Origin of the sequence: Sulfurospirillum halorespirans DSM 13726 (genome assembly GCF_001723605.1) — a bacterium.
Classification (GTDB): domain Bacteria; phylum Campylobacterota; class Campylobacteria; order Campylobacterales; family Sulfurospirillaceae; genus Sulfurospirillum; species Sulfurospirillum halorespirans.
Window position 1 is genome coordinate 344,585 of record NZ_CP017111.1, and the last position, 115,343, is coordinate 459,927.

The 115,343-nt window shown below is 38.8% G+C and carries 109 protein-coding genes, 1 tRNA gene and 1 pseudogene (1 of these 111 cut by a window edge); 69 read left to right on the forward strand and 42 right to left on the reverse strand.

The genetic code is table 11. The features are described from left to right. From SHALO_RS01735 to SHALO_RS01815, 17 genes are all read right to left on the reverse strand, one after another. A protein-coding gene (locus tag SHALO_RS01735) for a nitrous oxide reductase accessory protein NosL (protein ID WP_069477103.1) crosses the window boundary here: on the reverse strand, positions 1 to 96 show its 5' end (the start). Its footprint begins 375 nt before the window's first position; only the first 96 of its 471 coding nucleotides appear in the window; the start codon lies at positions 94 to 96; its stop codon lies beyond the left edge, outside the window. Positions 97 to 105: 9 nt separating this feature from the next. After that, positions 106 to 933 (reverse strand): ABC transporter permease, encoded by an 828-nt coding sequence (locus SHALO_RS01740; RefSeq protein ID WP_069477104.1) that lies wholly within the window; start codon positions 931 to 933, stop codon positions 106 to 108. Position 934: 1 nt separating this feature from the next. Next, positions 935 to 1,441: a hypothetical protein gene (locus SHALO_RS01745; RefSeq protein ID WP_069477105.1), complete on the reverse strand. Its 507-nt coding sequence runs from the start codon at positions 1,439 to 1,441 to the stop codon at positions 935 to 937. Then, positions 1,438 to 2,400, reverse strand: a complete 963-nt coding sequence (locus SHALO_RS01750; protein WP_069477106.1) for a hypothetical protein — start codon at positions 2,398 to 2,400, stop codon at positions 1,438 to 1,440. Before SHALO_RS01750 ends, SHALO_RS01745 begins: the two co-directional genes overlap by 4 nt. Further along, complete coding sequence (locus SHALO_RS01755; protein WP_069477107.1) at positions 2,397 to 3,062, reverse strand: ABC transporter ATP-binding protein; 666 nt, start codon at positions 3,060 to 3,062, stop codon at positions 2,397 to 2,399. The genes SHALO_RS01750 and SHALO_RS01755 overlap by 4 nt, the downstream gene beginning before the upstream one ends. Next, on the reverse strand, positions 3,059 to 4,246 hold the full coding sequence (locus SHALO_RS01760; RefSeq protein ID WP_069477108.1) for an ABC transporter permease: 1,188 nt from the start codon (positions 4,244 to 4,246) through the stop codon (positions 3,059 to 3,061). The genes SHALO_RS01755 and SHALO_RS01760 overlap by 4 nt, the downstream gene beginning before the upstream one ends. Then, positions 4,236 to 4,559, reverse strand: a complete 324-nt coding sequence (locus SHALO_RS01765) for a hypothetical protein (RefSeq protein WP_238585272.1) — start codon at positions 4,557 to 4,559, stop codon at positions 4,236 to 4,238. Before SHALO_RS01765 ends, SHALO_RS01760 begins: the two co-directional genes overlap by 11 nt. Next, a complete protein-coding gene (locus tag SHALO_RS01770; protein WP_069477110.1) occupies positions 4,556 to 4,999 on the reverse strand; it encodes a nitrous oxide reductase accessory protein NosL in 444 nt (147 codons plus the stop codon). Before SHALO_RS01770 ends, SHALO_RS01765 begins: the two co-directional genes overlap by 4 nt. Further along, a complete protein-coding gene (locus tag SHALO_RS01775; RefSeq protein WP_069477111.1) occupies positions 4,986 to 5,624 on the reverse strand; it encodes an ABC transporter ATP-binding protein in 639 nt (212 codons plus the stop codon). The genes SHALO_RS01770 and SHALO_RS01775 overlap by 14 nt, the downstream gene beginning before the upstream one ends. Beyond that, positions 5,621 to 6,529, reverse strand: a complete 909-nt coding sequence (locus tag SHALO_RS01780; RefSeq protein WP_069477112.1) for a NapH/MauN family ferredoxin-type protein — start codon at positions 6,527 to 6,529, stop codon at positions 5,621 to 5,623. The genes SHALO_RS01775 and SHALO_RS01780 overlap by 4 nt, the downstream gene beginning before the upstream one ends. 14 nt (positions 6,530 to 6,543) lie before the next feature. After that, positions 6,544 to 7,029, reverse strand: coding sequence for a c-type cytochrome (locus SHALO_RS01785; RefSeq protein WP_069477113.1), 486 nt, complete (start codon positions 7,027 to 7,029; stop codon positions 6,544 to 6,546). Further along, positions 7,026 to 7,613, reverse strand: coding sequence for a c-type cytochrome (locus tag SHALO_RS01790; RefSeq protein WP_069477114.1), 588 nt, complete (start codon positions 7,611 to 7,613; stop codon positions 7,026 to 7,028). The genes SHALO_RS01785 and SHALO_RS01790 overlap by 4 nt, the downstream gene beginning before the upstream one ends. After that, entirely contained in the window at positions 7,610 to 8,344 is a 735-nt protein-coding gene (locus SHALO_RS01795) for a 4Fe-4S dicluster domain-containing protein (protein ID WP_069477115.1), read from the reverse strand. The genes SHALO_RS01790 and SHALO_RS01795 overlap by 4 nt, the downstream gene beginning before the upstream one ends. A gap of 11 nt (positions 8,345 to 8,355) precedes the next feature. Further along, a complete protein-coding gene (locus tag SHALO_RS01800; protein WP_084010652.1) occupies positions 8,356 to 9,654 on the reverse strand; it encodes a nitrous oxide reductase family maturation protein NosD in 1,299 nt (432 codons plus the stop codon). 5 nt (positions 9,655 to 9,659) lie between these two features. Continuing rightward, the gene (locus tag SHALO_RS01805; protein ID WP_069477116.1) at positions 9,660 to 10,445 is read right to left on the reverse strand and encodes a cytochrome C; all 786 of its coding nucleotides are present in this window, start codon (positions 10,443 to 10,445) and stop codon (positions 9,660 to 9,662) included. A 131-nt stretch (positions 10,446 to 10,576) separates the two neighbouring features. Beyond that, entirely contained in the window at positions 10,577 to 13,180 is a 2,604-nt protein-coding gene (nosZ, locus tag SHALO_RS01810) for a Sec-dependent nitrous-oxide reductase (protein WP_069477117.1), read from the reverse strand. 197 nt (positions 13,181 to 13,377) lie between these two features. Continuing rightward, positions 13,378 to 15,024 carry a PAS domain S-box protein gene (locus SHALO_RS01815; protein WP_069477118.1) on the reverse strand — a complete coding sequence of 549 codons (1,647 nt, stop codon included), beginning with the start codon at positions 15,022 to 15,024 and terminating at the stop codon, positions 13,378 to 13,380. 112 nt (positions 15,025 to 15,136) lie between these two features. Here SHALO_RS01815 and SHALO_RS01820 point away from each other — a divergent pair, with 112 nt between their 5' ends. The 6 genes and pseudogenes from SHALO_RS01820 to SHALO_RS01845 all read left to right on the forward strand — a co-directional run bounded on the left by SHALO_RS01820 (position 15,137) and on the right by SHALO_RS01845 (position 19,374). Then, entirely contained in the window at positions 15,137 to 15,826 is a 690-nt protein-coding gene (locus SHALO_RS01820; protein ID WP_069477119.1) for a response regulator transcription factor, read from the forward strand. Positions 15,827 to 15,931: 105 nt separating this feature from the next. After that, positions 15,932 to 16,228: a c-type cytochrome gene (locus SHALO_RS01825; RefSeq protein ID WP_069477120.1), complete on the forward strand. Its 297-nt coding sequence runs from the start codon at positions 15,932 to 15,934 to the stop codon at positions 16,226 to 16,228. 92 nt (positions 16,229 to 16,320) lie between these two features. Then, a pseudogene (gene petA / locus SHALO_RS01830) lies at positions 16,321 to 16,753 on the forward strand (ubiquinol-cytochrome c reductase iron-sulfur subunit). Positions 16,754 to 16,764: 11 nt separating this feature from the next. Next, positions 16,765 to 18,030 carry a cytochrome b gene (locus SHALO_RS01835; RefSeq protein ID WP_025345608.1) on the forward strand — a complete coding sequence of 422 codons (1,266 nt, stop codon included), beginning with the start codon at positions 16,765 to 16,767 and terminating at the stop codon, positions 18,028 to 18,030. Beyond that, complete coding sequence (locus SHALO_RS01840; RefSeq protein WP_069477121.1) at positions 18,027 to 18,896, forward strand: c-type cytochrome; 870 nt, start codon at positions 18,027 to 18,029, stop codon at positions 18,894 to 18,896. Before SHALO_RS01835 ends, SHALO_RS01840 begins: the two co-directional genes overlap by 4 nt. A gap of 49 nt (positions 18,897 to 18,945) precedes the next feature. Next, on the forward strand, positions 18,946 to 19,374 hold the full coding sequence (locus tag SHALO_RS01845; RefSeq protein ID WP_069477122.1) for a cyclic nucleotide-binding domain-containing protein: 429 nt from the start codon (positions 18,946 to 18,948) through the stop codon (positions 19,372 to 19,374). Positions 19,375 to 19,983: 609 nt separating this feature from the next. Here SHALO_RS01845 and SHALO_RS01850 read toward each other — a convergent pair. From SHALO_RS01850 to SHALO_RS01870, 5 genes are read right to left on the reverse strand one after another with little or no spacing between them, the layout of a single operon-like run. Further along, positions 19,984 to 21,360, reverse strand: a complete 1,377-nt coding sequence (locus tag SHALO_RS01850) for a site-specific integrase (protein WP_069477123.1) — start codon at positions 21,358 to 21,360, stop codon at positions 19,984 to 19,986. Further along, on the reverse strand, positions 21,357 to 21,812 hold the full coding sequence (locus SHALO_RS01855) for a hypothetical protein (RefSeq protein ID WP_069477124.1): 456 nt from the start codon (positions 21,810 to 21,812) through the stop codon (positions 21,357 to 21,359). The genes SHALO_RS01850 and SHALO_RS01855 overlap by 4 nt, the downstream gene beginning before the upstream one ends. Then, positions 21,805 to 23,706 (reverse strand): site-specific integrase, encoded by a 1,902-nt coding sequence (locus SHALO_RS01860; RefSeq protein ID WP_069477125.1) that lies wholly within the window; start codon positions 23,704 to 23,706, stop codon positions 21,805 to 21,807. Before SHALO_RS01860 ends, SHALO_RS01855 begins: the two co-directional genes overlap by 8 nt. Then, positions 23,687 to 25,861, reverse strand: coding sequence for a hypothetical protein (locus SHALO_RS01865; protein WP_069477126.1), 2,175 nt, complete (start codon positions 25,859 to 25,861; stop codon positions 23,687 to 23,689). The genes SHALO_RS01860 and SHALO_RS01865 overlap by 20 nt, the downstream gene beginning before the upstream one ends. A gap of 59 nt (positions 25,862 to 25,920) precedes the next feature. After that, entirely contained in the window at positions 25,921 to 26,130 is a 210-nt protein-coding gene (locus SHALO_RS01870) for a thioredoxin domain-containing protein (protein ID WP_084010660.1), read from the reverse strand. 110 nt (positions 26,131 to 26,240) lie between these two features. Here SHALO_RS01870 and SHALO_RS01875 point away from each other — a divergent pair, with 110 nt between their 5' ends. From SHALO_RS01875 to SHALO_RS01885, 3 genes are read left to right on the forward strand one after another with little or no spacing between them, the layout of a single operon-like run. After that, the gene (locus SHALO_RS01875) at positions 26,241 to 26,471 is read left to right on the forward strand and encodes a ribbon-helix-helix protein, CopG family (RefSeq protein ID WP_025343565.1); all 231 of its coding nucleotides are present in this window, start codon (positions 26,241 to 26,243) and stop codon (positions 26,469 to 26,471) included. Beyond that, positions 26,464 to 26,715, forward strand: a complete 252-nt coding sequence (locus SHALO_RS01880) for a type II toxin-antitoxin system RelE family toxin (protein ID WP_069477127.1) — start codon at positions 26,464 to 26,466, stop codon at positions 26,713 to 26,715. Before SHALO_RS01875 ends, SHALO_RS01880 begins: the two co-directional genes overlap by 8 nt. 32 nt (positions 26,716 to 26,747) lie before the next feature. Continuing rightward, positions 26,748 to 27,617, forward strand: a complete 870-nt coding sequence (locus SHALO_RS01885; protein WP_069477128.1) for a hypothetical protein — start codon at positions 26,748 to 26,750, stop codon at positions 27,615 to 27,617. Between the two features lie 69 nt (positions 27,618 to 27,686). Here the strand turns inward: SHALO_RS01885 and SHALO_RS01890 are convergent, their stop codons facing one another. From SHALO_RS01890 to mqnF, 3 genes are read right to left on the reverse strand one after another with little or no spacing between them, the layout of a single operon-like run. After that, positions 27,687 to 28,538, reverse strand: coding sequence for a YitT family protein (locus SHALO_RS01890; protein WP_069477129.1), 852 nt, complete (start codon positions 28,536 to 28,538; stop codon positions 27,687 to 27,689). Then, positions 28,538 to 29,398, reverse strand: coding sequence for a signal peptide peptidase SppA (gene sppA, locus SHALO_RS01895; RefSeq protein ID WP_069477130.1), 861 nt, complete (start codon positions 29,396 to 29,398; stop codon positions 28,538 to 28,540). Before sppA ends, SHALO_RS01890 begins: the two co-directional genes overlap by 1 nt. After that, positions 29,392 to 30,618 (reverse strand): aminofutalosine deaminase family hydrolase, encoded by a 1,227-nt coding sequence (gene mqnF / locus SHALO_RS01900; protein ID WP_069477131.1) that lies wholly within the window; start codon positions 30,616 to 30,618, stop codon positions 29,392 to 29,394. Before mqnF ends, sppA begins: the two co-directional genes overlap by 7 nt. 115 nt (positions 30,619 to 30,733) lie before the next feature. Here mqnF and aroQ point away from each other — a divergent pair, with 115 nt between their 5' ends. The 13 genes from aroQ (at position 30,734) to SHALO_RS01965 (ending at position 41,920) form a co-directional block, all read left to right on the forward strand. Continuing rightward, positions 30,734 to 31,219 carry a type II 3-dehydroquinate dehydratase gene (gene aroQ / locus SHALO_RS01905; RefSeq protein ID WP_069477132.1) on the forward strand — a complete coding sequence of 162 codons (486 nt, stop codon included), beginning with the start codon at positions 30,734 to 30,736 and terminating at the stop codon, positions 31,217 to 31,219. Position 31,220: 1 nt separating this feature from the next. Continuing rightward, the gene (locus SHALO_RS01910; RefSeq protein WP_069477133.1) at positions 31,221 to 32,249 is read left to right on the forward strand and encodes a M24 family metallopeptidase; all 1,029 of its coding nucleotides are present in this window, start codon (positions 31,221 to 31,223) and stop codon (positions 32,247 to 32,249) included. After that, positions 32,246 to 32,713, forward strand: a complete 468-nt coding sequence (folK, locus tag SHALO_RS01915) for a 2-amino-4-hydroxy-6-hydroxymethyldihydropteridine diphosphokinase (RefSeq protein WP_069477134.1) — start codon at positions 32,246 to 32,248, stop codon at positions 32,711 to 32,713. The genes SHALO_RS01910 and folK overlap by 4 nt, the downstream gene beginning before the upstream one ends. Further along, entirely contained in the window at positions 32,710 to 33,996 is a 1,287-nt protein-coding gene (gene flhF / locus SHALO_RS01920; RefSeq protein ID WP_145923211.1) for a flagellar biosynthesis GTPase FlhF, read from the forward strand. Before folK ends, flhF begins: the two co-directional genes overlap by 4 nt. Next, the gene (locus SHALO_RS01925; protein WP_069477136.1) at positions 33,977 to 34,849 is read left to right on the forward strand and encodes a MinD/ParA family protein; all 873 of its coding nucleotides are present in this window, start codon (positions 33,977 to 33,979) and stop codon (positions 34,847 to 34,849) included. Before flhF ends, SHALO_RS01925 begins: the two co-directional genes overlap by 20 nt. A gap of 23 nt (positions 34,850 to 34,872) precedes the next feature. Continuing rightward, positions 34,873 to 35,247 (forward strand): hypothetical protein, encoded by a 375-nt coding sequence (locus tag SHALO_RS01930; RefSeq protein ID WP_069477137.1) that lies wholly within the window; start codon positions 34,873 to 34,875, stop codon positions 35,245 to 35,247. Next, positions 35,213 to 35,932: an RNA polymerase sigma factor FliA gene (locus tag SHALO_RS01935; RefSeq protein ID WP_069477138.1), complete on the forward strand. Its 720-nt coding sequence runs from the start codon at positions 35,213 to 35,215 to the stop codon at positions 35,930 to 35,932. The genes SHALO_RS01930 and SHALO_RS01935 overlap by 35 nt, the downstream gene beginning before the upstream one ends. Next, complete coding sequence (gene fliM / locus SHALO_RS01940) at positions 35,925 to 36,983, forward strand: flagellar motor switch protein FliM (RefSeq protein WP_069477139.1); 1,059 nt, start codon at positions 35,925 to 35,927, stop codon at positions 36,981 to 36,983. The genes SHALO_RS01935 and fliM overlap by 8 nt, the downstream gene beginning before the upstream one ends. A gap of 3 nt (positions 36,984 to 36,986) precedes the next feature. Continuing rightward, positions 36,987 to 37,850: a flagellar motor switch protein FliY gene (gene fliY, locus SHALO_RS01945; protein ID WP_069477140.1), complete on the forward strand. Its 864-nt coding sequence runs from the start codon at positions 36,987 to 36,989 to the stop codon at positions 37,848 to 37,850. Between the two features lie 8 nt (positions 37,851 to 37,858). After that, positions 37,859 to 38,593, forward strand: coding sequence for an LOG family protein (locus tag SHALO_RS01950; protein ID WP_069477141.1), 735 nt, complete (start codon positions 37,859 to 37,861; stop codon positions 38,591 to 38,593). A 65-nt stretch (positions 38,594 to 38,658) separates the two neighbouring features. Further along, the gene (locus SHALO_RS01955) at positions 38,659 to 40,284 is read left to right on the forward strand and encodes a hypothetical protein (protein WP_238585273.1); all 1,626 of its coding nucleotides are present in this window, start codon (positions 38,659 to 38,661) and stop codon (positions 40,282 to 40,284) included. A 20-nt stretch (positions 40,285 to 40,304) separates the two neighbouring features. Then, positions 40,305 to 41,234: a glycosyltransferase family 2 protein gene (locus SHALO_RS01960; RefSeq protein WP_069477143.1), complete on the forward strand. Its 930-nt coding sequence runs from the start codon at positions 40,305 to 40,307 to the stop codon at positions 41,232 to 41,234. Beyond that, positions 41,231 to 41,920, forward strand: a complete 690-nt coding sequence (locus tag SHALO_RS01965) for a WbqC family protein (protein WP_069477144.1) — start codon at positions 41,231 to 41,233, stop codon at positions 41,918 to 41,920. The genes SHALO_RS01960 and SHALO_RS01965 overlap by 4 nt, the downstream gene beginning before the upstream one ends. On the opposite strand, the gene SHALO_RS15325 is transcribed toward SHALO_RS01965, so the two are convergent. Further along, entirely contained in the window at positions 41,904 to 42,053 is a 150-nt protein-coding gene (locus SHALO_RS15325) for a hypothetical protein (RefSeq protein ID WP_158513701.1), read from the reverse strand. The two genes, SHALO_RS01965 and SHALO_RS15325, sit on opposite strands and share 17 nt — an antisense overlap. Between SHALO_RS15325 and rffA the strand changes: the two genes are divergently transcribed. Both rffA and SHALO_RS01975 read left to right on the forward strand, forming a co-directional pair. Further along, positions 42,045 to 43,178 (forward strand): dTDP-4-amino-4,6-dideoxygalactose transaminase, encoded by a 1,134-nt coding sequence (gene rffA / locus SHALO_RS01970; protein ID WP_069477145.1) that lies wholly within the window; start codon positions 42,045 to 42,047, stop codon positions 43,176 to 43,178. The two genes, SHALO_RS15325 and rffA, sit on opposite strands and share 9 nt — an antisense overlap. Then, positions 43,178 to 43,540, forward strand: a complete 363-nt coding sequence (locus SHALO_RS01975; RefSeq protein WP_069477146.1) for an EamA family transporter — start codon at positions 43,178 to 43,180, stop codon at positions 43,538 to 43,540. The genes rffA and SHALO_RS01975 overlap by 1 nt, the downstream gene beginning before the upstream one ends. A 39-nt stretch (positions 43,541 to 43,579) precedes the next feature. On the opposite strand, the gene SHALO_RS01980 is transcribed toward SHALO_RS01975, so the two are convergent. Then, the gene (locus SHALO_RS01980) at positions 43,580 to 43,903 is read right to left on the reverse strand and encodes an EF-hand domain-containing protein (RefSeq protein WP_069477147.1); all 324 of its coding nucleotides are present in this window, start codon (positions 43,901 to 43,903) and stop codon (positions 43,580 to 43,582) included. Further along, complete coding sequence (locus tag SHALO_RS01985; protein ID WP_069477148.1) at positions 43,900 to 44,724, reverse strand: DUF4405 domain-containing protein; 825 nt, start codon at positions 44,722 to 44,724, stop codon at positions 43,900 to 43,902. Before SHALO_RS01985 ends, SHALO_RS01980 begins: the two co-directional genes overlap by 4 nt. Positions 44,725 to 44,860: 136 nt before the next feature. On the opposite strand from SHALO_RS01985, the gene SHALO_RS01990 reads away from it, so the two are divergent. From SHALO_RS01990 to SHALO_RS02000, 3 genes are read left to right on the forward strand one after another with little or no spacing between them, the layout of a single operon-like run. Then, a complete protein-coding gene (locus tag SHALO_RS01990) occupies positions 44,861 to 45,790 on the forward strand; it encodes a ribose-phosphate pyrophosphokinase (protein ID WP_025343588.1) in 930 nt (309 codons plus the stop codon). Further along, positions 45,790 to 47,583: a translation elongation factor 4 gene (gene lepA, locus SHALO_RS01995; RefSeq protein ID WP_069477149.1), complete on the forward strand. Its 1,794-nt coding sequence runs from the start codon at positions 45,790 to 45,792 to the stop codon at positions 47,581 to 47,583. The genes SHALO_RS01990 and lepA overlap by 1 nt, the downstream gene beginning before the upstream one ends. Before the next feature lie 2 nt (positions 47,584 to 47,585). Continuing rightward, positions 47,586 to 48,158, forward strand: a complete 573-nt coding sequence (locus SHALO_RS02000) for a ComF family protein (protein ID WP_069477150.1) — start codon at positions 47,586 to 47,588, stop codon at positions 48,156 to 48,158. A 38-nt stretch (positions 48,159 to 48,196) separates the two neighbouring features. On the opposite strand, the gene SHALO_RS02005 is transcribed toward SHALO_RS02000, so the two are convergent. Continuing rightward, positions 48,197 to 48,703: a hypothetical protein gene (locus tag SHALO_RS02005; RefSeq protein WP_069477151.1), complete on the reverse strand. Its 507-nt coding sequence runs from the start codon at positions 48,701 to 48,703 to the stop codon at positions 48,197 to 48,199. Positions 48,704 to 48,789: 86 nt separating this feature from the next. On the opposite strand from SHALO_RS02005, the gene SHALO_RS02010 reads away from it, so the two are divergent. From SHALO_RS02010 to SHALO_RS02050, 9 genes are all read left to right on the forward strand, one after another. After that, positions 48,790 to 49,548 carry a transposase gene (locus SHALO_RS02010; protein WP_069477152.1) on the forward strand — a complete coding sequence of 253 codons (759 nt, stop codon included), beginning with the start codon at positions 48,790 to 48,792 and terminating at the stop codon, positions 49,546 to 49,548. A gap of 77 nt (positions 49,549 to 49,625) precedes the next feature. After that, positions 49,626 to 52,163 carry a DNA gyrase subunit A gene (gene gyrA, locus SHALO_RS02015; RefSeq protein WP_069477153.1) on the forward strand — a complete coding sequence of 846 codons (2,538 nt, stop codon included), beginning with the start codon at positions 49,626 to 49,628 and terminating at the stop codon, positions 52,161 to 52,163. Positions 52,164 to 52,211: 48 nt separating this feature from the next. After that, entirely contained in the window at positions 52,212 to 52,649 is a 438-nt protein-coding gene (locus SHALO_RS02020; RefSeq protein ID WP_069477154.1) for an LPP20 family lipoprotein, read from the forward strand. After that, the gene (locus tag SHALO_RS02025) at positions 52,625 to 53,017 is read left to right on the forward strand and encodes a hypothetical protein (protein WP_069477155.1); all 393 of its coding nucleotides are present in this window, start codon (positions 52,625 to 52,627) and stop codon (positions 53,015 to 53,017) included. Before SHALO_RS02020 ends, SHALO_RS02025 begins: the two co-directional genes overlap by 25 nt. 27 nt (positions 53,018 to 53,044) lie before the next feature. After that, positions 53,045 to 54,208, forward strand: coding sequence for a sigma-54-dependent transcriptional regulator (locus SHALO_RS02030; RefSeq protein WP_069477156.1), 1,164 nt, complete (start codon positions 53,045 to 53,047; stop codon positions 54,206 to 54,208). An 89-nt stretch (positions 54,209 to 54,297) separates the two neighbouring features. Beyond that, a complete protein-coding gene (locus tag SHALO_RS02035; RefSeq protein ID WP_069477157.1) occupies positions 54,298 to 55,326 on the forward strand; it encodes an aspartate-semialdehyde dehydrogenase in 1,029 nt (342 codons plus the stop codon). Continuing rightward, complete coding sequence (locus tag SHALO_RS02040) at positions 55,326 to 55,835, forward strand: YqhA family protein (protein WP_069477158.1); 510 nt, start codon at positions 55,326 to 55,328, stop codon at positions 55,833 to 55,835. The genes SHALO_RS02035 and SHALO_RS02040 overlap by 1 nt, the downstream gene beginning before the upstream one ends. Continuing rightward, positions 55,835 to 56,857, forward strand: a complete 1,023-nt coding sequence (gene hemE, locus SHALO_RS02045; RefSeq protein ID WP_069477159.1) for a uroporphyrinogen decarboxylase — start codon at positions 55,835 to 55,837, stop codon at positions 56,855 to 56,857. Before SHALO_RS02040 ends, hemE begins: the two co-directional genes overlap by 1 nt. A gap of 53 nt (positions 56,858 to 56,910) precedes the next feature. Next, positions 56,911 to 57,822 carry a radical SAM protein gene (locus SHALO_RS02050; RefSeq protein WP_069477160.1) on the forward strand — a complete coding sequence of 304 codons (912 nt, stop codon included), beginning with the start codon at positions 56,911 to 56,913 and terminating at the stop codon, positions 57,820 to 57,822. Positions 57,823 to 57,845: 23 nt separating this feature from the next. On the opposite strand, the gene SHALO_RS02055 is transcribed toward SHALO_RS02050, so the two are convergent. Beyond that, positions 57,846 to 59,921 carry a TRAP transporter permease gene (locus tag SHALO_RS02055; protein WP_069477161.1) on the reverse strand — a complete coding sequence of 692 codons (2,076 nt, stop codon included), beginning with the start codon at positions 59,919 to 59,921 and terminating at the stop codon, positions 57,846 to 57,848. A 72-nt stretch (positions 59,922 to 59,993) separates the two neighbouring features. Next, complete coding sequence (locus SHALO_RS02060) at positions 59,994 to 60,947, reverse strand: TAXI family TRAP transporter solute-binding subunit (RefSeq protein WP_069477162.1); 954 nt, start codon at positions 60,945 to 60,947, stop codon at positions 59,994 to 59,996. Between the two features lie 195 nt (positions 60,948 to 61,142). Between SHALO_RS02060 and SHALO_RS02065 the strand changes: the two genes are divergently transcribed. The 6 genes from SHALO_RS02065 to SHALO_RS02090 all read left to right on the forward strand — a co-directional run bounded on the left by SHALO_RS02065 (position 61,143) and on the right by SHALO_RS02090 (position 68,812). Then, positions 61,143 to 61,217 (forward strand) — tRNA-Asn (locus tag SHALO_RS02065). Positions 61,218 to 61,390: 173 nt separating this feature from the next. Then, a complete protein-coding gene (locus SHALO_RS02070) occupies positions 61,391 to 62,596 on the forward strand; it encodes a tyrosine-type recombinase/integrase (protein ID WP_069477163.1) in 1,206 nt (401 codons plus the stop codon). 158 nt (positions 62,597 to 62,754) lie between these two features. Beyond that, positions 62,755 to 65,028 (forward strand): sensor histidine kinase, encoded by a 2,274-nt coding sequence (locus SHALO_RS02075; RefSeq protein WP_084010662.1) that lies wholly within the window; start codon positions 62,755 to 62,757, stop codon positions 65,026 to 65,028. Continuing rightward, complete coding sequence (locus tag SHALO_RS02080) at positions 65,018 to 66,172, forward strand: hypothetical protein (RefSeq protein ID WP_069477164.1); 1,155 nt, start codon at positions 65,018 to 65,020, stop codon at positions 66,170 to 66,172. Before SHALO_RS02075 ends, SHALO_RS02080 begins: the two co-directional genes overlap by 11 nt. Next, positions 66,159 to 66,929: a hypothetical protein gene (locus SHALO_RS02085; protein WP_069477165.1), complete on the forward strand. Its 771-nt coding sequence runs from the start codon at positions 66,159 to 66,161 to the stop codon at positions 66,927 to 66,929. Before SHALO_RS02080 ends, SHALO_RS02085 begins: the two co-directional genes overlap by 14 nt. 17 nt (positions 66,930 to 66,946) lie before the next feature. Further along, on the forward strand, positions 66,947 to 68,812 hold the full coding sequence (locus SHALO_RS02090) for an HsdM family class I SAM-dependent methyltransferase (protein ID WP_069477166.1): 1,866 nt from the start codon (positions 66,947 to 66,949) through the stop codon (positions 68,810 to 68,812). A 244-nt stretch (positions 68,813 to 69,056) separates the two neighbouring features. On the opposite strand, the gene SHALO_RS02095 is transcribed toward SHALO_RS02090, so the two are convergent. Beyond that, positions 69,057 to 69,293 (reverse strand): helix-turn-helix domain-containing protein, encoded by a 237-nt coding sequence (locus tag SHALO_RS02095; RefSeq protein ID WP_069479285.1) that lies wholly within the window; start codon positions 69,291 to 69,293, stop codon positions 69,057 to 69,059. A 144-nt stretch (positions 69,294 to 69,437) separates the two neighbouring features. Here SHALO_RS02095 and SHALO_RS02100 point away from each other — a divergent pair, with 144 nt between their 5' ends. From SHALO_RS02100 to SHALO_RS02150, 12 genes are all read left to right on the forward strand, one after another. After that, a complete protein-coding gene (locus SHALO_RS02100; RefSeq protein ID WP_069477167.1) occupies positions 69,438 to 69,692 on the forward strand; it encodes a hypothetical protein in 255 nt (84 codons plus the stop codon). Between the two features lie 11 nt (positions 69,693 to 69,703). Next, positions 69,704 to 70,015 carry a hypothetical protein gene (locus SHALO_RS02105; protein WP_069477168.1) on the forward strand — a complete coding sequence of 104 codons (312 nt, stop codon included), beginning with the start codon at positions 69,704 to 69,706 and terminating at the stop codon, positions 70,013 to 70,015. After that, complete coding sequence (locus SHALO_RS02110; protein WP_069477169.1) at positions 70,015 to 70,950, forward strand: hypothetical protein; 936 nt, start codon at positions 70,015 to 70,017, stop codon at positions 70,948 to 70,950. The genes SHALO_RS02105 and SHALO_RS02110 overlap by 1 nt, the downstream gene beginning before the upstream one ends. A gap of 76 nt (positions 70,951 to 71,026) precedes the next feature. Further along, complete coding sequence (locus SHALO_RS15590; protein ID WP_274532262.1) at positions 71,027 to 71,149, forward strand: hypothetical protein; 123 nt, start codon at positions 71,027 to 71,029, stop codon at positions 71,147 to 71,149. 1,178 nt (positions 71,150 to 72,327) lie between these two features. Then, complete coding sequence (locus SHALO_RS02115) at positions 72,328 to 72,759, forward strand: hypothetical protein (protein ID WP_145923212.1); 432 nt, start codon at positions 72,328 to 72,330, stop codon at positions 72,757 to 72,759. A 17-nt stretch (positions 72,760 to 72,776) separates the two neighbouring features. Beyond that, a complete protein-coding gene (locus SHALO_RS02120; RefSeq protein ID WP_069477171.1) occupies positions 72,777 to 80,663 on the forward strand; it encodes a calcium-binding protein in 7,887 nt (2,628 codons plus the stop codon). Beyond that, positions 80,660 to 84,250, forward strand: a complete 3,591-nt coding sequence (locus SHALO_RS02125; RefSeq protein ID WP_069477172.1) for an Ig-like domain-containing protein — start codon at positions 80,660 to 80,662, stop codon at positions 84,248 to 84,250. The genes SHALO_RS02120 and SHALO_RS02125 overlap by 4 nt, the downstream gene beginning before the upstream one ends. Continuing rightward, positions 84,247 to 85,554, forward strand: coding sequence for a TolC family protein (locus SHALO_RS02130; protein WP_069477173.1), 1,308 nt, complete (start codon positions 84,247 to 84,249; stop codon positions 85,552 to 85,554). The genes SHALO_RS02125 and SHALO_RS02130 overlap by 4 nt, the downstream gene beginning before the upstream one ends. After that, complete coding sequence (locus SHALO_RS02135) at positions 85,539 to 87,641, forward strand: peptidase domain-containing ABC transporter (protein ID WP_069477174.1); 2,103 nt, start codon at positions 85,539 to 85,541, stop codon at positions 87,639 to 87,641. The genes SHALO_RS02130 and SHALO_RS02135 overlap by 16 nt, the downstream gene beginning before the upstream one ends. Next, positions 87,638 to 88,963: an HlyD family type I secretion periplasmic adaptor subunit gene (locus SHALO_RS02140; RefSeq protein ID WP_069477175.1), complete on the forward strand. Its 1,326-nt coding sequence runs from the start codon at positions 87,638 to 87,640 to the stop codon at positions 88,961 to 88,963. Before SHALO_RS02135 ends, SHALO_RS02140 begins: the two co-directional genes overlap by 4 nt. 268 nt (positions 88,964 to 89,231) lie before the next feature. Continuing rightward, positions 89,232 to 89,864, forward strand: a complete 633-nt coding sequence (locus SHALO_RS02145) for a recombinase family protein (RefSeq protein ID WP_069477176.1) — start codon at positions 89,232 to 89,234, stop codon at positions 89,862 to 89,864. Next, positions 89,857 to 90,087 (forward strand): hypothetical protein, encoded by a 231-nt coding sequence (locus SHALO_RS02150; RefSeq protein ID WP_069477177.1) that lies wholly within the window; start codon positions 89,857 to 89,859, stop codon positions 90,085 to 90,087. Before SHALO_RS02145 ends, SHALO_RS02150 begins: the two co-directional genes overlap by 8 nt. Before the next feature lie 43 nt (positions 90,088 to 90,130). Here SHALO_RS02150 and SHALO_RS02155 read toward each other — a convergent pair whose 3' ends face one another. After that, positions 90,131 to 90,835, reverse strand: coding sequence for a helix-turn-helix domain-containing protein (locus SHALO_RS02155; protein WP_069477178.1), 705 nt, complete (start codon positions 90,833 to 90,835; stop codon positions 90,131 to 90,133). A gap of 147 nt (positions 90,836 to 90,982) precedes the next feature. Here SHALO_RS02155 and SHALO_RS02160 point away from each other — a divergent pair, with 147 nt between their 5' ends. The 10 genes from SHALO_RS02160 (at position 90,983) to SHALO_RS02205 (ending at position 101,458) form a co-directional block, all read left to right on the forward strand. After that, complete coding sequence (locus SHALO_RS02160; RefSeq protein ID WP_069477179.1) at positions 90,983 to 91,723, forward strand: phage replisome organizer N-terminal domain-containing protein; 741 nt, start codon at positions 90,983 to 90,985, stop codon at positions 91,721 to 91,723. After that, positions 91,716 to 91,907, forward strand: a complete 192-nt coding sequence (locus SHALO_RS02165) for a hypothetical protein (protein WP_069477180.1) — start codon at positions 91,716 to 91,718, stop codon at positions 91,905 to 91,907. The genes SHALO_RS02160 and SHALO_RS02165 overlap by 8 nt, the downstream gene beginning before the upstream one ends. Positions 91,908 to 92,581: 674 nt before the next feature. Continuing rightward, positions 92,582 to 93,067 carry a hypothetical protein gene (locus tag SHALO_RS02170; protein WP_069477181.1) on the forward strand — a complete coding sequence of 162 codons (486 nt, stop codon included), beginning with the start codon at positions 92,582 to 92,584 and terminating at the stop codon, positions 93,065 to 93,067. Continuing rightward, a complete protein-coding gene (locus SHALO_RS02175; protein WP_069477182.1) occupies positions 93,067 to 93,633 on the forward strand; it encodes a DUF6036 family nucleotidyltransferase in 567 nt (188 codons plus the stop codon). The genes SHALO_RS02170 and SHALO_RS02175 overlap by 1 nt, the downstream gene beginning before the upstream one ends. A 145-nt stretch (positions 93,634 to 93,778) precedes the next feature. After that, positions 93,779 to 94,897 (forward strand): metallophosphoesterase family protein, encoded by a 1,119-nt coding sequence (locus SHALO_RS02180; RefSeq protein WP_069477183.1) that lies wholly within the window; start codon positions 93,779 to 93,781, stop codon positions 94,895 to 94,897. Then, on the forward strand, positions 94,884 to 97,253 hold the full coding sequence (locus tag SHALO_RS02185) for an AAA family ATPase (protein ID WP_069477184.1): 2,370 nt from the start codon (positions 94,884 to 94,886) through the stop codon (positions 97,251 to 97,253). The genes SHALO_RS02180 and SHALO_RS02185 overlap by 14 nt, the downstream gene beginning before the upstream one ends. Before the next feature lie 128 nt (positions 97,254 to 97,381). Then, positions 97,382 to 98,521 (forward strand): HNH endonuclease signature motif containing protein, encoded by a 1,140-nt coding sequence (locus tag SHALO_RS02190; RefSeq protein WP_084010664.1) that lies wholly within the window; start codon positions 97,382 to 97,384, stop codon positions 98,519 to 98,521. A 1-nt stretch (position 98,522) separates the two neighbouring features. Next, positions 98,523 to 98,813, forward strand: a complete 291-nt coding sequence (locus SHALO_RS02195) for a nucleotidyltransferase domain-containing protein (protein WP_158513702.1) — start codon at positions 98,523 to 98,525, stop codon at positions 98,811 to 98,813. Between the two features lie 47 nt (positions 98,814 to 98,860). Next, positions 98,861 to 100,348, forward strand: coding sequence for a DUF2779 domain-containing protein (locus SHALO_RS02200; RefSeq protein ID WP_174543296.1), 1,488 nt, complete (start codon positions 98,861 to 98,863; stop codon positions 100,346 to 100,348). 147 nt (positions 100,349 to 100,495) lie between these two features. Beyond that, the gene (locus SHALO_RS02205) at positions 100,496 to 101,458 is read left to right on the forward strand and encodes a lactate/malate family dehydrogenase (RefSeq protein WP_069477186.1); all 963 of its coding nucleotides are present in this window, start codon (positions 100,496 to 100,498) and stop codon (positions 101,456 to 101,458) included. Here SHALO_RS02205 and SHALO_RS02210 read toward each other — a convergent pair. Then, a complete protein-coding gene (locus SHALO_RS02210) occupies positions 101,421 to 101,984 on the reverse strand; it encodes a toxin-antitoxin system YwqK family antitoxin (protein ID WP_069477187.1) in 564 nt (187 codons plus the stop codon). The genes SHALO_RS02205 and SHALO_RS02210 overlap by 38 nt on opposite strands. Before the next feature lie 45 nt (positions 101,985 to 102,029). After that, positions 102,030 to 104,390: a phosphoketolase family protein gene (locus SHALO_RS02215; protein ID WP_069477188.1), complete on the reverse strand. Its 2,361-nt coding sequence runs from the start codon at positions 104,388 to 104,390 to the stop codon at positions 102,030 to 102,032. Positions 104,391 to 104,599: 209 nt separating this feature from the next. Here SHALO_RS02215 and SHALO_RS02220 point away from each other — a divergent pair, with 209 nt between their 5' ends. Both SHALO_RS02220 and SHALO_RS02225 read left to right on the forward strand, forming a co-directional pair. Next, the gene (locus tag SHALO_RS02220; protein WP_069477189.1) at positions 104,600 to 105,514 is read left to right on the forward strand and encodes a hypothetical protein; all 915 of its coding nucleotides are present in this window, start codon (positions 104,600 to 104,602) and stop codon (positions 105,512 to 105,514) included. Between the two features lie 80 nt (positions 105,515 to 105,594). Next, positions 105,595 to 106,365, forward strand: coding sequence for a dimethylarginine dimethylaminohydrolase family protein (locus SHALO_RS02225; protein ID WP_069477190.1), 771 nt, complete (start codon positions 105,595 to 105,597; stop codon positions 106,363 to 106,365). Here the strand turns inward: SHALO_RS02225 and SHALO_RS02230 are convergent. Genes SHALO_RS02230 through SHALO_RS02245 form a run of 4 tightly spaced genes read right to left on the reverse strand, consistent with a single transcriptional unit; the run spans position 106,362 to position 111,156 of the window. Next, a complete protein-coding gene (locus tag SHALO_RS02230; RefSeq protein WP_025343636.1) occupies positions 106,362 to 106,751 on the reverse strand; it encodes a VOC family protein in 390 nt (129 codons plus the stop codon). The two genes, SHALO_RS02225 and SHALO_RS02230, sit on opposite strands and share 4 nt — an antisense overlap. Before the next feature lie 53 nt (positions 106,752 to 106,804). Further along, the gene (locus SHALO_RS02235; protein WP_069477191.1) at positions 106,805 to 107,386 is read right to left on the reverse strand and encodes a DJ-1/PfpI family protein; all 582 of its coding nucleotides are present in this window, start codon (positions 107,384 to 107,386) and stop codon (positions 106,805 to 106,807) included. A gap of 58 nt (positions 107,387 to 107,444) precedes the next feature. Next, entirely contained in the window at positions 107,445 to 109,334 is a 1,890-nt protein-coding gene (locus SHALO_RS02240; RefSeq protein WP_069477192.1) for a hypothetical protein, read from the reverse strand. Then, on the reverse strand, positions 109,315 to 111,156 hold the full coding sequence (locus SHALO_RS02245) for a PhoX family protein (protein ID WP_069477193.1): 1,842 nt from the start codon (positions 111,154 to 111,156) through the stop codon (positions 109,315 to 109,317). The genes SHALO_RS02240 and SHALO_RS02245 overlap by 20 nt, the downstream gene beginning before the upstream one ends. Before the next feature lie 154 nt (positions 111,157 to 111,310). Between SHALO_RS02245 and SHALO_RS02250 the strand changes: the two genes are divergently transcribed. Then, entirely contained in the window at positions 111,311 to 112,051 is a 741-nt protein-coding gene (locus SHALO_RS02250; RefSeq protein ID WP_069477194.1) for a dienelactone hydrolase family protein, read from the forward strand. A 44-nt stretch (positions 112,052 to 112,095) separates the two neighbouring features. Then, entirely contained in the window at positions 112,096 to 112,458 is a 363-nt protein-coding gene (locus SHALO_RS02255) for a hypothetical protein (protein ID WP_069477195.1), read from the forward strand. Here the strand turns inward: SHALO_RS02255 and SHALO_RS02260 are convergent. Beyond that, entirely contained in the window at positions 112,455 to 112,808 is a 354-nt protein-coding gene (locus tag SHALO_RS02260) for a hypothetical protein (protein ID WP_069477196.1), read from the reverse strand. The two genes, SHALO_RS02255 and SHALO_RS02260, sit on opposite strands and share 4 nt — an antisense overlap. A gap of 306 nt (positions 112,809 to 113,114) precedes the next feature. Between SHALO_RS02260 and SHALO_RS02265 the strand changes: the two genes are divergently transcribed. Continuing rightward, entirely contained in the window at positions 113,115 to 114,419 is a 1,305-nt protein-coding gene (locus SHALO_RS02265; protein ID WP_069477197.1) for an EAL domain-containing protein, read from the forward strand. A gap of 18 nt (positions 114,420 to 114,437) precedes the next feature. Here the strand turns inward: SHALO_RS02265 and SHALO_RS02270 are convergent, their stop codons facing one another. Beyond that, positions 114,438 to 114,788 carry a hypothetical protein gene (locus SHALO_RS02270; protein ID WP_069477198.1) on the reverse strand — a complete coding sequence of 117 codons (351 nt, stop codon included), beginning with the start codon at positions 114,786 to 114,788 and terminating at the stop codon, positions 114,438 to 114,440. 108 nt (positions 114,789 to 114,896) lie between these two features. Further along, positions 114,897 to 115,301 (reverse strand): gamma-glutamylcyclotransferase family protein, encoded by a 405-nt coding sequence (locus tag SHALO_RS02275; protein ID WP_069477199.1) that lies wholly within the window; start codon positions 115,299 to 115,301, stop codon positions 114,897 to 114,899. Between the last annotated feature and the right edge of the window lie 42 nt (positions 115,302 to 115,343).

The following is a 115,343-nucleotide window of genomic DNA, read 5'->3' on the forward strand; positions in this document are numbered from 1 at the left end:
ATGTCGAATAAGACACGTTGCATCTTTAGAGATTTCCATTTTAGCTCCAAATAGGGCACCAATTGTTAAAACAATAATGAGTAGTTTTTTAACCATTTTTTTCTCCTAGACTAAATCGGTTTTTTTAAATATAGTGAATCCAAAGAATGCAAATCCAAGCCCTAAAAGAATAGGGTATGCAATAGAAAATACAATGAATAGTGAAAGCCGAATATTATCTAAAATGTAAAAAGCAACCGGACCCATTACCGTTAATTCTGGATCAAAGAGGCTAATAGCGGCTACCCTAAAAATTTCCATTGGATTGATAAGTGAGATAGCAATGATAATTTCTTCACTCAAGCGTTGCTGCATCATAAGGCTAATTAAAGCAATATCGATAAAAGCGAGTAAAACAATCCAAACAAAAAATGAAAGACCTAATGCAACTTCTGAAGATTTGACAATAGATGATATTAAAAAAGAGATACCTAAGAAAGCGGCACTAAGAGCAAAGAGTAATCCTGAATAAAGTAAAAAAATATTCCAAGGGATATTGGCACCTTTGATAGTTCCAATCATTAATGCAAGAATCATCGCAAAGAAAACAGGTAAAAAGACCGTTGTAAATCTTCCAATAATTTTCCCCCAGTAATATTGTGGTAAAGAAATAGGAAATGAAAGCATATACTCCAATATATGATTGTCTCTATCTCCTGAAATGGAGCGAACGGTGGTAATAAGAATAAAAATAGGAAGAATAACAATCGTAACTTGTATATACATCAGTAGCAATCGACTAAGCCCACTGAATCCCATCACTTGTGATTCTGTAACACCCGCTATGAAAAAGAGAGCAATTAGACCTCCAAAAACTAACGTATAGACAATAAACCAACGTGCTCTTACTGATTCTTTAATATCGAGAAAAGCAATTAATAATAAATTTTCCATCTTAACTTCCTAGTAGTTTTTTTCGTATTTTTGGATCGCTCATGTTTTCGCCTCTGAGCATGCGAAGACGCATCTCCGTAAAGTCTATCATACCCTCTTTTGGATTTTCGTAGGCGGCAAAACCATAGAGCATCGGTGTCTCTTCGGTGAACGTGTACGACGCTTTGAGCGCATCGATGTAGCGATTGATCTCAGTACTAAAGACCCACAGCGTAATGGTTTCGGGGTCAATCTTCTGCTCTTTGAGCCACAAAATAGCACACCCAATGTCATCAAAAAAGTGCGTTTTAAGATCGTTCGTGATGATCTGCGCTGTGTGTTTTTTACCCACAAGGTACATATTGCAAAGCGCGCAGGTAACGGTATTGTCCTTAAATTCGAGAGGCATTTTCTCTTTATTGACGATTTGCGTGGGCAGTTGATGCTTTACATGTAAAAACCAAAAGAGACCACCCAGCGCAAGAAGTGGGAAAAGTACGAGAATAAAAACTCCTATTTTTTTCTTCATAACCAGACTCCATTGCGTAGAAAATAGACGAGCGGATAGGCGGAAATGCTAAGCAGATAGAGCGTATTAAATGCCAAAGAAGAACGCATAAATCGAGGCTGAGTTCTTCGTGAAAGAAGCGCTAGGACACCTCCTCCCATTCCCAAAAACGTACCTGCAAACACGAAAGCATACAGCGCGTACCCGACGTAATAATAATCTTTTTGCAAGAGACAAAACGGACAACGGTGTGTCGGAAGCTCGTACACATAGGTGCTAAAAAAGATGATCAACGAGATGATCGCAAAAATGAGGAAAAGTGCATTAGAGACAATCAAAAGTAGGCGGTTTTTAAGTCCATACGCCAAGAGTGTGATGCCAAAAGAGCCGTAAAAGAGCCCAACCCAAACACGCTCATCGACCACAAAAAGCAGTGACATGTACGAATCACTTGCCGCAGAGAAGAGCGTTCCGCAACAGCTGACGATTTTGCTGATGTTAAGGCTGGAAAAAAACGAGACTTCAAGCGCAATTTCGGCAAAAAGAGGCAGTGCAAACAGTAAAAACAGCACAAATTTGAGTCGTGTAAAGGGGAGTTTTTCATCAGTAACATCGGCATAATGCAGGAGCAACCAAAAGCCAAAAAGGTAGAGATTGAGCAGTTTAAACAGCGTCAAATAAAGCCCAAAATCAACCGAATTAACCACCCCTGCGGCACACATCGCTCCTGCGATGATGGAAGAGAGTTTGTCGCACGTGTAGATAAAAAAGGCAAACAGCGGCAGTTTGAGCATAAAAATGTACTTGATGATGATGGCACCCAAATAGCTCTGTTTGGAAAGGGTGTATTGAAAGGGTGTCGTTGCTTTGGCGTTCCAGTGAAATGCGATGCGAAACGCCACAACCCACGCGATGAGCCCAAAAAAGCAAAAGATGGCATCCAGCGTTAAAAGCGCGATAATTTCAGGTGTCAAACTCATACCAGTTCACCGTTTTTGATCTCGATGATACGATCGACAAACCCAAGCTCAAAAAAGAGCGGATCGTGCGTTGCGATGAGTTGCGTAATGCCTTGGCGTTTAAGTCTTTCAAACTGCGCTATCAGCTCACGCGAGAGATTTTCATCGAGATTGGCGGTCGGCTCATCGGCTAAAATAAGCAGAGGGTTATTAACCAAAGCACGCGCAATGGCGACGCGTTGCTGCTCGCCTCCTGAGAGGCGGTTTACGCGCATCTGCGCTTTATGCGCTATGCCACACTGTTCCATCGATGTTTTGGCTTTTTCATCCAAAAGAGAGAGCGCAAGGTTTTCAGGAATCAGGGGCGTTATCACATTTTCCAAAGCAGTCAGATGGGGAATCAAATGAAATTTCTGAAAGATAAACCCGATCTTTTGGCGACGCAGTTTGGCGCTAAACTGTTCAGGCAATTTTGAAATTTCCCTGCCATCCACGCTCACTTCGCCACTGTTGGGTTGCGCAAGTCCTGCGATTAAAGAAAGCAGCGTACTCTTTCCACTGCCGCTATTTCCTTTGAGCACCACACACTCGCCACGCTTTACATGTAAAGAGATTTGAGTGAGGGCAAATACGCTCTCATCGCCTTGCATAAAGCTTTTACACACATCATGGAGCTGTATCATCGCATCACCTCGTCCGCATCTAAACTTGAAGCGCGCCATGAGGGAATCAAGGTTGCGGCGATGTAAATGGGCACACTGAGTAAAAAAAGCAGTACCACCATGGAAAGATTGAAACTAAAGGGAAGCAAAAAGGTGGGTTTGAGCTCCGAATAGCCCATGAAAAGGTTTCGCAAGAGCGGTGCTTGCAGTGCATACACGTAAAAAAGAGCGCACGAGATACTCAGTAAAAAAGCGCCCAACGAGAGGATAAAACTCTCATAAAACTTCTCTTTCACAATGTCATCACTGCTCCAACCAATCGCCTTTAAAATGCCGATTTCCCGCTTCTCTTCGGAGCTTAGCCCGCTGGTTTTATCGTAAATGATGATGAAAAAGGCAAACGCACAGACGCTAAAAAGGGAGAGAAAAAAGCCACTTTTATAATCAAAAATATTTTGGTAACTCACCCTGATGTCATCTTGCGTGATGGCGCGCATATCAGGATAGCGCGCGGTGATTTTCTGCACAATGGTCGCAATCTCTTTGACATTTGCCACTTTGACCACAATGTCAGTCGCTTTGCTCTCCTCCATACCAAAAATGGCGTAGGCAAGTTTTTTAGGAAGGATGATCAGATCGTTTGACTCCAAAGCAAGATCGGAATGAAAAACCCCAGCAATCGGCACTCTTTTCCACTGACCATCGGGCGTAATAAAGTTAAAAAAGTCGGTGTAGTAGTTCTCTGCTAAGATTTTTTTCACCCCTTCGCCTACGATCATGCTCTCTTTATTGGCGAGCAGTTTCATATCGAAATGTTGGGTCAAAAGCGTAAGCGTTGACGAGTACTGCTCCTCATACGCATCGATGCCCACGACCGAAAAGTTCACACCTGCGGGTTTAAAATAGTAGTAACCCCACACACGTGGTGTCACTGCACTGATGCCTTCAATGTCTAAAAGTGCCTCGGCGCGCGCAATCGGAACATCACTCTGTTTGCCAGCGATAAAACGCTGCAAGGTGATCTGCGGCAAGGTTTTCAGCGTCGAATTTAGCTCCAACTTGATCGCATCGGCGATCATCAAAACCGAAGCGAGCAGAAAAATCAGCAGGCTTAAAATCAAAAAGATAAAAAAATTCTTGCTAAAACGTCGCATCAAAGAGCGAATCGCGTAATCCAGCAGTAAAAAATTCATATTAAAAATCACGTTCGATCCTTGAAGGCTGAGAATTGGGCGCATACTGATAGACAAAAGTGGAGGGAAAATACTCTAAAAGCTCGGGCGATTCATTAAAATAGGAGAACACATCACTGAGACTGCGGTGGCGAACATAGTGTGCTTCACCCACAAGCGCAAGATCGGGAAGCCCCACAAATGCGCTCAATGCTTCTTTACATGTAAGCTTTTCTTGAGTCAGTGCACGCGTGGATGAGAAGTAAAAGAGTTGTGCCATTATCGTGACACAAAGCGTCATAAAGAGTGCAAAAAACGTGATTCGTGTCTTTAGCTTTATCATCATTTCCCTATTTTAATAACGCGTCTTGTGACTTCTTCAAAATTAACCACTTCTTGATCGGTTGCAATATCCTCTTTTTTTACATGTGCGCCAAAACCATATGCCATAGGAGTAATATTGTCGACATCATAAAATGCTTTTCGTGCATCTATCCATTCTCCAGTTTTAGCATCATTCACCCATATAACCGCTTTTTCTTTCCATCCAATACTGTTTTCTTTAAACCATAAAATAACACAACCAATATCATCAAAAAAATACTTTTTCCCATTATCAGGATTAATAACTTGTGCTGAAAATTTGCGATCACTGAGAACCATTTTGCATCGTTCGCACATATCACGATCCCAGTGAACTTTTTTTGGACCCAAATCAACCTTATTGTCACATCCACAAACAAAAAATGTCATTAAAAGAAGAAAAAATGTTTTAAAGGGGTTCATCGGTTAGTACCTTTCCTAAATCCATATAGATTTGTCGATTGACGAGTTCTTTCATCTCATCAAGTCGGTGCGTGACAAACAGTGCAATTTTAGAACGTGTTTCATTTTTTAAGAGGCGATGAAAGTTGTCTCGCGCTTTTGGATCAAGATTGGCGGTTGGTTCATCATAAATAATAATATCGCTTTGACGTGCCAAACTGATTGCTATCAGCATTTTTTGCTTCATCCCACCACTGAGTTTAAAAAATGATTTATTTAAATTTGGCTCTAGATCAAACTCCATCTCTTTCGCAAAATGCAGGATGGCATTTTTTTCTATTTTTGTGCTTTTGCAGGCATAACTTATCAACTCGTCCAAATTTAATTTAATGGGTGGAGGAAGTTGAGGAACAAAACTAATGTTTTGTAAAACACGTATTCTCTCCTGAATCGGATTAAGCCCATTGACAAGTACCGTGCCACTATTAGGATGATAATAACCTAATATAAGCCTGATTAAAGTGGTTTTCCCCGCACCATTGGGCCCCATAAGAGCAATACAATCATCCTTTTTGAATGTCAATGATAAATTATCTAACGAAAGAGCATTCCCGAATTTTTTGCTCACATTGTGAATTTCTATCATAGGAGATTCTTTAATCTAAAGGTATAATGTAATGCATCGGTGTGGCAAACATCAATACAACGTCCGCACAGTGTACAATCGCCACTGGCAACAATCTCTTTTGTTATGCCAAGCTCTTTATGTTGCTTATCATACTTTGGTTTTGTTATTTCCAAAACGTGATTTTCAAAGCACACGTCATGACAAACCATACAATGATCGCAGTTATCGTTCCATTCTATCCTTGAAGCACTCACAACCCCAACAAAACCGTATGTCGTTCCAATAGGACAGATATATTTACACCATGCGCGTCTTGCGAAAAAAACTTCAATTAAAAAGACAGTAATAACCCACGCTAAAGCAGCACTCCAGCCATAGGCTATAAAGCGACTTAAAATACCAACGACATTAAAGAGCTCAAAGACTAAGTAGCCGCTGGTAAAAGCAAGAATTAAAAAGATTCCCCAGAAAATATACTTTATACGATGATCAAAGCTTCTTTCTTTAATGATATTTTTTTGCACCAAGATACTATGTAATTTTTCACCTATTTCGCTAAGAAGACCATAGGGGCATACCCAAGAACAATAAGTCCTCCCTCCAATAAGCAAATAAACAATTAAAATACTCACGGTTCCAATAATCATATTGATTGGCATATGATACGTTGCTGCAAAAACTTCTAATGTCGTGAACACATCAATAAGATGAAACCCTAAAAAACGTGATCCATTGAGCGTTCCTTCCAATATTTGTATATCAATTTTAAACGATAAAAAAAATAAAAGATGAAGACTAATAATAACCAGCCATCTGATAGCTCGGATACTTAATCTCTTCTTTCCCTCTTTTGTTTCATCAAAAAATGTAGAAAAAAATGATGTTTTGGCAATCGTTTTTCGTTCTTCGTATTTACTACTCACAGGATATCCTTTGGTTATTTTGCTGCTTCAGCTCTTGCTTTAAATTCACCAATTTCAGTAGAAAGTTCTTTAAAGTCATTGTCATTAAGATTTAAAATAGCACTTTTCATAATAGGGTTGTCTCTTTTCCCACTTTTAAATTCAAGTAACTTGGTATAAATTTGTTCAGCACTTTGTCCAAACAGAGGAAGTCCAACAGCACCTTCACCTGTAACACCATGGCACGATGCACATTTGCGTTTGTAGTTATCACTTACTTTGAACGTTGAAACATTACCCGCTTTGTCTTTCATAGCTTTAATTTTCTCCGCTTCAATATCTCTATCGCTTTTTTCCATAGGGGCTTGTATTTTTGGTTGAGATCCAGTATTTTGAGTTTTTGACACATTCTCAATAATTTTAGCCGCATTTCCACCTTGAAATGCAGTACCTTGGCTGATTGTATAAACCATAGCTCCGAAAATCACAAATGTGATGATTCCTACGATAATATTTTTCATTTTTGTCTCTCTTTTAATTTTTTAACTTCTTGATTAAAGGTATAGATTTCATTGGATAAAGCTTTGATCTCTTTATCATCCATCTGGGTAACAAGCTCTTTCATTAAAACATTTTTCTTTTCTCCCGTTTTGTATTGGGAAATCGTTTTAAAAATGTATTCGCTATCTTTACTTAAAAGCGATGGACCTATAATTCCATTTGCATAGTCATCATGACAAGCAGAGCATTTAACTATAAAATTTTTACTTAATTTACTGACTAAGATGCTTACTTCAACATGTTCATAAGGACTTCTCACTTTGATGGCAGCGCCAAGAGGTGTATAGTTTTTTTCTTCATCTAGTTGTGCGTTTGCTTTTGTCTCTTGATGATAGTCATAATAAAAGACTTTACTCTCATTACTATCATCTTTTTTAACTTGGACTTTCTGTTCTTTGAAATTGTCATTCTCGACAACTTCAATTTTTCCAGCCTGTTGCGAGATATTTTTTTCAACAGATTGAATGCTCTTCTCTTCTTTTTTATCAGAGCATGCATTGAAAGTAAGTAAAATCAATAAACAAAGAAAAAAATTCTTTTTCATTTTTGATCCTTGACATAGTATGTTTCATACGTCTCTCTGGGCTTAATAACAATAGAAGGAGACGATGCCGGGCAAAGTTCCTCACATACTCCACATCCAACACACCCTTTGTTAATTTGTGGTTTTTTAATTCCATCTTCTGTTACGATCATCTCAATAGCATTTAAAGGATTTGGAAGAGGGCACATATCAGCACAGATCGTACAGTTTTTTCCTTCATACGTGGAAAGTTTTTTTAGGACATCTTCTTCGAGGCTTCTAGTATGAGGATGAGCATAAATTCGTTCTATTTGATTTTTAGGTACGATTGTTCTTGTTATGGCTAAACATGTCTCTGGAAATGCAAAAACGGCTATTCCCATCTTCACATCTTCAGGTTTTTCGGCATGGTGATCCAGTGCTCCTGTGGGACAGGCTAGAACACATGGGAGCGCACCACAGAGGTAACACCCTCGCTCTCTTGCTTCAATATAAGGAGTTCCCATACCATAGCCTTTTGCAAAATCTGCTAGCTTGATAGAGTGGTATGGACACACTTGTAAACATTGTCCACATTTAATACAAAGTGAGAGAAATCTATCTTCATCAACTGCTCCAGGAGGGCGTAATCGTGTCTCTTTTGCTTTAAGATAAGGAGCACCAACAACACCAGCTCCGAGTGCTAAACCTAAAATGCCAAGCGTAGAATAGTGGATAAATTCTCTTCTTTCTTGTTTTACATGTAATGCCATCTTCTCTCCAATTAATTTGTAAACTTAGGGGTTTTGTCTTCAAGTAAGAAAATTGGTTCTGAGAATGGAGCCAACTTCGACAAGAAATTTAATAACGTCATGACCGGCGAACCGTAAAAGAATTTTACAGAGGGGTTGTACATCCATAATTTATCAGCATACTGATAAACACGATAAGGGTTATCCCCAACCCCATCCATATTCGTATCAAAACCTTCATAATTGTCCCAATAGTTTTGTGTAAATTCATTTTTGAAATTATCGCTACTGCGTGAGTCATTGACAACATCTTCAATATTGCCTTTGACGACATTGTTCTCAAAGATGCCATTTTCACACAAAGAATGAAAATGCAGCGCTTCTGAATTGAAGAGGAATTTATTATTCCGAATCCAAAGATGTGCATCTGGCTCAAAAGGAGAACGATCAATGTACATTCCTTGGGCACTATAAACAACTGTATTATTCTCAATGGTAAAATTTGAAGCATCTTTAAGACCAATACCGATACCTGTGGCTCCTTGAGAATTTTTTATAACATTCCCCGTTGCAATCGTGTCATTTGAGTACATAAAGAAGATACCAACCGAATTGTATTGATAGATATTATTATGGACAAAATTTTTACCTGCATACATGAAATGGAGGGAATACCTTCCATATTCAGCTAAATTTTCTTCAATGGTATTACCATGTGAATACCAAACAACCATATCACGTGAGCGATAGAGATGGTTTTTTTGAATCATATTGTCATTGCTGTACCACAATCTAATCCCATCACCTCGAAGTCCAAGTTCATAATTTTTTGAGGTGATATAATTGTTCTTGATAAGCGAATGGTTGACAATTTCCATATTAATGCCTAAAAGGGAATCTAAGATTCTGCATTGACTCACTTCATTTTGAACAAGTGCTCCTGTTGATGTGTCTCCACTCATATTAATAGCAGCATCAAGTATGTCTGATCTTTCTCCACTATTTTGAATGGTTAAGTTTTTAAGCGTAACGTAAGAGCTTTTAACAGTTATGACACTTCCAACACCTAGTCCATCTAAGATAACACCTTCTTCCACACCGATAATGCTAATAGGCTTTGTAATGACAACATTACCTTCATAAATGCCCGCTTTAAGCTTGATAATTGAGCCTTCTTTCGCATTATCGATGGTATCTTGAATGGAACTTCTGCGTGTTTCTTTAATAGGGCCTGTATAAACTGCGGCTTCTTCCCTAGTTTCATATATAAAGTCGCTCTTCGCATAGAGTAAGGACAATGCTAAAAGACTAAGACAAAGAAGTTGTTTCATAATAATTATCTTACGTCACTCTCTTTAGTTGCTTTAACTCTTGATAAAAGAGCAAGCAAAGAAAAGATCCCAATAAAAACTAAACAATAAAATCCAATAGATGGATAAGAATGCGTTGTAAATTGCGCTACTTTCCCATCACCAAAAACAGTAGGCATAAAAGGCTTTATTTTAAAAGCACCCCAATCATGAAGGTTGTGTCCAAACCAATAGAGCCAATAAGAATAATCCGCTATAAATAGCAATGGTAAAGACGTTGGAATGAGCATAAGGTAATTTAAGACTTTGTGGTTATAAGCAATAAAATAAACCATGATTAAACTCAAAAACAATAAGGCATAAATGCCAATTTCACGCTCTAAAATACCGCCTCTCCACATTGGATCCATTCCAATATAGTGGTTAATAGTATTCATCTCATGCACTTCACCACTAAATCCATCAAAGTGAAAAAAGACAGGGATACCTTCTGGGAATGCTTCTTTTGGATAATTTGGAGCTTCAAGTGAACACGACCAAATGGGTAATGAAGCTACACCAATTTCAGAAGAGCTAGTAATCATTTTGTCTAAATTATTATGCGCGTCTTTAGGTGTCGTTGTACTTTTATAACGACCTTGATTGTATATTCCCCAAACCATCTTTTGGAAAGATGAAATCTCCTCTTGTTGACCAGCGTCAATTTTATTCAATACTCCATGAAAACTTATCATTGGGAAGGTAAATGACAGTGTCATGATTAAAAATGCAATACCTGCAAATATTTTTGATTTTATTAAACTTTGATTCATCTTTTCTCCTTAATATCCTTAGCTAAAAACTAAAGTTAAATTTTTAGATAAAAATAGTGTATCTCGAATTCTTGTTTTTAACATTGACACATGTCAACCCACAAAGACTAAATCTTTGTGGGTTGATGTTCTTAAAATAAATTGGCGTTGCTGTCAACCCATTTAAGATATTCGATGATATTTTTCACCTCTTCATCTTTCATGTTTTGATCAGGCATTCTTAAGTTAAAGTAATCAATCATCGCTTTAACATAAGGGTCTTCAAACTTCTCTTTTGGGTTTTTGATAAAATCAGCTACCCATTTTGCACCATTTTCATGACGTCCCAATACACCTGTAAGATCAGGACCTGAACTTACTTTTCCAATAACATGACAACCAGAACATCCACCTTCATTAAAGGCGACTTCTCCTCTTGCTGCTTCTGGAGACTGCTTGGTTGCAACAAATTTAACAAGTAAGTCTTTAGCACGAATTCCAACATCTGCTGTTTTAACCATGTATTGCCAGATCATATTTTCAAATAAGACAGCTTTTTCAAAATCACCTTCTTTGATAGCGGCATCTGAGAGTTTTTTCTGCTCAGGAATTTTGCCGTATTGATCAAGTGCGTCGGTTACAAGATTTTTAACAACCTCGTGTTTCTCGAAATGATTTTCTTTGAGGAATTTCACAACACTTTGAATAACATCATCTGTTGCTTTATTGACCGCAACAGTTTTGTCGTATTCCGCGTTAAGTTGCTCTTTGCTCATTGTTGCCATTTTGAGTTTTTGTGCGCTTTCATATTTTTTATTAGGGTCTTTAACCATTAAATAACCCATCATTTCAAGGTGAAGCGCTGAACAGAATTCTGTACAGTAATAAGGGAATACACCTTCTAAATCAGCTTTGAACTTCACAGTGGCTACTTTACCAGGCTCTACTGATGCATGGACATTATAATTATCCACAGTAAAACCATGTGTTTCATCTTCTGCTCGTTCAAGGTTTGTCATATAGATAGTAACATTGTCACCTTTGTTAACCGTAATGCGCTCTGGATTGATATGTGAACGTACTAGTGTTGCATATACTTTGACATCATTGCCTTTACGTTCTATTCTCTCTTGTCCTGCAAGTGTTTTACCCTCACTGATTTGCTCTGTTCTAGAATTGGTGCCCATCTCATAGCGTACTTTTGGATGAAGCTTACTAGCACGGATGGTAACAACATCATGTGGCTCACCTAGAGGAATAGGCATATCAACAAGAAGATCCATTTTATTACCACTAATATCAATCAATTGATGATTCTGTGGATGTAGAGGTCCTACATTATTAAATCTATCAATGGATAATTTATTGAGTGCAATAATATACTCACCTTGAGGATCAGCAGTATTACTCTCCATTCCAGCCAAGTGACCAATGTTATAGTGAACATTGACACGATCTAACACTTTCAATGTTTTGAAATTCCACTTAACAACTTGACTATCAACATATAATGAAGTGTAGATTTCTCCATCAATTGGCGAATACTGATTATGCAATGGTCCAAGTCCTAATTCAAGCTGGCCATGTAATGCTTTTTTCATATCAAGAATAGGAATCCCGTAAGGATCTGTACCAGCATAATCTTTATTTTTGATCAATGTTTGAATTTTTGAAAAACTATAAACTGAAGCATGTGTATCTAATTTTCCACATACAACGATGTATTCACCTGTTGGGTCAACATCCACACCGTGTGGAGATTTAGGTTCAGGAATTAAAAACAATGCATCATTTTTAACAGCAATATCCATAGGAACGACTCTATGCCCATTGATCACTTTAACATTTTTTGGATCTTTTGCAAGTTCTGCAAGCTTTTTCCAATTGTACACATGAAGGTAGTCAGTGTCGTTTCTACTCATACCCGCTTCGTTAGGTGGCATGCCTACTTCAATTCCACCTGTGTACATTTCTGAGTTAAATGAGTTTGTAAATCCCCATCCATGACTTACTTTTTTACCAGCATCACTTAAGTCTTGCATGTAGGGAGGAAGTTCTATAGTATAAGAGTCTTTTTCTTGGATTCTACCATGCTTAGGATCAAACTTCCACATAGTTACACCACCACGATAACTCTCTTTATAGTCTTCAATTGGGTGATAATTATTGTCAAATGGAGCAGCATATTGTGCGGCTTCAATAATCCATTCAGAATCTTGTGTAAAAAAAGATCCACCATGTTCAGATTTAAAAACTGGATTGACAACAATTTGTTTTGTCTCAAAGTCACTTAAATCAATAACTGCAATTCTTGGATTAGCTTTGTCATTGATAATCAACCATTTACCATCGGCCTTAGCATCTGTTTCGGAAAGGGCTGGGTGGTGCGTATCACCCCAAGTAATATCTTTACCTCGAATTTTGCCTTGATCAAGAACTTTTTTGCTCTCTTCATCAAAACCATATCCTTGCCATGGTTCAGGTGTAAATACAGCAATGTATTTTAGTAACCTCATAGAAGGAACACCATATACTAATACCTGCCCAGACTGCCCACCTGAACTAAATGCAAGGTATTTATCATGTACACCCGTTGGATTATAAGTCTTTGCAGCACGAACAACATCCGCCTCGCTAAGACCTCTTGCTTTCATCACTTTATCTAAAGCACCATCTCCACCAGCAGCAATAGATGCTGTGGTGAGTAAAGTACTAGAGAGCACCAGCGATGAAAGAAGTTTGAAACCTCTTTCCATAATTTCCTCCTTTAAAAACATAAGATTTATGCTAAATGAACTGTACTAAAATTGATATGGCCAGTATCCTCTTTATTCTTTCTATTTAACATTAATTTAACACTTTAAGTTGACTATGGAATTCTATAATAGAGTCAGTTTCTTTTGAGTCGCTGAAATTTTACATATTAAAAACTTGCGGTAAAAGAGAGGCTTTTTTACATATTATCGCAGCAAGAAGGCAGTAATATACTGAATTGTGCACCATTATTAATGTTTTTAGCAGTTATTATTCCATGAAATTGATTTTCTATAATTAATTTTGACATATAAAGCCCAATACCTGTTGATAGTTTATTCTTATTACTATGAAAAGGCTTGAATATATCATTAATCAAAGGTGTTTGAATGCCTCCAGCGTTATCTGCTATTTTTAAAACAACAAATTTATCTGAGTCTTCAAGTGTTATATGAATAAAGGGATCTTCTATCTCAGAAATTTTAATAATATCAATCGTGTTTTGTAGAATTGATAAAATAACTTGTGATAAGCTGTTGGAATTACCAAAAATCTTCATTTTTGAGTCAAATTTTTGAATAAGCTTGATTTGATAGAGCTTTAGCGAAGATTCAAGGAGCAGAAGTGTTTGATTGATTGATATGGTAGGATTAAAAATAGTGTTATCAACATGTTTATAAAAATTTTCAAAATTTGTGATAGTTTCTGACATAAATTGAATAATTTCTTCATTTTTTGCAGTCTCCTCCATAAGTTCTGGATCTGTGAGTTTTTTCTTAATATACATACAATTAAAACTAAGTTGCGCAAGTGGTTGTCTCCATTGATGTGCAATAATGGCAATCATCTCTCCCAGAGCTGCAAATTTAGCTTGTTGGATCATAATTTTATCTTTAAGAATTTCTTTGGAAATATCCTGCATACTGATGATGAGCATATTCTTTTCTTCTCCACTAATACCAAACGAAATTCGAATAGGAAATGTGTGCCCTTTTTTATTGATAGCTTTAATCTCTCGCACTTCTTCTTTATTTTCAATCTCTAAAATTTTTTTAAAATTTAAAATACCTTCTTGTTCTACGGGAAGCGACTCTTTCAAAATTATTTTTTGGAAGAAAGGTTCTCCGATAATTTCTTCTTTTGTATAGCCAAATATCTTTTCTGCCATATGGTTGTATGTTTGGATCTTAAGTGTTGCATCAAGCGTTACAATAGCATTGGTATTAGACTCAATAATTGTGTTGGCATAATCATGTTGTTTAATAAGTTCTTTTGTCACTTCTGTAATTCTTTTTGTAGCAGGTTTAAAAATAAATATCGCTTCAAAAAAAAGTGTTACAAGGGTGAAAATGAAAATAAAAAATTCAACATTTTTTAGTTTTATAGTATTGGATTCAGTTGTTGCAACATAGATTGAAGTGGCAAGATCCAAATTGTCTAAAAGTTTTTGAGAGTTTTGCAATATATACGTTAGACTTCTTCCATCTCTATTTTCTTCAAAGCGTTTTGCATGGTATAAATATGTTCTAACATTTTTATCTAAGAAAAAAGGTTCCTCAAAATAAATTTTTTTCAATTCTTTTGACATAGGAAAAGAAATAAGTAAATTATGAGATTCTTCCATGAGGATAATATTGGTTCGTAAATTTTCTGTTTTATAATAGATGGCATACAGAGCAATTTGTTGAGAAAGCATTCCTTGTTTACTACTGATATTAATTATTTTTCCATCATTAGATTGGCTACTAATAAGGTGATTTAGATTGTAATACGCTAAAATAGAAAGCAGTGCTATGATAGAAAGTGCAGTAATATATCGTTTCGTGAAGCTGATAGTTTCAATCATTTAAAATTCCTTTATGTGACCAATATTACAGTACACTATGCAAATTATAGCTTTCTTTTAGAAAAAAAAGTGTTACAATTTCTTGAAGCAAGGTTCAAAATGGAGGGTGCTTTTGTTAGACAAATATGAATTTATTTTAAAAAATAGTTCGTTATTACTTGCTGAGGATGAAAAAAATCTTAGAGATAGTTTTGCAAAAGTTCTATTGTTGTATGTAGACAAAGTTTATACAGCTTCTGATGGAGAAGAAGCCTTAATGCTTTATAATGAGCATCATCCAGATATCGTTATTACCGATGTAAAAATGCCGAAATTAAATGGGCTTGAACTCATTAAATGTATTCGAAAAGACAATCCCCATATTCCAATTATTGTTACAAGTGCGTATACTGATAAAGATTTTCTATTAGAATCCATCAAACTTTCATTAGTGGATTACATTGTAAAGCCGATTAAAGAAGGGGATCTGACAAGACTCTTAGAAAGCAGTGCAAGTATTTTACTTGAAAAATCAAAAACTATTGTCAAAATTAATACTACTAGCTTTTATGACTATACCAACAAAACTTTTTTACAAGATAATATTGCTATTACATTAACACAAAAAGAAATTGAATTTATTGAAATACTATTGGCGCATAAAGGCAATTTAGTCACAAGGCAAATCCTCGAAGACAAGCTTTATATTTATGAAGAAGCTCCTCCCTCAGCTCTTAAAAATCTCGTTTTTAAATTACGCAAAAAAATAGCAAATGATGTTATTAAAACTATTGGCAACCTAGGGTATGCTATTAAAGATTAAAGCATTTATTTTCATCAAGCGACTAAAAAGAAACTCGCTCTATTATAAAATGTCACTCTATTATTATAAATATATTAAAATATTAATGAATGGAGGGACTTAAGAATGAAAAAAGTAGTTTGTCTGCTTATATCGGTGGCTGCTGTATCTCTTATGGCAGCTGATGGAGAAGCAATATACAAAAGTAAATGTTTTTCCTGCCATGGAGAGAAGGCTTCAAAACCTGCATTAAACAAATCTCAAATCATTGCTGGTTGGGATGCATCTAAAACCATAGCTTCTATTAATGGATATAAAAATGGTGAAGGTGGTGCTATGAAAGGCATTATGAAACCCATTGCAGCAGCATTAAGCGAAGATGATTTAAAAGCAGTGGCAACTGTAATTGCTTCTTATAAATAAAGATTGTGGTGATAATTCACCACAATCTTTCCGCATTTTTAATTACTGATATTCATGACTCTTACTATTTAAACAACACGAAAGGAAAAAGAATGGCTGTTGAAACAAGCAGAAGAGACTTTATCGGCATGGCATTCGGCGGTTTTGCAGCGGCGGGTGGCGTAATAGCCCTTGGTGCTATGAAAAAAACTTGGGACCCACTTCCAAGCGTACAATCTGCTGGATTCATCACCGTTGATCTCTCTTCTATGAAAGAGGGAGAAGTTCAAACGATCCAATGGAGGGGCAAGCCGATTTTCATTTTGAAGAAAAGTGCGGATATGCCAAAGAATGAGAAACGGGACATCGTTGCAGGCGGTAGTAGCTATGCAGTGATGATAGGACTTTGTACCCATCTTGGGTGTATTCCAACATGGACACCCTCAACGAAACAATTTAAGTGTGCCTGTCATGGTGGCGAGTTTGATACTTGTTCTTGGTGAAGAGGGACCAGAGTATAAAAAACTTGTTCCTAAGAAAGCGTAAAGGAGACAAACGTGGCAGAAATTAGAAAAGCGACAGGCTTCATCGATTGGCTCGATCAACGATTAGCCGTCAACAAGTTCATCAAAGTGATGATGACTGAGTATTGGATTCCTAAAAACATCAACTTCCTTTGGGCAATGGGTGTTGTTTTAATGGTTTTATTTATGATTCTTATTGTTTCGGGAATCTTCCTTTTAATGTACTACAAACCAGACATTAATCTAGCATTTGACAGTGTCAACTACACAATTATGCAAGAGGTGGAGTACGGCTGGTTGTGGCGTCATATCCACGGTGTTTCAGCTTCCGTCATTTTCCTTGTCATTTACATTCACATGTTCACAGGCATCTATTACGGTTCATACAAAAAAGGGCGTGAAATTATCTGGTTAACCGGTATGGCACTTTTTGGTATGTTCTCAGCAGAAGCCTTTAGTGGGTATATGCTTCCATGGGGACAGATGAGTTACTGGGCAGCACAAGTTATTACCAACCTTTTTGGTGGTATTCCTTTCATTGGTGAAGCTTTAGTGGTTTGGATCAGAGGTGACTTCTTAGTTGCCGATGCAACCTTAACACGTTTTTTCATGTTACATGTACTCTTATTGCCATTGGTTATTCTTTTACTCATTGCCGTTCACTTCTACTCTTTACGAGTTCCGCATGTGAATAACCAAGAATCAGAAGAATTTGATTTTGAAGATGAAGCGAAAAAATACCTTGAGGGTAAAAAAGTAGAATCTAAAGTCGTACCTTTCTGGCCCGTATTCCTCTCCAAAGATTTCTTTGTTGTAGGTGTTGCTCTTACCATTTTCTTCTATTTGGTCTGTTTCCACTATGACTTTGCAATGGATCCAATTAACTTTGAACCTGCAAACAATATGAAAACACCTGCACACATCTACCCTGAGTGGTATTTCTTGTGGAGTTATGAAGTGCTTCGTGGTTTCTTCTTTGACATTGCTGGCGTTGCTGCTATGGATATTGGTTTGGCTGCGTTTGGTTTTGCAAACGTGATCTTTATGCTTTTACCGTTCCTTGATAGAAATACCGATCATGTAGCTCCAGCGCATAAACGACCTCTCTTTTTTGTTTGGTTCTGGTTACTGTTAATTGACATGATCGTTTTAACCGTTTATGGCAAACTTCCTCCAACAGGCAACAACGCATGGGTTGGCTTTGGTGCGACCATTACGTTTCTTGTCTTATTTATTCTTCTTCCAATCATTACGAAAATGGAAGCGAACTGTAAATGTAATACTGGAGGTTGCAAATGAGAGAGTTAAAGATATTAGCCATTGTAATCTTCTTTACCGCGGTTGTCTATTGGGGTGTTGAACCCTTTGCGCATTCTCAAATGCACCCTCATGTTGCACCTGCTGATTTTGCCTTTAAAGACTTAGGGGTTAATGCTAAAAAAGGCGATGCCGCAAAAGGGGCTGAAACCTTCTTAAATGCGGGCTGCATTGGCTGTCATGGTGTGAGTTCACAAGGTATGGCAGCACCCATGGATAATGCCAGTGCATCGGCTTCATTTGGTGTTGTACCACCTGATCTTAGCACGGCAGGTGCGATCTATGATAAAAACTTCCTAGCCGCTTTGATTAAAGATCCAACCAAAGCGCTTAAAGTCGAGCATAAGTTTAATGAATCTCGTCCTCACCCGATGATCGCATTCTTTGGTCTGGGTGGCGATTTGGATCAAGAGGTTGCTGACATTGTGGCGTACCTTCAAAGTATAGCGCCTGTGACACCACTTGATGACAAACAAGTCTATGCTGATGCGTGCCAACGATGTCATGATATTAAATACGACAAAGTGATGAGTACAACCGATAAAACAGCATTGATGGCGTATATGGGCACACTTCCACCGGATCTTTCAATGATGATTCGTTCCAAAGGGGCTGAATACCTCACAACGTTCATCAACAATCCACAAAAACAGCTTGCAGGCACTTCAATGCCACGCGTTGGTTTGAATGAAAAAGCTCAAAACCAAGTGGTTGCTTATATGGAAAAAGTGGGTGATCGCAAAAAAGCTGAACGAGAAGATCTTGGGTATAAACTCATTGGTTATATGGTTCTCTTTACACTCCTAGCGTATGCTTGGAAAGTGAAAATCTGGAGAGAAGTTCACTAAATAAATAAGACTACCAAAAAGGTAGTCTTATTTATTATGGAGGGTATATTTGTCAAAACATAATGATTTTAACCCGTATTTATTAAATCTAAACAATGTTTTTTGTGACAATGTTTATCAATATGCATATATAAAACGTTATAATTGCAACGAGACACTATATCAACAAGGGGAAGAACCTTTAAATCTTTATATTTTTCTTTCTGGACAATTAAAAAAATTTGGTAAAACAAATAAAATAATGGATTACACAGTTGGTGAATGTATTGGAGCACACGCAAACTTTGCGAATATTTGTTATTTTGAAACTGTTAAAATATTTTCTCCTAGTGAAATTTTTGTCATTCAATTTAATTATCTGCAGGAAAGGTTAGAACAACATCCAAATATTTTAGAAGAAGTCGTTGAGGCTTTAGTAAAAAAGCGAAGTATCATAACAAATATTATAGACATTGACAACAGCATAAACACATTATAATTATTTATAATGTGTTTTTCGCTTGATCCACATCACCCACAAATATTACCATGATATGATAATATCCACTTTAAAAAGTATCTTTTTCTGGATAGAGTTTTCTTATGAAAAAAGCATTATTTTTGACTTCTTTATTTTTCGTGCTCTATGCCGCACTAACCGCTTGTTCTCATAAGCAGCAGTATGCTTCACCAGCAATGAACCAGGAAAAGCTTATCACGTTATCTCAGTTAAAGAGTTAAAAACCTTTAGTGGTATTAACTTGTTTTCAAAGATAAGTGAAGAGAAAAAGACACAGCTACTAAGCTTGCCAGCACCCAAAGAGATAAAGCACTAAAAGACACCCTATGATCAAAAACACTACTTTGTATTAATCCCTTTGCTAATGAAGAAGATGTGATGAATTAGATATCGAGAATAGATTTGATAGAATCTCCATACATGGTTCTACGGACATTACAAAAAATCAACAAGACTTAGAGTATACCTTTGCCCTTAAGCGTCGAATAGACACTATTATGGAATTCTTAAAACGGCAAGATTTACTTGAAAAGATTAGTGTTGAGACTGTGGCTAAAGTTGTGGAGAATCCATTTCAAAAATTTGTATTTAGAAATCATAAACAACTATTTTCCGTGCGAGTGCATATTTTAATGCATCAAAACGCTTTTCATCAAAATTGTCTCCAAATTCCATTTTTGCTTCTTCTCGTACGAGTTCTTGGGCTTTTTTATCATGTGTAAAAGTTTGAAATGACATAATAGGTCCTAACCCACTAGTGACTTCCATAAGAGCCAGTGCAGAGACAATATACTTCATAGTTGTTGATTCATCTACATGCCCTAATTTTTCAGCTAAGAGTTGTATAAATAAAGGGTGGGGTTTTACTCCTGTATGCTGCAGCGGAATATTTTGACTTCTTGCAAAGTCAATTAATGCCCATGTGGCACATGTATGACGCATCCAATGAGGTGTTATGCGATCAACGTTTCTTCCTAAAGCAATAGATGCTATACAAAAAGCTTTATATATGTCTGAATAATTAACTTCTCTTCCATTTTCAAGTAACCACATCGCATTTGGAGTATATTTAAATTTCCCTTTTTTACTTTGATTGCTGTGTTTCTTTAGTCGTTTAATATACAATCTTGAGAGATAATCTTTTTGTATCGTTGCAATAGTTCTTATTGGTAAGTCACATTGCAATTTTTTATCCCCTTTTGCAATATAACTCATCTTAATACAACTATCCATGCTAAGTCCTGTATTAAGATATTGAAAATATTTTTTAAAGCTTTCGTGAGTAACAGATAATGCAGCACTAACACGTAAGCCAGTTTCAACCATTAAATAAGCAATCATCTCAAAAACAATATCTTGTTTACGTAATTCTCGACGAAGATGTTCGAATACAGTTCTGCTTACAGCATGATATAATCGTTTTTCTGGAGAGCTTTTGACATATAAATCCCAGACTTCAATTTTTTGATCATCGAAATTTTTTCTTTTTTGTAAATGAGATAATAAGGTATCTTTTCTATAGAAGTGAACCATTTTTGTAGTCAGAACTAAATCGAATGATTCCCCAATAGATGCCATATGCTTATAAAATTTAAACCACACATTCAATTTAAGATTCATTGAATTATTTGATACTTGTTTTTCACGATTGTTGCTATTTGAATTATCTTTATTACCATTTGAATCAAGATGCAGCATCTTATTCCGTATTGCTTTGATATCAGATTCTGTTGCAGTTTTCCATGTCAATCCCATTTGATGTAAATGCTTGAAAAGTTCTCTTAATTTTATTGCCCGTTCGCGATGCGTCGATATTCCTGAGATAGATGAAAACCTTCCACCATATCTTGATTCATATGTAAGAAAACGTGTTGATGGCAGGTCAATATCGTTATCAATCAGAATATGCGTAACATTACGGTTTCTAATTGATGGATGGGGTATTGTTATCAAATCAAATGTCATATAATCTTAGCCATTGGTTTGAGTGTCTGAAGCTCTTCTTTGAGCCTTTTTATAGTTAAATCTTTGTTAGCAATGGTTTCTTTTAAAAGTATTTCATTATCGAGCAGTTCAGTAATACGTATAAGAAGATTATCTATTGTATTTTGGAGTTTTCTAGTATCTTCTTTAATTTTAGAGCTGATAGTATTTCTAATTTTACTGTGTTCATTTTTATATTCACAGATAGCTTGATTTAATTCAATAAAAGGTTGAGTTGTTGGTTGTTTGAGCGAAGCTAAACTTATTTTTGTATGAAAATTAAGAGAATGCGTGGAAGAGTTAGCCAAATTACATATATTCTCAAATGTTATTTTATTAGCATTGGTGACAATAGAATTCTTTTTAAGATCTTCAAATGCTTCCCAGAGGGCTTTTAGCTTGAGATCTGTTTGTTCTTTGGATTGTCTAGCCATTAGAAACTCTTCCTTGATCTTCATCATACTTTTTAATTATTTTAGTATATGGATTTGTCATTTCTTCTAAATTTTCATCTGTAAAATAAGTGTTTTGCATAAGGCGTTCACGTAATTCTTTTGGGTATTGATCTTGTAAAAGCTGAGTTTGTTTTTTCAACTCTTTAATATGTTGTTCTGTAAAAATAGAACTACAACAGATATTTCCTTCGCATCTTGCGGGTTGAGGCGATTCTCCTATAAAACTATCCAAGTTAAATCCTCTTTGACATGCCATTTCATTTGGATTGCTTCTATCATGAATGCATAAGCAGATTGGAGTTTGCAAAATGGCAAGTTCTCCTTCTTGTACAAGTTGAAGTAAGTCTTGATGTAAAAGATCAGCAAAATCTTCAACATAAGAGCCTAGGAAGGAAGTGTTATTCATGATATGTTCTCCCTTATAATTGTAAAGCTTATGTCCTTCTTTAATTTCTTTTGAGATTACAAGCAATAAACGTTTAGCTTCTTGTTCTTCTAAGTCTTTAATTACTTTTTGATAATAAAGATTATAGTGTCCAACATATCGTAAAGTCATCTTAATGGACGTATGCCCAAGAAATATTCTAGCAAGTTCAAGGCCATCTTTATCATTCAAATATACGATGATAAAGGCCATTACATGTCGAAGTTGATGAGGCGTAGGTGGGTTTTTTTCATTAATAAGATTATAGTATGTTTTGAGTATACCTCTTATATAAGATGCATGTGATAGTTCTTTGACTCCCGTATACATGATGGTCGTATTAATCAAAGGCCCAGTTTCTTGTGAATCCTTGATTTGTGCAATCTTAGATAGGATAAGTAAGGCTTCCTTCGCAATTAACGGTATAGGCATTTCAACTTCTTCGCCACCCTCATCAGCTGCAGTTTTTCGTACAATACGTGTAAGATGGGCATGGTCATCATGTCTAAATACAGGAAATCGTTCTAATATCATCAGCTCGCTAGCCCGCATACCAGTCATCAGAGTAACAATTAATATACAAGCGCCTTCTAATTTTTTCATAGCATTCATAGGAGGTAGATGTGTTGTAGTGATTTTTTTACGATTGATTTTAGATTGACATAATTTTTGAAATTTTAATAAATCAGGTTCGCTATATTGATGGGTAGTGTTAGCAAAATGGTATCGTAGTTGTGTTTTTTGTTTTGCTTGCGTGAGAGTTTTTATATATTTATATTGTTCTACAACTAAAAATACATCCTCTGAATAATTTTTTATATATGTCATTGCTTTTTCTAAAACGGGTTTGAGTTGATCTAAAGGATATGGAGTTCTTTTACTCCCAAGAACTTGACGGTGCCTTTCTTCTTCTTGTGCACCAGCGTTAATTTTGTAGCAAACTGATGCATTAGATAATAGGCTCTCATCTAATCTTAAAAAATAAGGTAGCTGCGAATTTGCATCCGTTATCCATTCTTTAATTTTGAAGAGTTTCATAGATAAGTGAGAAAAAGAGAGCCCTTTTTCTATTTTATTGTAAAAATACTTTTCTATATTGGTAGTTGGAATTTCATCAAGCCTTTGTATAGAGGAACCTAAATCATTTTGTATATTTTTAAGTATATGGTGTAGATCGTAACAATAGGCTTTTTTCCCACTGTTTAGAGGGATGTCACCAACATGGCCATGAAATTTAAGCAAAGTAATAACTCGAAATGCTAACTCAAAAATGCCTTCTAGCTTTATAGGCATTTTTGATGGCTTTAAAATACTAGTCGGAAGCATAAGTGGATTATTTGCAAAATAAGTATTAAATGTTCCTGGGAACATTAAATGATTTAGCAGATGATAAACTTCATTTACCGTATGACATTGCTTGAGTTGTAATCTAATATGTTGTGGTATCATGTTCAACCTCATTGAGATTAAGTTTGCGAATACGTTGAAATTTTTTGCTTACAAATGTACTATAATGCCTCATCTCTTGCAGTGCATATTCTTTTTCAAAAGTTGTAAAATTTTCTATAGTATTTAGCGCTGCTTGATAGTCTATTAAATATTCTTTTTCCCAATCTGCTTCACTTAGGAAAATTTCTTTTTCTTCTTCCATGTACTTGATCCATGCAAAAATAACAGGGCCATGAATTTTTGGAATGACACAACTTTGACTGCATTGAGTTAAACATTTTAACCAATCTGAACATATCTCATCACTTTGTAGGGATGGTGCATTGGGAAAAGTTGGATTTTTAGGATTTTGACAATTTGCTAATGGTCCTTGAAATATAAACATTTTTGGGTCATCATCTATTATTATTTTACCACTAAAAATGCCAACAAGCTTGTCTTGAGTTTTTGCGATTTTGTAAAGCTTTCCTTCTTTAAACTCTGCACAGTTTTCATAATGTATTTGAGTATTGATATGCTTATGCCCTTTTTTCAGTTGTCGTTCATATTCAGTTAGCCCATGTAGGTAGTTGGTATAATTCTTATTGACTCTAAGTCTCATATGATCTATTGAATCAAGCTTTTCCCCCATAGAATCTGTAATTAAATATTTTTTGTATAAAGATTGGTTGGATCGTTTGATACTGTCAAAAAATCTTCTTCTCGTCCAAATACTAACACAATTATTTTTAGGTTCCAGAAAATTCAAATATAGAAAAAAATTATTTTGATTAGATCTTTCCCATAAAGGGGTTAACCATTTTAGGTAAAAACTTAAATATTCAAATGTTAATGAGTTATGTTGTATAACTGTTCTGTATCGCGTATTATTACGACTTTTAATGCCATGTATATCAATTGTAAGTCCTGTGTTATCACCTAGTTGATATTCTCCGTTATTATCACTATGTACTTTCCAACTTCGAAGTACCTCAGGATTCACTCCTTTGCGAATGAGCAAATAGAGTATCAAAGGATAAATCTCATGCATAGACGGTAATATCCTAGATGTATAATCAGCTATCTTAAGCCCCAATTTGTAGAAATTACTTGCAATAAAAGAAGCTTCATCAACAAATAGAGTTTTATAACACTCTTTGATGGATCTATCAAATGGCCAATCTGTGATTAATTCTTTATGCCAAAAAGCAAATATTTTTTCACTATTAATCGTAATATTCATTCCATCTTGAGCTATCATCAGAAGTTTTTTATGTTGTTCTTCTTGTTGTCCGTCTTTATATCGAAAAACACTAGGAGATACGCAACGAACCCAACATCGTAAATCGATGTTGTATAGCAACATGGCTATTTTTTTAATGATTAAATTTAATGAGGTCCCTTTATTACCGAGATCTACATTATCAAAATAGGTTTTTGCAAGATTTTCTAAACTAAAAAGATTGATTTTTTGGAATTCTTCCATCCATTGTTGATATTCTTTGGCTCTATTTATAATGTAGTTAAGTTCTTTTCTGGCGCATATATCTAATTGATACAGCGTTGTTGTAGGTAACGCTTTCGTAGGCTTTTTTATACGACGTCCAGCTTTTCGTCTGCTCGTAAAGTGAGGTACCAATTCAGAAACACGATTGAAAAAAGCAGTTAAGTGTGTCTTATTCGCTCGATTAATCTTTAGATCAAGAATAGTATCCCAAACTATTTCTTGATGTTCATTCGTCATATCTTGTAACTTCTCAAGAGAGATACTGTTTTTTTGCATTGCTTTTAAGAAAATACCACAAGCGTATAAACACTCTCGAATTGTCGAAACATTTGAATTTTCTGGAACTATCTGTAATAAGGAATCTATAATAAAATTAGAATATTGCGGAAATAAGTCTAGTACGTTCTGTTTATTAATTTTACTACTAGGTTTTATTGTGCTAGAACCTTTTTTTTGTAGAGCCTTAATAAAATCCACATGATTAGCTAAAGATAGATAGACACGTGCATGCAAATTTGTTGAATCTCCAGTGTGTCTATATATTAAATATGTACCATAGTGTTCTATAGCAAATGAAGAATCTACTGTATCAAAATGTTTTTTATAATTTTGTTCTTTTAACGAAGTGATTGAAGTTTTTGAAATAGAGAGCTTTTTTGCTTTTGGCATTTTGTACTCTTAATTATACTTTTTTGAAGTATATCAGAAATACAGAAAATTGTTATTAATTATACTTTTTTTAAAATTTTAGAAAAGAAGCCCAAGATAACCAGCCCTTGGTCTTTGTACTTTTCATACAAACGCTCAAGCCCTTCGTACTGGCTCGTAAAGCCACATTTACTCGCCACATTCACGATGAGTAAAACCTTGTTTTTAAAGCTACTCATTGAGATGATTTCACCGCTAATCGTTTTCACTTCAAAGTCATAAATACTCATAAAAGCTCCTTGTTTGACACAAACATGAAAAACAGAAAATTATAGCAAAGTTATTGACAAGTAACGCTATATGCACTACAATTGTATCTACAAAATAAAAGGTGCTACGTATGAAACAGGCTATTAATATACGTCTCGAAAAAGAGATGATTGACACATTGGATGAATATGCAGGTGAGCTGGATAAGAGTCGAACCAGTTTGATCGAAAAAGCAATTGAGCTTTACTTTGATACGCTCGATGAGATGGTGGCGGACAAACGCATCGACAATCTCAAAAGTGGCAAGTCAACCGTAATCTCTTTGGGAGAGGTCTTTAAACAAGCAGGAATCAATGTATAAAGTTGCCTTTGAGCAAGATGCTCAAAAAGAGTTTTTGAAGCTTCAACAAAGCATTCAAGCGTTTGTCGCCACAAAGATTTTAGAGCTCCAAGCAGGTAATTTTTTAGGTGATAAGGCTCTAAAGGGAAAACACAAAGGCAAGTTTAGAAAACGAGCTGGAGATTACCGTATTGTTTACCTCAAAGAGGGAGAGTTGCTTGTTATTACGATCATTCGTGTGGCACATCGGAAAGAGGTGTACTAAAATGTTATTATTAATTCTCAATAAAAAAATATTTGATTAAATCCATAGTATTATCTTTAATTTTTGTTTCATTTAACTACATCATAAAAGAAATTTATGAAAATGCAAAAATCATAGCCCAAGAAACACAATTAAGTTTTTCATTGAAAGATGGAAAAACAGGAGAAGTTTTTATTGAAAACACAGGAAAATTTAATTTTGAAATAACCAAGATAACTATAGGTAATTATAAGTCAGAATGCATTTATTTTACAAAACGTAATATAGAAGATGTTAATAATTATTTAAATAAAGAAACAAAAGAAGCAATAAATGTGGACGCTTTTAAAAAAGTCTTGGAGCTTGAAAGCTTAGTTATTTCAAAAGGAGAAAAAATAGTTAGGCAGTTATTCTCAAAACCAACTATAAATGGTTCATTTTGTAGTTATGATATACCAATAACAATAGAATTTAAATCAACTTCATTTTGGGCAAATTTATATTTGAATTTTTTAAAGTTATTAGATTTAATTAATCCCAAACAAGAGATATATATTCGCTTTGATGGATGTGAATTTAATCAAATTGGTAAAAAAATTTATGAAAATAGAAGTGAAAATATAAAGCAAATACAGAACAAATTAATGCAATGTTTTGAGAAATATTCAAATTTTAATGCCAAAAAGATAGCAATTGAAGATCAGTCTGAAAAGTATAAAGAAATACAAAAAAATAGATTAGAGTTAATTTCTAACGATGAATTAATGAAATTATCTGAAAAGCTACTAAAAATGTCGAAAGAAGAGCTGGGTAGTCGAAAGATGAGTTATTGCTATGAATATATGATTGTGTTCCAAGAGATGAAAAATAGAGTGTTGACTCATAAAAATGCTGATGTAGCTTTAAATTTTTGTATGAATTGAAATAATGAAAAAGTTCCTTGTGATATTTTTACAATTTTAAAAATATTCGTTTACTAACTCACAGTTTCTTTAGTCTCTTCCCAAAAACTCAGAAGCCTCAGAAATGATCAAAAATGCTTCAGGGTCGTACTCACGGATGATGTCTTTAAGCAGTTGAATTTTTGAGATCTCAACCGAGAGCAAAATCATCGTCTTTGTCTGCTTTTGATGGTGCAATCCTACACCTGTAAAAATCGTGCCGTGCTCTTCGATGCGCTCTCTGATCTGTTCGGTTAAGGCTTCCACATTATTGGAGACGATTTTCACGACTTTTTTAGAGGGACGACCGGTGAGGATGACATCGATGATCTTAGCCGTGACATACACCCCAATCATGCTGTAAAGCGCTTTTTTAAGGTCTCCATAGACAAAAATATAGGCAAACATGATGGTCACATCGATGCTTAAGAGCACCTCTGAAGCTTTAAATTTACTCTTCATTGCGACGATTTCACCCACCACCGATGTGCTGCCTGTAGAGGAGCGTCCTTTGATGACCAAACCAACCCCCAGCCCGATAAAAATACCCCCAAAAACAGCGGCTAACAAAACGTCATCGGTGAGTGGTTTTAGGTGTAGAAATTCTCGAAAAAGATCGGTAAAAAATGAGGTGGAAAGCATGGCGAGGAGGGTTTTAAAGGTGTACTGCTTTCCAAAATAGATAAAGCCTAAAAGGATGAAGGGAACACTCACTAACATAATGAGCGTTCCAAGCGTGAGTGAGGTCACGATGTAGTGAAGAATCAGCGCGATACCAATGCCACCACCCGTGACCATATTGTTAGGCGATAAAAAGCAGACGACGGCAAACGCCATCGACATCGTGCCTAAAAGTACATAGACGTACTGGAGGAGGGCAAGGGAGCGTGAAGGCTGTTTCATTATTTAAGATACCCCATCAAATTAAAAATAGGCAATTTAGAGCTACTTTCTAATTTTTTCATCCATTTATCCATCGCATCTGGTTTTTCCCAAACGGCTGATTTGACTTGGGCGAGCTCTTCGACCTTGTTTTTAGCATCTTGAATGGAACCCACTTCGTCGATGAGGTGTAGCCCCAGTGCTTTTCGGGCGATAAAAACTTGTGCGTTCGCAAATTCGTTTGGTTTTGCAAGATTAAGCCCACGTGCGGTTGCCACATCGGTGATAAAAAGCGTGTACGCATCATCGATCAGCTCTTTAAGCGCACCTCGCTCTTTGGGTGTCCATTCACGTGTAAACGTTCCCATCTGTTTGTACTCACCCGCGGTAATGATCTGCTCTGAGATACCCAGTTTTTTAGCCAACTCTGCCACGTTAGGCGCTTGGAAAAGCACACCGATGGAGCCTACAAACGCCCCTGGATTGGCAATGATGTGGTTTGCCCAGATGGAAGCGTAGTAACTTCCACTGGTCATACTTCCTGCGGCATACGCCACGACAGGTTTGTGTACGCTCAAACGTTTCACTGCCATAGAAAGCTCGATGGAAGGCGCTAAAGCACCACCAGGAGAGTCTACATGTAAAAGCACTCCTTTGATGTGTTCGTCTTTGTCCGCTTTATCGATGTTCTCTAAAATCTCTTCAATGTTTAAAATCTCACCCTCAATTTTGACAACTGCAAGATTGGGATTGTTCAGCTCTTCTTGGGAACCAAAAATGAGCACCAAAAGCAGTATAAAAAGCATCGCTTTGAAGTGGTTTTGGATGTAGCCCAAAACGGCGCCTATCCAGATAAAAGGTTTTTTAATCAGGTCTAGCATGGTTGTTCTCCGTCAATAAAAGTTAAATGGGTTTGGTGCGTGTGCAAGATGAGCTGTAAAGCCACGTCTTCTTTTTCGCACGCTTGGGGCAAGGTTGCCACGATAAGATCAGCATAACGCTCTTTCTCAAGTACGCCACACGGCAGTTGCAACGCTTTGGCAGCGTTACATGTAACACTTTGTAGAAGCATTTTAGCTAAGCTTGAAAGCTCACATTCAGCATGCATCATTAAGGCAGAGCGCATCTCATCCCAAAGGCTGAGTGAAATATTGGAGCTTAGTCCATCGGTTCCTAACGTGAGATTGATGTTCTGGTGTTGCACCGCTTCAAGATCGAGTTTGCCTACACCTAAAAGTCGGTTGGAAACGGGGCAATGCGTCAAGGTCGCTTTTTGCTCAGCAATAATTTCTAACTCGTTTTGTGTTGCTTGTACCGCGTGGGTGAAAAGTGTCGGATTTTGCGAAAAGAGTTCAAGAAATTCAACGCTAGAACACATCGGTTTGGCGTGAGGGTTAAACGCACTAAAAAACGTTTCAAAATCGCCCTTTCCTTCATCGATCCACGCACGCTCCGCAGCACTTTCCATAAAATGAGTGGAGACCACACACTGCTCTTCACGAGCAATTTGAAGCGCTTTTTTTGCCAAAATCGGGTGCGTTGAGTAAGGCGAATGCACCGAAACCGCAGGGATAAAACGTTTACATGTAAACGCTTTGGAGGCTTCAAGGCGTCCTCTAAAATCCCCATACATCGCGTCTACGGCACTGGGAACGGAGCCCAAGACTTCATTGAAATAAACCACACGTTGGGGTGTTGCAGCGCACGCTTCCAAATCAGCGCCAAAACTACTGATCGCACCCAAGGTGGTGGTTCCGCGTTTAAGCATTTCTTGGAGTTTACATGTAATGAGTTCCGTTGTTGCAAGCGCACTCAGTTCTTCTCTGTGCTTAATGACAGAGCGAAGCCACGGGATAAAATCGCCATAGCGAAGCATGCTTTGATTGGCACTAAATTCGAGGTGAACATGGCTATTGATGAGACCCGGCAAAATAACACTGTTTTTAGGGGTTTCGATTACGGTAACATTGGGGTGTTTGGCTTTAAGCTCCGCACTTTTTCCCACTTCGAGAATCGTTGCATCAAACACGACAGCGCCCTCTTCAATGATCTCAAAATCTTCGTTACATGTAAGTACAAAATCGGCAGTTATTAACGTCACTTTTTTCCTTTGGCTAAACGTTTGAAAGAGTGATTTTCAAACGAAAAATTCGTGTAATTGTATCCTAAACTAACCACTGATATAATAAGAGTAAATTTTAAACAAAAGGTAACTCATGAAAATTGTCGTGATTCAAGGTCCAAATCTTAATATGCTCAGTCACAGAGAGCAAACCATCTACGGTGGCATGAAACTTGAAGAGATTCACTCTCAAATGGAGACGGTCGCCAAACAAAATGGTTTTGAAATCGAATTTTTTCAATCCAATTTAGAGGGCGAAATCGTTGATCGTATCCAAGAGTGTTTAGGCGATGCCGATGGTATCATCATCAACCCAGCAGCGTACACACACAGTTCTATCGCGATTCGTGACGCGATTAGCGCGGTTGCTTTGCCTGCGATTGAAGTGCATATTAGCAACATCTACCGACGTGAAGAGTTTCGTCAAAAAAGTATGACCGCTGCGGTTTGTACCGGTCAAATCAGTGGTTTTGGACCGTTTGGTTACCACCTTGCGATGATTTCGATGATGCAAATGCTAGGCGAGCTTGACGCACTTCGCAAAGCACAAGCCGCACAACAACAAGTCACAAAAGCGTAAGATGAACTACATTCTCCAAGATGAAAATGCGCTTTATTACGAATGCGGGTTTTCATGCGATCATGCGGTTTTTTTAAAACTAGGCAGTGAAGCTTTTTTTATCACCGATGCCCGTTATACAACAGAAGCCTCAGAGATCATCCAAAATGCAACTGTTTTAGAAGGCGATAGACGCGATTTGCTCAAAACAGCGCGTCTGTTGATTCGAAAAAGTGGCATCACAACGCTTGCGTATAACCCCGCCGAATGGAATGTGGAAGCGTACGCAAGACTGAGTGAAAAGCTGAGCATCAACCTTCAAAAAAAACCTAATTTTTCGCAACAAAAACGCATCATCAAAAGTGACGCTGAGCTTGAAATACTCAAAAAGGCGGCACTGTTTGGACGCGATGCGTTTACCCATTTTGGAGAATTTTTAAAACAACATGGTGAAGGGATGGATGAAAAACGTGCCTTCTTTGAAGCCGAAGCGATTTTAAAACGCCATGGCGAATTGGGGCTTAGTTTTGAGCCGATTATCGCCCTTGGAGCGAACGCTGCGAAACCACATGCACTGCCTACATGTAAAACGCTTCAAAAGGGTGAACTCGTGCTTTTAGATGCAGGCGTGAAGTATCAGCGTTACTGTTCTGATCGTACACGAACGAGCTTTTTTGATGAAGGGTTCAACTTTGAAAAAGAGCAGCGCTTCAATGAGGCTTTGAAACAGAAAGTTTATGATACAGTGCTGTGTGCTCAAGAAGCGGCGCTGAAAACGGTCAAAATCGGTGTTAAAGCCAAAGAGATCGACAAAGCAGCGCGCGATGTGATCGACAAAGCAGGATTTGGACAGTATTTTATTCACTCCACGGGGCATGGTGTCGGCCTTGATATTCATGAACTTCCTGTCATTAGTGCGCGTTCAGAAACCATCATCGAAGAGAATATGGTCTTTACCATAGAGCCTGGGATTTATTTGCCAGAGCAATTTGGCGTTAGAATCGAAGATACGATTATTGTGAGAAATAGCGGCGCTGAGGTTATGGGGTGAAGTTAGAACGCATTCGATTTTTTCCTACATGTAAACGAGCCAAACCTCATTTTTCGCACCGAGCCGTCATTGGACTTGGCGGCAATCAAGGCGATGTTAAAAAGCGTTTTGTCAAACTCTACCGTATATTTTTAAACGATTCACGTTTTTATATACAGAAAAGCTCCATGGTGTTTCAAAATCCACCGTTTGGCTATCTCGATCAGCCCGATTTTTACAATGCTATCATCGTATTGCAAACATCTCTACGTGCAAAAGCATTGCTCAAAGTGCTTTTACATGTAGAGCATATTTTTGGGCGTGTCAGACTCTTTAAAAATGGACCAAGAACGCTGGATTTAGATATAATATTTTTCGATAATCAAAAGATCCATCAGCCTAACTTAATCGTCCCCCACCCTAAATGGTCGGAGCGTGCATCGGTTATCGTTCCACTCTTTACGCTAAAAAGTTTTAAAGGATAGAGGTGAAATTTCATACGTTTAGTGGTGAAACACCAGCAGAAGCGCTCAAACAAGCTCAACAAGACTGCGGTGAAAATGCACTTGTGATAAGTACCAAACAGATTCGCAAAAAGACGATTAGCACTTCCGCACTCTATGAAGTGGTCGTTGCCGTCGAAGAAGATCAACCCACTCCAATTCCTAAAAAACCAGAACCACGAGCTGAGAATAAATACAAAAGTGGCGAAGATGTGCTTTTTAGCCTCTCTGAAGCGGCCAAACAGATCTCACAAATTGCGCAAGCCACAGGTGACATGGGTGGCTCAAACGCTTCAAAGCAAGCAGAGAGAACTCAAAACAGCGAAGGTATTGGTGAGATCAAATGCGAAATCAATAAACTGGCCGATAAAATCAAACTCATCCAAGAGATGTTCTGGGAAGAGCGAGCACCGCATCGCAATAATTTAGCGATTCCCTCTGAATTTTCAGAGATTTATAAACTCGCTAAAACCAGCGGCATGGGCGAAGATCATTTAGAAAATATCATGAATCTCACCTTAGAGCATATGCCCGTACGTATGAAAAATAGCTCAGAGACGATCAAACGCTATTTTCAAGTGTTACTTCGCAAACTCATTCCCGTACGCATGGAAGCGGAACTGCCTAAAGGCAATAAGCGTGTGATGATGTTTGTGGGACCTACGGGTGTGGGAAAAACAACCACGATTGCCAAGCTTGCAGCTCGTTACTCGTATATTCAAGAAAAGCGTGCGAAAGTAGGCATTATTACGCTTGATACGTATAGAATTGGCGCAGTTGAACAACTTTTTCAGTATGCGAAGATGATGCGCTTACCCATCGAAGATGTGGTTGATCCGAGTGACTTTAACAATGCGCTTTCTTCTTTAAGTCATTGTGACGTGATTTTGATTGATACGGTAGGAAGTTCACAGTACGATAAAGATAAACTGATTAAGCTCAATAAGTTTCTGCAAAGCTCGCAATTACAAATCGATGTTAATTTAGTACTCTCTGCAGGAAGTAAGCTGGAAGACCTCAAAGAGATCTACAAAAATTTCTCTTTTTTAGACATTGATACGCTTATTTTTACAAAATTTGATGAAACGAAGGTTTTTGGAACGATATTTTCTTTGATTTACGATATTGACAAACCCGTAAGTTATTTTTCCATTGGTCAAGAGGTTCCCGATGATATTGTCCCCGCATCGAGCGACTTTTTGGTTGAATGTATTTTAGATGGCTTTGAGAAAAAAAGAGGTGAACATGGAAACGCAGGCAAATAAGCTCCAAGAACTGGTCGGCGCAGCTTCTGCCAAAGAGCATAGCCATACGAAATATATCGCCATTACCAGTGGTAAAGGCGGTGTGGGTAAAAGTACGGTCAGTGCCAATATGGCAAATATTCTCGCGAATAATGGCTACAAAGTAGGGCTCTTTGATGCTGATATTGGACTCGCAAACCTTGATGTCATTCTTAATGTTCGGATTGATAAAAATATTTTACATGTACTTAAAGGCGAGTGTACCCTTGCAGATGTGATTGTCCCTATTAAAAAGAATTTGTTGCTCATTCCAGGTGAAAGCGGTGATGAGATCTTAAAATACTCTGAGCAGTTTTTGTTTGAACGCTTTTTAGAAGAGACCAAAGTGCTCAACGATCTTGATTTTATGATCATCGATACAGGAGCGGGAATTGGCGGACATATTCAGCTCTTTTTAGAAGCCGCCGATGAGGTCATCGTAGTTACTGTGCCTGATCCTGCAGCGATTACCGATGCGTACGCAACGATTAAGATCACCAGTAAAACGCAATCTAGCATTCATGTTATTTTAAATATGACCAAAAGTGAGAAAGAGGCGCAACTGATTTTTGATAAGATCAATAAAGTCGCTATGGCCAATATTGGCAATGGTTTGAAGCTCAATTTAATTGGCAAATTGCCTGAGGATAAACTCATCTCAAAAAGCATCAAACAGCGCACACTCTTTACCAATGATGCGCCTAATTCTTTAGCATCTTTGGATATGAAACGCATCGTCAACAATTTAGTCTACAAATTGGAACGAAAAGTGCTTAAAAGTGATACGAATAAGAGCTTCGGAAGCTTCTTTAAGCGTATTATTGAGCAATTTTAGATACATTTTGTAAAGGCGTTTATATGGTCAAATCAGAAAATTTCATCTATTTTTTCACCATCTGTGGTTTTTTTATAGGGTTGATGTTTTCGATACTGAATTTTTCAGAGCCAGAAGAGATACTCTTTTACACGTTAGAGATAACGCTGTTTTTCTATCTCATTATCCATGTGGCTGTGATGAATTTCTTTGATTTTGATCGTATGGCGACGTTTATTTTCGATAAAAAAGATCACGAAAATATTGGCGATTATTTTATTCAAGAGCTTGAAAACAGAGAAAAAGTGATGGATAGTCTCTTAGCAAGCATTGATAATATGAACCAGCACTATGATAAGATCATGAAAGGCTCAACGGAGAGTAATGAATCCTACACTACTAAAAAAGCAGCAGCCTAATCCTTACAGTCAAAATATTAAAAAAGAGCAAGATGAACTTGTCTTGCAATACCTTCCTGCCGTGCGTGCTATGGCATATCGCCTTCGCGAAAGACTTCCCGCATCCGTTGATGTCAATGATCTGATTTCCATTGGAACCGAGGAGATGATCAAACTTTCCCGCCGTTACGATAAAGATCAAAATGACTCTTTTTGGGGTTATGGTAAAAAACGAGTCTACGGTTCAATGCTCGATTTTTTACGCTCTTTAGATACGATGAGCCGAGCCAATAGACGCCTCATCAAAATGGTCGATCATGAAATCACCGCCTATTTGGGCGAGCATGGAAATGAGCCAGATGATGCTTACTTAGCGCAACTTTTAAATGAAGATATTGAAAAAATAGCAGAAGCAAGAAATAGTGCTATGATAGTCTCTATCATGTCACTTAATGAGCAGATCACCATCCTCTCAGGTGAAGATACGGCACAAAGAGTGGAAAAAGATGAGCTGATGGAGATGGTGCAAAGCATCCTTACAACCTTTAATGAGAGAGAACAGATGATCATTCAACTCTACTATTTTGAAGAGCTCAACCTTAAAGAGATCAGTGAAATTTTGGATATTAGTGAATCACGGATTTCTCAAATTCATAAAAAACTTTTGGTAAAGATCAAAGAACAGTTGGGAATCAATCATGGCTGATATATTAAGTCAAGAAGAGATCGATGCGCTCTTAGAAGTTGTCGAAGAAGAGGGCGATACACTCTCCTCAGAAGTGGAAGCCTCCGATACCAGACAAGTTATTCTTTACGACTTTAAACGACCCAATCGTGTCTCCAAAGAGCAGTTGCGTGCGGTTAAAGGTATTCACGACAAGATGGCGAGAAACCTCGCTTCGCAGATCTCTTCCATTATGCGAAGTATCGTTGAGATTCAGCTACATTCTGTCGATCAGATGACCTATGGTGAGTTCTTGATGTCACTTCCAAGCCCAACGAGCTTTAACGTCTTTTCGATTAAGCCACTGGATGGTAACTGCATTATTGAGATCAACCCTTCCATCGCTTTTCCAATGATCGACAGACTCTTAGGTGGACTGGGAGAGTCGTATGAATCAACGCGTGAGTTAACCGACATTGAGCTCAATCTCCTGGACGCCATTTTGCGTATTATCATGCAACGTCTTAAAGAGGGTTGGGCGCCGATTACGGACATGTACCCAACGGTTGAGACCAAAGAGTCTAGCCCGAATGTTGTTCAAATCGTTTCACAAAATGAGATTGTGATTATGGTGGTGATGGAGATTATCATTGGAAATTCAAGTGGTATGATTAATCTTTGTTATCCTGTTATCTACTTAGAACCCATTCTTTCACGCCTTGCAAACCGCGATATTATGCTCGGTGAAACGAGTGCAAAAAAGAGTCGTAACAAAGAGCTCAACACACTCATTTCGCGTGCGGAAGTGTTTATTGAATCCATCATTGGGCAATCTGAACTCAGTGTAGGAGAGCTTTTGGAGCTTAAAAAAGGGGACATCATCAGGCTGGATCGTGCGGCAGATGATAAAGCCATTGTGATGATTGATAAAAAAGAGCTCTTTTTAGCGGAGATTGGCTTGCATCGTTTCCGTAAATCGATTAAAATAGAGAGTTTGGTTCGAACCGATAAAGATGAAGTAAAAAGCGCGCTCGAAGAGCTAGAACATATTCGTAAATCAAAAATTTCATCATTTGATACATTGCAGGGGTAAGGTGTGAACAATACATTTGTACAATTATTACAACAAGAGGTTATCTCTACCATTGAGGGGTTAACAGGTATCGCACCTACGGTTGAACTGAACTCTGAAGAGAGTGGTGAGAGTAAACTCAAACTCAGTCCTCCCCTTGCAAAGCTTGATGTCACAGTTGGTGGAGAACTTCGCGGTCGAATGTGTGTTACGATTGCAACGTCGATTGCAACAGCCATTGGCGATATGATGCTGGGTGGCGAAGGTGATGAAAAAGAGGAGATGGACGCCGAAGATCTTGATGCGACCAAAGAGATTATCTCCAATATTTTAAGCTCTTTTTCGCGCTCCCTTGGCAGTCAGAAAAATATGCCTAAATTGGACTTTGATATTGATAGCATTGAGTACATTGATGCTAACAGTCAGATCGATTTTAAAGGGTACGAGAAGCTTTTTATTTACAATTTAGCCGTTCATAATTCTCACGATACGATTGCTTTTGCCATTACGCATGAGCTTATACCGCTTATCGGTGAGGAGATCGCACCCTCTTTTGCAAGTGATGAAAGAGAAGAATATACCTATGAAGAGCCTAAAAAAGTTATTATGGGGATTAGTCCTGAAGAGCTTAGTAATATCGAACTGATTAAAGATGTCAGACTGCCTATTCGTGTGCGTATAGGATCAAAAAAGATGCTTTTAAAAGATGTTTTGAGTATGGATATAGGCTCTGTCATCGAGCTGGATCAGTTGGCGAATGATCCTTTGGAAATTTTAGTAGGCGATAAAGTGATTGCAATGGGTGAAGTGGTCATCGTCGATGGTAACTTTGGTGTTCAAATAGGCGAGATTGGAACGAAACGCGAACGCTTAGAGAAGTTACGATAGAAAAGACCATGGAAGAACAACAGCACATTAAAGATACCGAACACTCGAATGAATGGAGTGTTCTTCGCATTATGTCCGATTTTGTTAAAGGGTTTGATGAACTTCAAGACCTAGGCCCATCCGTAACATTTTTCGGTAGTGCGCGTTTTCATGCCAATCACCGCTATTACCAAGATGCCCATGATCTAGCCTATACACTGGGAAAAAAAGGGTATTCTATCATTACGGGTGGTTCCAAAGGCATTATGGAAGCGGCGAATAAAGGGGGCTTTGACGCCAAAAGTTGCCAATCCATTGGTCTGAATATCAACCTTCCCCATGAACAAGCGGGCAATCAATACACAACCAAGCACCTCACCTTTGACTACTTTTTTGTCCGCAAAGTGATGCTGATTAAATACTCGCTTGCCTATGTCATCTTCCCTGGAGGATTTGGCACGCTTGATGAACTTTTTGAAGCACTCACCCTCACCCAAACGGGTAAAATCACTAAAATTAGCATCTTTTTGTATGGGAAAAGTTATTGGGCAAAGCTCTATGATTTTATTGCAACTACGCTTGTGGAACATCATACGATTCGCCCTGAAGATGTTGAACTGATTACATTAACCGATGATATGGATGAGATCGTTGCAAAGATCGATGAACGCTTGGTGATTTACACCAACGAGCTTAAAAACGAGGGCTTAGATCAAAGCCGTCATTACCAAAAAAATGTAGAATTTCTATCCAATCAAGAGTAAAAATGCGCTCACGAATCTCCTTACACACTCACATTAAAAAGCACTTACCCTTTTTAGGTGCGGTGATGCTATTAGGCTTTGTGCTTTATGAAATCAGCTTTTATATTTTTAAAACCTATCGGGCTTTTTTTAATTCAGATGCGGCGATTGCCAATATTTTAGCGGAAGAGATGGTTGTTGCAGGAAGTTTTTTCCCAAGCCATTGGTGGTATGTCAATAACGATTTGTGGATTTTTTACAAACAGATTTTAGTGATTCCTTGGGTATTAGCAGGTAAAAATGGCTATTTTGCCCATGCCTTTACGGTGTTTGAAGTCAGTATTTTTATGATCGTCTTCATCTACCTCTTTTTACGCTCCCTTATGCTCTCACGCACCTCTTCGATTATGGGAAGTGTGGTTGTCTGTATTGGGTATTCGCCAATGTATCTGCGAGAGCTTTACGGGGAAGCGGCGTACACGTGGTATTTTCTTTTTATGATTGCGTTTATGTTTATCTTTCGAAAACTCAGTCCTCATGTGATTAGTAAAAGTACGCAAATTAAAGCGTTTATTGTCTTTATGATTTTGCTGTACCTGCTTGTTCTTGCCAATCCTGTACGCTTTTTTGTCTACTATGTTGCACCTTTTTTTGGAGCATTGGCTCTGAGTATTTACTTTGCACGCGATAGTCTCAAAACATTTGAACATGCGATGTATCGCCTTTTATCCATTAAACGAATCATTATTTTTGCGTTCGCCTGTATTGTGATGGTGCTTGCCGCCATGGCACATTTTAATCTTTTAGAGAGTTTGCATCTAGCAGGAGGTGCGAACAATGCAGGCCTGGTTTCGCTTGAAATCTTACCCGTACACGCAGCACACGCTCTTTTAGGACTGCTTAATTTTATTGGTGCTGAGTGGACAGAGGGTGTGCGAGCCTCGTCGCTAGAAGGGGTAATATCGCTTTTAAAATTTGCACTTTATCCGTTTGTTTTGATCATTCCAGCCTTACATGTAAAGCGATCTTTTTATCAAATGAGTGCAACGGAGCGCTTTTTTGTGCTCTTCTCGTATGTGGGATTTGCGATTATTTATATCTTATATTCGACAACGGCACTTCATGAACATGCGTGGGCAGCACGCAATAACATTCGCTACATTTCGCCATTCTTGATGATGATCTTAGTCTGTAATGTCATCATGTGGCGCTTTTTTTCACTCTTTATCAAATTGATCTTATCGCTTAGTTTGACGATCGCATTAGGACTTTCGTGGAATTATGTCTCCCCCAAAGAGTGGAGAGGCATTCTCGATGAGCGCATCGCTTTGGTGGAAGAGCTTAAGACGCGCAACCTTCACTTTGGCTATGCCGAGTATTGGGATTCACATATTTACACGGTTTTTAGCGATGGAGAGGTCGATATTCGCCCGATTGAATTTAGCGAAACCGAGGGCATGAAACTGGTCAAATGGCTCTCGAGTGACCGCTGGTACCAAAGAGATTCAACTGATGGGAAAGTCTTTTTTATGGTGGTTCCTGAAGATATTGATGATATGTATCGCGCGATGAAAGATTTCAATATGCCCGATCCCATTGATCAGTTTAATTATGATAAATATACGTTTTTTGTTTTTGAAAAGAATCCGCTGTACGTGAAGAGAGCTAAAGCAGAAGCTAGGAAGAAAAAGCGTATAATGACGGCTCCCTAATTTACATGTAAAGGTGTCGCGTGGAGTCTGTCAAGATTAGTGTTATCTCTCCTATTTATGGCTGTAAAGAGTGTCTGTTTGAACTTTATGATCGTTTAGTAAAGACACTGAGCCAAATTACTGAAAACTTCGAGATCATTTTGGTCAATGACGCCTGTCCGCAAGCTTCGTGGGAGCGCATTGCGATGTTATGCGCTAAAGATCCTCGTGTCAAAGGCATTAATCTCTCCCGAAATTTTGGGCAACATTACGCCATTACGGCGGGGCTTGATCATGCAAAAGGTGAGTGGGTTGTGGTGATGGATTGCGATTTGCAAGACAGACCTGAAGAGATCATTAAGCTGTACAACAAAGCACTGGATGGTTACGATATTGTTTTTGGAAGACGCGCACAAAGGCAAGATAGTTTTATCAAACGTTTTGGCTCGATGGCATTTAACCGCGTTTTAGAGTATTTTACCGAAACGAAGCACGATAACAGCATCGCCAATTTTGGCATTTATGCCCACAAAGTGGTTGAAACGATTAACCGTTACCGTGAACACAGCCGCGATTTTTTACTTTTTGCTCAAATGGTCGGATTTAAAAAAGTTGAAATTGACATCGAACATGCTCCAAGGGCGCATGGCGAGTCCTCCTATAATTTCTCAAAACTGTTTCGTTTAGCGATTGATTCGATTATTTCCCACTCCAATAAGCCGCTCAGGCTTTCGATTCAACTGGGTTTTTTTATCGCCTTAGCGAGCCTTGTGTATGCGAGCTGGCTGGTCATTCGCTACTTCTTCTACCACACACCCGCTGAGGGTTGGACGAGTTTGATGGTGTCGATGTTTTTTATGTTTGGACTTTTGTTTGCCATCATTGGCATTACAGGGTTGTACATCGGCAAGATTTTTGATGAGGTCAAACGACGACCGCTTTATCTGATTCAAGAGACACTTAATTTATGAAAAAAATAGCAATTCTACAATCCAATTATATCCCGTGGAAGGGATATTTTGACATTATTGGCAGCGTGGACGAGTTTGTTTTGTACGATGATATGCAGTACACCAAAAATGACTGGCGCAATCGCAACAAGATTAAGACGCAAAATGGACTTCAATGGCTTAGTATTCCTGTGCGTCAAGAGAGTTTGCACCAAAAGATCAATGAGACAAAGATCACCGATCCCAAATGGAACGTGAACCATTGGCGAAGCATCGCGCAAAGTTATGCCAAGGCGCCTCATTTCAAGGCGTATAAAGAGCAGTTTGAAGCGCTGTACATGAGTGCAACGATGGAGAGCATTAGCGAGATTAATCGCCATTTTATTGATGCGATCTGTGCGATGCTAGAGATTAAAACGATCATTCGTGATTCCAGAGAATTTGTGTTAGCTGATGGTAAAAGTGAGCGACTTTTAGCGCTCAATCAAGATTTGGATGCCACGACGTATCTCAGTGGGCCTGCGGCGAAAGATTATTTGGATGAATCCATTTTTACAGCAGCTGGCATTAACGTTGAGTGGATGGATTACAGTGGGTATGCTGAATACCATCAACTGTTTCCACCGTTTGAGCATGGTGTGAGTGTGATTGATCTCATCTTCAACGAAGGCGAAAACGCCAAAAATTTTCTTAAAAGTAGTCAATAAAAGCACCAAAGGTGCGCGGGCTTTCCGCCGAGGAAAACTCAGCGTTAGCGTAGTTTTTAGAGCTTGGCTCTAAAAGCGTTTCAAGAGTTGCAACAACTCTATAAAACTTATTTAAGAGTAAACAATGATTCATTTTAATAAACCTCCTCGAACAGGAAACGAAGATAAGTATGTGTTAGAGGCGATGAATAGCCTTAAAATTTCGGGCGATGGTGCCTTTGGTAAACGCTCCCAAGAGTGGTTTGAAAAACGCTATGGTTGTCCTAAAACCTTGCTCACACCTTCGTGCACGCACGCACTTGAAATGGCAGCACTTCTGTTGGACATCAAAGAGGGCGATGAAGTCATCATGCCTAGTTACACGTTTGTGAGTACTGCCGATGCTTTTGCACTGCGTGGGGCAAAAATCGTCTTTGTTGATGTGCGAGCTGAGACCATGAATATGGATGAACGTTTGATTGAAGCGGCAATTACGCCTAAAACGAGAGCCATTGTGCCTGTGCATTACGCAGGTGTGGGATGCGATATGGATGTGATTATGGACATCGCGAACCGCCATAATCTTTTTGTCGTCGAAGATGCGGCGCAAGGTTTCGAAGCAACCTACAAAGGTAAACCGCTGGGAACCATAGGACATTTGGGTGCGTTTAGTTTTCATGAAACCAAAAATGTGACCAGTGGCGGAGAGGGTGGACTGTTACTCATTAACGATGAGCGATTTACGCAAAGAGCGGAAATTATCCGCGAAAAAGGAACGAACCGTAGCCAGTTTTTTAGAGGCATGGTCGATAAATACGGTTGGATGGACATCGGAAGCAGTTACCTGCCAAGTGAGCTTCAAGCCGCGTACCTTTGGGGCAATTTGGAAGAGGTGGATGCGATTCAAAATCACCGTTTGAATGCGTGGAAAATGTACTATACAAAACTTGAAGGTTTGGCTAAAAAAGGGTTGATTGAACTTCCATATATTCCTGAAGGATGTGTGCATAACGCACATATGTTCTATTTTAAAGTGAAAGATTTGGAGACGAGAACGGCTTTGTTGGAGCAGTTTAAAGCGCAAAATATCGGTGCAGTGTTTCACTACATTCCCCTTCACAGCGCTCCTGCAGGGCTTAAATACGGTCGTATGTTTGGTGAAGATGTTTACACGACCAAAGAGAGCGAACGCTTGGTTCGTTTGCCACTGTATTATGGCATTACCCATGAAGAGATTGACGCGGTTTGTGATATTTTGATGAAATGGAGTGCATGTTAATGGCGCATTTATACATTTTTGGAACGATTTTTTTTACGGTTTATGGACAGCTTGTCATTAAGTGGCGCATCCTTTTTCATGGGCATTTACCCGATGCGTCGGCTGAAAAAATCATTTTTCTTCTGAAGCTCTTTTTAGACCCGTTTATTTTAAGTGGCTTTATCTCCGCGTTTGTCGCTTCTCTTTGTTGGATGGCGGCGATGACCAAGTTTGAGCTGAGCTACGCGTATCCGTTTATGGGAATGACGTTTGTGGTGGTGTTCGTCTCTTCGGTCTTTTTATTCAGTGAGAGTGTGACGCTTTATAAAATTCTGGGTCTTGCGTTGATTGTGTTGGGTATTGTCATTTCAAGTCGAGGATAAGCGAAGGTGAGGCGAACAATCGCCTCTTTACATGTAAGGCTATTTTCTGCCTCTGTTTTGCCTGTTTTCCTGCATATGTTTTAATTGACCTGTTTGAAACTCTTCTTTGGTCACTTTACCGTTTTTGTCGGCATCAAAATAGGTAAAATCAGGTGAATTAGCAGCGTTTCGCATTGGCATTCCCGCTTTTGCATTCGCACTCATGCGTTCTACTTTAACAGTATCAAACTCCTCTTGGGTCAACATCCCATCTTTGTTGGTATCGTACGCCTCAAATCCGATGGGACCGCGCGTTGTGTCCACAGCATTTAAACTCAAACCGACCAGACTAACCAGTGCTAAGCACATGAAAGATTTTTTCATTTTGACTCCTTTTGGGTAGATGTTTTCAGTAATTCTAAGAGTTCAATGGGCTTTACATGTAAAGCATCAGCGATCTCTTTGAGTGTTGAATTCTCAGTAGCATTAAAGCCTTTTTCTCGGATAAGTTCTAGGGCTTTTTCCAGTGCAAAAGTGTGTTGTATGCTTGCATTTTTGAGCGTTACTTTACCATATCCTCCACCTTCGCTTAGCGTGGGCATTTGGGGTTTAGCATTGATCATATCGAAAATTTGTGCGGGTGATTTGCCATTTTCTTGAGCAATCTGCGCAATCGTTTTGGTCAGATTGACACCCTTGAGTTTAGAGGCGTTTAATTGCGAAACGATGACAGAGACATTGCGTCCCGTTTTTTGGGCAAACTCTTCGAGGGTTGAAAGCTCGGCATGACCGTAGGGCGCTTGGTCGACTTTTGCTTCCCACGAAGCTTTTACCTCCTCTTGAAAGTCCAAAAATTGTTCAAAAGGTGCCCAATAATAGAGTGTTCCTACGATAAAAAGCAAGTTCAAACCAAGGGCTAATAAAAACTCTTTGGTGAAAAGAGAAAAGGATTTGGCTCTGTTTTTGAGGTAATTTAAAAGTGATCCCCAATTGAGGTAGATATGAAAAAACATACCCAGTAAAAAAAGTACCATAAAAGTTACATGTAAATGGGTGTACTGCGTTTTATCAAGCCCTAAAAGCTCCCAGTTTGTCCAGTTGGCGACCCTGCCTTTGGGCGATAAAAAAAGAATAATGCCCGTGTAGCTCATGATGAGAAATGAAAAACTGATAGACAAAGAGATAAAACGACGCAGCGAAGTCATAGGAGTTCCTTAATTTGCTTATAATGTGAATAAATACTTCTGTTATTATGGCACTTTAATGTTAAAAGAGTGTTAACGCTATCTTAAGTCCCTATTGGGTAAAATAGAGCACTTTTTGATGTAAAGGATATTTCATATGAGAGGCTATAAAGTCTTTGCAGGAACGGCAAATCCAGAGTTTGCAAAACGAGTGGCAAAACATCTCTCTCTGCCTCTTTCAGCAGCGGAGATTAAACGATTTAGCGATGGCGAAATCAGTGTTCAAGTCAGTGAAAGTGTACGTGGAAAAGATGTTTTTATCATTCAATCCACCTGTGCACCAGCGAATATTAATTTAATGGAATTGCTTATTTTAACCGATGCGTTGCGAAGAAGCTCCGCCAACAGCATTACCGCCGTTGTGCCTTACTTTGGATACGCGAGACAAGATCGGAAAGCAGCCCCTAGGGTTCCGATCACAGCCAAATTAGTCGCGAATATGATGCAAACCGCAGGCATTGATCGTGTTGTAACGATCGACCTTCATGCCGGTCAAATTCAAGGCTTCTTTGATATCCCCGTCGATAACCTCTATGGCTCAATCGTCTTTAATGACTACGTGAAAGCTAAAAACCTCAAAAACCCTATTATCGCAAGTCCTGACATCGGTGGCGTTGCCCGTGCAAGAAGTTTTGCAAAACTCTTAGGTGTGGATATGGTCATCGTCGATAAACGTCGTGAAAAAGCCAATGAGTCTGAGGTGATGAACATCATCGGTGACGTCACGGGCAAAGATGTGATCTTGGTGGACGATATGATTGATACCGCAGGAACCATCGTCAAAGCGGCTGAAGTCTTGAAGAAAAAAGGGGCTACGAGTGTGATGGCATGTTGTACACACGCGGTTTTAAGCGGACCTGCGTATGAGCGTATCACCAAAGGTGAGCTCGATGAGTTGATCGTCACGGACACCATTCCTCTCAAAGAAGCCAATGATAAAATCAAAGTCCTTAGCGTTGCTCCTGTTTTTGCAGAAGTCATTCGTCGTGTTTATCACAATGAAAGTGTCAATGGATTGTTTGTTTAATGCAGAAACATATTCGTAACTTCTCAATTATCGCTCATATCGACCACGGTAAAAGTACGTTAGCTGATCGTCTGATTCAAGAGTGTGGCGCGGTAAGTGCACGCGAAATGACCGCGCAGATGATGGACACCATGGACATCGAAAAAGAGCGCGGCATTACCATTAAAGCGCAAAGTGTTCGTCTGACCTATGTCAAAGATGGACAACCCTATATTCTCAATCTTATCGACACTCCCGGTCACGTTGACTTCTCGTATGAAGTAAGCCGTTCCTTAGCTTCCAGTGACGGCGCGCTTTTGGTCGTCGATGCTTCTCAGGGTGTTGAAGCTCAAACGATTGCCAATGTGTACATTGCCTTGGAAAATAACTTAGAAATTATTCCTGTTCTTAACAAAATCGACCTTCCTGCCGCTGATCCTGAACGCGTAAAAGATGAGATCGAGCATACCATCGGGCTTGATTGTTCTGAAGCTTTGAGCGTGAGTGCTAAAAGTGGTATTGGTATTCGAGAACTGCTTGATACGCTAGTCGATAAAATTCCAGCTCCAATAGGCGATGAAAATGCTCCTACCAAAGCGCTCATTTACGATAGTTGGTTTGATAACTATCTTGGCGCACTTGCACTTGTTCGAGTCTATGATGGCTCAATCAAAAAAGGGCAAGAAGTGTACGTGATGGGAACAGGTAAAAAACACGAAGTGTTAAACCTTATGTATCCACATCCACTTGTCCTTGAAAAAACGCCGATGATTAAAACGGGTGAAGTGGGCATTGTCGTACTGGGTCTTAAAAACGTAGGCGATGTTAAAGTAGGCGATACGATTACGGATTTTCGTAACAAAACGAAAGAGCCGATCGCTGGCTTTAAAGAGGTCAAACAGTTTGTATTTGCAGGACTTTACCCGATTGAAACCGATAAATTTGAAGAACTCAGAGACGCCCTTGATAAGTTAAAACTCAATGACTCAAGCATTTCGTACGAGCCTGAAACTTCCGCCGCACTTGGCTTTGGCTTTAGGGTTGGATTCCTTGGGTTACTTCACATGGAAGTCATTAAAGAGCGTTTGGAGCGAGAGTTTGACCTTGATCTCATCGCAACAGCGCCAACGGTAACCTACAAAGTTAAAACGACCAAAGGTGTTGTTTTAGACATTCAAAACCCAAGTCAACTTCCTCCTGTGAATGAATTTGAAGAGATTCAAGAACCGTATGTCAAAGCAACCGTTTTAACGCCGACTGAATTTTTGGGCAATATCATCATTCTCATGAATAACAAACGGGGTATGCAAAAAAAGATGGACTATCTCAGTCCTGAGCGTGTACTTTTAGAGTATGAGATTCCACTCAATGAAATCGTGATGGACTTTTACGACAAACTCAAATCGGTCAGCAAAGGGTACGCAAGCTTTGATTACGAGCCTATCGGGTACCAAGTCGGTGATTTGGTGAAGCTTGATCTTTTAGTTGCAGGTGAACCTGTGGATGCGCTTTCTATCATTGTTCCAAGGGTGAGTGCGCAAACCAGAGGACGTGATTTTGTTAAAGCGATGAAAGAGATTGTTCCTCGCCAACTTTTTGAAGTGGCGATTCAAGCAAGCATTGGCACCAAAGTTATCGCACGCGAAACGGTAAAATCGATGGGTAAAAACGTCACTGCTAAATGTTATGGTGGCGATATTACAAGAAAACGAAAACTGCTTGATAAACAAAAAGAGGGCAAGAAACGTATGAAATCCATCGGTAAAGTTCAATTACCGCAAGAGGCGTTTCTCACCATTCTCAAAATCGACTAAAAATGCGTTGCCATCTCTGCCTTGGGCTTAGCTGGCAACCGCTTTGTAAGAATTGCCTACAGAGCATTTTAGCTCCAACTCCTGCTTTTAGAATTTTGGAGAGCGGGCTTAAAGTTTACTCTTTTTACAGCTACAGTGACATAACCCCACTGCTTCATACCAAACACACCTACATCGGCGCTAAAATATTCGCACAACTAGGCTCTCATACTTTCTTAGAATTTTTAAAAACGTTTGAGTTGCCAAAAGGCATTTGCGCCATTCCTATCGACGATCATGTGAGACACGGCTATTCGCACAGTGCGATTTTAGCCAAAGCGACCAAGCCTTTTTTAACGCCAATGTACGGAAGTTTAAGAGCACAAAATCATGAGAGTTATTCTGGTAAAAGCAGAGCCTTTAGACAAGCCAATAAACGGGATTTTATCGTTACATGTAAAGATGAAATCGATGCTATTTTGATCGATGACATCGTCACCACGGGAAGTACTTTGGAAGAGGCGCATGAGACACTTAAAAAGCATGGTGTTAATGTTTTGTTTGCCCTAGTGTTGGCAGATGCAAAAGAGGGTTAGCGGGAGAAAGCTAACAATTAGCCTTCAGACAAGCTTATTTATATAGTAGCACAGGAACGCGTATCAAGTGTCGATGGGCAATTCTTTTCTACATGTAACTTTATCATCAGCAAAAAAAGTTGATACATATCTTTGTCATTTGCCTTCGCAATTGTCTTTAATGTATCTTCAACATGTTCAATTTTCACATGATGTTCCAAAAGCTTTTGTTGCAAAAATGTGACGTCACAATGAAATAAGACACAGAGTTCTTGAAACGATTGATTTTTAGTGTTGCGAATGAGAAAATCTATGTTCTCTTCATGACGGATATGCGTGTTCAAAAAAATGGCAACACACTCTTGTAAAAGTTTTCGAATCGTACAGCGTCGAAGCCACGCATGGACACCTAAAAGCACAATAATAATCAGTGCTGAAAGTTTGTGTAAGAACAGATTGGAAGGGGTAGGATGGTTCAGCACAAAAGCGATACCTGTTATATAAAGAACACCAAACATCACCAAAATTGCCACAATAATCACGACTTTTAAAACAGATTCATTCATGCACATTCTTTCAAAAAGGGGTCAGGGCTAAACTTTTAACTTTTTAACATTCTGTGGTACAATTTTAGCAAAAAAAGAGGGTAAGTATGCCACGAAGATTGCGCATCGAAAATGTGGGCTATCATCACGTTTACAACCGAGGTGTTGCCAAGGGGAAGGTTTTTGAAGACGAAAAAGATAAGGCGAAGTTTATTGAGCTGATGGCAAGCGCTGCTAGGGAGTACAAGTTCAACATTCATGCGTTTTGTTTGATGGACAACCACTATCACATTTTAGTGCAAAACACGCGCGAAAATCTCTCTTCAGGCATGCGCCAACTGAACGCTCAGTATGCGAGTTATTTCAATAAACGCCATTCTCGTGTAGGGCATTTGTGGCAAGATCGCTTCAAATCATGGTACGTCTTGGATGAAAAGCACCTCTTTACCCTCTTTAAATACATCGAAAACAACCCCGTAAAAGCGGGGATGAGCCAAAAAATCGGCGAATATATGTATTGTGCAACGTACAGTATTTTAAAAGATGCCGTGCCTTCTTTTTTGCAAAACTCGTTTGTGTTGCGCGATTACAATACTAAGGAGTTATTGGATCTTTTAAGTATTTCTCTAAGCGTGGCAGAACGTTCAAATATAGACGCGTTTCATCAAACAAAATACAAACACGAAGAGGGGCAAATTGTGCCTTTGCACCAAGAAATGCTTGAAAATTATTTTTTACATGTAAAGAGTAAACAAGAGCGAAATGAAGCGATCAAAAAAGCCTATGAAGATGGATACAGCAAGAGTGAGGTTGCACGAAATTGCTCTCTAAGCGTTGCAGGAGTCAGTAAAATCCTCAAAAGTTAAAAGTTTAGCCCTGACCCCTATGGAAATAAAAGGTAAAGTAAAGTACAATGGAACAATTTTACATGTAAGGTTAATGAATGGACAATATTTTTGATTCGAACCAAGACATCAAGACGATCAGTATTGAAGAGTCGATAAAGACCAGTTATCTTGATTATTCGATGAGTGTTATCATCGGGCGTGCGCTTCCTGACGCGCGTGATGGACTTAAACCCGTACACCGAAGAATTTTATACGCGATGAACGATCTTGCGATCTCTTCACGAAGCCCGTATAAAAAATCGGCGCGTATCGTCGGTGATGTTATCGGTAAATACCACCCACATGGCGACACAGCAGTGTATGATGCACTTGTTCGTATGGCTCAGCCGTTTTCAATGCGTATTCCGATAGTTGATGGGCAAGGAAACTTTGGTTCAATAGACGGTGATAGTGCTGCTGCGATGCGTTACACGGAAGCTCGTATGACACCACTTGCTGAAGAACTTCTTCGTGATCTCGATAAAGATACCGTTGATTTTGTACCCAACTACGATGATAGTATGAGTGAACCAGATGTTCTTCCAAGTCGTGTTCCAAACTTGTTGCTTAACGGTTCAAGTGGTATCGCAGTTGGTATGGCAACGAACATTCCTCCACACTGTTTGGATGAACTTTTAGATGCACTCCTTCTTTTGATTGAAAACCCAGAAGCCACACTTGATGAGATCATGGAATTTATTAAAGGCCCTGATTTTCCAACCAGCGGTATCATCTTTGGTAAAAAAGGCATTCTTGAGGCGTACCGAACGGGACGTGGTCGTGTAAGAATACGTTCTAAGGTGCATATTGAGAAAAAAGGCAATAAAGATATTATTGTTATTGATGAGCTTCCGTATCAAGTTAATAAAGTTCGTTTGATCGAGCAAATTGTAGCACTCGTCAAAGAAAAGATGCTTGAAGGTATCAGCGAAATCAGAGATGAGAGTGATCGAGATGGTATTCGTTTGGTCATTGAGCTTAAACGTGAAGCGATGAGTGAGATTGTGCTGAACAATCTTTATAAATCAACCAATCTTGAAGTCACATTTGGTGTTATCTTACTTGCAATTTATAACAAAGAACCAAAAGTCTTTACGCTTATCGAGCTTTTAAAACTTTTCTTACGTCACCGCAAAACGGTTATTATTCGCCGTACGATTTTTGAACTTGAAAAAGCCAAAGCCAAAGCGCACATCTTAGAGGGTCTTAAAATTGCGCTTGATAACATTGATGAGATTATCAAGCTAATTAAAGGCAGTGCGGATACCAAAAGTGCGAAAGACGGCTTGATCGAACGCTTTAACCTCAGTGAAGTTCAAGCAGGTGCCATTCTTGATATGAGACTCCAACGTCTTACAGGTTTAGAGAGAGATAAGATCGAAAACGAACTCTTAGAGCTTCTTCAAGAGATTGCGCGTTTGAGTGATATCCTACGTAGCGAAGCGCTTTTAAATGCGCTGATTAAAGAAGAGTTAGTCGAAATTAAAGATAAATTTAAATCAAAACGTATCACGGAAATTGTGGATGATTACGATGACATTGACGTGGAAGATTTGATCGCCAATGAATCCATGGTGGTTACAATTACACACCGTGGTTACATCAAACGTGTTCCACTCAAACAGTATGAAAAACAAAAACGTGGTGGCAAAGGCAAAATCGCCGTAACAACGTACGATGATGACTTTATCGAAAGCTTCTTTGTCTCTGATACCCATGATACACTCATGTTTGTGACGGATCGCGGTCAACTCTACTGGCTCAAAGTTTACCGAATTCCAGAAGGAAGCCGAACCGCAAAAGGTAAAGCAGTCGTGAACCTCATTCAGCTACAAGCGGATGAAAAAATTATGGCAATCATTCCAACAACCGACTTTGATGAGACCAAATCATTGGCATTCTTTACCAAAAATGGTGTGATCAAACGTACGAACCTCAGTGAGTTTAAAAATATCCGCTCCGTGGGTGTTAGAGCCATTACGCTTGATGATGACGATGAATTAGTTACTGCAAAAGTGGTCACCCATGACACAAAATACCTTTTCATCGTAACGAAAAAAGGTATGTGTATTAGATTTGAAGTAGGTGACGCAAGAGAGATCGGCAGAACGGCACGAGGTGTTACAGGCATTCGCTTTAAAGAAGAGAATGATAGAGTCGTTGGCGCTGCTGTGATTTACAATGATCAAGAAGAGCTTTTAACCGTAACAGAAAAAGGTATTGGTAAACGAACAACGGCAGATGAGTACAGATTGCAAGGTCGTGGTGGTAAAGGTGTTATTGCTATGAAGCTTACGCCAAAAACTGCCGATCTAGTTGGTGTTGTCATCGTTGATGAAGACAAAGACCTTATGGCCCTGACCAGCAGTGGTAAAATGATTCGTGTGGATATGGAAACAATTCGTAAAGCAGGGCGCAATACCAGTGGTGTTAAAGTGGTTTCTGTAGAAGGCAAAGATGTGGTTCAAAGCCTTGCGCGTTGCCCTAAAGAAGAGATTGACGAAGGTGATGAAGCATTGGATGATGAAGAAACTTCAAATGATGGCAGTTTGATTGTCTCAGATGACGCACCTGACGCACCAAGCGATGAGTAATTGGAATGGTAGTTGCTTAAAGATAAAAAAATATTAAAAGGTGTAGCTATGAATAAATGGTTTGTGACACTTTTGGCAAGTTTAGGTTTGATACTAGTGATTTCGGGTTGTTCATCAAAGGCAGAACCTGCAAAAGATCCAAAAGCGGCAATGTATGATTTTAGCAACGAAAAATCATTTGTCGTTTACGGTGAAGGAATTGCACCTAAAAATACAGTTTCTCCTGCGCAAGCAATAGCCCTTGCAAAACGAGCCGCCATAACCGATGGGTATCGTCAACTGGGTGAGAAACTTTACGGTGTGAAAATTAATTCAAGTGAGACAGTTCAAGATGCTGCGTTAAAAGACTCTCGTATCGTAGCGTCCGTTAATGCACTTGTTAAAGATGCGGCTATAACAGATGCAACCTTTAAAGATGGTTTGTACAGCATTCGAATGGAAATTACAATGAGCGCACGTAGGTGGCACGAACTGTTTGCTTATTAATTTTAGGCGCGTCACAAGCACTTTTTTGCAGTGATCTTTTTTGGTTTTCATACAAAATCGTCACTGCAAATAGTATTGTGATTTATGAGCAAAAAAATATTGCTCCTGTTATGATCCCTTTTGAAGGTAAAGCGCAGAAGTTATGCACACTTACGTTAAGCAATCCCCAAAATCTTCCAAAAGAGCTGTTTTTGCGAAAACACTTTGATACGATTCTCCCCTGTTTTTATCAGCTCTCCTCACATCTTCTTTCATGGAATGAACAACATCTAAAGCAGGGTAATGACAGAATAGAGTTGGTGATCGAGCCTGTGCGTTTTACAGTAGACTTTAAAGATGAATTTGCTACCATAAATGCCATTAGGTAAAACTCTTTTTGGCAGGATTGATTCAAAATGCACGTTGCAATTGTAGAAGATGATATAAATATGAGAAAATCCCTAGAAATCGCTCTAGGTGAGTATGAAGAATTTAAAATTTCTACCTACAAAAGTGCATTGGATGCTCTTAAAAAGATTGATTCAAGCGTTGATTTGATCGTTACGGACATCAATATGCCCGGCATGGATGGCATTGAGTTTATCAAAAAACTCGATGGGCAGTATGACATTATTGTCATCACGGGAAATGCAACGCTAAGTCGCGCCATTGAGTCCGTTCGTTTGGGTGTCAAAGACTTTTTAACCAAGCCTTTTGAGATCGAAACACTCGTTGAAGCGATCAAGCGACATGATAAAATTCGTACCAAAGTTAAAGAGAGTTTTGAAAAGATCGATAGTACTAAAGAAGAAAATGGCGATTTTATAGCTTCGTCTCCTGAGCTTGAACAAGCACTCACGATTGCGAGGAAAGCGGCTAAAACGGATGTCAGTGTCCTTCTTTTAGGCGAAAGTGGTGTCGGAAAAGAGCTTTTTGCCAATTATGTGCATAAAAACTCTCCACGAGCCAAAAATCCGTTTGTAGCAATCAATATGGCAGCCATTCCTGAAAATCTTTTAGAGAGTGAGCTATTTGGTTACGAAAAAGGCGCTTTTACCGACGCGATAGCGGAGAAAAAGGGCTATTTTGAAGTTGCCAATGGTGGAACACTTTTTTTGGATGAAATTGGTGAGATGCCGATGATGCTTCAAGCCAAGCTTTTAAGGGTTATTCAAGAGCGTGTGATGGTGCGTGTGGGTGGTACCAAAGAGTTGCCGATTGATGTGCGTATTGTTTCTGCAACCAATGCCGATATTAAACGAAGCATTAAAGAGGGTCAGTTTAGAGAAGATCTTTACTACAGGCTCAATACGATTCCGATTGAAATAGCACCTCTTCGACAACGCAAAGAGGAGATTTTACCGATTTGTGAAGTCATTTTAGAGCGTGTTACGAAGAAATATGGTCTGCAAAAGCGGTATTTCTCTGGGGAAGCTATCGAATCGTTAATGACCTATCGATGGCCAGGTAATATTAGAGAGTTGATTTCTGTGGTTGAGCGTGCCGTGATCTTAAGTGATACCGAAGCGATCAGTAAAGAAGATCTCTTTTTAGAGAGTCGTAATTGGTTTAGTTCGTAAAGATAAAAACACATAGACTTTTTTGATAACTTAATACCAACTCTATTGGGTTATTAAAAAAGTCTCACATAAAAAATAAGGTAAGAGAAATGAAAAAGTACAATGTAGCAATCGTTGGAGCTACGGGTGCGGTTGGCGAAGAGCTGTGTAGAGTTTTAGAAGAGGTTGACTTTCCTGTCAATAATCTCGTTCCCCTTGCAAGCAGCAAAAGTGCAGGTCTTGAAGTTGAATTCAAAGGTAAAACCTATAAAGTGATTGAGCTCACAGAAAAAGCGTTTGAAGAAAATGATGTTGAGATCGCATTTTTTAGCGCTGGTGGGGATATTTCAGCGCATTATGCTCCTTTTGCTGCCGAAGCAGGGGCTGTGGTGATTGACAATACCAGCCATTTTAGAATGGATCCTGATGTTCCTTTGGTTGTACCTGAGTGTAATCCTGATGATATTGACCAATGGCAAAACAGAGGTATTATCGCGAATCCAAACTGTTCCACGATTCAAATGGTACAAGTACTCAAACCATTGGATGATATTTTTAACATCACACGTGTTGATGTCGCAACCTACCAAGCGGTCAGTGGTGCGGGAAAAAGTGGTATGGAAGAACTCGTCAATCAAATGCAAGACTTTTTCGCGTTCAAACTGGATCAATGTGAGCCAAAAACATTCGCACATCAAATTGCACTCAATGTCATTCCTCACATCGATGTATTCATGGACAATGACTACACTAAAGAAGAGATGAAAATGGTCAATGAGACTCAAAAAATCTTGGGTAAAAAAATGGAAATTAGCGCAACGTGTGTACGTGTTCCTGTTATGAGAAGTCACTCTGAAGCAATTACGATTCATTTTGAAAAAGATGTCAATTTAGAAAAAGCCGTTGAAGCACTTAAAAATGCTGAAAATGTTGTGGTTTTGGATAATCCCGCTAAAAAAGAGTACCCAATGCCGATTATCTCAACCGATACGAATGAGACATACGTAGGAAGAATTCGTAAAGATATCAACCGCGATAATGTCCTTCATCTATGGTGTGTTGCCGATCAAATCCGTGTTGGGGCTGCAACGAATGCCGTTAGAATTGCACAAAAATGGATTAAGAAAGAAGAGGCTTAATGTTAGAAAAACTATTTGAGAGAGGGTTGTGGTCAACACGACTGATGACCCTCTCAGCGGTAATCTTTAGTATTGTAGCAGCCTTTGCACTCTTCTTTTTAGCCAGTGCAGATTTGTATCATGCGGCTATTTCAACGTATCAGTATTTTTTTATGGGAATACACCCTGAAAATTTCCATGCAGATCTTGTAGCTGAAATAATTGGTGCCGTTGATCTTTATCTCATTGCGCTTGTTCTTTTGATTTTTGGATTTGGTATTTATGAGTTGTTCATCTCCGACATTGACGTCGCTAAAGATGCCGGTGGTGACAAAGTGCTTTATGTAAGCTCCTTGGATGAGCTTAAAGACAAAATTGCAAAAGTTATTGTTATGGTATTGATTGTTAACTTTTTTCAACGTGTCCTTCACACAGAGTATAAAGGTGCATTAGAAATGCTCTATTTTGCGTTTTCTATTTTAGCACTCTCATTAGGACTCTATTTTTTACATAAAGGTGGAAAACACTGATGATTTTTGTTGATGCGTGTTTTGGTAAAAAAACACCCTATACACCTGTATGGATGATGCGCCAAGCAGGGCGTTATTTGCCTGAGTATATGAAAGTAAGAGCCCAAGCAGGAGACTTTTTACGTTTATGTAAAGACCCTGAAAAAGCCTGTGAAGTCACGCTTCAACCGGTTGATATCTTAGGTGTGGACGCGGCTATTTTATTTAGTGATATTTTAGTTGTACCTCTTGAAATGGGCATGGAACTTCAGTTTTTAAAAGGCGAAGGTCCTGTGTTTTCACACCCAATTACCAATCAAGCAGATTTGGATAAACTCAGCGTTGAAAAAGCGATTGATGGCTTAGAATACGTTTATGAGACGATTAAATTGATTCGTGGAAAACTGGCTGCCGATAAAGCGCTGATTGGTTTTTGTGGTGCTCCTTGGACACTTGCGACCTATATGATCGAAGGGCAAGGCACTAAGACCTACGCTCTTGTGAAAAAAATGATCTATTCTAATCCGCAGTTTATGCACGCCCTTTTGAAAAAAGTGACCGAAGTGCTTAAGGGTTATATGGAGCGCCAGATTCAAAGTGGTGCGAATGTCGTGATGATCTTTGATTCATGGGCAGCAGCGCTCGAAGAGAGTGCGTATTTTGAATTTAGTTGGTCGTATATGAAAGAGATTAGTGCCTATTTAAAATCAAAATATCCGCACGTTCCTGTCATTTTATTCCCAAAAGGCATTAGCGGATACTTGGATAAAATCGATGGTGAATTTGATGTGTTTGGTGTGGATTGGTCAACGCCAATTGAACTAGCCAAAGCAAAATTGGGAGGCAAATATGTCCTTCAAGGCAATATGGAACCCACGCGTCTTTACAGCAAAGAGGCGATTGATGAGGGTATTGAGCATATCGTCAATGTTATGAAAAACGAGAGACATATCTTTAACTTAGGTCATGGCATCTTGCCTGATATTCCTGTCGAGCATGCCAAATACTTCATTAAACAAGTCCAAACTCGCACCAAAATCTAATCATTCTGTGCTAGGAAAATCCTAGCACACTCTTTACATGTAAAGGATTTCCCATCAGTCACATTATCTTTGGACCCATTACCTCAAGGCGTTTTGGGCAATCCCTTGGCATAGACCTTAGCCCATCCTCCAAACAGTGCAATTTTGACTGCCTTTACTGCGAACTTAAAGGGGCAAAAACGGTGAATAAAGTGAGCGATGCACCTTTAGTCAAAGAAGTGCTAGATGCGCTTAATGAGGCATTGGCAAAACATCAAAATTTGGATGTTATTACGCTGACGGCGAATGGTGAGCCGACACTTTATCCTGAACTTGATGCCTTGGTTGATGGTATCGTAAAGATCAAAAAAGAGACTAAACTGCTGATTCTTTCCAATGGCGCAACCATTAAAGATCCTTCCATCCAAGAAATTCTTTCAAAACTAGACATCGTCAAACTTTCTTTAGATTGTGTGAGTCCTAAATGCTTTAAAAAGCTTGATCGCGCGCATCAAGGCATTGAGATTATTCAGATTATCGAAGGCATGAAAAGCTTTAGAAAACGTTATGTGGGCGAATTGGTCATCGAGATTTTAGTCGTTGAAGGCTTAAATGACACCGAGGAAGAGTTTAAAGCTCTAAGCGCCGTTTTGCATGACATCAAACCCGATCGCATCGATGTTAGCACGATTGATCGTCCGCCTGCTTACGAGGTGAAAGGGGTGAGTATTGAGCGGTTGGTAGCGCTTTCAAGCTTTCTGGAAGGCTTACATGTAAACATCGCTTATAAGAAAAATTACATACCGCAAAAGCGTCATTTTAGTCGTGAAGAGATACTCGAACTTCTCAAGCGCAGACCGCAAAGTTTTGAAGATATAGCTCTGTGTTTTGATGCACAAAGCCTTGAAAATCTCAACCGTCTGGTCGAAGAAAAGCGTTTACATGTAAAGAATATTGCAGGGGTGAGTTTTTATAAAGTACTCTAGTGGGCGAAACCGCCCACTATGAATTACGCCAGTGCTAACTGCTGTTTTTTGTATTTAACTCTTTGTCCAAAATAGATAAATCCATATATCACAAGACCAATCGCATAAGAGACGTAGTGACTTGGCAATCCAAGTTTTGCCTCCATAATCTTTGGCAACATCAAGAATGGAATGACAACAATCAAACCGATACGCTCAATCGTATTGATCTTCGTTAAAACAAAACTTTGCGTGGCTGAGGTGAAGGCAAACATACCCAACACTGCGCCACCAAAAATAAGGGCAATTTCAAACGGATTGGTGATCCACTGCCATTTAGACGCGTCGTTTGGATCTTCTGGATCGACACCGCCAATGAGCAGAAGTTCATTATTAAAGAAGAACATAAACGGCAAGATGCCTGTTCGTATATCGTAAATAAACGACTGAATACCCGTAATGATAGGATCACTCTTCGCAATCGCTGCCGAAGCATACGCTGCCATGCCTACAGGAGGCGTGTCATCGGCTAAGATACCAAAGTAGAAAACAAACATGTGTGCTGCAATCGTTGGAATCAAATACCCATTACTTGCTGCCAAATCCATAATAATTGGTGCGGTTAACGCTGCCATAACGATGTAGTTTGCGGTGGTTGGAAGCCCCATACCAAGAACCAATGAGACAAAAGCAGTCAGGAAAAGAACGGCTAAGATGTACCCACCTGAGAGATTATCAATCACTTCTGCTAGAACCAAACCAATACCAGTGAGTGTCACAGAACCCACGATGATACCTGCAACTGCCGTAGCAACGGCAATGGAAACCATATTTCTACCACCCATCACCATACCATTTCCAATGTCAGCAAAACCTTCAAGGATAATGGGGAGCGTTATTTTTTCTTTATTCAAAAATGCTTTAAAAGGTTTTTGAACGACCATGATGATCATCAAAAACATAATGGCACTAAAGGCAGCACTTTGTGCGGATTGTCGTAGCACAATGAGTGTGTAAATCAAGAAAAAGATCGGAATAAGATAGTGAATCCCTCGGATAAAAATAGGCCATGTGCGTCCTAGGACACTGGGGTCTTCACCTTTAAGACCGTGTTTTTTAGCTTCTAAGTGAACGATGTAAAACAGTGCGGCATAACATGTAAAGGCAGGAATAAAGGCTGCAAAAACAATATCCGTATAATCAAGCCCTAAAAATTCTGCCATAATAAACGCAGCAGCACCCATAATTGGAGGCATCAATTGACCATTAACAGAAGCTGCTGTCTCAACGGCTGCGGCTTTGTGTGCGCTAAAACCGAGGCGTTTCATGAGTGGAATCGTAAACGTACCCACGGTGACGGTATTGGCGATGGATGAGCCTGAGATCATACCAAACATACCCGAAGCTGCAACGGCTGCTTTGGCGGGTCCGCCATCGTATTTACCCAAAATAGTATAAGAGACTTTGATGAAGTATTCACCCGCTCCTGCTTTGTCAAGAAGTGAGCCAAAAAGAACAAATAAAAAGACAAAACTTGCACTAACGCCCAGTGGAACACCAAAAATTCCCTCTGTTGTGAGTACCATTTGCCCCATAATTTTATTGATACTCGCACCTTTGTGCGCAATCATATCGGGAAGATAAGGGCCAAAATAGTCGTACAGCAAAAAGACAACCGCCGCAAGCATCAATGGCAGACCCATAACCCTTCGCGATGCTTCAAGGACAACCAAAACCGTTGCAATACCAACGATAATGTCGGTTTGTGTCCAAGCACCTGAACGCATTGCAAGGTCTTTGTAGGCATACCATTGGTATAAAACTGCCGCAACGCCCACGATCATAATGGCAAAATCATACCATGTGATCGTTGATCTTAGTTTTGGGCTTTTACTGATAGCATGCATCGCAAATGCAAGGGCGATACCAAAGGCTAAGTGAATCGCTCTAACATGAGCGCTGTTGCCTGGATCGATGACAATGTAAAGTTGGTATAAAGACCAACAAAAAGCAATGCTTGCTACAAACCAGTATTGCCATGTAGTGCTTTCAAAATCTCTATGACCTTCAAATTCGCTGATGAGTTTCGCATCATCCAGTCGTTCTTCAAGTGTTTTCACGCGTAAACCTTTATGTCAATCTGTAAGGCTTCTTTTTTCAAAAAGCCTTACATGTAAGAATAGTTTGGAGTATTATTTAAGCAGTCCCGCTTCTTTAAATGCTTTAATCGCACCTGGATGTTGTGGCACGCTTAAGCCTTCAAGTAAGCTCTCTTTGGTAATCGTTTTATACGAAGGGTGAAGCTCTTTAAATTTGTCAAAGTTCTCTAAAATCGTTTTGACAACTTGGTAAACCACTTCATCTTTGACTTTGCTACTGGTCACAAGAACCGCTTTAACGCCGATGCTTGGAACATCATTTGGCACACCTTTGTAGTAAGTACCTGAGATAGTGCCTTTGGCATAATAAGGGTATTTTTTAACCAACGCATCAATCGCAGGACCATCGATAGGAACGATGTTGATGTCTACAGAGTTTGACGCATCTTTGATGTTAGCGGTTGGATGACCTGCTACGAAGAAGTAACCATCGATGTGGTTGTCTTGAAGCATCGTTGGACCTTCTGTCGATTTGAGTTCATTGACAAGCGCTAAGTCGGAGCGTTTGATGCCAAGTGCTTCAAAAATAACATCAACCGTCATGTTAGTTCCAGAACCTGGTGAATCTAGGTTAAGCTTTTTACCTTTAAGATCCGCCATCGTTTTGATGCCTGATTTTTGACTGACAACAAGGGCTAGAAGTTCTGGATAAATCGCAATCGCACTACGAAGTTCTGGCACAGCCGCGGCACCTTCAAACTTACCTTCGCCTTTGAACGCTTGGTAAGCAGTGTCACTTTGTGAAATACCAAAATCAAGCTCACCCGCTTTGATCGTATTGACATTGTAAACCGAGCCACCCGTTGACTCTACAGAACATCGGATATTGGTCTCTTTTTTATTTTTGTTCACCATTTGGCAAATAGCACCACCCGTTGGATAGTACGTTCCTGTAACGCCACCCGTACCAATCGTGATGAACTCTGCTGCAAACATAGGAACGCTCAGTGTTCCAGCCAATGCTAAGCCAATAAGTTTCTTATTCATAGGGACTCCTTAAAATTAAATCTTTTTATCCTACAATGTTTCTTCTTACCTTTTCTTGAATAAATCAGCACATTCATGTAAGATTTATGTTATTTTTAAGATTTGTGTGACAAAAAACTTTTTAACCAATTTTATTAAAATACGTCTTGACAATAAAGAATTTTTTAACTATAATTTCGACCTCATTCAAAGTGTTCCGAATTAGCTCAGCGGTAGAGTAGGTGACTGTTAATCACTTGGTCGCTGGTTCGAATCCAGCATTCGGAGCCACTCTTTTTTCTAACAACCTCCCAAAAAGTCTATAAATAGCGGTAAAATCGATAAATAAAAGCATTTATTCATCTAAGTCAATCTAATATAATTTAGTCTCAACTAAGCCTCAAAGTAGTAACATTGGTAGTAATTTTTCATAATTTCTACTCTTTGAAGGATAATTACTACTCATGGCCATAAAACTCCTAAAAGACTTACAAATACGTAATGCCAAGCCTTTAGAGCAAGACTATAGGATGCAAGACGGTGAAGGATTGTATATACTGATTAGGCCAAACGGTAGTAAGCTTTGGCGATATAACTACTCCTTTGAAAATAAAAAGTATGTTTATTCTTTCGGAAAATATCCTGATATTAGTCTTGAAAAAGCAAGAATACTCCATCAAGAAGCAATTAAACTCAAAATTGATGGCATTAATCCTGTAGAACAAAAGAGAAAAGTAAAATTAGAGAAAAAGCAAAAATCAGTTACAACTTTTAAATCGATCGCAGAAGAATGGCTTATTAAAAAAACACGTGAATCATCTGTTGGATATAGTAAAGAGATCAAATCACGAATAGAGCGAAATCTTTATCCTCTTCTTGGAGAACGAGATATTCGCGAAATTAAAAAATCAGATGTTGCGTCAGCTCTGAAAATCATTGATATTAGAAGCCCAGAACTTGCCGGTCGTTGTTTGAATTACACACAAAATATTTTCGAGTACGCAGAAGATCTAGGTATCATAGAATTTAGCGTTATAGCATCCCTGAGTGCCTCAAAATTCCTTACAAAATATGAAAGCACTAACTATGCGCATATTCAAGATGAACAACGGTTAAAAGAGCTTTTAATCGCTATTGATTCTTATAGTGGTGAATATGTTGTTAGGCAACTCTTACGATTATTACCATTAGTCGCTTTGCGACCAAGTGAAGCCAGAGAAGCAAAGTGGAACGAGATTGATTTTGAGAAAAGACTTTGGGTAATTCCAAAAGAGCGCATGAAAATGAGATCTGAGCATATTGTACCGCTATCAGCTCAAGCAGTTAATATTTTACAGGAAACCTATCCTTTTACTAAAAATAGCGAGTATATTTTTCAAAGTCCTCGAAATCGCATGGCTCCATTATCGAATAATTCAATCAATAAAGCATTGCAAATTTTGGGGTTTAAATCTGAGCAAACAGGGCATGGGTTTAGGCATATTTTTAGCACAACGGCACACGAAAAAATAGCTGAGCATGGATTGCATTCATTAGTTATTGAAGCTTGCTTATCGCATAAGGATAAAAATAAAATTCGTAGTACTTACAATAAAGCTCAATATATACCAGAGAGAACTCAGTTAATGCAATGGTATGCTGATTATTTAGATTCTATTAAATCAAAGTAGTATAAATTAAAATTTTAAACCTTATTCTTGAGGCAAAGTGTCAAAAATAACTTTATTATAATCATAGTGATTTATTTGCTATAAATATGGACTCCTTCCAGTATTCATGATTCAGAAATTATGTAAATTTAGCTAATATTATATTCATTAAGGATTCAATGATGCCACAAAAAATACGAGAAGAATTGCAAAAAGTTTTAGAAAATGAGCCTGAAAATTATTCAAAAATTTTGAAATTATCAAATGAACTTTCCAAGTTTGATAGTAATATTAGATTCTCTGTTGATGCAGGCATTATTAATAGACTTGGAAAAGAGCTAGTTGGAAAAAGAGAGACAGCGGTTGCTGAGTTAGTGAAAAATTCTTATGATGCAGATTCAACTGTAGTTAATTTATACTTTATAAATACACTAGAAGTTGGGGGGACTCTAAAAATTGATGATAATGGAATAGGCATGACTAAAGAGGACTTGGTTAATGGATTTATGCGATTATCATCAAGTTACAAAATACACAATCCTATATCAAATAAATATTCTAGAGAAAAAGCTGGAAGAAAAGGAATTGGACGATTTTCAGCTCAAAGGTTAGGGACATTTCTAACAATAGTTACTCAAACAGAAGCAGATGATTTTGCATTGAAAATAGAAATTAATTGGAATAATTTTATATCTGATATAGATTTATCAGTGATTGAACATCGAATAGAAAAGGTAGATAAAGAGAAAAAGCATGGTACAACTTTATATATAAAAAATTTAAGAGAAAGTTGGACAGATACTGTAATTAAACGAGTGTATAGATTTGTTTCTGAATCAGATTTATTACAACCTTTTCCTTTATCCAAAGCTATAAACAATGATTCTATTGACCCAGGATTTAAAGTTTATTGTTTTCGAGAAGATGATGAGTTTGAACAAGAAGAAGTTGCCAATGATAATTTAGTACTTTTTCAACATTCTTTAGCAGAAATAGATGCTTATGTTAATAAAGATGGCTTTGCTTGTTATAGTGTGAAAAGTGACAAGCTAAATTTAGAAGAAAAGAATATTGTCTTAAAAGATAAAACATATTCTGAATTGGATAATGTTAATTTAAAAGCTTATTACTATATCTACAGTTCGGGATATATTCCTAAGATGAGTGAAAAAATAATACTAGATACTGCAAATGAATTCGGTGGTATTAGACTATATAGAAATGGGTTTAGAGTTCTACCTTATGCAGAGAAAGGTAATGATTGGCTTAGATTAGATGCTTCAACTGGAAGGAGAATCATATTGCCAACGCATAGAAACATAAATTACTTTGGCTTTATAGAAATATTCGATGAAAATGGAGAAAATTTTGAAGAACAATCAAATAGAGAGGGATTGATAGAAAATAATGCATTTATTGAACTACAAGACTTTGCATATAAAGTTTTAACTGCATTAGCTATAAAAATAGCTCATATTAGAGGTATGAAAGTTACAACTAGTCAGGAAGAATGGGGAAATAAAAAACCACAAACAAGATTGAGTGATATATTAAAGAAGCTAGAAATAATAGAAAATCAAAATAACTCTGCATCTTTTAATTCTGATAATAGACAAATTACGCATGGTAATATAGAAGATATTAAAAGTGAGATAACTAAAATAATAATTGAGCAAGAAAAAGAAGAAAAAAATCTTATTGATGAATTAAATATGCTCAGAGTTCTAGCAGGATTGGGATTAGTTATTGGTGAATTTGTACATGAAATAAAATTCTTTCAATCATCATTTCATGCAGATATTGATTCATTAATAGATGTGTTAAAAGACAAAGAACTTGAACTAGCAAAAAGTTTAAAAAATAATTTTTTATACCTTGACACATATAGAGCATACTTTGATAGTGCTGTTTCTAAGAATGTTGAAAGGGATTTAAAAGCCATAGAACTAAGAGATGTAGTTAGAGTATTTATAAAAGCTATCAGTCAAGATTACAAAAAAAATGAAATAACATTTGAGAAACCAATTTTTAATGGTTATGATATTTATACATGTGAAATGCACGAATCAGAATGGGCATCTATTTTATTTAATTTTTACAGTAATTCAAAAAAAGCTATAAAAAAAATAGGAGCAAAAGGTAGAATCCTAATTTCTGCAGGAGTTGACAACAATATGGTATATTTAGAATTTTCAGACAATGGAAATGGTATAGATATGAAGAATAGAGAGAAAGTTTTTAATGCATTCTTTACTACTAATGAACCGAGTGGTAGTAATGCTAATGAGCATGAGGAAATGTCAGGAACGGGACTAGGTTTAAAAATCACAAAAGATATAATTGATAGTTATGATGGAAAAATTTATGTTAAAACACCGATAGCTGGGTATTCAACGACAATAAGAATTGAATTGCCAAAAGCAACAGTAAAGGAAATAGCAGATGTCGAATAAGTATATATTTATTGATGATCAACCAGAAAGTAATTTGGATCCAATTACGAATCGACTATCCTCCTTTGGCAATGTAGCAGTTATACCAGTATCAATCAAACCATTTAATGAAATGATTAACTATATAAATAGTAATATCGATGATATAGATGGGATTATTCTTGATTTAAGACTCGATGAAGTTCCTATCTCTGGTACTCAATCTATAGCTCAGTACAAGGCACCAGCAATTGCACAAGAACTCAGAACTCTAACTGCAGAAAGTGATCCAACTAAAAGGCACTTAAAAGATATGCCAATTGTTTTATGTTCTACAGATGAAAACATTAAAGCAATATATAAAGACGAGAATGCAAGTCATAATTTATTTGATATAAGATTTTTAAAAGGAGATACTGATAATTTTGAATTAGTATCTAAACAGTTATTGTGCCTAATAGAGGGCTATAAATCTATTGCACAAAATCAAAATAATATTTCGATGATATTATCTATAGATGAATCATATTTAGATAAAAATTTGATAAGTAAATTTAAAGACCAAACTAGAATATTAACACACAACATAGCACAAATAATTTTAAAAGATTTAATTTTTTCTACAGGGCTACTAATTGATAAAAGTATGTTGATTGCTAAATTAGGGTTAGATTCGAATACTTCAGAAGATCTAGAGGCTTTGATAAATGATAAATTTCAAGAAGCTAAGTATCAAGGCGTATTCTCTCCAGGGTGGGACAGATGGTGGTTACCTAAAATCATCGAGATATTTAAAGCAATTACAGGTGTTTCATTAGTTCAAGTTGATGCAAAGATAAGAATTGAAAAGTTAATTGAAAAAACTGAATATAAAAAATTACAAGTTGCGTCACTCATAGATAGCAATTTTAGTAATAGGTTTTGGACATATTGTCAAGGATATAAAGCAGAAACAGGTGAAATCAAACCATTAGATCCATTAGAAGGTTTTAAAATAGTAAAAAGTAGGGAACATCTATCTTGGCATGAATATGAATATATTTCCTTTTATGCATTAAGGGAAAGATTTGGACGAACAAAGGGTATTCAACTTCATTGGTCTGAAAAAGAACGTTATCGTCTGAAGAAGGAAGCTTTAGAGAGTGTAGAAAATGGAAGCAACTAAACAAGCACAAGTATTAAGAAATACTATAGCGAATGATATTTTAACATTTATAGGAATCCTAGAAAATGATTTAGATTCTATCGTATCCGCTAAAAATATATGTGATATTTTAGAGGATAACCATAATATTCCAGTGTATGGAATGACTCCGGCAAATAACACTTTTTGGGGATATGATACTTTCATTAGATTACCAATATCTACTATAGGTGGCCTTAAGCCAATCTCAACACAACCATCATTTATGGAGTTCAGTATTAAACTTATTGCTGATTCCAATAAATTTAAACACCAATACTTTGACCCATTTGAATATTTGGAGTTTAATATTTTAACTATTGGCTATTCATCAGATGGTACTGAGATGGTTCATTCTTTACACTTAGATAGACATCCAGATAATAGTCATTCAGTTGACCCACATCCTAAATATCATTTTCAATTTGGTGGAAGAAAATTAGAAGAGAAGATAACAAATTATGGTCAAGGAATGTTTTTCGATACGCCAAGAATGATGCATCACCCAATGGATTTTATACTTGGAATGGATTTTATATTATCAAATTATTATTCTGATATTTGGAATAATGTTAAAGAGAATAATCATGAATATAATAGTTTAGTAGGTAAGTATCAAGATATTGTAATGAAGCCTTATTTCTATTCAATTGCAGATCATTGGAACATTAGAACACCTTTTAATAAACGAGCGTGGAATACCCAAGATATATGTCCTCAAGTTGTTGTTAGACCATGATTATAGTTGACAAATAAATGAACAAAAGCATATTAGATTTTTTAAATAATATTACTGCTACAAATACAGTCAATAAACTGATAGTTTCAGCATTTTTAATACATAAACAAATAGACAAAATCAAGAATATAAAAATTAAAAATTTAATGTTTAAGGATACGGATAAAGACTATATCTTATTTAAAGAATTCGAAGCAATTTTAGAACAAGAAAAGCAAAATCTTTGTTTTGAAGAGTTATTAGAGCTTTTTGAATTTGTAATTTCTCCATCCGATAAACTCATTAATGGTGCAATATATACACCAAAAAATATACGAGAATACATAACTATTCAAGCATTTAATGAATTGTCTCACAAGACCATAGATATAATTAAAGTAGCTGATATAGCTTGTGGTTGTGGGGGATTTTTAATTGAGGCTAGTCTTGAAATTAAACAAAGAACCAATAAATCTTTTAAAAAGATTTTTCAAGAAAATATCTTTGGTCTTGATATTCAAAAATATAGTATAGAAAGAACAGAAATATTGCTTTTACTGTTGGCTATTACTCAATGTGAAGATGAAAAAGAATTTCACTTTAATTTATACACAGCAAATTCACTAGAGTTTGAATGGTTGCAAGAAGATGAACAAATTAAAAAGAATAATGGCTTTGATTTAATATTGGGTAACCCTCCTTATGTTTGTTCAAGAAATATGGACGATAACACAAAAGAGCTTATGCAAAAGTGGAGCACATGTAAAACAGGTCATCCTGATTTATATATTCCTTTTTTTCAAATTGGGTATGAACTATTAACAGAAGATGGTATCTTGGGATTTATAACTGTGAACACATTTATGCATAGTGTAAATGGTAGGGCTATACGAGAATATTTTAGTGATAAGAAAGCACTCTTAAAAATAATAGATTTTAAAGATGAACAAATATTTAAGTCTAGAATGACATATACATGTATATGCTTTTTAGAAAAAAAAGAATCAAAATACATATATTATTCAAGTACTAAAGAAATAGATTTGCAAGATGTATCAAAGATAGAATTTAATCAAGATAGTTATGAAAATTTGGATACTCAAAAAGGTTGGAGTTTGAAAAATAGTGGCTTAGTAACTAAGCTAGAATCTATTGGCAAACCATTTGGAAAAATATACAATACAAAAAGTGGCATAGCTACATTAAAAAATCATGTATATATTTTCAAATCAAGTAAAGAAGATGAAAAGTATTTTTATATGCAAGATGGCACAGCAATAGAAAAAGAAGTATGTAAAGAAGTTATCAATTCAAACCAGCTAAATACATATGATGATCTTAGAAATTTAAAGGAAAAGATTATTTTTCCATATATGTATGATAAGAATGATCAAGCTCATATAATTGAGGAAGACATTTTTTCAAAGAAATTTCCAAAAACTTATGCATATTTACTTACAAAGCGTGATTTATTAGCGACGAGAGATAAAGGAAATGGAAAATATCCAGTTTGGTACGCATTTGGCAGAACTCAATCATTAGAAAAAGTAAAGTATAAATTGTTTTTTCCGCAGCTTGTTAAACAAGGTTTTAACGCAGTTTTAAATAATGATGAAAACTTGTATTTTTATAATGGAATGGCTGCTTATGCAGAAAATATAAAAAGTTTACAGATATTACAAAAGCTTTTAGTATCAAGTGTTGTATGGATTTATATAGAAAATAAAAGCAAACATTACGCATCAGGATATTTTGGATTAGGCAAAAATTATTTAAAAGATTTTGGGATATTTGATTTTAATGATATAGATATTGACTTTTTATTAAGCACAAAAAATATTGAGCTTCTTGATGCATTTATTACATCAAAGTATAAAACAATTGAAAATAATATCAATGACTAATAATTTTATGGAACTTATCTATTGAAAGATTTCAAAATTATGTTAGTAAAGACTAAACGAAAGTAAAGTTTAGTGATATTAGTATTTGATTACATCAATTAAACAATTTCTACTATAACTATGTAAAAAAATATTAGTTTCCTTATTGATTTGCAGCATTGCTCAATCTAGTCTAACATAGTAATAATCCATTATTCCAGTGAACTTTGTACTTTGTCTGCTCTAAATACTTCTAGGATAAAACTTATTTTGAATTTTCAATAGAAGGGATCAAATCTCTCACTTCCAAACCAAATTCATACGCAATCCTATAAAGGTGCTCAAGATTATAACTGACATCATGTTTACGGGTTTCTATCTTAGCTACATAATTGGGTGACTTATGACCAAGGATTTGTGCTAATGCTAATTGGCTGATACCTCTTTTTGTTCTTTCAGCCTTTACATTTTCAACAATTTGATCCATAAATTGCTCAATCATTTTTTCCACAAAAACGCCCTTTGCTAAACACCTATAAGTTGTTAGAATAGTAGTGCTTCACATGGAAAACAACAAACACTTATAAGTGTTTAATAAGCTCTTTTTCGGTATCCTTTATCTATAAATTAGTCATAAGGAACGCCAATGAGAAAGGTTCTTTTAGCATTGATCATGGTGGTTAGTTGTGTCTTTGCAAGCGAAGGGCAAAAAGCAGTCACAACGTGTCGTTTTGATGCCAAACAGATTGGTGCGTTTGCAGATAGTCCAATGACCTGTTCGGGTGATTTTAAGAAATCATCAACTACACAAGAGCTTTACGCTGATGGATGGCGATTGATAAACTCTTATACTCATAGCGGCAATGTGTACCTAGTGTTTGAAAAAAACAAAAGTCTGTAAAGGAGACTAAGATGCTTTCCATGATTCGTGATTATCTCATTATGGTCTTGGCTAAAATCATTGTTGGGGCTTTCTTTGGTGGTTTAGTCCTATTTGGATTTTTCATACTCTATTGGATCTTTCGTGATTATGCAACAGCCGTTACTACCATTAAAGCCACATTGATATGTGATGCTGCAAAGTTTTTTTCATTATTGCTTCTTGTTGGATGCTTCTTTCATACAGCAGAGTATAAAAGCACTCCTAAAAAGTCAGAATTTAATACGTGTAAATACCTTGATAGAGTCTTTTTTGAACACGATACCGGTAGCAAGATGTACTGATGAAGCAGATTCACTTTATTTTATCTTCACTAGCGGCATCGTTCATGCTTGGTGGTTGTGCTACAACAACATCTCAACCTAATCCTTCCCCCTTGCAACAAGCAACTTCTTTAAAAGAGTACATTGCCCTCAAACGAGGCGGTGAGACAATTAACTACAATGTGATTGCAGAAAGAGAGTATCAATCAATGATTGAGTACCGAACCTATGATGAAGCGATGAATGTTGCAGATGCTCGTGACATTATGGATGTCCTTGATGATGCTAAAGGCTATTGTGAGAGCATCAAAGGAAAAAGTGTTTATGGTGATAAAGCAATTCAAGCTTTAAATGCACGTCCAACTTTGCTTAGTCTTGATTACGTGAGTTATAAAAGCGCCATGAGAGAACAAGGTTTAGGAAAATACGAAGGATTTTACCAATGTCTCTCTTCCTATGATGGTTTTTCCATCGTTTCCATGAAAGATAACGTTGAGTTACGTCAAAGTTCCATTCTTGGCAATAAACGAGATCTAAAAGAGACCTATTCACGTTTTTATCTGATTCAACACGATAAAGCACAAAGCCTTGGCTTAAAAACATGGCTAAAAGGCTTAAAATACGCTCAAATTTCAACAAAGTATGCTTCGTTTGAGGATTTACTCGACTTGGAGAAAAATAGCTCTATTTTTCCTTGGAGATACGAACGTATTATCGGAGCTCAAAAGTATTGCACCTATCATGGCGGTGAACTCTTTGTTTCGAATGCCTTAACACAGTTTAAGCCTGTCACAATGGATGAATATCTCTTTATGCGTTTAGAGACTATGAATACAACAACTATCAATGTCTTCATGAATCAAGAGACGGTTACATGTAAAAATAAAACTACTCCAGCACAGAGCTTTACGTTGATACATACCGATAAACAACTAGAATACAAAAAAGGGGAATAAGACATTTCCCCTTTGGTGATTTAGAACAATTTGTTCTATAATTTCTAATACAGATCAAACCTAAAAGGATTAACGGATGACATGGTTTAATATCATATTTGGCACATTATCTTTCATTGTAGCTACTCTAGCAATTGCCAAGCTTCGTTATGAACTTGGTTATTCTAAATACAGCCCTCAATACAAAGAGCATCAATAATCTCAAAATTAGCACTCCAGAAGAGGTACATAAAAACCTCTTTGAAAAATTTTCGTACATCACTATTCACTATCGTTCATATATAAGCTATTTTTGTAACAAAAAATAGAATTTTTCATATTATTTTTCTACCTCTGTAAGAGGTATAGGCTATTTTCGTAACAAAACTTTTTTTATCATAACACACTATATATATGCCATTTTTGTAACAAAATATACATAGAAGATTTCAAACATTTCAGTTAATTTTTTATGGGTTGATTTTGAAGTTTTTATACATCACTATTCACTGTCGTTCATAATATAGGCATAACTCTGTGCGTGTATCGATGACTTAGTTTTAATATATTATATATGGTCAGTTAAAAAAATGGAGTCTCGATCTATACAAAAAAAGATATTCGTAGTGAAATACTCTTAATTATTCATTTTGAACGGAGTAACTTTTCAACACCTGACTCTCCCTAAAATCAAATTTCTTATAAAAAATAATACTTTTCATTATAAAGTTTAAGGATATAATGACTAAAATGTGATTTTATAAGACAATCAGATGTATTTGTGTAACTCAACCGTAGGGGGCTACTTGAGCTGTATAAATCTTTGAATGGTAAAAGACGCATTGGGCAAACGCACTTAACCTAAACATCTTTACTTCTCAAAACTATACTCCTTTCATATTTATCCCTCTTTAAACAAATCCATATAAGCTATGTCTATTTTACATAGTGTTTTATACACATACTTTTTTCACGACTAATGACTTTTACATGTAAAGATGTCCGTGGGGCATACACATTTACAACTGCCTTCAAAATCAAAGGTAACATGATAAGGAATTAAGATGTTTCAGAATCTTATTTATGGTATTTCGCCTTATATTACTTCACGACTACACTTAGATAGTCAGTCACCTTATGCTGCATATAGTACTCAATCTAAAATCAAAAATACAAATACGCAAAAAAAGCATATAACTCTCACTGCTTGCCAAGACCCTCCTTCATAATTTCATTTTTCGTGACGTGAACTGTGATGTGTATTTAGTAGGGTGACTATTATCGCTCGAAAATTTCTTTACATGTAAAGATTCAAAATATATCAAGGGGAGAACTAAGTGCGGAAAGGAATACGAAGGTGGCTTAGGTTAAATGAGCAAGAAAAACGAGGAGGGTAGAGTGAAACATCTTAAATCAAAACAAATCAATAAAAGTAAGTTGGGTATTTTACAAATACTTTGGAAATCTTCTTTGATTATTGGGCTTAGTGCATGTTCAAGTCCAGCTAATAAAGAAGACACCGCCATTACAAAAGGAGAAAAAATAATGCTGAATGAGCTTTATGAAGTAAAGACCATTTCTGGTCAAGCAGTCATGACTGAAAAAATTGTTCTGAAGTATTTTTTTATCGGTATGCACAAGCAAGATGTATTGGCAAGACTCCGAGATATGGGGCTTAAATATGCTGAAGAGGGAAAAGAAGACGCAATCACTGTTCTTCATCAGAGTAAACCAGCTTATACACCAGGTTCAAAAACGCTTGAAATAGAATTTTATTTTAATAATGACGAATTGATGCGAATATTTTCACGCGTATACAATACTATTTAAAATTACAGGATTAATCTATGGAAAAAATTGAAGTAGGCTACAGAAATATAGGTAGTATGGGTGGGATAGAGTTTTATCATAAATTTTTGATATATACAAGGAGCGATGGAAGCCAGTATACAATTAGTGGGTGGGCGACAAACTCCCCTACTGATGGTACGCCATATGGGAAAATTCAAGTCGAGGCAAATTTTCCTTATGACCAAACAAATCCTGATTATCCAAGTGCAGGTCAAAAACAATATCGTGAGTTAATCACAGAAGGTAATAATTTGACCGATATTTGGAATAATATGATAGATAATGCAGTATCAAAAAATAATGTATATCCTTATGATCCATTAGTGCAAAATAGTAATACATTTGCCGATAGCGTCTTGAAAGATGCGGGGTTACCATCACCTATAAACGATAATATTTTTAGTTATAACGAGCATTGGGCACCAGCATCAGATAAAGAGTTAAGCAAAGATGTGGTACCTGTTGTCCCTAACGAAACTTTAGATGGCATTAAAGACAACTTAAAAAGAATGCTAGGCGGTTGGCTAGATGATATAGCAGATCAGTTAGGAAAAAGTGTAGATGATGTGCTAAAAGATATTATGGGTATCCTCGCTTCCATGGGGAACTCCCACTCATCCGTCAACCCCTACGACTTCAACCTGACAAACTCCTACTTCTTCCAAAGATGTGAACCTCTAGCCCTAGACACCAATAAAGATGGCTTCATAGCAACCACCAGTGTCACAGAATCAGAAACCTACTTCGACTTAACCGGTGATGGTATAAAAGAGCGTACAGGATGGATCAAAGGTGAAGATGCACTATTGGTTTATGATGCCAATGAAGATGGACAAATAGGTGGTATTTCTGAAGTATTTGGAAATGCAACCACAGAAGGCTTCGATGAACTACGAGACACCATCGACTCCAATTATGACAATAAGATAGATCGTAAAGACATTCTCTTTAACCGCCTCCAACTCTGGCATGACTATGACCAAGATGGAAGTGTCGATGAAGGAGAGTTAAAAAGTCTTAAAGAAGAAGGCATCACCTCCATAGATTTGAACTCTGTACAAACCAATATCGAAACCAATGGTCACCTTATCAGTGAAGCTTCACACTATACAACCTCCACAGGTGAAAAAGAACTCGTAGCAGACATCCACCTAGCCTACGATGCACGAGATACCATTATAGACCTCGTCCAACAAAAAGACTTTACCATAGACCCAACTACCTTAAGCCTACCTAACCTTAGAGGGTATGGACTTGTGGTTGATAGTTTCATCGCTTACCAAACCAATGAGAACTTAGCTACCCTTGCCAAGCAATATGCAAATAATGCAGAGCTTATATCCAATGACTTTGATGAGTATATCAATGAATGGAGTGGCTATAACGCGTATAAAGCAGAGATAGCTAAAAAATACAACCTAAGTGCAGATGTCGATATGTCTGATCTTGATCGAAAGATATGGATCATGGAGAAGTTCTCAGGCAAAGAAGAACTCACCAGTCGGATAGAGTCAAACTATGAAACCCACGCTAAAACAGTGACAGGCAACAATGATGTCACCGTAACTTCCATCAATGGTCAAAACAGACTCGTCCTAGTAGCAGATTATATCAATACCCAATACAACACAATGCTCCACCGAACCGAAAGTGAATTTGCCATCCAAAGTGTTTTTGAAGATGTCTTCACAGGTGTAAGCTACAGTGTTGATACTGATGCTTTAAGTGTAACAGATGCAAGTAAATTGCAACAAAGTTTGACCAATTATCTGAATGATGCTTCTATCGATATAGACTCTAAAGTATTTTTAGCACAAACCATTTGGATGCTCAATACTACGAAGTCATTAACCATCGATGCCACAGCCCTTTTAGCAACAATCACCGATAGCATGAGCCACGATCTCATCCAACAAACGTTGACTTCAGGCATTGATTTTACAGGAACTAAGGGTGATGATAATCTTGAAGTTACTGGCAATACCTTAGTCCTTGGCAATAGTGGCAATGACATCATCCAATCACACGATAGTGCCAACCAAACCTATCTTTTTAGAAAAGGTGATGGCTCTGATATACTCTTTGATGCAGGTGGCAATGATACTTTGAGGTTTGATCAAGGCATCCTTAAAGAGGATGTAATTCTTTCAAAAGAGGGGTTTGATCTTTTACTTTCACTTAAAGACTCCATCGATAGTGTACGTGTTAAAGACTGGTTTTTAAATGCCAATCGTGTTGAAAATATCGTGTTAAGCGATGGAACAACACTGGATGTTACAACCATTCTACAACAATTCACCGTTACTGAAAATGCTGATGTCATAGACTTAGATAACCAAGACAATACCATAAATGCTTTGGGTGGCGATGACACCGTTCGCTCGTTTGGGGGAAATGACACCATCACCGCAGGAAGCGGAAACGATAGCGTGTACGCAGGTAGTGGAGATGATAAACTCTATGGCAATGAAGGCGATGACTTGCTCGATGCAGGAAGTGGAAATGACACTCTCGTCGGAGGAGTAGGTGCAGATACTCTTTATGGAGGAGCCGGAAATGATCTTTACATGTACACTAAAGGTGATGGTAAAGATATTCTCAGTGATGAGAGTGGTGAAGATACCTTGCGTTTTAGTGAAGGCATCACTAAAGATGATCTTATCGCCAAAGCCAGTGGCAATGACTTAATCATCGGCATTAAAGAAGAGGGAAAAACCTTTGATCAACTAACCGATACGATTACCATTAAAAACTACCTTAGTGGTGGAAAGTTAGAACATTTACTTTTAAATGATGGAACAGCTTTAGCGTTAAATGAACTCCAACAAGGCAGTGAAGCCAATGACTATTTAGCCTATGGCAATGAAGCCTCAACGGTTAATGGACTTGGTGGCAATGATACCATCATCACGGGAAGTGGTGCTGATGTCATTGATGGCGGAAGCGGAGATGACATTATCGATGCAGGAGATGGCGCTAATGATGTTGATGGAGGCGTTGGCAACGATACAATCAATGCAGGCAGTGGCAATGACGCTCTTATGGGCGGAAGCGGTAACGATAGCATTGTTGCAGGATCAGGTGCAGATGTCATCACGGGTGGTTTAGGCGATGATACGCTAAATGGTGGACTTGGCAACGATACCTACATCTTTAATCGTGGTGATGGCAAAGATACCATCGATGATGCGTACCGGTATGGATATAACAATCAACTAAGCCAGTATTCTGGCGAAGACACGCTTAAATTTGGAGAAAGCATCACCAAAGATGATCTTGTTGTGCTGAGTGTTGGAAATGATGTCATCATTGGCATCAAAGAAGAAGGTAAAAGCTTTGCAGAACTAAGCGATAAAATCACCCTTAAAAACTACACCGATTCAAACACCCGCGTTGAAAACATCCTTTTTGCAGATGGTTCTAACTTTCTCGTAAGTGATCTCTTTAGTGCAACCGAAGGGGCTGATCAGCTCATTTATGGCGATGTGAATGTCAATGTTGATGCCCTTGGAGGAAATGACACCATCATTTCAGGAAATGGCAATGACGTCATAGAAGGAGGAAGCGGAAATGACACTATCACTTCAAACAATGGCAACGACACGCTAAATGGTGGAAGTGGAGACGATACCCTTTATGCAGGTTCAGGTGAAGACATACTAAGTGGTGGTACAGGAGTCGATGATCTTCAAGGTGGACTAGGCGCAGATACTTACCTCTTTGGTAAAGGCGATGGCAAAGATAGCATCTATGATGACTACCGTTATAGTGGCAGTTACCAAGGCAACGCAGGACTAGATACCTTGAAATTTGGAGAAGGTGTTACCAAAGATGACCTTGTTATCCGAGTCAGTGGGAATGACCTTATTATCGGCATTAAAGAAGAGGGTAAAAACTTCGATGCACTGAGCGACACCGTCACGATTAAAGAGTACTTCAATGCTAACAACCGTATCGAAAAGCTACAGTTAAGCGATGGCACTTTAGTTGCACTTGAAGAGCTCCAACAAGGAACCGATGGAGATGACGTCCTTGTCTTTAATGATGACAATACGACTATCAATGCTCTTGGTGGCAATGATAAAATCACCACAGGTGCAGGTAATGATGTCATCGATGGCGGAGTCGGCAATGACACCATTTATAGCAACGCAGGCAATGACATCATCACCGCAGGAAGCGGAAACGATAGCGTATACGCTGGCAGTGGCGATGATAAACTCTATGGCAATGAAGGCGATGACCTGCTCGATGCAGGAAGTGGCAATGACACGCTTGTGGGAGGCGTTGGTGCAGATACCCTTTATGGCGGGGCAGGAAATGATCTTTACATGTACACTAAAGGTGATGGCAAAGATATCCTCAGTGATGAAAGTGGTGAAGATACCTTGCGTTTTAGTGAAGGCATCACTAAAGATGATCTTATCGCCAAAGCAAGTGGCAATGATTTAATCATCGGCATTAAAGAAGAGGGAAAAACCTTTGATCAACTCACTGATACGATTACCATTAAAAACTACCTTACCAGTGGCAAGTTAGAACATTTACTCTTAAATGATGGTACAGCTCTAGCATTAGATGAGCTTCAACAAGGCAGTGAAGCCAATGATTATCTTGTCTATAGCAATGAAGCTTCAACGGTCAATGGACTTGGTGGTAACGATACTATCATCACAGGAAGTGGTGCTGATGTCATTGATGGTGGAAGTGGAAACGATACCATTACTTCAGGTGGAGGAGCAGATAAAATCATCGGTGGGACAGGAGATGATGTTCTTAACGCAGAAGGTGGCGATGATGTACTCATCGGCAATGAAGGCGCTGACATCCTTCAAGCAGGTACAGGAGAAGATACGCTAAGCGGTGGCACAGGTGATGATAGCCTTTATGGAGGACTCGGAGATGACACCTACATCTTTAACAAAGGTGATGGAAAAGATAAACTAAGCGATGAAGGTGGTACCGATTTCATTAGCTTCGGTACAGGCATCGCAAAAGAAAATCTCATCTTTAAACAAGTAGGATACGACCTTATCGTGGCGATCAAAGAGGATGGAAAAACCTTTAGCACGCTTAGCGATAAGATCACTATAGCCAATTACTTTAAAGACACTACGACCATTGAAACATTGAAGTTTGCTGATGGAACCCAAATGACCAACAGCGAAGTAGCCGCCCTCTTTGTCAATGTCAACATCGAAGATACAATCTTTAGTAAACAAGGTGCTGTGCTTCGTGGTGGCAATGGTGATGATGTGTATGTTTACAATCAAGGTGATTTTACGGTGGTCATTGATGATTATTACTACAAAGACGCGCTTGAGGTCAATGCGGGAAAAGACACCCTCCAATTTGCTACAGGCATCAACAAATCTGATGTCACCATTGGTGTTAATGGAACAAGTCTTATCATCAAAATCAACAGTTCTGAAACCTACCAAGAGTTGCAAGATATCGTGGTTATCAAAGATTGGAAGTCTGAAAATCGAGGCATTGAAAAGATCATCTTTAGCAATGGTGAAGTGCTAGACATCTCTAAAACCGAGACATTTCCTACCATCACGTTCAATAACACTTGGACTTCAAAACGCTACTACGTTTATGGCAATGACAACGATGATATTGCTGGAACCACCAGTGCCGATACCATCGAAGCTGCCGGTGGAGCCGATGTGATTACTGCCGGTGCTGGCAATGACATCATTTATGGTCAAGATGGGGAGGATATCATCGATGGCGGATCCGGCGATGACAGGCTTATCGGTGGAGCCGGTGATGACTATATCAAAGATGATGCAGGTAACGATACGTATGTCTTTAACAAAGGCGATGGTAGAGATATCATCAAAGATACCGCTGGAACAGATGTACTCTTCTTTGGAGAGGGCATCAGCAAAGATGATATCGTCCTTCGTGTCTTTGATAATAACCTTGCCGTTGGACTCAAAGAAGGCACGACCTCTTTTTACAGACTTAGTGATCGCATTATCCTAAAAGATTGGTACAGTACAGGCGGACGCATTGAGTCCTTCCAGTTTAGTGATGGCACATCGATGAGTGTCAGTGACATCATCCAAAGTATTGGAACGGATAGCAATGATCTCATTAATGGACTTGATGACCAAAATGACATCTTAAATGGTGGCATCGGTAATGATACACTTGATGGTAAAGATGGAAATGATACACTAAATGGTGGTGTTGGTGCAGATACACTCATCGGTGGAAATGGCAATGATACCTTTGATGGCGGTTATGGAAATGACACGATAAGTGATATCAGTGGTGATGATACCTATATGTTTGGTAAAGGCATGGGAAAAGATACCATCACCGATAGTGCAGGACTTGATAGCATTGTTATGGCAAGCGGCATTCTAAAAAGTGATGTCATCTGGCAACAAGTAGGCAATGACCTTGTCATTGGCATTAAAGAAGACGGAAAAACATTTGATCAGCTTAACGATACGATTACGGTCAAGAATTGGTATACCGGTGGAATTACTAATCGTGTTGAGATAATTAAATTTACAGATGGAAGTACGATTAGTTCAAATGATATTCTCCCTGGAACTGAAGGAGTAGACAACCTAATATATGGCGCAGAGGACAACATTATTCATGCATTGGCTGGCAATGACACTATCTTAGCAGGAGCTGGCAATGACACACTTTATGGTGATGCAGGAAACGATAACCTCCAAGGCGAAGCAGGGAATGATACGCTCTATGGCGGAGCTGGAGATGATAACCTCTATGGTCAATTAGGGGATGATGTTCTTGATGGTGGAGCTGGGAATGATAGCCTGCAAGGTCGAAGTGGAAACGATACCTACCTCTTTGGTCGAGGTGATGGAAAAGATACCGTAAGAGAGAATGACTTCGAAGATTGGAATAATAAAGGTAACGATACTCTTAAATTTAAAGAGGGAATTACCGCTGATGATATTCTAATCAAGCAAGTGGGACATAATCTTGTTATTGGGATCAAAGAAGAAGGTAAAACCTTTGATCAGCTGAGTGATACGATTACATTTGAGAACTGGTTAGCTACTTCTACACAGTATTATGAATCTAATTGGAGTTTTAACGCTTATTATAGTGTTGAGAATATTGCTTTTAGCGATGGAACGACATGGAATAAAGCGGATATTATGGCGCATGTTGGAACCGATGATAATGAGACGATTTTCGGACTTGATGGATCCGATACCATTCATGGTGGTAAAGGAAATGATGTACTTTATGGAAGACCAGGTAATGATACTTACATCTTTGACCGAGGAGATGGTAAAGATACAATCTACGATAGTTATGGCACTAATCAAAATGGTAACAATGCTGGCAATGATACCTTGAAGTTTGGAGAAGGCATTAGCGTGGATGATCTGATTATCCAAAAAAGCGGTAACGATGTCATTATTGGTATTAAAGAAGATGGAAAAACATTGGCAGAGCTTAGCGATATCATCACCATAAAAGATTGGTATAACGTTAACAATCGAATTGAGCACGTTGTACTCAGTGATGGCACTGAGATAGATACCGCATTCTTATTTGACCCAACTGAGAACGATGATAACCTAACGTATGGCGCGGAGGATAACGAAGTCCACGCATTAGGAGGGAATGACTTGATCGTAGCCGGCGCAGGGAATGACACACTTTATGGTGATGCAGGAAACGATAACCTCCAAGGCGAAGCAGGGAATGATACGCTCTATGGCGGAGCTGGAGATGATAACCTCTATGGTCAATTAGGGGATGATGTTCTTGATGGTGGAGCTGGGAATGATAGCCTGCAAGGTCGAAGTGGAAAGATACAATCTACGATAGTTATGGCACTAATCAAAATGGTAACAATGCTGGCAATGATACCTTGAAGTTTGGAGAAGGCATTAGCGCAAGCGACATTGTCTTCAGAATGAATGGCTCTAACTTAGAAATAGATATAGGCAATGGTGATTTTATCACGATCAACTCTCAAACCAATCTCAATAATGCCATCGAAAAGATCGTACTCAGTGATGGAACCTATATGACCAATCTTGATATCGAAAAATTGACCGAAAACCTAAGCCTCTATGCTTCTGAAAACGGTATTTCATTAACAAGTACAGATGTCATTCGTGCGAATGCCACTATGATGGAGATGATCAACTCTTACTGGCGTAGTGGTGGTGATAGCTCAGGTGAATACACCCCTCCAATTGTCCTTGATCTTAATGGCAATCTTACAACCTCTATTGCATTAGAGTCAAGCGATGTCTATTTTGATTATGATGGCGATGGTGTTAAGGAGAAAACGGCTTGGATAGAATCGGGGGATGCAATGCTTTCGATGGATCTTAATGGCGATGGGCTTATTAATAACGGTAGTGAGCTTTTTGGTAACTACACCAAACTGGCCGATGGCTCTTTAGCAAGTGATGGTTATGCCGCACTTGCTCAATATGATAGTAACCATGATAATATCATCGATGCTAACGACAGTGCTTTTGCAAGTCTAAAAATCTGGAAAGATCTTAATCAAAACGGCATCACTGATGCTGGAGAGCTTACAAGCTTACAACTGAGCAATATCTCTTCCATTCATCTTAGCAGAGAAGATGGTACCACCTTTAGCCAAATCACAGAAGCTGGCAATATCATCTCCAATCAAACAAGCTTTACTTCAAGTAGTACTACTTCAGGCATCGTCAGAGATGTTTGGTTTAAAGTCGATCAAAATGACACCATTACCAACAATGATACGTTCATTTCTACTGTAGCCAATGAGAGCTTCAGCGGAGGTGAGGGCAATGATACCTACATTATGAAACTAGGTGGTGGTAAAGATACCATCGACGATAATGACGCAACAGGTCTTGGAGTCGATACGATTCGTTTTGCAAGTGGGATTAGCGCAGACCAAATATTAGTCAAATGGGATCGACAAACCAATGGACTTGTCATTGGTATTCGTGAAAACAGTGACGATGATACTGCACTTAAAGATCTCGCCGATCAGATTGTTGTTAAAAATTGGTTTGATGCAACAGGTAAAATCGAGAAGTTTGTCTTTGCCGATGGTACTATCTTAGATGCACAAGCCATCTACGCAAAACTCATCCAAACCAAAGAGAATGGTGAACTCTCAGCTACCGTTTTAGCATCAGGTGATAGCTTAGATGGAGGTCGTTACAATGATGTTCTGTTTGGAGCAGAGGGCAATGAACTCATCAGTGGAAATGATGGTGATGACTATGTTAGTGGACAAGCAGGAGATGACCAACTTATGGGTGATGATGGTGATGATGTCCTTGATGGAGGCTTGGGTAGCGATATCTTAATGGGTGGCAATGGCGATGACTATTATATCTTTGAAAAAAGTAGTGGTCACGATTTAATTAGCGATAGCGCAGGCATCGATACCTTGATGTTAGGTGCAGGCATCACCAGAGAAGATATCCTTGCTAAAGTAGTAGGTGATGACATCATCTTAGGAGTGAAGGAAACAGGTAAAAGCTTTGAAGAGCTAAGTGACACCATCACCATTAAGAACTGGACACAAACAGGCTTTGAGATTGAAAACGTTATGTTGGATGATGGCACACTTTTAAGCCTTGATGATCTACGGAACCAAGCACCAATTCTTACAGATACTGAAGTAAGCATTGCAATGCAAGACCTACGCCAAAGCACAGGAACCATAGCTGTGACTGACCCAGATAGTGACACGCTCGTCTACAGCATCTCCACTCAAACAACACATGGAACCCTAAGTGTTGATGAAGCAGGTGCATGGGTCTATAAAGCCAATGCTGGTTATATAGGTGAAGATAGCGCCATCATTAAAGTAGATGATGGAAATGGCGGAGTAGTAGAGCAAACGCTCAACTTCGATTTAAAAGTATCAGCACCAACGATTAATACGACTGCCTTAACTCTTCTCGAAGACAATAGCTATAGCAACACCTTAGCCGTGACCAACCCCATTGGTGGTGCTTTAACCTATGCCATCCTTGATGCAACAGATTACGGTAGCTTTGTTCTCAATAGTGATGGAACCTATAACTACACACCATCACTTAACTACAATGGATCTGATAGCCTTACTCTCAAAGTGACGAATGAATATGGTCTAAGCTCTACGCAAACGATTGAGCTTAATATCACTCCGGTCAATGACACCCCAACTTTCGTTTCGAGTGAAGATGAGTCGTATTTGCTTAAAAATACACGTCTTGTCACAGGTGCTATTAATGCGAGTGATATTGATGGCGATACGTTAAGTTATGCACTTTCCACAAATCCAACCCACGGAACACTGACACTTGATGCAACCACAGGTGTATGGAGTTATGAGAGTCTCTTTGGGTATATTGGAAATGATAGTGCAACAATCAGTGTGAATGATGGTAAGGGTGGCGTGATCACTAAAAATATCATCTTTAATGCTAAAGGCTTAGTGTATGAAGGTGGAGATATCACAATCTCCGCTCAAACCATTGGCGATACCCTTGATTTAGGAACGAATGGTATGGATGCGCTTAACTTTGATAAAAGTGGCAACAACCTTACCATTACAGTTAAAGATCAAGGGGTGATTACCATTAGTGATTACTTCACCCAACCCAATCAGTCTTTGACAACACTGAGTACCTCTTGGGGTGAGATCAATATTGATAAAGAGGCAATCAAGCAAGCCGGTGGCACATGGTGGTGGCCATTTGGAAGTGCTACTGCAAATAATAGTGTTGATAGCTTACTCATAGGCTCAACCTATAGTGACACCCTTACAGGAGCTTCAGGTAATGACATCTTATTTGGATCTTCCAAGAATGATAAACTCATCGGCAATGCGGGCAATGATCTTCTTATCGGTGGCAGTGGCAATGATACGCTTACCGGAAGTAGCGGACAAGATACCCTTTATGGTGATAGTGGAAACGACACCCTTGATGCCAAAGAGGGAGATGATTATCTCATCGGAGGTAGTGGCAACGATACCTTATATGGTGGAAGTGGTGCGGATAAGCTCAGTGGTGGAGCAGGGAATGACACCTTATACGGTGATGTTGGCAATGACACCTATTACTTTAACTTAGGCGATGGCAAAGATACGATCACCGATACCTCCTTTAGCTTCTGCTCTTGGAATACTCCAGAAGGAGGCGATGATACCATTACCTTTGGAGAGGGAATCGAAAAAGAGGATGTTACCTTCTTAATGCAATGCGGCAATCTTTCCATTAAGTATGGAGATAAAGAGAGTGTTGTGATATCGGGTCAAAGTAATGATGCTAGTGCGATAGAGCGCTTTGAGCTGAGTGATGGAAGTTATTTAAGTTCCAATGATGTTGAGAGTATCATCCAACAGATGAGTGCCTATGCAAAGGATAACGGTATCTACATCAGCTCTAACAGTAGCATTGAAAACAACCAAGCTTTAATGCAAATCGTAAGCTCCAGCTGGCATAACGCATGATGAAAAAAGCCTTTCTAGGAGTCGCAGTCTTATCTGCGACTCTTGCTTTTGGAGAACAGAGTGTGACCTTTGAGCGTTTACTAGAATCGATGGAGCAAAGCTCCCCCAAGCTTGAACAACAGCGCCTCCAAACCAAAATAGCCCAGCAGAGCCTAAGAACTGCTGAAGCAGCGTATCTGCCCAGCTTAGCGCTTGGCGCAACCTCGGAGTATTCAAAAAAGTTTAATGATACGGTCACTCCTTCGTATGTAGGAAGTGACAGCCTCACCCAAACCACCCAGTACCAAAACTCCTCCACGATCTCCCTAACCTACGATCTCTTTCGCTTTGGTGCCACCAACCTGGGTGTCAAAGCTGCTCATCAGCAGATCAAAGGCTCCAAAGCAGCTGAGTGTGTGAATCTCAAAGAGCAGTTAGATTCGCTCCTAGAAGCCTACACTAAAGTACGCATCGCCACAGCAAAACTAGCCTATTACCAAAAGATGCAACAGCTCTACCAAGAGGCCTACATCATGGCAAAACGACTTAATGTTGCAGGCGAACTTCCGCAAACCGAAGTCATCAACTATGCACAATACATAGCCGATCAACTGGTCATGATCGCTCAAATCCATGAAGAAAAAGAGAATATGCTAGCCCATCTTTCTTATCTCAGTGGTATCAAACTGGATACCTTTTCCACGCTAGAGCCTTTACATGTAAAAGAGTCTTCTTTAACTCAGGTAAGCTTTGAAGAGAGCTCTCGTGCTAAACAAGCCTACGCAGGCATTGAGCAAAAAGAGGCTCAACTGCAAGCGGAAAAAACACGCTATCTGCCTGTCTTTTCTCTTTACGGCAAATACGATCTGTATGGCTCCGATGAAGAGCAGTTCAGGCGCTCCACCCAAGATATCGAGCGCAATGGGTACAGGGTAGGGCTCTCCTTTTCGTGGACACTCTTTGATGGCTTTGCCAGAGAAGCTGCCGTTGAGACACGGCTTTTAGAGCTTCAACAGGCCAAAATGGCACTGGTTGAAGCGAAGCGAACGTATGAAAAAGAGCAATATTTGCTGCAAGCACAAGCCCGTGAGCGCGAACATAGGCTTAACAGTGCGAAACGAAGCGAAGCCTCTTCGCACAATGTCTCAGAAATGATCGAAACCCTGCATGAAAACGGACAAAAAGATAAACTCTCCAGCCTCAAAGCTCAAATCCAATACTACCAAACCGCTATTGCGTCCAATGAAGCCGAAGAGCTTTTAAGCCTGAGTCACACCAAAGAGATTCTCTTTGCCCAAAAGGAGTATGAATGCGTAGCGCATTAGTCGCCCTTGAAGTAGTAGGCCAGCTCAATCGCATCGCCATTGACTCCACTGCTATTGCTAGAAAATATGCCCTAGATGCGAATGAGCCCTCCATCGAAGTATTGGCCAGAATTGCGAAAGAGCAGGGCTTTAAAACCAAACTCAAATCCCTTACCCCTGCTCAAATGGAAAAATACCCCTTGCCATGTATCGCCCGAAAAAAAGAGGCAGGGTATATCGTAATCTTAAAAATTGATCTTGAAAAAGAGCAGATGCTGGTCTTCGAAGCTGGATCCAAAGAGCCATATTTACTCAGTTTCTCAGATTTTACAGCCACTATTCAGCCTAAAGTCATCATCCTTAAACATAAAATTATGACCGATCAGATTAAATTTGGCTTTGCATGGTTTTACAATCAGCTTTTACACTATAAACGTATCGTAGGTGAAGTACTCTTAGCCTCCTTTGTGATGCAACTCTTTGGATTAGTCACACCACTGTTTACGCAAGTAGTGCTTGATAAAGTTCTAGTGCATCACAGCATGAGTACACTCAATGTCATTGCTATCGCCTTTGGAGCGGTGATTATCTTTGAGTTTTTACTGAGCATCGTGCGTAACTACGTTTTTGTGCATACGACCTCAAAGATTGATGCACGACTCGGAGCTAGGTTGTTTCGCCATCTCATCTCACTTCCTTTGGTCTACTTCGAGAAGCGCAAAGTAGGTAATATTATCGCACGTGTGCGAGAGTTAGACCAGATCAGGGAGTTTATTGCTAATAAGTCCGTCACCGTACTGTTAGATATGCTTTTCTCGGTGGTCTTTGTGGTCATGATGATGATCTACAGTGTGCAACTTACCTTCGTCTCTTTAGGCTTTATCTCCATTATTGCCATTCTCTATATCATCGTAACCCCAAATCTTCGCAAACGACTTGAAGCCAAGTTTCAAATGGGAGCACAATCCAATGCCTATTTGGTGGAATCGGTTACCGGCATGCAAACGGTCAAAGCCCTAGCGATTGAAGGCAGTATGCAAAAAAAGTGGGAGGAGTATTTAGGCGCTTACGTCAATGCAGGCTTTAATCTAGCCCATCTTTCCAATATCCTCTCCGGTGTCAGTGGTGCTTTACAAAAGCTGATGACACTGAGTATTCTCTACTTTGGAGTAGGGCTCGTCATTGATAACAAACTAAGCGTAGGACAGTTGATCGCTTTTCAGATGTTTGCAGGTCAGTTTAGCTCTCCTGTGATGCGTTTAGTAGGGCTGTGGAATGAGTTTCAACAAGCACTGCTCTCAGTAGATCGTATTGGAGATATCCTCAACACTCCCACTGAGCAAATGAACGATAAAGCTATTACGCTTCCAAAAGTGCAAGGGGAGGTTAACTTTGACAAAATTGCCTTTCGTTATGCTCTTGATGGCCCGCTTATCTTAAAGCAACTCTCTTTACATGTAAGCCCAGGGCAGAGCATTGGTGTGGTAGGACGCAGTGGTAGTGGAAAGAGTACACTCACCAAACTCTTACAACGCCTTTACTTGCCCCATGAAGGAGCTGTTTACATCGATGGTGTCGATATTAGACATATGAATCCTTCATGGCTTCGCCATAATATTGGGGTTGTGTTACAAGAGAATTACCTCTTTAGTGGAACGATTAAAGAGAACATCGCCTTTGCGGTTCCGGGAGCTTCCATGGAGCGCATTATCACCGTTTCTAAGATTGCAGGAGCGCATGAGTTTATCTCAGAACTTCCGGAAGGGTATGACACTTTCGTAGGGGAGAGGGGTTCATCGCTCTCAGGAGGGCAGAGACAACGCATCGCGATTGCAAGGGCACTTTTAGGAGATCCCAAAGTCTTGATATTTGATGAAGCAACCTCGGCATTGGATTATGAATCAGAGAAAATCATTCAAGATAACCTCAAAGCCATTAAAGAAGGACGTACGATGTTTATCGTGGCACACAGGCTGAGTACGGTCAGAGATTGCGATGAGATTATCGTGATGGATAAAGGTGACATTGTAGAGCGAGGGAGTCATGATGAACTGATGACACTTAAAGGCTACTATCACTTCTTGACCACACAGCAGGAGAGGGCATGAAATGGTTTAAACAGGGCACGCGAAATGATGTCCATGAGTTTCAGCCCTTATTAGTTGAAATTGAAGACAGACCCCTTAATCCATTAGGGCGCAGTATTTTATGGATTATCTTTGGGGTCATTTTATTTGGAATCTTATGGCTTAGCTTTGCCACGATTGATATCGTGGTAAGTGCACGAGGTAAAGTAGTTCCCACAGGAGAGATTAAAGTCCTTCAACCGATTGAAACAGGGGTCATCTCTAAAATCTTGGTGAAAGAGGGCGAACATGTGCAAAAAGATCAAGTGCTGATGCAAATAGACCCGAGTGTCACCCAAACCAGTCTGGCTTCTAAAGATAAAGATCTGGTAGTGCATATCCTGGAATGTGAACGCTTAAGTGCTTTAGTTGACAATCGCAAACCCAAATGGAATGAGTATACGCATCTAGATACGGCACTCTTAAATGAACAAAAAGATCTCTACCTTCACCAACGAGACTCCCTGAGTGCCTCTAAATCCCAATACGCTATGAAAAAGTCCCAAGCCGAAGCGCAATACAGCAGTGCCAAATCAGATGTGCAACGCTTAGAAGGCATCTTTCAAAAAGAGCAGATGCGGCTTAAACGTATGGAAAAGGTGCTCGATATCATTGCACGAAATGACTATGAAGAAGCCCAAAAGAGTGCCAATAATATCCATGAACAGCTCAATATGGCACATCATAAAGAACGTGAGAGTAAGCAACATCTCAAAGAGGTTGAACATGAAGCCAAAGTCTATGTCGAACAGACTCTCTCCACATGGTTTAATCAACTCCTTGATAAGAAAAAAGAGCTAAGAGCCTTAGAATCAGAGATCAACGCTATCGCCTTTCAAAACAGACAACAACAGATCAAAGCACCACTGAGTGGTTACATCGGAAAACTGATGGTCAACACCGAAGGAGGGGTTGTAACACCAGCTGAAAAGCTCATCTCGCTTGTTCCTGATGATGCACCTCTCATTATTAAAGCAACCGTACTCAATCAAGATAGAGGCTTTATCACCAAAGAGATGCCTGCTGCCATTAAAATCGATACCTTTACCTTTCAAAAGTATGGTTTTATAGAAGGAATAGTCGATAGCATTGGTAATGATGCCATTGAAGATGAAAAACAAGGGCTGATTTATGAGATCAAAGTCATTCCCTCAACCACCTCGTTGATGATAGATGGTAAAGAGAAACGATTAGAACCTGGTATGAATGTGACGACTGAGATTAAAGTAGGCAAACGAAAAATCATTGAGTTCTTTATCTATCCAATTATTCAGTATATGGATGAGGGGTTGAGTGTGAGGTAGTACGTACACGCTCCTCTGGCTCACAAAAAGAGTGATATTGGTAGGAGTGTTTTCCCCCACTATACTAAACTTTGGCAACAGAAACAGTTCTTAAACAAACAGAAATGATAGCCAATGAAATTGTAGATTAAAGTACACAGTCATTAAATATTTTGAATAAATATTGTTCGTTTATTAAGTTTATATATTTACGTTAAATAGTATGTATAAAAGGTAAATATTTGAGATATTTTTTAGTATAATTACCAAAAGAGGTAAAAGGCTAAAAATGGCTCAAGCAATCGGATACATTCGTGTCAGTACAGACAAGCAAGATTTCCAAAATCAGCACCATGCCATTCTTGCATATGCCAATCAAAAAGGCTTAGGCAAAGTTTCATTTGTTGAAGTCAAAATGAGCAGCAAAAAGAGTGAAGAAGATCGAAAGATTGATGAGCTTTTAATAACCCTTCAACCGCATGATCATTTGATCGTCTCAGAATTAAGTCGTATTGGACGAAGCGTGGTGAATGTAGTCACTATTGTAAATCAACTCATTGCAAAGAAAGTCAATATCCATATCCTAAAAGAGCATCTTCTGATTGAGCCAGATATGCAAAATCCTTTCACTGACTTTCAAATCAATATCTTCTCCTCCTTTGCCCAACTAGAGAGGGATTTAATTAGCCAACGTACCAAAGAGGCATTACAAGCTAGAAAAGAAAAAGGCATTAAGTTAGGAAAACCTAAAGGCACGATTCAAAATAGTATCTACGATAAAGACCAAGCCAAGATCAAAGAGCTTTATGATTTAGGTGTCACTCTTACCAATATCTCTAAAAAGCATTTGGGATATGGCACCATTAAAAGCTTGAGCGAATATGTCAAAAATAAGCTAAATAGGAAGGGAAACCATGAGTAATGATCAAGTCTTAACTGTTATGTCCGATGAATTTAGAGCCTCTTATGCTTTTTATGAAGGTTATGATGATATGGTGATTCATAAATCATCCAGACAAATTTTCAAAATTAACTTTGTCCATGGCATGGCACAACTTGTTCCTGTATCGAATGAAACTGCTATGAACACAATAGAATCCGATATGCAGCCATTTGTTGCAATGTTGAAAAAACAAGGGTTTTAGATTTTAGAGTAGAACCAAGAAATCGTTAAAATATGATCATACGCTATGTATGAAAAACTCCGCGATGAGCTTTAATAACCATTGGGCTCATTGTCCTTTCAAGCAAAATCAGGACTGTATCTGTTTGTTCAATTAATAGTTGACATTCACTTTCTGTAAAATCACTATCAATAAGTTCTGTAATATCTTGTTTAATTTTTTCCGTAAATGCTGGTTGATTTTTCCAAGAAAATGTTTTGAAATTTTGGATAGTTTCAATAATAAATTGTTTTGCATTTTGAATAGTAGTATTAGGTTGATTTTTGGCAACTGATATTATTTGAAAAACGTAATACAAAAAAAGAAATGGTCGCTGCCTTACATGACTACCTAATGAAAAAGCATCTAGTAATTTGACAAAAGTGCCTTCTTTGATAATGCCTTTTACTCTTTTAAGAAGTGCTTCTATTAGAATTTCACGTAATTTTTGAGCTAATTCATCTTGAGAAAATAATGAAGATAAATCATTTAAAAGATAACCATTTTCAATAGAAATCTGGGGAGTGGCAGATAATAAGTGAGGTTCTTGGCCAAAAAAAAGAAACGTTGGATTCGCATTAAGCGTTTCACAATACTTTTTAATTACTGATGAAGATGGCGCAATGGACTGAGATTCATATTTTGCCAATGTCGCTTGTTGAATTTCTAATTTTTCAAAAGCTTCTTTTTGTGAAATTCCAAGTCTATCTCTAAATTCTTTAAAAAACATATAGCAATTCCTTAAAATTATGTTTTATACAACATAATAAGTTAATTATAACATATTTTAAGATAAATATAAAATTCAAGTTGTATAATATGTCATATAAAACATAATATGACAAAAAATATATGATTATGGAGTTCAATCACTGCAATGATGAAAAAATACTTTTGGTTAAAATTAAAAAATGATTTTTTTGATCGAGAAGAAATTAAACTTATTGAAGCCATGCCAAATGGGAAAGACTACATAATTTTCTATATGAAACTTCTTTTAAAAAGTATAGAAAATAATGGAAAACTCTTTTTTAGAAACACTATACCATATAGTGCAGAGATGCTTGCAAATGTGACAAATACAAATATCGATACTGTCAAAGTATCTGTTGACATATTTTTAAAATTTGAATTGATGGAAAAATGGGATGATGGCACACTATTCATGGTAGAAACTCAAAATATGATAGGCAGTGAATCAAAGTGGGCGAGCTATAAGAGGATAGAGCGGCAGAAAAAAACAGAAATTGGACATTGTCAAAAAATGTCAAAAGAAATTCCAATAGAGCTAGATATAGAATTAGAGAAAAATATAGAATCCTCTCTCTTCTTCTCTCCTACAAATGAAATAGAGAGGATAGATTTTAAATCTTTCAAAAAAAAGTTACTAAATTCTTTTCCTCAGTATGAGTTTAAATTAAAACAGTTAGATGATGCCAATTTCCTTAGTACTCATCAAGGTTTTTGTTTAAAAAATGGTTATATCTATAATCTTCAAACAAAGAGGCTTTGTGATTCAACTGAAAGTTTTAAAATTTGGGAATATTTATATAGCGTTAGAAGTGCTGTTTTTGAACAAGCATTTATCCAAAACAACCAAAGAGCACATCATGAATAATAATTACCAAATAGAAAAAGAATTTTTCCGCCCAAAAGAGGCAGCACAGTTTCTTAGTATTGGTCTATCAACCTTATGGTTGCATGTAAAAAACCAGAAAATTAAAACCTTGAAACCAACGCCGAGAACGACTATAATTACACGTAAAGAGCTATTGTCTTTTCTTTACAGTAATGCTTTATAGTAGTTATTTTAGTAGTCATTACTTGATTTATTATTCAATAGAATTCCTAAATATACGAGTTTTGTTGAATAAGTATTAATCCAGCATTCGCCACTCTTTTTTCTAACAACCTCCCAAAAAGTCTACAAATAGCGATGAAATCGATAAATTAAATTATTTGTTCATTTAAGCCAATCTAATATAATTTAGTATCAACTAAGCCTCGAAGTAGTAACGTAAGTAGTAATTTTTCATAATTTTTACCCATGGTCATAAAACTCCTAAAAGACTTACAAATACGCAATGCCAAGCTATCAGACGAAGTGCAATTTTAGACATGATAGATTTATTCTAACACCTAAAATAGGAGTATATCTCTGAAAATAATTGCCTAATTTTGCCATTCTCACGACATTTAATACGTATAAAATATTCTTTTACTACTCTTCCAAAGATACTTCTATTTAAAATTATATCAATGTTTTATACAGAGTTTTTTGTTTTAATAAAATTAAACTTTTGCAAAAAATATTTTGTAAAAGTTATAAAGTTGTATAAGTAATTTATATCCATATTTTAGGGATATTTGTATAATAATTTAGGAGATTATATATTTGACAATTCGGCAGATATTGCCTATAATTACGTTATAAGAAACGGCAGATATTGCCGAAAAGTAATAAAAGGAGTTTTTTATGACACAGACACAAATGGTAAAGCTTCTTGGTGTCTCTGATAGAACTTTAAGAAGCTGGAAAACAAACCGAAATAGCCTTTATACATTACTTGATCGATTGGATTTTAATCAATCAGAAGAGTTACTTTCTCAAAAAGACAATATGCATGTTAAAAAACTTTTAGAAAATCAAGAGTATTTTCAAGAGTATAGATCGTTTGAAAAAGAGCTCTTTAAGTTTTTGGTTTCAAAATTTGATACGAATGTACTCAAAAAAATGGCAAAAGACACTGCGCTTTCAAAAGAAGCACGAGCAAGAAGTGCATACTTGTATACTTTTTTAACAAAAAAACCTCTCAAACTAAGCTTTTCATTGAATAAAAAAGTAGGTCTATACCATGGAAGAAAGCAAGAATCTGGGGATGGCTTGGCAGACTATTATGGACTCTTAAGCGGGGTAGATGCCAACAGGTTTAATCAATACAAAACAAAAGGGAACAATTGATGAATACTTCGCTCGAAGATGCCGTAAGAGAAATGATGCAAAAAATTAGTAAAAATATACGGGGAACAAGTAAAAAAGTGCCCGTCAATGTGTATATAACTGGTGGAATTGCAATTCATTTTCATACTGCCACTAGAGTGTCAAAAGATTTGGATGCGATTATTGATCAAAACATCAATATTCCCAGTAAATTAACGGTACTTTGGCAAAATGAAAATGGTGAATTTGAAGAACTGGCATATGATTATAACTACAGCCCAACGCTTGGACTTATGCATGAAGATTATGATAGAAGGGCCATATTCAAGTTTAACATCGATGATAAGCTCAATGTTTATATTTTAGATCCAGTAGATTTAATCATTTCAAAATTATCACGATTTGGAGAGCAAGACCAAGAAGATATCCAAAGAATTATACAAAATGACCTTGTCAATAAAAATCAACTTGAAGAATTAGCTAATGATGCTATCAAAATAGCAAGTGTAGGTAGACCCGAAACCTTTAAATTACATCTTGCGTTGACACTTGAAATGTTTGATGAAATAACCGGAAATGTTCAGTAAATCACTTTATATTGCTCAATAGAGGCTCTCTCCTTGCACAATCTTAAACGAAGCGCTTAGGCTTTTAAAAGAATCTTGGCCCTTCGTCTGACACACTCACACAAATCTTTGCTATAATCGGAAGAAATAATCACAAAGAAGCACCGTGAAACTGATTCATTTTTCGGACACGCATTTAGGCTTTAACGATTTAGATGTCATCAATGAGCTCGGTATCAACCAACGAGAGGCTGATTTTTACGATGCGTTTACGCAAGTCATTGAGCAAATCAAAGCAATAAAACCTGACTACATCATCCACACAGGCGATCTTTTTCACCGTCCATCTCCTAGTAACCGAGCCATCACCTTTGCTCTTGAACAATTTAAAATCATCGAAGCACTTAATATCCCGTTCATTATGATAGCGGGTAATCACTCCACACCTCGCACTAATTTAAGTTCCCCAATACTCAAGATATTTGAAAACTTTAAAAATGTTTATGTTTCATACAATCAAGAGTATAAAAAGATAGAGTTCGACGATGTCATTTTTCACACCTTACCTCACATGCACGATGAGACAAAAGCACTTTCTCAAATCGAGCTTTGCGAAGCAAATATTGATACAACCAAACGCAACATCATGATGCTTCACTGTTCTGTAGGTGCGCACTATCTGATGGCTGAGTTTGGCGAGTGGGTGTATCCGCACGATAAAGAAAGCCTTTTTTCTAAAGTGGATTATGTCGCTCTTGGGCATTGGCATGGGTTTGGAAAAGTGGGCAAGCATGAAAATGTTTACTATGCAGGCTCAACCGAGCGCACCAGTTTAAACGACAAACGAAACTCCAAAGGGTTTCTTGAAGTTACACTGGATGAGGCTTTACATGTAAACTACCATGAGATACAAATTCGCCCGATTAAAACCTACGAGATTGACTGTGAAGACTACGAGCACTCAGTTGAGTCTTTACATGTAAACGATACAAAAGACGCTCTTGTCGAAGTCAAATTGACTCATCTTACCCCGTTGCAGTCCATCGACATCCAAACACGTGACATCAAAAATCTCTTTGGCGAAGCTTTACATGTAAGCATCAAACGAGAGTTCAAACAAACCAACGGTGAAGCCACACTAAACGACATCGAAGCACTCTCTTTGGAAGCGTATTTTTTAGAACACATCAAAGAAGAGAGTCAGCCTGAAGAGTTTGAGCGACTCAAAGGCAAAATCCAAGGCTTATTTAGTGCCTACGAAGAGGTGAGCGATGATACTCTCTAAACTTCACCTTGAAAACTTCAAACGCTACACCTCCTTTGATATCGAGTTTGGCGAGGGGCTGATCGGCATCATCGGTAAAAATGGCAGTGGCAAATCGACCCTTTTTGAAGCGATACTTTTCGCGCTTTACGGTGAGCTTCGAAATAAAAAATTTAAAGAAGTCATACGAAACGCCAGTGCGAGTGATAAAGATGCTGTTTTGGTTGAGCTTGATTTTGAGTTTGAAGGCATGGCGTACAAAGTCACGCGAGAGTTTCGCGGAAAAGCGCTCAATGCCAATGCTAAACTGTATAAAAATGGCGAGCTTACAACCAGTGGCGCGAGAGAAGTTACCGTGGCAATTACCAAACTCACAAAGATGAGCAAAGAGGCATTTTTGCATACACTTTTCGCTTCTCAAAAAGAACTTACCAGCCTCAGCACGCTTAAAAATGAAGATCGAAAAAAGATGATACGTAAACTTCTTGGGCTTGAAAAGATAGACTTTGTGGAAAATGAACTCATCGAAAAAAGCAGGGAACTCAAACGTGACATCGTCGCAAGTGCCGAGTTTTTATTAGGCGAAGAAGAACTAAAGAGCAAAAGAGCTCTTATAAAAGAGACTACCGCCATAAAGCAAGCGTTTGAAAAAGAGGTCAAAACCAAATCCACGGAACTAGAAACTACCAAAAAACAAGAGTTACATGTAAAGCAAGAACTCGAACTCTTTGTCAAAACAAAAGAGCAAAAACAAAAGCTCATCAGCGAACTCTCCCTCATCAAAAACTCTATAACTTCAAACTTAGCCACTGGGGCCAAACTCACCGAAGAGCTCAAAAACCTAGAAACAAAAGCCAAAGAACTTAAAAGTTTAAGCACCGTTAAAAAAGAGTACGAAGCCTTACATGTAAAGCTCAAAGACCACGAAAATCTCAAAAATATACAGCTCAAAAAAGAGGGCTTGGAAAAAGAGCAAACCCAGTTGCGTGCCCAGTACACCAAAGCCAAAGCAGACATCGCAACTTTGGAAGAGCAAACCAAACCGTATGAGACACTTTTAGGGCAAAAAAAAGAAAATGAAGCTTTACATGTAAAGATAAAAACGGAACTTTCTGCGAAGCAAACAGAGCAAAAACAACTCCAAAATGAACTCTCAGCCGAACAGCGAGTTGTATCTGACACACAACAAAAGATAGCCAAGATACAAAGCTTAGGTCGAGAATCAAACTGCCCGACATGTACAAGGCAACTGCTTGATGAGTACGACAATGTCATCGCATCCCTAAACGACATCGTGCAAAAGACGCAAAGCCAAAAGATAGACAAAACCAAAGAAAAACTTGACATCCTCACCAAACAGATAAATGAACTCGAAATTCAAAAAGAGCAAACGCAAAAAGCCTTACATGTAAACGAAACGGCTCTAAGTTTGATAGTAAGCAAGCAAAAAGATTTAGCAAACGCCAAAGAGCATTTTACAAAGGTCAGTGAACAAGGCAAACGCAACAAAGAAGAACTTGACACACTCTCAAAACACGCTTACGATGAAGCTTTACATGTAAGCCTACAAAAAAGCTTTTTGGAGTTAAAACCAAAGTATGAAACCGTTCTAAGTCTTGAAACAGAACTCAAACGAGAGCAGGGCGTGAGAGAGGATCTCGCACTTACATGTAAGAGTGCAGAAGCTTTACATGTAAAGGCTAAAGAGAAAGAATTGGAAGTTGCAAAAACACTGTACGATGAGCCAAAACACACCGCAAAACAAAGCGAATACGACGAACTGCAAAAGCAAAAAGAGAAACAATACAGCGTTATTTCAGAGCTCAAAGAGAAAATAGCCAAAAATGAGGGCGAGGTAAAAACCTTGCAAAACGCTCTGGAAAATAACGACATACAACTTAAAAAAGTACAGAGTAAAAAAGACGATTTGCAAGACTACGAGAAAATCAAACTAAGCCTTAGCGAGTTTAAAACAAAACTCAACTCAAAAATCGCCCCACGCATCTCACAAATCGCCTCGCAGATGTACGCCACCATCACCAAAGGCAAATACCAATACATCGAAGTGAACAACGACTTTGATTTTTTCATTTACGATGAGGGCAAATGCTACCCCATAGAACGCTTCAGCGGCGGCGAGATAGACCTTGCCAACTTAGTGCTTCGCATTGCCATCTCCAAAACACTGAGTGAACTCAGTGGTGCAAGTAGTGTGGGATTTTTAGCATTCGATGAAGTCTTCGGAAGCCAAGACGAAACCAGACGTATGGAAATCCTAGAAGCGTTTCATACCATAAAAGAACAGTACAGACAGATATTTTTAATAAGCCATGAGATGGAGATAAAAGAGATGTTTGAGAGAGTTGTGGAGTTGTAAAAATAAATAATAAAAATTATGATTTAGGTTTAGCATTTCATTAAATTTAAGAAGAGGTCCTTGCTAAAAGTATTTATTAATGGATTAATTGAAAAAAAATAAATGTATAAGAAAGAAAAGGTTTGAGTATGAGAAAAGCTATTCCAGACAATATTCAAAGAAAACTTTATGCAGAGTCAATGGGAAGATGTATGAATCCAAGTTGTGAAAAAGAGTTATTGTTGACTAATGGTGATATAGCAGAAAAGGCTCACATTACTCCCCATAGTGATACTGCAGATAATTCTTTTGAAAATTTAATACTCTTATGTCCAAATTGCCATACGAATTTTGATAAAAACTCAGCTTTTACTGAAAATGAAGTTAGAATGTGGAAAGAGGAGAGACGAAAACAGTTATCACAAATTTTTGCACAAAAGTTTAATACGTTTGAAAAACTTGAGGAAGCTGTTAAACCTATTCTTGAAGAAAATAAAACGATATACGAAAACTATTATTTGAAAGGAAACCCTAAACTATGGAAAAAATTTGAAGAAAAGATATTGCTTAATAATCAAAGATTAAAGCTTCTGCTAAGTAGAAATAGAAATTTATTTCAAAAGCATGATGAGGAAATATATTCAAATTTAGCCACCATAGACCAATTAGTTCAACATATTGATGAGTTTTACGACACCAGAGAAGATAATGAAAAAATAAGAACCGTATTATTTCCTGAAGAAGTTAATTCAATATTTGGATTAGAACCTTGTCATGAAGGTATGATACCTTCCGTAGAAGCATTAGAGTGTTTAATTGGTAGCCTACAAAAAGATAATAAATTTATTGAAATTACCTTAGGTATTGAAGACCCATTTATAGTATACAAAGAACGAGATAACTTTGTTTTGTTGTCATTAAGTGATACTCCAAGAATAAGACAAATGTATTTTGTACATAAATGCTTTAAAAAAGTTGGAATAAGGCTTGACAGTCTCAATTTTGCATTAAAGTATTTAGATAATAACCATATTTCATTTACAATTGAAAATTTAGAAAATTTATCGAATGTAATTGTAAAAGAGAAGCCTTTTAAATTTATTTATGAATATTGTTTAAGTAAAGAAAAACTGATTTCACTAGCACCTCAAAAAGGTTTGATTATAGTCAATTTGCACAATTGGAATAGTGGAGGTTGTATTTCTACTGAAGCATATCAACAAGCAGAAATAATGGATGTAACACTATTGACTTTGGATAATTTTTATAGGTATGTTCATAACCTTTAAGATGAATAGAATAATCTATTTAATATCTAAACATATTGATATATTTGAGTTATTTACGGAAGTCTATATCTTTGGTTCTGTAGTTAAAAATAATAAGTTTCCAAATGATATTGATTTATTACTTGTATATAGAATTTATTCTGAAGAGATTGAGGGTAAAAAAAATATGATAGAACAATTTCTAAAAAACTTATTTGAACTAGAGATAGATATTACAATTTTAAGTGAGAAAGAACTAGAACAAACTAAGTTTCTAGAAAAACTTGATTCTGTATATGAGAGGATAAAATAATGAAAAGTAAAGATAAGTTAAATATAGAAAATAAAAATGAGTAAATTGTGACCCTCTCAAAATCCCTCTACACCCGAGCCATTCAATGCCCAAAATCTCCTTGGCTGAAAAAGTATAAGCCAGAGGTTTTAACCCCTCCTGATGCTAGTGCCAAAGCGCGGTTTGAGACGGGTAACATCGTGGGGGATTTGGCGTGTGAATTGTTTCCTGATGGGCGTGAGATTCCTTTTGACGCGCACGATTTTAAAAGCATGGCGAGGTTGACCCAAGCGTATCTTGATGAGGGTGTCGAAAACATCTACGAGGCAACGTTTATTTACGAGGGCATCGTGGTGATGGTGGACATCGTGCGCCAAACATCTCTTGGCTTAGAGCTGTATGAAGTGAAGAGTTCCACCGATGTGAAGCCTATCTATCTGCATGATGTTTCCATTCAGCTGTATGTTTTAGAAGCCCTTGGGTTTAAGGTTGGGGCGTGTCATGTGGTGCATATCAACTCAGGCTATGTGCGAGAAGAAGCGTTGGAGCTTGAAAAGCTTTTTGTGGTGGTCGATGTTACAGGTGAGGTGCGAGAGTTGCAAGGTGCTATTCCCGCAAGACTTGAAGCGTTTGAGGCGTATCTGGACGATAAAATCCATGAGCCAAACATCGATATCGGAAAACAGTGCAATGACCCTTACGAATGCGATGCAAAGGCGTATTGTTGGAAGGTTCAGCGAAATATCCCAGAGTACAGCATCTTTAACATCTTCAATCTTGGCAGTAAAAAACAACAAGAGCTTTATGCACAAAACATCGTGGCGATTGAAGACATACCCGAAGATTTTGCGATGACACCCATCCAATGGCAAAAAGTCGATAACTGGAGAAAGCAACACACGTTCATCGACCATGAAGCGATTGCCGAGTTTTTAGAAACACTCACCTATCCCATCTATCATCTTGACTTTGAGACCTTTCAACAAGCCATGCCTTTGTGGAGCGGTGTCAGCCCTTATAAACAGATACCGTTTCAATACTCTTTACATGTAGAACACCGTGATGGCACTTTAGAGCATAAAGCATTTTTAGCAGAGTCAGGAAGTGACCCAAGACGTGCTTTGGCGGAGAAATTGGTCGAAGACATACCTTTACATGTAAACATTTTGACATACAATATGAGCTTTGAAAAAGGCGTCATCGCCTCACTTGCGCAGCTGTTTCCAGATTTACATGTAAAGCTTATGCACCTACACGACACCATCAAAGATTTGATGCTTCCATTCCAAAAAGGACACTACGTCACCCCAAGTATGCAAGGCAGTTACTCCATCAAATACGTCCTTCCTGCCCTTGTGCCTGAAATGGAATTAGCCTATAAAAAACTTGAGGGCATTCAAAACGGCGGTGATGCTATGAACGCCTTTGCATCTTTACATGTAAAGCGTTTGGAAGAGCAAATGAAAGTACGTGAGCAGTTGTTAAAGTACTGTGAACTCGATACTTTGGCTATGGTGAAGGTGTTGGGGAAATTAAAAGAGGCGAAAGCAACGTAAATGACTTTTTGTGCGTCAGTAAACCTAAAGATAACGCATGATTTTTAGCGTTATTGGCGTTACTCTCAACAAGAATAAGCTTATTTTTTAACACACTGACACACAACAAAGCTGTTATACTATCGTAGGAAATTTTAAAGGAAGTGCATGCGTGTAGGAATTATTGGTGTGGGCGGTGTTGGGGTTGAATTGGTCAATTATCTTCTCACCTTAGGCAGTATGAGCGAAATTGTCTTGGTCAATCGCAACAAAGAAAAGGCGATGGGCGAAGTGGCGGATTTTTCGTATGTTGAGTCGTTTACCTATGCACGTAACACACATTTGCACAGTGGCGATTATGTGGATTGTGCGCACTGCGATGTCATCGTCATTACCGCAGGAGCGCAACTTAAGGGGAACCAAACACGCGATGAGCTTTTACATGAAAATGCCACGTTAATACGAGAGATTGTGCATGAGCTCTCTACCTACGCGCCGCAAGCGATCATCATCATGGTGACCAATCCTGTGGATGTGCTGACCCACATTGCGTACAAAGAGGGGCTTTACCCTAGGGAGCGACTTATCAGTGCGGGAACGCTGGTGGACACGGCGCGTTTTATGAAGATCGTGAGTAAAAAAGTGGGGATTGACCCTAAAAATATCAACGGGTATGTTTTGGGTGAACATGGCAAGGGAAGCACGCTTCCGTGGAGTATTTGCAATATTTGTGGGCTGGATGTCGATACGTTTTGTGAGCTCAATGGCTTGCCATTGCTTGATCGCGCGCAGATTTACCAAGATGTGATCAATGCTGGATTTGAGATATTTTACAAAAAAGGCAATACCAATCACAGCACCGCCGCAAGCGTTTTTCGCATCATTCGCGCCATCGCCAACGATGAACACTCCGTCCTTCCGCTTGGTGTTTACTTAGAAGGTGAGTACGGACTAAGCGATGTGGTGCTCAATGTTCCCGTTGTCGTGACGCGAAAAGGTGCAACTAAAATCCTCAATTACAAACTGCTTCCCGAAGAGCTTGAAGCATTACATGTAAGCGCGAAAACGATGCAAAAAATGGCGCAAGAGGTGCTTACAAATTCATCGCTTTCAGTTGCGCCTCGCTCATAGGCGTTTTAGCCCCTTTTTCATCGTATTGGAAGCCACTAACGGGGCTGCTGTTTTTAAATTCGATTTCATTGGTCAGTTTTCCAGATTCGTAATAGAGTTTGGAGATGCCCTCTGCTTTGTTCTCATGAAACGGCGTTTCACTTTGCAGTTTGCCTGATGGATAGTAAATCTTTGCGATGCCCTCAGCCTTGTCATTGATAAAAGGCGTTTCACTTTGCACTGTACCAGATTTGAAGTAGCTTTTTCTTAAGCCTTCCACGACGTCATTTTTAAACGGTGTTTCGCCTTGCAGTTCACCTGATTCGTAGTAGGTTTTGCCTACTCCTTCGCGTTTGCCCTCTTTGAAGGGTGTTTCACCGCGTAATTTGCCTGAGTCATAGTAAAATTTTCCTGTGCCATTGGCGAGCGCGTGGGTTTTGACCTCGATTAAAACACCATCGTGTCTCTCTTCCAAATCGCCGTATTCGTAAATCTTCTCAGCGCCATAAAGCGTTATGCTCAAAAGCAATATCAGTAACCATTTCATTTTTAGATTCCTTCTAAATTTTTCGCGCATAGTAGCATATTAGATTTAACAGCGCCACTTCCATTCGAGAATTTCTGGCATATCTTGCCCATAGGTTTCGATGTAGGTTTTATGCTCGCGGAGTTTTTCGCGCATTTTCTCTTTTACTGCTTCGGCAAAAGGCTGCATTTTAGGGACGCGATCCATCACGTCCATGACCAGATGAAATCGATCCATATCGTTTAAAACGACCATATCAAAGGGCGTTGTGGTCGTTCCCTCTTCTTTGTACCCTCTTACATGTAAATGCTCATGATTCGCTCTTCGGTACGCCAAACGGTGAATCAACCACGGATAACCATGATACGCAAAAAACACAGGCGTATCTTTGGGGAAGAGCGCATTAAACGCTTCATGGCTAAGTCCGTGCGGGTGCTCTTCACTGGGTTGCAAGCACATCAAGTCCACGACATTGATAAGGCGAATGCTAAGATTGGGCACAAGGGTGCGTAAAATGCTCACCGCCGCTAAGCTCTCCAAGGTTGGCACATCGCCACAACATGCCATCACCACATCGGGCTCGCTTCCTTTATCACTGCTTGCCCACTGCCAAATTCCCATCCCTTTTTCGCAGTGCGCAATGGCTTCTTCTATGTTAAGCCACTGTAGTTCAGGTTGTTTGCCTGCAACGATGACATTGATGGCGTCGCGACTTTTAAGACAATGTTCCCCAACCCATAAAAGCGTGTTGGCATCGGGTGGAAAATAGACATTGACGATATGCGCTTTTTTGTTCACGACGACATCGATAAATCCTGGGTCTTGGTGTGAAAAACCGTTGTGATCTTGCCTCCAAACATGCGAAGTCAGAAGATAATTGAGTGAAGCAATAGGTTTACGCCATGGGATTTCACGGCTCGTGACCTTAAGCCATTTAGCGTGTTGATTAAACATCGAGTCGATGATATGGATAAATGCTTCGTAGCATGAGAAAAAGCCATGCCTACCTGTGAGTAGATAACCTTCTAACCAACCTTGGCAGGTGTGTTCGGAGAGAATTTCCATAACACGACCGTCTTGTGCGAGGTGATCATCAGTGTCGTCATGTTCTGCCATCCAAACGCGATTGGTCACTTCAAAAAGGGCACCTAAGCGGTTTGATGCTGTTTCATCGGGGCCAAAGACGCGAAAAGTGTGCATATTGTGGCGCATCACATCGCGAAGAAACGTACCTAAAACGCGTGTGGATTCAGCGATAGATTGCCCATGAGATTGAACGTCCACCGCATAGGTTTTAAAATCAGGCAGATGCAAAGCTTCTAAAAGCGCCCCGCCGTTGGTGTGAGGGTTTGCCCCCATGCGTTTTTCGCCTTGGGGTGCAAGCGAAGCGAGTTCAGGGATGAGTTTGCCATTTTTATCAAAGAGCTCTTCGGGCTTGTAACTTTTCATCCAGTTTTCAAGAATCGTGATGTGTTCAGGCTTTGTATCCAGCTCAGAGAGTGGCACTTGGTGGGAACGCCATGAGCCTTCGGTTTTGAGTCCATCGACCTCTTTGGGACCGCTCCAACCTTTAGGACTGCGCAAGATGATCATCGGCCAAAAAGGTCGTTTCGTGTTTCCATTAACTCTGGCTTCATGCCAAATGGTTTTAATTTTAGTGACAATGAGATCTAAGGTCTCTGCCATTTTTTGATGCATTAGCTCAGGTTCATCGCCTTCAACAAAATAGGGCTCATAGCCATATCCGATGAAAAGTTTTTCAAGCTCATCGTGCGAGATGCGCGCAAGAACCGTTGGATTGGCGATCTTATACCCGTTGAGGTGGAGAATGGGAAGCACGGCACCATCGCGTTTGGGGTCTAAAAATTTGTTCGAGTGCCACGCGGTCGCCAAGGGCCCTGTTTCGGCTTCACCATCGCCTACCACGCAACATGCGATAAGCTCTGGATTGTCAAAGACCGCTCCATAAGCGTGTGAGAGCGCGTAACCCAGTTCGCCTCCTTCGTGGATGGAACCGGGCGTTTGGGGTGCTACGTGGCTTGGAATGCCTCCAGGGAAGGAGAACTGTTTGAAGAGTTTTTGCATGCCAGCTTCACCTTGTGAGATGTCGGGATAGACTTCGCTGTAGGTTCCTTCCAAATAGGTGTTGGCAACGACCGCGGGGCCGCCGTGTCCAGGGCCTGCGATGAAAAGCATGTTGAGGTTATCTTTAAGGATTATTCGATTCATGTGCGCGTAGATAAAATTCAGCCCCGGCGTCGTGCCCCAGTGCCCTAAAAGGCGAGGTTTGATCTGCTCTAAAGAGAGAGGTTTTGTGAGCAAGGGATTTTCAAGTAGGTAAATTTGCCCCACAGAAAGGTAGTTCGCCGCACGCCAATAAGCGTGAATCTGTTTAAGTTCGTCTGGTGAAAGTGGTTGATGTTTCATGAAACTCCTTTAAGCTGAGTCATTCGTATGCTACTTCAATTTTACTTAAAAAAGATGCGTTTAAAAGCTTACATGTAAAGAGTAGACTTCGTGCCTAACCCATCACCTCGTTTTTCCAATAATGATGTAAAAAGTCTGTTAAAAAACAACTTTACAGTAGCGTAAACTATGCTACAATTTGCGCTTATTTTACATGTAAAAGGTTGCGTATGGGAATTAGCATTAAAAAGCTTGAAGCGTTGGTAGATCAGGTTGTTTTACCATTTGAGAGATTGATTATTGAAGACTCAAGGCTTGCTCGCTATCTGTCCGATCCGGATGTTGCAAAAGTGCATAATTTAGCCATTGCTAAACTGAGTATTTACATTTATGCTGATATTAAACACGCGTATGAATACGTCCAAGAAGCGGCGCAAAAACATAAGCTCAAAGAGATCCCCATTGACAATTTGCGAGAGTTTTATTCGCTTTATTTTGTGCTTTGCCGTGAATGGAATCAAAAACATTTAGAAACCGAAGATCGTTTTGGAAAAAACTTAGAGGTGATAGAGCAGTTTGTGTATGACTCTTTTTCAAAAGAAGATCAGAGCAAAGAAGACTTTTTTATCTACGACTCGCCCACGACAGCGCAAAACATGGCAAAGATGCATTACCACGATGATACAAAAATCAGTGCCGTTGCTTTTTGCTCGGAGGGTAGCATCGATGAGTTGGATATTCAAGATATTTTAGAGAGCTGTGATGAACTCGCCGAAGTGGTGCAAGACTACAATCTTGAATACAATAAAGCCTATTTTTTAGGAGTAAAAGAGCGTTTTGACTCCTATGCAGCGATTTTGGAAAAAAATACAGAGTTTCGCGATCTAGGCTACAGCTTAGCAAAGCTCTCTTTATCGTTGGAAGAGCATCTGGATTCTTTAACCGCTCATGTCAATAAAAAGAAAATTTTGATGATTTTAAATGCGATCGTTGAAGATCTCATTGGGTGGACGGAAGCGGTTTTAAAAGAGAAAACAGCGGTGGATATTCACTACTTGGATGCGTCACTTTTTTCAAGCATTATTCAGTTTGAAATGATGTTGACACCAACAAATGAAGAGGAAAATTCTTTGGAGTTTTTCTAATGTTAACAGAGCTTTTGCTCAATTTTTGACACGCTTTCAAAGCAGAAAGCTCATATTTTATTTTATCGTAAGGATTTTTGATGCTTTTAGCCATGACCCATTTGCCTTCACCTAAGTTGCAAGAGTGCGAACTCACGTTTGTACAAAGCGAGCCTATTTCCCTTGAAAAAGCGACCCTTCAACATGTCGCCTACGGTGCGATGTTAGAGCGCTGTGGTGCCAAAGTGATGGTTTTAGATGAAAATTTAGCGTACCCCGATAGCGTGTTTGTGGAAGATCCGATCATTGTTTTTGACGAGGTGGCGGTGCTGACTTCAATGGGCGTAGAATCGCGCAGGGTTGAAAGTGCATCGATGGAAAAGGTTTTTTCCAAATACCGCAATGTGGAGCGTATCGTTTTACCTGCTCAAATTGAAGGTGGCGATGTGCTCAAAGTCGGTAAAAAAATCTTTGTTGGTGAATCGCCTCGTACCAATCAAGAGGGCATTTCCGCACTTGAAGCGATCATCAAACCCTTTGGTTATGAGGTGATTTCGGTGAGTGTTACGGGGTGTTTGCACCTCAAAACAGGCGTGACAGCACTGGATGATCAAACGGTTTTGATCAATTCAAACTGGCTGGATGCGGACGTCTTTCATGGCTTTACGAAAGTTGAAGTACCAGAAGACGAGCCTTTTGGGGCAAATGTACTCAAAATCGGTGAAATTCTCTGTATGAATGAAGCGTTTCCTGAGAGCATTAGCCTTGTCAAATCATTAGGATACAAGGTTGAAACGGTCAATATCAGCGAGTTTGTCAAAGCCGAAGCGGGTCTTACGTGTATGAGCGTACTCTTTACATGTAAAGATTAAAAAGCGACCAATTCGTTGGCGACTTCGATGAGATTTCCATCGGGGTCGCGAAAATAAACCGATAAAAGATCACTCCTTGCGCCAGTGCGCTTTACGGGGCCTTCAATGCAGACAACGCCACACTGGTGCAGATGCTCTAAGAACTGAGAAATAGGCATTTGCGTGATCAAACACAAATCGGCTGAGCCTGCCATTGGATGTGTCGCTTTGGGTTTGAACTCATGTCCGACTTCATGCAAATTGATTTTGCTATGCCCAAATTTGAGTGCTTTTCGACCTTTGAAGGTGATCTCATCCATCTGCAAAACCGCGGTATAAAAAGCACAACTTTGTTCAATACTTGCAACCGTCAAAACAAGATGATCAAGATGTGAAATAAGCGACATAGCTTTCCTTTGAGAAAGAGGAGGGTGTTAACTCCTCTTTTACATGTAAAGATTTAAAGCGTGATTTTCGTTCCTAAAACGACTAGAAATTTAGCGATCCATTGCGGATGCGCAGGCCATGCAGGAGCGGTGACAAGATTGCCATCGACCGTAGCTTCAGTCACTTCGATGTTAGCATACGTTCCGCCCGCTTTCGTGACTTCAGGTGCGCATGCAGGGTAGGCTGAACAACTTTTTCCTCCTAGTACATCAGCGGCTGCAAGCAGTTGAGCCCCGTGGCAAATCGCTGCGATGGGTTTGTTGGTTTTGGCAAAATGGCGTACCATCTCTAGCACTTTTTCATTGAGCCTCAAATATTCAGGAGCGCGACCTCCCGGTACTACAAGCGCATCAAACTCTTCGGCTTTGATGGCGTCAAATGTGCCATTAAGTGTAAAATTGTGACCCGGTTTTTCACTGTAGGTCTGGTCTCCCTCAAAATCATGAATCGCTGTGCGGATAAACTCACCCGCTTTTTTGTTCGGGCAAACAGCGATCACCGTGTGACCCACTGCCCCTAACGCTTGAAAAGGCACCATAACTTCGTAATCTTCTACATAGTCTCCGACGATAAACAGAATTTTTTTTGCCATCATGACTCCTTTTAAAATGGTGTTATGTTTGATTATAGCCCGTAAAGATTATAAAATCAAATTATTTGTAAGCCTTCTCGTAAACCAAAGGATAGTTTAACAGTGGCAAATATTCGCCATCATACGACGCATCGTTTTCATCGATCAACGTCTCCACAATGCCCGCACCTTCCGTCAATGTTGCCTCTTTTTCGATGGGGCGATCGGTAATAATCTCGCCTATGTGATATGGCGTGCCATCAAGGTGCGTGTACGCCTCTTTGCCCTCTCTAAAATAACGATACGTAAAAGGCGTTTGGGCAAACACATCTTTTCCCAAGGTAAAGCGTTGTGTTGCAACCACTTTTCGGTAACCAATAGCCCCATTTAAAGCCTCTGTTTCGGTGGGGTAAAGCAACCTTGGATGAATAAATCCCTCTTTGGTCAGGTACGCTTTTGCTTCCACAAATTCATTCATCAGCTTTACATGTAAACGTTGTTGCTCCACTAAAGTGCTAGGATTTATCAAATCCAAAGTGCGCCAGTTATCGCTATAGCCGTGCTCTTTGGTGATGCTCTCTCTTAAAAAAGCTTCCATACTTTCAGGCATAACGCCGTACAGATTCGCTCCAACAACATGCTTTAAAAAGTATCCAAATTCGCCCTGATGTGCTTTGCGGTTGAGTGGGTCGCCTCTTCTTGAAGTTGCTTTGCCCTCTTTGAGCGTGTAGGCGAGATAATCCATCTCAACCCAGCCAAGCTTTTCGGGAAACTTACGAGGAAATGCCCACGTCGAATCAATCGTATTGCTACTTCCAGAGGTAAACGAGGAGGGCTCGAAACCGTAGTTATCGCTATGACACCCCACACATTGCATCAGCTCTTCACCTTTTTGTGCGCGCAAATGCCCCTTGGCATCTTCGATGAAACCCGCCAATATCCAGCCAGCACCGTTATTAATCCACCCTTGTTTTTCGTTAAGATACAAGGGTGCATTTTCCTCTTTTTCCGCCGCTTCACCGGGGTAATACATACGCGTTTTGACCATATAGCGTATCTCTTTCACCCGAGTAGCGCGCGTGCCATTTTTGCGAAGATCGACATAATGCAAAGGATGGGCAAACTCGGTATAGAGTGGGTAAAGTCCACGGTGAACTTCGACCTCTTTTGCTTTACCGAAGTAGATTTTGGGGTCATTTGGTTCAAGTCTGTCGGTAATGGCACGCTCCAAAAGGTCAAGATTTTGAGCATAAATGGTTTCACTCCACGCCCCTTTTTCATCTTGCATAAAAACTTTAGGTAAACGAATGTAAATGCCAGAAACACTGCCACTCATCGGTGTGAAAATACCATAAGGCATAAAATTGATGGCACGCCAACCCGTCATATCTGCAAACACGGCGCGTGTTTTAGCTTTAGTTCGCACAAAACCATCCTCTTTGGCAGGAAGATCGGAGGGGCTTAGATCAGGAAAGAGTCGCCAAACGGAGTCGTCGTCACCATTTTCCCATCCCACTTTTCCGCCTCGTTTGGCATAGGCTTCGCTCCAATTGTCTTCTTCCAAATAGTTAAGCATTTGGGTTTCATCAAAACGGTTAGGACTTTGTTGATACTCTGCTTCTAATTTTTCAGGAAAAAGCGTGTTTTCCCAAGGATTGATGCTGGGTGATTTGGTTTGCTGGGTTGCAGGGGCAAAACTGTAGGTGGTTTGCAGATTACCCGTAATGCTTGAAAGTCCTGCTTGGGGGTTGTTGTTGCCAAGACGTGCGCGAGCAGGGGCATTGGTGTGACAGAACATACAGGCGTTTTGAGTTCCACCACTCGTTTCGATGTAGCACTGCGCAGGGATGTTCGCATACGGATTAGCAAACGTGGTTCGACTGACAAATTCACCTTTCAATGAGCCGCCAAAGCTCACGACGGAGCTAAGGCAGAGTGTGAAAAGGAGGCGATTAAAGCCCTGGGATACCATAAATATACCCTACAGGCGCTTGGAATTTATCGATTTTTGGAGCAACTTTGCTTTGAAGGTCTTTATCCATCGTTTTGATAAAATCACCTTGGTGTTGCGCATTGCTCATGATGTAGGCAAAGCCGTTCATATTTTCAACCACTTGAAGTCCTGTGGATTCTGCACCTGCGGGTGTGGAGAGGATACGAGAGAGCTTTTTCGTGTCGACATTGTACGCCCAAACGAAGTTATTGACATGCGTTCCGCTGTCTTCACCGATGAAAAGCGTACGAGCGCGTGAAGAGTAAAAGAGATTGTCTGTATTGGCAATTTTATCGACGGCACAGGTATTTCCAAGTGCATCGGTTGCGATCTCTTCACCCAAAAGTGCGGAAGGTACAGACATGTTTGTAGGCACAAAATCACTTGCTATTAATTCGCCTTTGCTGTCTTTTATGTTGGAAGCAAGGCCTACTTCGTAGGTTCCACCACAGCGATTTTTAGCGACTTTGATGTCATCTTTGGCAAAGCTTGCATCTTTTGCCATTCCTTTTTCGATGTAGGACATGGCGATGTAGAGTTTTTTATCTTCTTTATTAAACGCTACCCCTTCCATTTTGTTAAATTCGGTTGTAGCGCCTAAGTATGCTGCGTAACGACGTGTCTCTAAAAAAGCTGCTGCGCGCTCCATATTGGGTTTAAGTTTAAGGTACTCGATCTCAGAGTGTCCTGCTTTGACTGCTTTAAAGCCTTCATGTTTTTTTGGGTCGAATTCAGCAGGTGCGTAGGCTTCAAAGATGTCATTGAAGGTAAGTTTTTCTTTCCAACGAGAAACCTCTTCAGAACTTGCATGCCCTAGTTTGATCCAACTCAGTTTGGCTTGTCCGCCATCCTTGGCTCCATCTTCATTGGTTTGAGACCAAATGGCGGCATAGAGTGTGCCGTTATCCAAATCTTTGGCGCCATCCCCTACGTACATGTAAAGCCCCACTTGCGCTCCATCATCGCCAAAAAACGCTGTTTTTTCATCGCTCATGATTTTTGCCATCTCCCATGTTCCACGCCCCATAGCGTAGTGTTTGGTGACATTGGTTTTGCTGTTCTCTTTTACCGCAACTTCGGTGATGTAACCATAGTCGTAAGCTTTGGCTTGTTGTTTGCCTTCAAAATAAAGCTCGCTCATGGCTTTAAGCCCTTTTTGCGCCTTTTTGTACTCTTTGCCACTGGCGGCGGTAAAGTAAAGATCATAATCCTCTTCGCTTCCTAAGTGGGTATTCCAAGGTGTTTGTGACCCAGCACAGGGAATCCAGATGCCGCCTACTTTGGAGAAATCAATCGGATACTGATCGAAGGCTTTAAGCTTGCCATTTTTCGCATCTTGTTTGATGGTGGTGAGTGTCATGCTCATAGGAGCTCTTTCATACCACGTCTCTGATTTCTCAGCTGAAGAGCCATCGCTTAAAATCCAGTCGTATTCGTAGTGTGTGACAAGGTAGAGTGAGCCATTGACATTTAAAAGTGAGTTGCTATCAGGTGTCTCTGCGATGAGCGGTTTTCCAAAAGGGTCCATCAATGGTTTCATTGACATGGAGTAGAGTTGTCCTGCTGGGTTTTTGCTCGTTCCGACTTTATCTTTAACACCAAAAAGTGTTTCATACGAAAGTGCTCTTTCGATTTTTCCACCGTTTGCAGTGTGGATGATGACTTTGGCTTCCGAGTACGCTTTTGCCATTTTTTCAGGTGTGCTTGGCGCGTCCATACCTATAAATTCAACTACGCTTCCTGCGCATAAGCTTGAAGCGACCAATGAGAGCGATACACAGAGTGTTTTAAGAGATTTCACGAAAGCCTCCAAATAAGATTTTGATACGATAATCGTAGGCTAGAAGAGTTACAAATGTGTTACAAACTTTAAAAAATAGTGTTAAATCAATAATGCCCTAGATTGCTTGAAGAAAGGTGCTCTACAATAGAGAAAATATACCTAAGGAGAAAATATGAAAAAGTTTTTAGTGGCTACAATAATGTTATGCCTTGCAACATGGGGCTTTGCTAAAGAGGGTTTTGTCACGTATGTGGTCGATGGAAAAATGTATGAGGGTTACTATAGCACCCCCTCAGATGAGGCGCCCCTTGTTTTTATTATTCACGACTGGGATGGACTGAATGAGTACGAGATGACACGCGCAAAGATGCTCAATGATCTAGGTTATGGTGCATTTGCGATAGACCTTTTTGGCAAAGGCGTCAAACCTGTTACGATTGATGAAAAAAAAGCACTGACCAACGCGCTTTACAAGGACAGGGCTAAGATGCGAAAGCTTCTGGATGCGAGTTACCAAGCGGCTAGAAAAGAGGGTGCAAACGTGGCAAATTCTATAGGAATTGGTTACTGTTTTGGCGGCGCAGCACTTTTGGAGATGGCACGCATGGGAACCTCACTCAAAGGGTTTGTCAGTTTTCATGGAGGTTTAGCAACGCCTGCTGGAGAAGACTACACGCAAACAAAAGGCTTTGTGCTTATATTGCACGGATCAGCCGATGAGAGCGTGAGTTTAGATGAATTTGCAGGACTCGCCAAAGAGCTTGAAAAAACAGGCATCAAGCATGAGATGATCACCTACAGTGGCGCTCCTCACGCATTTACCGTTTTTGGAACCGATCGTTATAGAGAAGCAGCTGATAAAAAATCGTGGAGAAGATTGGTCGAATTTGTCGATGAAACACTCTCAAAATAGGGTATGTTTTTTGCTTGTACCTTTACATGTAAAAGGAGTTTTCCATGGATAACAGACTATTTGAAATCGACCCGTACGCAGGGGTGAGTTACGGACTTTACAATTCGCTCAAAGGCGAAGAGGGGAGTTTTGAGGACTTTTTGCTTCACTATGACTCCACAGGTGCGAGTGAAGGCGATAGCTCATGGCTGACCGATTTGATCAACCAAGATACGCTGAACGCTCTCTCCTCTACCACGGTGCTTGAAGCGATGAATACGCTGGGTGTAAGTGCGCTTGATTTTGGCAATTCTACGACCTATTTTGACTCTCAAGTTTACGCGGCTAAAATGCAGTTGATGCAAGCTTTTAGCCAGCGTGACGACTATGAAGAGATGAAACCTTTATTGGATCAGTTGATGAGTTAACGGCAAACGTAGGTGATGATGTCTGATTGAATCGAGCCAATCACTGGTTTTACCCATGGTTTGGGATTATCCGTTGAGATCGCTTTAGCCGATTTGATACTATTGCCCAATTCGCGAATCACTCGTGATGGACAGTTGACTTCAACTTTGATGTAAAGCGTGGTGTCGTAACTCAAACGCTTGAGCGTCACATTGAAAAGCGTTGTTTTTTTGCTCTCTTCAAGAATGTAGTATTTGTAGATGTCTTTTTGCACGGTACGCGGCACTTCTACTTCACTTTTATTCGCACCAAAACAGTTCACTGCGAGTGTGAGTGCTGCTATCATTCCAAAAAATTTTTGAATTTTCATGTGGATCTCCTAATGTCAATCTATGAGTTATTCTATCAAAAGCAGGCTCAAACTGGCTTAAGCGAAATTTTCTATTATTAGAGTTCTACAAGAACTCTGCAACACGCTTTTAGAGCAAAGCTGTAAAAGCTACGTTAACACTGGGTTTTCTTCGGCAGAAAGCCCACGCACCTTTGGCGCTTTCCCTTCTTGTAAAACTTAATGTGCAAGAACTCTATTAAAGCGTCACTATTTCATTATTTATGATCTTTTTAGATACAATTAAAAAATTTACAGTGGTATTAGGTTTGCAAGAGGGGGCTTTGCATGGCGAATAGTAGCGAAAAAGAGCAAGATCAAAAAGAAAAAATCAAACACCTTTCCAAAGAGCTTCGCGCCGTGCAGAAAAATCTTGTGGAGCAGTTTTACACCGACCCACTCACGCGCCTTCCGAACCTCTATAAATTGCGCCATGACCTCGAAGAGATTAGTGATTTTACACTGATTATCGCCAACATCGACAACTTCAAACTGCTCAATGATTTTTACGGGTTTGTTGTGGGTGATTTTATCTTAGAATCTTTTGCAAAAAGCCTTAAAACCGAACTTCAAGATGTAAGCGTTTACCGCATGGCAGGCGATGAATTTGCCATTTTACTCCATGAACGCATGAGTTTTTACCTCTTGAAAAATTACCTTACCTATCTCTCCCGTCAACTCACCCATCTGAAGTACGCTTACGCGCAAACGGAGATTTACGTTGACTGCACGCTTTCATCCAGTGCTAGTTTTTCACACAGTGACATCTTTTCCAAAGTGAGTATGGCGCTCAAATATGCCAAAAGAGAACAGCTCAAGTTTTGGATTTTTGAAGATACAATGAACTTCTCGCAAGAGTACGAAAGCAATCTCAAATACGCCACTAAAGTGCGTAAAGCCATTATGGATTTCTCAGGCATCGTGCCTTATTTCCAACCCATCATCGACAACAAAACCGATGAAATCATCAAGTTTGAAGCACTTTCTCGTTTGGTCGATGAAGAGGGCGTCATCCACTCACCGCACAATTTTATTCCAATCGCGAAGATGATTAAAGTCTACGATAAAATCACGATGGCGATCATCGACAAAAGCTTCAAAGTGTTTGAAACGCATCCGTTTGACTTTAGCATCAACCTCTCGTTTGAGGACATCATCAACGAAGAGATTTACGACTTTATCATCCGAAAACTGCGCGATTCCAACATGGGGCATCGCGTCACGTTTGAACTTTTAGAGTCTGAACGGGTCAACGACTTCAACAAAGTCATGCACTTTTTCAATGAAATCAAGCGCTACGGTGCCAAAGTCGCGATCGATGATTTTGGAAGCGGATTTTCCAACTTCTCCTACATCATCAAGCTCAATCCCGATTTTATCAAGATCGATGGCAGTCTCATCAAAGACATCGACAAAGATAAAAATGCCCAAATCGTCGTTGAAACCATTGTCGACTTCTCCAAAAAAATGGGCATCAAAACCGTCGCAGAATTCGTCCACTCCAGCACGGTTCTCTCCACGGTCAAACAGCTTGGCATCGACTACTCGCAGGGCTATTTCATCGACATGCCATCCCCTCAAATCGATCTGTAACATCGTTACATGTAAAGGCTAAGCCACTTCCGTATCCCACAAAATACTCACGCCGTATTCGGGATCGGGAATGACGTACTTAAAGTATTCGCTCGTCCCCTTGCGCCCATGCAAACGCACCGCAATTTGCCCCTCTTTTAAAAGCTGCTTCATCTCATACTCGCTGAGGCTTCGTTTATTCCAGCGTAAAAAGGTGTTAGAGTAAACCCGAAACCGACACGAAGAAGTGGCACTAAAAACATAATCATCGTTGATGTCACGCTCTTTTGTTGCATGCTCACACGTATAAAGATTGACCTTTTGACCTTGAATGGTAAGCTTTTGCGAGATCACATTACCACCGCAATACGGGCATTTGCCAAGAATCATGATGCACCTCAGTTTTGATTTATGGGGTTATGGTAGCAAAGTGGGAAGTGATAGGTTGAAAATATTTCAGAATGAAAGAAAAGGAAGAGACAATCTCTTCCTTTGATGTTAAAAAATTGGAACGTTATATTTTTTCATACACGCTGTTAATTTTTCTAAGTATTCAGGATTATTTTCACCAGTCGCTGGTGGAACACGTAAATTGCAACATAAAACGGATAGCGTCGCATTGTCTTTTGTTGTTGCAGTTAATGATTCAGGTACATAAGCTAGGAATCCTGAGTCCTTGTAGAGTTTATCGATCTCATCATGGGTTAATGAATAAATAATGCCACTCGCTTTACTGTTTTCATCTCTTAACAACGTTGCCAACTTCCCAATTCTGAGTTTATAACCTTTTACTGTGGCAATTCTGGGATTTCGAGGTGTTACCTCTTTGCTAGTGAGGATTTCTGGATCCATATATAACCCATAAAAAAAGACTTCGTGTAGTCTATGTCCTGAATTGTCCATGTGTAAATTCCTTTATAAATAGTTTTTTTCAGATTACATTTT

Excerpts from the sequence above, each read along its gene's own strand:
- SHALO_RS01740 (WP_069477104.1), bottom strand. The coding sequence starts at position 933 with ATGGAAAATTTATTATTAATTGCTTTTCTCGATATTAAAGAATCAGTA.
- SHALO_RS01745 (WP_069477105.1), bottom strand. The coding sequence starts at position 1,441 with ATGAAGAAAAAAATAGGAGTTTTTATTCTCGTACTTTTCCCACTTCTT.
- SHALO_RS01750 (WP_069477106.1), bottom strand. The coding sequence starts at position 2,400 with ATGAGTTTGACACCTGAAATTATCGCGCTTTTAACGCTGGATGCCATC.
- SHALO_RS01755 (WP_069477107.1), bottom strand. The coding sequence starts at position 3,062 with ATGATACAGCTCCATGATGTGTGTAAAAGCTTTATGCAAGGCGATGAG.
- SHALO_RS01765 (WP_238585272.1), bottom strand. The coding sequence starts at position 4,559 with ATGATGATAAAGCTAAAGACACGAATCACGTTTTTTGCACTCTTTATG.
- SHALO_RS01770 (WP_069477110.1), bottom strand. The coding sequence starts at position 4,999 with ATGAACCCCTTTAAAACATTTTTTCTTCTTTTAATGACATTTTTTGTT.
- SHALO_RS01775 (WP_069477111.1), bottom strand. The coding sequence starts at position 5,624 with ATGATAGAAATTCACAATGTGAGCAAAAAATTCGGGAATGCTCTTTCG.
- SHALO_RS01785 (WP_069477113.1), bottom strand. The coding sequence starts at position 7,029 with ATGAAAAATATTATCGTAGGAATCATCACATTTGTGATTTTCGGAGCT.
- SHALO_RS01790 (WP_069477114.1), bottom strand. The coding sequence starts at position 7,613 with ATGAAAAAGAATTTTTTTCTTTGTTTATTGATTTTACTTACTTTCAAT.
- SHALO_RS01795 (WP_069477115.1), bottom strand. The coding sequence starts at position 8,344 with ATGGCATTACATGTAAAACAAGAAAGAAGAGAATTTATCCACTATTCT.
- SHALO_RS01800 (WP_084010652.1), bottom strand. The coding sequence starts at position 9,654 with ATGAAACAACTTCTTTGTCTTAGTCTTTTAGCATTGTCCTTACTCTAT.
- SHALO_RS01805 (WP_069477116.1), bottom strand. The coding sequence starts at position 10,445 with ATGAATCAAAGTTTAATAAAATCAAAAATATTTGCAGGTATTGCATTT.
- nosZ (WP_069477117.1), bottom strand. The coding sequence starts at position 13,180 with ATGGAAAGAGGTTTCAAACTTCTTTCATCGCTGGTGCTCTCTAGTACT.
- SHALO_RS01815 (WP_069477118.1), bottom strand. The coding sequence starts at position 15,024 with ATGATTGAAACTATCAGCTTCACGAAACGATATATTACTGCACTTTCT.
- SHALO_RS01825 (WP_069477120.1), top strand. The coding sequence starts at position 15,932 with ATGAAAAAAGTAGTTTGTCTGCTTATATCGGTGGCTGCTGTATCTCTT.
- SHALO_RS01840 (WP_069477121.1), top strand. The coding sequence starts at position 18,027 with ATGAGAGAGTTAAAGATATTAGCCATTGTAATCTTCTTTACCGCGGTT.
- SHALO_RS01850 (WP_069477123.1), bottom strand. The coding sequence starts at position 21,360 with ATGACATTTGATTTGATAACAATACCCCATCCATCAATTAGAAACCGT.
- SHALO_RS01855 (WP_069477124.1), bottom strand. The coding sequence starts at position 21,812 with ATGGCTAGACAATCCAAAGAACAAACAGATCTCAAGCTAAAAGCCCTC.
- SHALO_RS01860 (WP_069477125.1), bottom strand. The coding sequence starts at position 23,706 with ATGATACCACAACATATTAGATTACAACTCAAGCAATGTCATACGGTA.
- SHALO_RS01865 (WP_069477126.1), bottom strand. The coding sequence starts at position 25,861 with ATGCCAAAAGCAAAAAAGCTCTCTATTTCAAAAACTTCAATCACTTCG.
- SHALO_RS01870 (WP_084010660.1), bottom strand. The coding sequence starts at position 26,130 with ATGAGTATTTATGACTTTGAAGTGAAAACGATTAGCGGTGAAATCATC.
- SHALO_RS01875 (WP_025343565.1), top strand. The coding sequence starts at position 26,241 with ATGAAACAGGCTATTAATATACGTCTCGAAAAAGAGATGATTGACACA.
- SHALO_RS01880 (WP_069477127.1), top strand. The coding sequence starts at position 26,464 with ATGTATAAAGTTGCCTTTGAGCAAGATGCTCAAAAAGAGTTTTTGAAG.
- SHALO_RS01890 (WP_069477129.1), bottom strand. The coding sequence starts at position 28,538 with ATGAAACAGCCTTCACGCTCCCTTGCCCTCCTCCAGTACGTCTATGTA.
- sppA (WP_069477130.1), bottom strand. The coding sequence starts at position 29,398 with ATGCTAGACCTGATTAAAAAACCTTTTATCTGGATAGGCGCCGTTTTG.
- aroQ (WP_069477132.1), top strand. The coding sequence starts at position 30,734 with ATGAAAATTGTCGTGATTCAAGGTCCAAATCTTAATATGCTCAGTCAC.
- SHALO_RS01910 (WP_069477133.1), top strand. The coding sequence starts at position 31,221 with ATGAACTACATTCTCCAAGATGAAAATGCGCTTTATTACGAATGCGGG.
- SHALO_RS01925 (WP_069477136.1), top strand. The coding sequence starts at position 33,977 with ATGGAAACGCAGGCAAATAAGCTCCAAGAACTGGTCGGCGCAGCTTCT.
- SHALO_RS01930 (WP_069477137.1), top strand. The coding sequence starts at position 34,873 with ATGGTCAAATCAGAAAATTTCATCTATTTTTTCACCATCTGTGGTTTT.
- SHALO_RS01935 (WP_069477138.1), top strand. The coding sequence starts at position 35,213 with ATGAATCCTACACTACTAAAAAAGCAGCAGCCTAATCCTTACAGTCAA.
- fliM (WP_069477139.1), top strand. The coding sequence starts at position 35,925 with ATGGCTGATATATTAAGTCAAGAAGAGATCGATGCGCTCTTAGAAGTT.
- SHALO_RS01950 (WP_069477141.1), top strand. The coding sequence starts at position 37,859 with ATGGAAGAACAACAGCACATTAAAGATACCGAACACTCGAATGAATGG.
- SHALO_RS01955 (WP_238585273.1), top strand. The coding sequence starts at position 38,659 with ATGCTATTAGGCTTTGTGCTTTATGAAATCAGCTTTTATATTTTTAAA.
- SHALO_RS01965 (WP_069477144.1), top strand. The coding sequence starts at position 41,231 with ATGAAAAAAATAGCAATTCTACAATCCAATTATATCCCGTGGAAGGGA.
- rffA (WP_069477145.1), top strand. The coding sequence starts at position 42,045 with ATGATTCATTTTAATAAACCTCCTCGAACAGGAAACGAAGATAAGTAT.
- SHALO_RS15325 (WP_158513701.1), bottom strand. The coding sequence starts at position 42,053 with ATGAATCATTGTTTACTCTTAAATAAGTTTTATAGAGTTGTTGCAACT.
- SHALO_RS01975 (WP_069477146.1), top strand. The coding sequence starts at position 43,178 with ATGGCGCATTTATACATTTTTGGAACGATTTTTTTTACGGTTTATGGA.
- SHALO_RS01980 (WP_069477147.1), bottom strand. The coding sequence starts at position 43,903 with ATGAAAAAATCTTTCATGTGCTTAGCACTGGTTAGTCTGGTCGGTTTG.
- SHALO_RS01985 (WP_069477148.1), bottom strand. The coding sequence starts at position 44,724 with ATGACTTCGCTGCGTCGTTTTATCTCTTTGTCTATCAGTTTTTCATTT.
- SHALO_RS01990 (WP_025343588.1), top strand. The coding sequence starts at position 44,861 with ATGAGAGGCTATAAAGTCTTTGCAGGAACGGCAAATCCAGAGTTTGCA.
- lepA (WP_069477149.1), top strand. The coding sequence starts at position 45,790 with ATGCAGAAACATATTCGTAACTTCTCAATTATCGCTCATATCGACCAC.
- SHALO_RS02000 (WP_069477150.1), top strand. The coding sequence starts at position 47,586 with ATGCGTTGCCATCTCTGCCTTGGGCTTAGCTGGCAACCGCTTTGTAAG.
- SHALO_RS02005 (WP_069477151.1), bottom strand. The coding sequence starts at position 48,703 with ATGAATGAATCTGTTTTAAAAGTCGTGATTATTGTGGCAATTTTGGTG.
- SHALO_RS02010 (WP_069477152.1), top strand. The coding sequence starts at position 48,790 with ATGCCACGAAGATTGCGCATCGAAAATGTGGGCTATCATCACGTTTAC.
- gyrA (WP_069477153.1), top strand. The coding sequence starts at position 49,626 with ATGGACAATATTTTTGATTCGAACCAAGACATCAAGACGATCAGTATT.
- SHALO_RS02020 (WP_069477154.1), top strand. The coding sequence starts at position 52,212 with ATGAATAAATGGTTTGTGACACTTTTGGCAAGTTTAGGTTTGATACTA.
- SHALO_RS02030 (WP_069477156.1), top strand. The coding sequence starts at position 53,045 with ATGCACGTTGCAATTGTAGAAGATGATATAAATATGAGAAAATCCCTA.
- SHALO_RS02035 (WP_069477157.1), top strand. The coding sequence starts at position 54,298 with ATGAAAAAGTACAATGTAGCAATCGTTGGAGCTACGGGTGCGGTTGGC.
- SHALO_RS02040 (WP_069477158.1), top strand. The coding sequence starts at position 55,326 with ATGTTAGAAAAACTATTTGAGAGAGGGTTGTGGTCAACACGACTGATG.
- hemE (WP_069477159.1), top strand. The coding sequence starts at position 55,835 with ATGATTTTTGTTGATGCGTGTTTTGGTAAAAAAACACCCTATACACCT.
- SHALO_RS02060 (WP_069477162.1), bottom strand. The coding sequence starts at position 60,947 with ATGAATAAGAAACTTATTGGCTTAGCATTGGCTGGAACACTGAGCGTT.
- SHALO_RS02070 (WP_069477163.1), top strand. The coding sequence starts at position 61,391 with ATGGCCATAAAACTCCTAAAAGACTTACAAATACGTAATGCCAAGCCT.
- SHALO_RS02075 (WP_084010662.1), top strand. The coding sequence starts at position 62,755 with ATGATGCCACAAAAAATACGAGAAGAATTGCAAAAAGTTTTAGAAAAT.
- SHALO_RS02080 (WP_069477164.1), top strand. The coding sequence starts at position 65,018 with ATGTCGAATAAGTATATATTTATTGATGATCAACCAGAAAGTAATTTG.
- SHALO_RS02085 (WP_069477165.1), top strand. The coding sequence starts at position 66,159 with ATGGAAGCAACTAAACAAGCACAAGTATTAAGAAATACTATAGCGAAT.
- SHALO_RS02090 (WP_069477166.1), top strand. The coding sequence starts at position 66,947 with ATGAACAAAAGCATATTAGATTTTTTAAATAATATTACTGCTACAAAT.
- SHALO_RS02095 (WP_069479285.1), bottom strand. The coding sequence starts at position 69,293 with ATGATTGAGCAATTTATGGATCAAATTGTTGAAAATGTAAAGGCTGAA.
- SHALO_RS02100 (WP_069477167.1), top strand. The coding sequence starts at position 69,438 with ATGAGAAAGGTTCTTTTAGCATTGATCATGGTGGTTAGTTGTGTCTTT.
- SHALO_RS02105 (WP_069477168.1), top strand. The coding sequence starts at position 69,704 with ATGCTTTCCATGATTCGTGATTATCTCATTATGGTCTTGGCTAAAATC.
- SHALO_RS02110 (WP_069477169.1), top strand. The coding sequence starts at position 70,015 with ATGAAGCAGATTCACTTTATTTTATCTTCACTAGCGGCATCGTTCATG.
- SHALO_RS15590 (WP_274532262.1), top strand. The coding sequence starts at position 71,027 with ATGACATGGTTTAATATCATATTTGGCACATTATCTTTCATTGTAGCT.
- SHALO_RS02120 (WP_069477171.1), top strand. The coding sequence starts at position 72,777 with ATGGAAAAAATTGAAGTAGGCTACAGAAATATAGGTAGTATGGGTGGG.
- SHALO_RS02130 (WP_069477173.1), top strand. The coding sequence starts at position 84,247 with ATGATGAAAAAAGCCTTTCTAGGAGTCGCAGTCTTATCTGCGACTCTT.
- SHALO_RS02135 (WP_069477174.1), top strand. The coding sequence starts at position 85,539 with ATGCGTAGCGCATTAGTCGCCCTTGAAGTAGTAGGCCAGCTCAATCGC.
- SHALO_RS02140 (WP_069477175.1), top strand. The coding sequence starts at position 87,638 with ATGAAATGGTTTAAACAGGGCACGCGAAATGATGTCCATGAGTTTCAG.
- SHALO_RS02145 (WP_069477176.1), top strand. The coding sequence starts at position 89,232 with ATGGCTCAAGCAATCGGATACATTCGTGTCAGTACAGACAAGCAAGAT.
- SHALO_RS02150 (WP_069477177.1), top strand. The coding sequence starts at position 89,857 with ATGAGTAATGATCAAGTCTTAACTGTTATGTCCGATGAATTTAGAGCC.
- SHALO_RS02155 (WP_069477178.1), bottom strand. The coding sequence starts at position 90,835 with ATGTTTTTTAAAGAATTTAGAGATAGACTTGGAATTTCACAAAAAGAA.
- SHALO_RS02160 (WP_069477179.1), top strand. The coding sequence starts at position 90,983 with ATGATGAAAAAATACTTTTGGTTAAAATTAAAAAATGATTTTTTTGAT.
- SHALO_RS02165 (WP_069477180.1), top strand. The coding sequence starts at position 91,716 with ATGAATAATAATTACCAAATAGAAAAAGAATTTTTCCGCCCAAAAGAG.
- SHALO_RS02170 (WP_069477181.1), top strand. The coding sequence starts at position 92,582 with ATGACACAGACACAAATGGTAAAGCTTCTTGGTGTCTCTGATAGAACT.
- SHALO_RS02175 (WP_069477182.1), top strand. The coding sequence starts at position 93,067 with ATGAATACTTCGCTCGAAGATGCCGTAAGAGAAATGATGCAAAAAATT.
- SHALO_RS02185 (WP_069477184.1), top strand. The coding sequence starts at position 94,884 with ATGATACTCTCTAAACTTCACCTTGAAAACTTCAAACGCTACACCTCC.
- SHALO_RS02190 (WP_084010664.1), top strand. The coding sequence starts at position 97,382 with ATGAGAAAAGCTATTCCAGACAATATTCAAAGAAAACTTTATGCAGAG.
- SHALO_RS02195 (WP_158513702.1), top strand. The coding sequence starts at position 98,523 with ATGAATAGAATAATCTATTTAATATCTAAACATATTGATATATTTGAG.
- SHALO_RS02205 (WP_069477186.1), top strand. The coding sequence starts at position 100,496 with ATGCGTGTAGGAATTATTGGTGTGGGCGGTGTTGGGGTTGAATTGGTC.
- SHALO_RS02210 (WP_069477187.1), bottom strand. The coding sequence starts at position 101,984 with ATGAAATGGTTACTGATATTGCTTTTGAGCATAACGCTTTATGGCGCT.
- SHALO_RS02215 (WP_069477188.1), bottom strand. The coding sequence starts at position 104,390 with ATGAAACATCAACCACTTTCACCAGACGAACTTAAACAGATTCACGCT.
- SHALO_RS02220 (WP_069477189.1), top strand. The coding sequence starts at position 104,600 with ATGGGAATTAGCATTAAAAAGCTTGAAGCGTTGGTAGATCAGGTTGTT.
- SHALO_RS02225 (WP_069477190.1), top strand. The coding sequence starts at position 105,595 with ATGCTTTTAGCCATGACCCATTTGCCTTCACCTAAGTTGCAAGAGTGC.
- SHALO_RS02230 (WP_025343636.1), bottom strand. The coding sequence starts at position 106,751 with ATGTCGCTTATTTCACATCTTGATCATCTTGTTTTGACGGTTGCAAGT.
- SHALO_RS02235 (WP_069477191.1), bottom strand. The coding sequence starts at position 107,386 with ATGATGGCAAAAAAAATTCTGTTTATCGTCGGAGACTATGTAGAAGAT.
- SHALO_RS02240 (WP_069477192.1), bottom strand. The coding sequence starts at position 109,334 with ATGGTATCCCAGGGCTTTAATCGCCTCCTTTTCACACTCTGCCTTAGC.
- SHALO_RS02250 (WP_069477194.1), top strand. The coding sequence starts at position 111,311 with ATGAAAAAGTTTTTAGTGGCTACAATAATGTTATGCCTTGCAACATGG.
- SHALO_RS02255 (WP_069477195.1), top strand. The coding sequence starts at position 112,096 with ATGGATAACAGACTATTTGAAATCGACCCGTACGCAGGGGTGAGTTAC.
- SHALO_RS02260 (WP_069477196.1), bottom strand. The coding sequence starts at position 112,808 with ATGAAAATTCAAAAATTTTTTGGAATGATAGCAGCACTCACACTCGCA.
- SHALO_RS02265 (WP_069477197.1), top strand. The coding sequence starts at position 113,115 with ATGGCGAATAGTAGCGAAAAAGAGCAAGATCAAAAAGAAAAAATCAAA.
- SHALO_RS02270 (WP_069477198.1), bottom strand. The coding sequence starts at position 114,788 with ATGATTCTTGGCAAATGCCCGTATTGCGGTGGTAATGTGATCTCGCAA.
- SHALO_RS02275 (WP_069477199.1), bottom strand. The coding sequence starts at position 115,301 with ATGGACAATTCAGGACATAGACTACACGAAGTCTTTTTTTATGGGTTA.